General features: G+C 63.6%; 112 protein-coding genes and 1 pseudogene (2 of these 113 cut by a window edge). 37 read left to right on the top strand and 76 right to left on the bottom strand.

Annotation, left to right across the window (positions count from 1 at the left end; genetic code table 11):
• The 11 genes from guaA to ACLKOZ_RS12295 all read right to left on the bottom strand — a co-directional run.
• Positions 1–314 carry the 5' portion of a glutamine-hydrolyzing GMP synthase gene (gene guaA / locus ACLKOZ_RS12345; protein ID WP_337350897.1) on the bottom strand. Its footprint begins 1,276 nt before the window's first position, so only the first 314 of its 1,590 coding nucleotides appear in the window; its start codon is at positions 312–314; the stop codon falls past the left edge of the window.
• 99 nt (positions 315–413) lie between these two features.
• Positions 414–941, bottom strand: coding sequence for a DUF3817 domain-containing protein (locus ACLKOZ_RS12340; protein WP_337350896.1), 528 nt, complete (start codon positions 939–941; stop codon positions 414–416).
• Positions 938–1,801 (bottom strand): SURF1 family protein, encoded by an 864-nt coding sequence (locus ACLKOZ_RS12335; protein ID WP_436475373.1) that lies wholly within the window; start codon positions 1,799–1,801, stop codon positions 938–940. The genes ACLKOZ_RS12340 and ACLKOZ_RS12335 overlap by 4 nt, the downstream gene beginning before the upstream one ends.
• Before the next feature lie 104 nt (positions 1,802–1,905).
• Positions 1,906–2,394, bottom strand: coding sequence for a PTS sugar transporter subunit IIA (locus ACLKOZ_RS12330; RefSeq protein WP_337345638.1), 489 nt, complete (start codon positions 2,392–2,394; stop codon positions 1,906–1,908).
• A 45-nt stretch (positions 2,395–2,439) separates the two neighbouring features.
• A complete protein-coding gene (locus ACLKOZ_RS12325; protein WP_337345637.1) occupies positions 2,440–4,179 on the bottom strand; it encodes a glycerol-3-phosphate dehydrogenase/oxidase in 1,740 nt (579 codons plus the stop codon).
• A gap of 105 nt (positions 4,180–4,284) precedes the next feature.
• Complete coding sequence (locus tag ACLKOZ_RS12320) at positions 4,285–5,421, bottom strand: GuaB3 family IMP dehydrogenase-related protein (RefSeq protein WP_337345636.1); 1,137 nt, start codon at positions 5,419–5,421, stop codon at positions 4,285–4,287.
• A gap of 111 nt (positions 5,422–5,532) precedes the next feature.
• Entirely contained in the window at positions 5,533–7,392 is a 1,860-nt protein-coding gene (locus ACLKOZ_RS12315; RefSeq protein ID WP_436475370.1) for an ABC transporter ATP-binding protein, read from the bottom strand.
• A gap of 39 nt (positions 7,393–7,431) precedes the next feature.
• Positions 7,432–7,944: a hypothetical protein gene (locus ACLKOZ_RS12310; protein ID WP_436475368.1), complete on the bottom strand. Its 513-nt coding sequence runs from the start codon at positions 7,942–7,944 to the stop codon at positions 7,432–7,434.
• Complete coding sequence (locus ACLKOZ_RS12305; protein WP_436475366.1) at positions 7,941–9,302, bottom strand: hypothetical protein; 1,362 nt, start codon at positions 9,300–9,302, stop codon at positions 7,941–7,943. Before ACLKOZ_RS12305 ends, ACLKOZ_RS12310 begins: the two co-directional genes overlap by 4 nt.
• A 141-nt stretch (positions 9,303–9,443) precedes the next feature.
• Positions 9,444–10,955, bottom strand: coding sequence for an IMP dehydrogenase (guaB, locus tag ACLKOZ_RS12300; RefSeq protein ID WP_337345632.1), 1,512 nt, complete (start codon positions 10,953–10,955; stop codon positions 9,444–9,446).
• A gap of 259 nt (positions 10,956–11,214) precedes the next feature.
• Complete coding sequence (locus ACLKOZ_RS12295; RefSeq protein ID WP_436475363.1) at positions 11,215–13,320, bottom strand: acyltransferase family protein; 2,106 nt, start codon at positions 13,318–13,320, stop codon at positions 11,215–11,217.
• A gap of 101 nt (positions 13,321–13,421) precedes the next feature.
• Between ACLKOZ_RS12295 and ACLKOZ_RS12290 the strand changes: the two genes are divergently transcribed.
• Positions 13,422–14,390 (top strand): DUF389 domain-containing protein, encoded by a 969-nt coding sequence (locus ACLKOZ_RS12290; RefSeq protein WP_436475361.1) that lies wholly within the window; start codon positions 13,422–13,424, stop codon positions 14,388–14,390.
• Here ACLKOZ_RS12290 and ACLKOZ_RS12285 read toward each other — a convergent pair.
• From ACLKOZ_RS12285 to ACLKOZ_RS12270, 4 genes are all read right to left on the bottom strand, one after another.
• A complete protein-coding gene (locus ACLKOZ_RS12285; RefSeq protein ID WP_436475359.1) occupies positions 14,359–15,465 on the bottom strand; it encodes a flavin-containing monooxygenase in 1,107 nt (368 codons plus the stop codon). The two genes, ACLKOZ_RS12290 and ACLKOZ_RS12285, sit on opposite strands and share 32 nt — an antisense overlap.
• Complete coding sequence (locus ACLKOZ_RS12280; RefSeq protein WP_436475357.1) at positions 15,465–15,809, bottom strand: hypothetical protein; 345 nt, start codon at positions 15,807–15,809, stop codon at positions 15,465–15,467. The genes ACLKOZ_RS12285 and ACLKOZ_RS12280 overlap by 1 nt, the downstream gene beginning before the upstream one ends.
• Before the next feature lie 90 nt (positions 15,810–15,899).
• Positions 15,900–17,537: a helix-turn-helix domain-containing protein gene (locus tag ACLKOZ_RS12275; RefSeq protein ID WP_436475355.1), complete on the bottom strand. Its 1,638-nt coding sequence runs from the start codon at positions 17,535–17,537 to the stop codon at positions 15,900–15,902.
• Positions 17,538–17,642: 105 nt separating this feature from the next.
• The gene (locus ACLKOZ_RS12270) at positions 17,643–19,166 is read right to left on the bottom strand and encodes an ATP-dependent DNA ligase (RefSeq protein WP_436475353.1); all 1,524 of its coding nucleotides are present in this window, start codon (positions 19,164–19,166) and stop codon (positions 17,643–17,645) included.
• 89 nt (positions 19,167–19,255) lie between these two features.
• Here ACLKOZ_RS12270 and ACLKOZ_RS12265 point away from each other — a divergent pair, with 89 nt between their 5' ends.
• Positions 19,256–19,855 carry a dihydrofolate reductase family protein gene (locus ACLKOZ_RS12265; protein WP_436475351.1) on the top strand — a complete coding sequence of 200 codons (600 nt, stop codon included), beginning with the start codon at positions 19,256–19,258 and terminating at the stop codon, positions 19,853–19,855.
• A 172-nt stretch (positions 19,856–20,027) separates the two neighbouring features.
• Here the strand turns inward: ACLKOZ_RS12265 and groL are convergent, their stop codons facing one another.
• The 3 genes from groL to ACLKOZ_RS12250 all read right to left on the bottom strand — a co-directional run bounded on the left by groL (position 20,028) and on the right by ACLKOZ_RS12250 (position 22,607).
• Positions 20,028–21,638 carry a chaperonin GroEL gene (groL, locus tag ACLKOZ_RS12260; RefSeq protein WP_436475349.1) on the bottom strand — a complete coding sequence of 537 codons (1,611 nt, stop codon included), beginning with the start codon at positions 21,636–21,638 and terminating at the stop codon, positions 20,028–20,030.
• 77 nt (positions 21,639–21,715) lie between these two features.
• Complete coding sequence (groES, locus tag ACLKOZ_RS12255) at positions 21,716–22,012, bottom strand: co-chaperone GroES (RefSeq protein WP_050054380.1); 297 nt, start codon at positions 22,010–22,012, stop codon at positions 21,716–21,718.
• A gap of 208 nt (positions 22,013–22,220) precedes the next feature.
• Entirely contained in the window at positions 22,221–22,607 is a 387-nt protein-coding gene (locus ACLKOZ_RS12250) for a hypothetical protein (protein ID WP_436475347.1), read from the bottom strand.
• Positions 22,608–22,661: 54 nt separating this feature from the next.
• On the opposite strand from ACLKOZ_RS12250, the gene ACLKOZ_RS12245 reads away from it, so the two are divergent.
• Entirely contained in the window at positions 22,662–23,897 is a 1,236-nt protein-coding gene (locus ACLKOZ_RS12245) for a THUMP-like domain-containing protein (protein WP_436475345.1), read from the top strand.
• 3 nt (positions 23,898–23,900) lie between these two features.
• On the opposite strand, the gene ACLKOZ_RS12240 is transcribed toward ACLKOZ_RS12245, so the two are convergent.
• Together ACLKOZ_RS12240 and ACLKOZ_RS12235 are read right to left on the bottom strand one after the other, a co-directional pair.
• Complete coding sequence (locus tag ACLKOZ_RS12240; protein WP_436475343.1) at positions 23,901–24,731, bottom strand: shikimate 5-dehydrogenase; 831 nt, start codon at positions 24,729–24,731, stop codon at positions 23,901–23,903.
• Positions 24,732–24,819: 88 nt separating this feature from the next.
• Positions 24,820–26,256: a glycoside hydrolase family 3 N-terminal domain-containing protein gene (locus ACLKOZ_RS12235; protein WP_436475491.1), complete on the bottom strand. Its 1,437-nt coding sequence runs from the start codon at positions 26,254–26,256 to the stop codon at positions 24,820–24,822.
• A gap of 393 nt (positions 26,257–26,649) precedes the next feature.
• On the opposite strand from ACLKOZ_RS12235, the gene ACLKOZ_RS12230 reads away from it, so the two are divergent.
• On the top strand, positions 26,650–27,801 hold the full coding sequence (locus ACLKOZ_RS12230; RefSeq protein ID WP_337350881.1) for a glutamate--cysteine ligase: 1,152 nt from the start codon (positions 26,650–26,652) through the stop codon (positions 27,799–27,801).
• A 94-nt stretch (positions 27,802–27,895) separates the two neighbouring features.
• Here the strand turns inward: ACLKOZ_RS12230 and tsaD are convergent, their stop codons facing one another.
• The 6 genes from tsaD to ACLKOZ_RS12200 form a co-directional block, all read right to left on the bottom strand.
• Positions 27,896–28,984, bottom strand: coding sequence for a tRNA (adenosine(37)-N6)-threonylcarbamoyltransferase complex transferase subunit TsaD (gene tsaD, locus ACLKOZ_RS12225; RefSeq protein ID WP_337350880.1), 1,089 nt, complete (start codon positions 28,982–28,984; stop codon positions 27,896–27,898).
• Entirely contained in the window at positions 28,981–29,442 is a 462-nt protein-coding gene (gene rimI, locus ACLKOZ_RS12220; protein WP_337346935.1) for a ribosomal protein S18-alanine N-acetyltransferase, read from the bottom strand. Before rimI ends, tsaD begins: the two co-directional genes overlap by 4 nt.
• 44 nt (positions 29,443–29,486) lie before the next feature.
• Entirely contained in the window at positions 29,487–30,158 is a 672-nt protein-coding gene (gene tsaB, locus ACLKOZ_RS12215) for a tRNA (adenosine(37)-N6)-threonylcarbamoyltransferase complex dimerization subunit type 1 TsaB (RefSeq protein WP_436475340.1), read from the bottom strand.
• Complete coding sequence (gene tsaE, locus ACLKOZ_RS12210) at positions 30,158–30,799, bottom strand: tRNA (adenosine(37)-N6)-threonylcarbamoyltransferase complex ATPase subunit type 1 TsaE (RefSeq protein ID WP_436475338.1); 642 nt, start codon at positions 30,797–30,799, stop codon at positions 30,158–30,160. Before tsaE ends, tsaB begins: the two co-directional genes overlap by 1 nt.
• Positions 30,796–32,013, bottom strand: a complete 1,218-nt coding sequence (gene alr, locus ACLKOZ_RS12205; protein ID WP_436475336.1) for an alanine racemase — start codon at positions 32,011–32,013, stop codon at positions 30,796–30,798. Before alr ends, tsaE begins: the two co-directional genes overlap by 4 nt.
• A 114-nt stretch (positions 32,014–32,127) precedes the next feature.
• On the bottom strand, positions 32,128–33,219 hold the full coding sequence (locus tag ACLKOZ_RS12200; RefSeq protein ID WP_436475334.1) for a carbohydrate kinase family protein: 1,092 nt from the start codon (positions 33,217–33,219) through the stop codon (positions 32,128–32,130).
• Positions 33,220–33,289: 70 nt separating this feature from the next.
• On the opposite strand from ACLKOZ_RS12200, the gene ACLKOZ_RS12195 reads away from it, so the two are divergent.
• The 4 genes from ACLKOZ_RS12195 to ACLKOZ_RS12180 all read left to right on the top strand — a co-directional run bounded on the left by ACLKOZ_RS12195 (position 33,290) and on the right by ACLKOZ_RS12180 (position 38,873).
• Complete coding sequence (locus ACLKOZ_RS12195) at positions 33,290–34,687, top strand: 6-phospho-beta-glucosidase (protein ID WP_436475332.1); 1,398 nt, start codon at positions 33,290–33,292, stop codon at positions 34,685–34,687.
• A 138-nt stretch (positions 34,688–34,825) separates the two neighbouring features.
• On the top strand, positions 34,826–36,091 hold the full coding sequence (gene mshA, locus ACLKOZ_RS12190) for a D-inositol-3-phosphate glycosyltransferase (protein ID WP_436475331.1): 1,266 nt from the start codon (positions 34,826–34,828) through the stop codon (positions 36,089–36,091).
• Between the two features lie 46 nt (positions 36,092–36,137).
• The gene (locus ACLKOZ_RS12185; RefSeq protein ID WP_436475329.1) at positions 36,138–37,820 is read left to right on the top strand and encodes a formate--tetrahydrofolate ligase; all 1,683 of its coding nucleotides are present in this window, start codon (positions 36,138–36,140) and stop codon (positions 37,818–37,820) included.
• Between the two features lie 135 nt (positions 37,821–37,955).
• Positions 37,956–38,873 carry a DUF559 domain-containing protein gene (locus tag ACLKOZ_RS12180; RefSeq protein ID WP_376043096.1) on the top strand — a complete coding sequence of 306 codons (918 nt, stop codon included), beginning with the start codon at positions 37,956–37,958 and terminating at the stop codon, positions 38,871–38,873.
• Positions 38,874–38,960: 87 nt separating this feature from the next.
• Here ACLKOZ_RS12180 and ACLKOZ_RS12175 read toward each other — a convergent pair whose 3' ends face one another.
• From ACLKOZ_RS12175 to glmS, 8 genes are all read right to left on the bottom strand, one after another.
• Positions 38,961–40,046, bottom strand: coding sequence for an inositol-3-phosphate synthase (locus ACLKOZ_RS12175; RefSeq protein WP_337346916.1), 1,086 nt, complete (start codon positions 40,044–40,046; stop codon positions 38,961–38,963).
• A gap of 173 nt (positions 40,047–40,219) precedes the next feature.
• Positions 40,220–41,257 carry an L-glyceraldehyde 3-phosphate reductase gene (gene mgrA / locus ACLKOZ_RS12170; protein WP_337346915.1) on the bottom strand — a complete coding sequence of 346 codons (1,038 nt, stop codon included), beginning with the start codon at positions 41,255–41,257 and terminating at the stop codon, positions 40,220–40,222.
• Positions 41,258–41,354: 97 nt separating this feature from the next.
• Positions 41,355–43,124 (bottom strand): malto-oligosyltrehalose trehalohydrolase, encoded by a 1,770-nt coding sequence (treZ, locus tag ACLKOZ_RS12165; RefSeq protein ID WP_436475326.1) that lies wholly within the window; start codon positions 43,122–43,124, stop codon positions 41,355–41,357.
• Positions 43,121–45,433: a malto-oligosyltrehalose synthase gene (gene treY / locus ACLKOZ_RS12160; protein WP_436475324.1), complete on the bottom strand. Its 2,313-nt coding sequence runs from the start codon at positions 45,431–45,433 to the stop codon at positions 43,121–43,123. The genes treZ and treY overlap by 4 nt, the downstream gene beginning before the upstream one ends.
• Complete coding sequence (glgX, locus tag ACLKOZ_RS12155) at positions 45,430–47,685, bottom strand: glycogen debranching protein GlgX (protein WP_436475322.1); 2,256 nt, start codon at positions 47,683–47,685, stop codon at positions 45,430–45,432. The genes treY and glgX overlap by 4 nt, the downstream gene beginning before the upstream one ends.
• 115 nt (positions 47,686–47,800) lie before the next feature.
• Positions 47,801–49,336, bottom strand: coding sequence for an NAD(P)H-hydrate epimerase (locus tag ACLKOZ_RS12150; RefSeq protein WP_436475320.1), 1,536 nt, complete (start codon positions 49,334–49,336; stop codon positions 47,801–47,803).
• 37 nt (positions 49,337–49,373) lie between these two features.
• Positions 49,374–49,721 carry a holo-ACP synthase gene (locus tag ACLKOZ_RS12145; protein WP_011692749.1) on the bottom strand — a complete coding sequence of 116 codons (348 nt, stop codon included), beginning with the start codon at positions 49,719–49,721 and terminating at the stop codon, positions 49,374–49,376.
• Positions 49,722–49,986: 265 nt separating this feature from the next.
• Positions 49,987–51,879: a glutamine--fructose-6-phosphate transaminase (isomerizing) gene (glmS, locus tag ACLKOZ_RS12140; protein ID WP_436475318.1), complete on the bottom strand. Its 1,893-nt coding sequence runs from the start codon at positions 51,877–51,879 to the stop codon at positions 49,987–49,989.
• Between the two features lie 146 nt (positions 51,880–52,025).
• Here glmS and coaA point away from each other — a divergent pair, with 146 nt between their 5' ends.
• The 3 genes from coaA (at position 52,026) to mscL (ending at position 54,350) form a co-directional block, all read left to right on the top strand.
• Entirely contained in the window at positions 52,026–52,991 is a 966-nt protein-coding gene (gene coaA / locus ACLKOZ_RS12135) for a type I pantothenate kinase (protein ID WP_337346909.1), read from the top strand.
• 5 nt (positions 52,992–52,996) lie between these two features.
• Entirely contained in the window at positions 52,997–53,875 is an 879-nt protein-coding gene (locus ACLKOZ_RS12130) for a D-alanyl-D-alanine carboxypeptidase family protein (RefSeq protein WP_436475316.1), read from the top strand.
• 85 nt (positions 53,876–53,960) lie between these two features.
• Complete coding sequence (mscL, locus tag ACLKOZ_RS12125; RefSeq protein WP_436475314.1) at positions 53,961–54,350, top strand: large conductance mechanosensitive channel protein MscL; 390 nt, start codon at positions 53,961–53,963, stop codon at positions 54,348–54,350.
• A 60-nt stretch (positions 54,351–54,410) separates the two neighbouring features.
• Here the strand turns inward: mscL and glmM are convergent, their stop codons facing one another.
• Positions 54,411–55,772: a phosphoglucosamine mutase gene (gene glmM / locus ACLKOZ_RS12120; RefSeq protein WP_376043112.1), complete on the bottom strand. Its 1,362-nt coding sequence runs from the start codon at positions 55,770–55,772 to the stop codon at positions 54,411–54,413.
• A gap of 169 nt (positions 55,773–55,941) precedes the next feature.
• Between glmM and ACLKOZ_RS12115 the strand changes: the two genes are divergently transcribed.
• Positions 55,942–57,168 (top strand): glycosyltransferase, encoded by a 1,227-nt coding sequence (locus ACLKOZ_RS12115; RefSeq protein ID WP_436475312.1) that lies wholly within the window; start codon positions 55,942–55,944, stop codon positions 57,166–57,168.
• Complete coding sequence (locus ACLKOZ_RS12110) at positions 57,165–59,111, top strand: ArnT family glycosyltransferase (protein WP_436475310.1); 1,947 nt, start codon at positions 57,165–57,167, stop codon at positions 59,109–59,111. Before ACLKOZ_RS12115 ends, ACLKOZ_RS12110 begins: the two co-directional genes overlap by 4 nt.
• Positions 59,112–59,178: 67 nt before the next feature.
• On the opposite strand, the gene rpsI is transcribed toward ACLKOZ_RS12110, so the two are convergent.
• A complete protein-coding gene (gene rpsI, locus ACLKOZ_RS12105; RefSeq protein ID WP_050684362.1) occupies positions 59,179–59,685 on the bottom strand; it encodes a 30S ribosomal protein S9 in 507 nt (168 codons plus the stop codon).
• A 38-nt stretch (positions 59,686–59,723) separates the two neighbouring features.
• Entirely contained in the window at positions 59,724–60,167 is a 444-nt protein-coding gene (gene rplM, locus ACLKOZ_RS12100; RefSeq protein WP_015937805.1) for a 50S ribosomal protein L13, read from the bottom strand.
• 297 nt (positions 60,168–60,464) lie between these two features.
• Here rplM and ACLKOZ_RS12095 point away from each other — a divergent pair, with 297 nt between their 5' ends.
• From ACLKOZ_RS12095 to ACLKOZ_RS12005, 19 genes are all read left to right on the top strand, one after another.
• Positions 60,465–61,130 (top strand): prepilin peptidase, encoded by a 666-nt coding sequence (locus ACLKOZ_RS12095; protein WP_376043121.1) that lies wholly within the window; start codon positions 60,465–60,467, stop codon positions 61,128–61,130.
• A 276-nt stretch (positions 61,131–61,406) separates the two neighbouring features.
• Positions 61,407–61,637, top strand: coding sequence for a Flp family type IVb pilin (locus ACLKOZ_RS12090; RefSeq protein WP_436475307.1), 231 nt, complete (start codon positions 61,407–61,409; stop codon positions 61,635–61,637).
• 114 nt (positions 61,638–61,751) lie between these two features.
• Entirely contained in the window at positions 61,752–62,141 is a 390-nt protein-coding gene (locus ACLKOZ_RS12085) for a TadE/TadG family type IV pilus assembly protein (RefSeq protein WP_436475306.1), read from the top strand.
• Entirely contained in the window at positions 62,129–63,157 is a 1,029-nt protein-coding gene (locus ACLKOZ_RS12080; protein WP_436475304.1) for a pilus assembly protein TadG-related protein, read from the top strand. Before ACLKOZ_RS12085 ends, ACLKOZ_RS12080 begins: the two co-directional genes overlap by 13 nt.
• A 33-nt stretch (positions 63,158–63,190) precedes the next feature.
• A complete protein-coding gene (cpaB, locus tag ACLKOZ_RS12075) occupies positions 63,191–63,979 on the top strand; it encodes a Flp pilus assembly protein CpaB (protein WP_436475302.1) in 789 nt (262 codons plus the stop codon).
• The gene (locus ACLKOZ_RS12070; RefSeq protein ID WP_376043133.1) at positions 63,976–65,181 is read left to right on the top strand and encodes an AAA family ATPase; all 1,206 of its coding nucleotides are present in this window, start codon (positions 63,976–63,978) and stop codon (positions 65,179–65,181) included. Before cpaB (ACLKOZ_RS12075) ends, ACLKOZ_RS12070 begins: the two co-directional genes overlap by 4 nt.
• Positions 65,178–66,680 carry a CpaF family protein gene (locus ACLKOZ_RS12065; RefSeq protein WP_436475299.1) on the top strand — a complete coding sequence of 501 codons (1,503 nt, stop codon included), beginning with the start codon at positions 65,178–65,180 and terminating at the stop codon, positions 66,678–66,680. Before ACLKOZ_RS12070 ends, ACLKOZ_RS12065 begins: the two co-directional genes overlap by 4 nt.
• Before the next feature lie 2 nt (positions 66,681–66,682).
• Positions 66,683–67,633: a type II secretion system F family protein gene (locus ACLKOZ_RS12060; protein WP_436475298.1), complete on the top strand. Its 951-nt coding sequence runs from the start codon at positions 66,683–66,685 to the stop codon at positions 67,631–67,633.
• Positions 67,634–67,650: 17 nt separating this feature from the next.
• Positions 67,651–68,538, top strand: coding sequence for a type II secretion system F family protein (locus ACLKOZ_RS12055; protein WP_436475296.1), 888 nt, complete (start codon positions 67,651–67,653; stop codon positions 68,536–68,538).
• Positions 68,535–68,747: a Flp family type IVb pilin gene (locus tag ACLKOZ_RS12050; protein ID WP_436475294.1), complete on the top strand. Its 213-nt coding sequence runs from the start codon at positions 68,535–68,537 to the stop codon at positions 68,745–68,747. The genes ACLKOZ_RS12055 and ACLKOZ_RS12050 overlap by 4 nt, the downstream gene beginning before the upstream one ends.
• A 306-nt stretch (positions 68,748–69,053) precedes the next feature.
• Positions 69,054–69,302, top strand: a complete 249-nt coding sequence (locus ACLKOZ_RS12045; protein ID WP_337350864.1) for a Flp family type IVb pilin — start codon at positions 69,054–69,056, stop codon at positions 69,300–69,302.
• Positions 69,303–69,408: 106 nt separating this feature from the next.
• Positions 69,409–69,801 carry a TadE family protein gene (locus ACLKOZ_RS12040; protein WP_337350863.1) on the top strand — a complete coding sequence of 131 codons (393 nt, stop codon included), beginning with the start codon at positions 69,409–69,411 and terminating at the stop codon, positions 69,799–69,801.
• Positions 69,789–70,820, top strand: coding sequence for a pilus assembly protein TadG-related protein (locus tag ACLKOZ_RS12035; protein WP_436475291.1), 1,032 nt, complete (start codon positions 69,789–69,791; stop codon positions 70,818–70,820). The genes ACLKOZ_RS12040 and ACLKOZ_RS12035 overlap by 13 nt, the downstream gene beginning before the upstream one ends.
• A 42-nt stretch (positions 70,821–70,862) precedes the next feature.
• Positions 70,863–71,633 (top strand): Flp pilus assembly protein CpaB, encoded by a 771-nt coding sequence (gene cpaB / locus ACLKOZ_RS12030; RefSeq protein WP_337350861.1) that lies wholly within the window; start codon positions 70,863–70,865, stop codon positions 71,631–71,633.
• Positions 71,630–72,826, top strand: coding sequence for an AAA family ATPase (locus ACLKOZ_RS12025; RefSeq protein WP_436475289.1), 1,197 nt, complete (start codon positions 71,630–71,632; stop codon positions 72,824–72,826). The genes cpaB (ACLKOZ_RS12030) and ACLKOZ_RS12025 overlap by 4 nt, the downstream gene beginning before the upstream one ends.
• Positions 72,827–74,380, top strand: coding sequence for an ATPase, T2SS/T4P/T4SS family (locus tag ACLKOZ_RS12020; RefSeq protein ID WP_436475287.1), 1,554 nt, complete (start codon positions 72,827–72,829; stop codon positions 74,378–74,380).
• 6 nt (positions 74,381–74,386) lie between these two features.
• Positions 74,387–75,319, top strand: coding sequence for a type II secretion system F family protein (locus ACLKOZ_RS12015; protein WP_436475285.1), 933 nt, complete (start codon positions 74,387–74,389; stop codon positions 75,317–75,319).
• Between the two features lie 7 nt (positions 75,320–75,326).
• Entirely contained in the window at positions 75,327–76,211 is an 885-nt protein-coding gene (locus ACLKOZ_RS12010) for a type II secretion system F family protein (protein ID WP_337350857.1), read from the top strand.
• An 86-nt stretch (positions 76,212–76,297) separates the two neighbouring features.
• Positions 76,298–76,762: an Hpt domain-containing protein gene (locus tag ACLKOZ_RS12005; RefSeq protein ID WP_436475283.1), complete on the top strand. Its 465-nt coding sequence runs from the start codon at positions 76,298–76,300 to the stop codon at positions 76,760–76,762.
• Between the two features lie 33 nt (positions 76,763–76,795).
• On the opposite strand, the gene ACLKOZ_RS12000 is transcribed toward ACLKOZ_RS12005, so the two are convergent.
• A complete protein-coding gene (locus ACLKOZ_RS12000) occupies positions 76,796–77,575 on the bottom strand; it encodes a response regulator transcription factor (protein WP_337346883.1) in 780 nt (259 codons plus the stop codon).
• A gap of 259 nt (positions 77,576–77,834) precedes the next feature.
• Between ACLKOZ_RS12000 and ACLKOZ_RS11995 the strand changes: the two genes are divergently transcribed.
• On the top strand, positions 77,835–79,502 hold the full coding sequence (locus ACLKOZ_RS11995; protein ID WP_337346882.1) for a sensor histidine kinase: 1,668 nt from the start codon (positions 77,835–77,837) through the stop codon (positions 79,500–79,502).
• A 6-nt stretch (positions 79,503–79,508) separates the two neighbouring features.
• Here ACLKOZ_RS11995 and ACLKOZ_RS11990 read toward each other — a convergent pair whose 3' ends face one another.
• From ACLKOZ_RS11990 to ACLKOZ_RS11955, 8 genes are all read right to left on the bottom strand, one after another.
• Positions 79,509–80,408, bottom strand: a complete 900-nt coding sequence (locus ACLKOZ_RS11990; protein ID WP_337346881.1) for a tRNA pseudouridine synthase A — start codon at positions 80,406–80,408, stop codon at positions 79,509–79,511.
• 31 nt (positions 80,409–80,439) lie between these two features.
• Entirely contained in the window at positions 80,440–81,024 is a 585-nt protein-coding gene (gene rplQ, locus ACLKOZ_RS11985) for a 50S ribosomal protein L17 (protein ID WP_436475280.1), read from the bottom strand.
• 66 nt (positions 81,025–81,090) lie between these two features.
• Entirely contained in the window at positions 81,091–82,101 is a 1,011-nt protein-coding gene (locus ACLKOZ_RS11980; RefSeq protein WP_131131310.1) for a DNA-directed RNA polymerase subunit alpha, read from the bottom strand.
• A gap of 132 nt (positions 82,102–82,233) precedes the next feature.
• Positions 82,234–82,635 (bottom strand): 30S ribosomal protein S11, encoded by a 402-nt coding sequence (gene rpsK, locus ACLKOZ_RS11975; protein ID WP_018769149.1) that lies wholly within the window; start codon positions 82,633–82,635, stop codon positions 82,234–82,236.
• Positions 82,636–82,686: 51 nt separating this feature from the next.
• Positions 82,687–83,061 carry a 30S ribosomal protein S13 gene (gene rpsM / locus ACLKOZ_RS11970; RefSeq protein ID WP_028275004.1) on the bottom strand — a complete coding sequence of 125 codons (375 nt, stop codon included), beginning with the start codon at positions 83,059–83,061 and terminating at the stop codon, positions 82,687–82,689.
• A 176-nt stretch (positions 83,062–83,237) separates the two neighbouring features.
• Positions 83,238–83,351, bottom strand: coding sequence for a 50S ribosomal protein L36 (gene rpmJ, locus ACLKOZ_RS11965; RefSeq protein ID WP_009358722.1), 114 nt, complete (start codon positions 83,349–83,351; stop codon positions 83,238–83,240).
• 69 nt (positions 83,352–83,420) lie between these two features.
• Positions 83,421–83,642: a translation initiation factor IF-1 gene (gene infA, locus ACLKOZ_RS11960; protein WP_009358723.1), complete on the bottom strand. Its 222-nt coding sequence runs from the start codon at positions 83,640–83,642 to the stop codon at positions 83,421–83,423.
• 168 nt (positions 83,643–83,810) lie between these two features.
• A complete protein-coding gene (locus ACLKOZ_RS11955; RefSeq protein WP_436475276.1) occupies positions 83,811–84,761 on the bottom strand; it encodes a P1 family peptidase in 951 nt (316 codons plus the stop codon).
• 284 nt (positions 84,762–85,045) lie between these two features.
• Here ACLKOZ_RS11955 and ACLKOZ_RS11950 point away from each other — a divergent pair.
• The 3 genes and pseudogenes from ACLKOZ_RS11950 (at position 85,046) to ACLKOZ_RS11940 (ending at position 88,357) form a co-directional block, all read left to right on the top strand.
• Positions 85,046–86,010: pseudogene (locus tag ACLKOZ_RS11950) on the top strand (carbohydrate ABC transporter permease).
• Positions 86,007–86,912, top strand: a complete 906-nt coding sequence (locus ACLKOZ_RS11945) for a carbohydrate ABC transporter permease (RefSeq protein WP_436475274.1) — start codon at positions 86,007–86,009, stop codon at positions 86,910–86,912. Before ACLKOZ_RS11950 ends, ACLKOZ_RS11945 begins: the two are co-directional and overlap by 4 nt.
• A 98-nt stretch (positions 86,913–87,010) precedes the next feature.
• Positions 87,011–88,357: an ABC transporter substrate-binding protein gene (locus ACLKOZ_RS11940; RefSeq protein WP_436475272.1), complete on the top strand. Its 1,347-nt coding sequence runs from the start codon at positions 87,011–87,013 to the stop codon at positions 88,355–88,357.
• Between the two features lies 1 nt (position 88,358).
• Here ACLKOZ_RS11940 and map read toward each other — a convergent pair whose 3' ends face one another.
• The 23 genes from map to rpsJ all read right to left on the bottom strand — a co-directional run bounded on the left by map (position 88,359) and on the right by rpsJ (position 101,384).
• Complete coding sequence (gene map, locus ACLKOZ_RS11935; protein ID WP_337346876.1) at positions 88,359–89,186, bottom strand: type I methionyl aminopeptidase; 828 nt, start codon at positions 89,184–89,186, stop codon at positions 88,359–88,361.
• A 69-nt stretch (positions 89,187–89,255) separates the two neighbouring features.
• Positions 89,256–89,825 carry an adenylate kinase gene (locus ACLKOZ_RS11930; RefSeq protein ID WP_436475489.1) on the bottom strand — a complete coding sequence of 190 codons (570 nt, stop codon included), beginning with the start codon at positions 89,823–89,825 and terminating at the stop codon, positions 89,256–89,258.
• A gap of 5 nt (positions 89,826–89,830) precedes the next feature.
• A complete protein-coding gene (secY, locus tag ACLKOZ_RS11925) occupies positions 89,831–91,141 on the bottom strand; it encodes a preprotein translocase subunit SecY (protein ID WP_337346875.1) in 1,311 nt (436 codons plus the stop codon).
• 220 nt (positions 91,142–91,361) lie between these two features.
• A complete protein-coding gene (gene rplO, locus ACLKOZ_RS11920; protein ID WP_190987315.1) occupies positions 91,362–91,856 on the bottom strand; it encodes a 50S ribosomal protein L15 in 495 nt (164 codons plus the stop codon).
• On the bottom strand, positions 91,857–92,063 hold the full coding sequence (gene rpmD / locus ACLKOZ_RS11915; RefSeq protein WP_066293259.1) for a 50S ribosomal protein L30: 207 nt from the start codon (positions 92,061–92,063) through the stop codon (positions 91,857–91,859). It lies immediately after the preceding gene.
• A 3-nt stretch (positions 92,064–92,066) separates the two neighbouring features.
• The gene (gene rpsE / locus ACLKOZ_RS11910) at positions 92,067–92,795 is read right to left on the bottom strand and encodes a 30S ribosomal protein S5 (RefSeq protein WP_066293261.1); all 729 of its coding nucleotides are present in this window, start codon (positions 92,793–92,795) and stop codon (positions 92,067–92,069) included.
• Positions 92,792–93,175, bottom strand: coding sequence for a 50S ribosomal protein L18 (rplR, locus tag ACLKOZ_RS11905; RefSeq protein WP_079596676.1), 384 nt, complete (start codon positions 93,173–93,175; stop codon positions 92,792–92,794). The genes rpsE and rplR overlap by 4 nt, the downstream gene beginning before the upstream one ends.
• Before the next feature lie 2 nt (positions 93,176–93,177).
• The gene (rplF, locus tag ACLKOZ_RS11900) at positions 93,178–93,714 is read right to left on the bottom strand and encodes a 50S ribosomal protein L6 (RefSeq protein ID WP_337346874.1); all 537 of its coding nucleotides are present in this window, start codon (positions 93,712–93,714) and stop codon (positions 93,178–93,180) included.
• An 18-nt stretch (positions 93,715–93,732) separates the two neighbouring features.
• A complete protein-coding gene (rpsH, locus tag ACLKOZ_RS11895; RefSeq protein WP_018773673.1) occupies positions 93,733–94,131 on the bottom strand; it encodes a 30S ribosomal protein S8 in 399 nt (132 codons plus the stop codon).
• A gap of 79 nt (positions 94,132–94,210) precedes the next feature.
• Entirely contained in the window at positions 94,211–94,792 is a 582-nt protein-coding gene (gene rplE, locus ACLKOZ_RS11890) for a 50S ribosomal protein L5 (protein WP_066293276.1), read from the bottom strand.
• Positions 94,792–95,151 carry a 50S ribosomal protein L24 gene (rplX, locus tag ACLKOZ_RS11885; protein WP_337346873.1) on the bottom strand — a complete coding sequence of 120 codons (360 nt, stop codon included), beginning with the start codon at positions 95,149–95,151 and terminating at the stop codon, positions 94,792–94,794. The genes rplE and rplX overlap by 1 nt, the downstream gene beginning before the upstream one ends.
• A 3-nt stretch (positions 95,152–95,154) precedes the next feature.
• Positions 95,155–95,523 carry a 50S ribosomal protein L14 gene (gene rplN / locus ACLKOZ_RS11880; RefSeq protein WP_024366126.1) on the bottom strand — a complete coding sequence of 123 codons (369 nt, stop codon included), beginning with the start codon at positions 95,521–95,523 and terminating at the stop codon, positions 95,155–95,157.
• A 505-nt stretch (positions 95,524–96,028) separates the two neighbouring features.
• Positions 96,029–96,334, bottom strand: coding sequence for a 30S ribosomal protein S17 (gene rpsQ / locus ACLKOZ_RS11875; RefSeq protein ID WP_066293283.1), 306 nt, complete (start codon positions 96,332–96,334; stop codon positions 96,029–96,031).
• A complete protein-coding gene (gene rpmC / locus ACLKOZ_RS11870) occupies positions 96,331–96,660 on the bottom strand; it encodes a 50S ribosomal protein L29 (RefSeq protein ID WP_131131303.1) in 330 nt (109 codons plus the stop codon). Before rpmC ends, rpsQ begins: the two co-directional genes overlap by 4 nt.
• 2 nt (positions 96,661–96,662) lie before the next feature.
• Positions 96,663–97,079: a 50S ribosomal protein L16 gene (gene rplP / locus ACLKOZ_RS11865; RefSeq protein WP_013601829.1), complete on the bottom strand. Its 417-nt coding sequence runs from the start codon at positions 97,077–97,079 to the stop codon at positions 96,663–96,665.
• The gene (gene rpsC, locus ACLKOZ_RS11860; RefSeq protein ID WP_131131302.1) at positions 97,080–97,913 is read right to left on the bottom strand and encodes a 30S ribosomal protein S3; all 834 of its coding nucleotides are present in this window, start codon (positions 97,911–97,913) and stop codon (positions 97,080–97,082) included. It lies immediately after the preceding gene.
• The gene (gene rplV / locus ACLKOZ_RS11855) at positions 97,914–98,279 is read right to left on the bottom strand and encodes a 50S ribosomal protein L22 (RefSeq protein WP_003803798.1); all 366 of its coding nucleotides are present in this window, start codon (positions 98,277–98,279) and stop codon (positions 97,914–97,916) included.
• Between the two features lie 38 nt (positions 98,280–98,317).
• Complete coding sequence (rpsS, locus tag ACLKOZ_RS11850; RefSeq protein ID WP_011692805.1) at positions 98,318–98,599, bottom strand: 30S ribosomal protein S19; 282 nt, start codon at positions 98,597–98,599, stop codon at positions 98,318–98,320.
• A gap of 12 nt (positions 98,600–98,611) precedes the next feature.
• Complete coding sequence (gene rplB / locus ACLKOZ_RS11845; protein WP_066293289.1) at positions 98,612–99,451, bottom strand: 50S ribosomal protein L2; 840 nt, start codon at positions 99,449–99,451, stop codon at positions 98,612–98,614.
• A 29-nt stretch (positions 99,452–99,480) separates the two neighbouring features.
• Positions 99,481–99,786 carry a 50S ribosomal protein L23 gene (gene rplW, locus ACLKOZ_RS11840; protein ID WP_066293292.1) on the bottom strand — a complete coding sequence of 102 codons (306 nt, stop codon included), beginning with the start codon at positions 99,784–99,786 and terminating at the stop codon, positions 99,481–99,483.
• The gene (rplD, locus tag ACLKOZ_RS11835) at positions 99,783–100,403 is read right to left on the bottom strand and encodes a 50S ribosomal protein L4 (protein WP_436475262.1); all 621 of its coding nucleotides are present in this window, start codon (positions 100,401–100,403) and stop codon (positions 99,783–99,785) included. Before rplD ends, rplW begins: the two co-directional genes overlap by 4 nt.
• A 4-nt stretch (positions 100,404–100,407) precedes the next feature.
• Positions 100,408–101,058, bottom strand: coding sequence for a 50S ribosomal protein L3 (rplC, locus tag ACLKOZ_RS11830; RefSeq protein ID WP_056626643.1), 651 nt, complete (start codon positions 101,056–101,058; stop codon positions 100,408–100,410).
• A 17-nt stretch (positions 101,059–101,075) separates the two neighbouring features.
• The gene (gene rpsJ / locus ACLKOZ_RS11825) at positions 101,076–101,384 is read right to left on the bottom strand and encodes a 30S ribosomal protein S10 (protein WP_003803825.1); all 309 of its coding nucleotides are present in this window, start codon (positions 101,382–101,384) and stop codon (positions 101,076–101,078) included.
• A 397-nt stretch (positions 101,385–101,781) separates the two neighbouring features.
• Here rpsJ and ACLKOZ_RS11820 point away from each other — a divergent pair, with 397 nt between their 5' ends.
• On the top strand, positions 101,782–103,218 hold the full coding sequence (locus tag ACLKOZ_RS11820) for a GH1 family beta-glucosidase (protein ID WP_436475259.1): 1,437 nt from the start codon (positions 101,782–101,784) through the stop codon (positions 103,216–103,218).
• 48 nt (positions 103,219–103,266) lie between these two features.
• Here the strand turns inward: ACLKOZ_RS11820 and ACLKOZ_RS11815 are convergent, their stop codons facing one another.
• The 7 genes from ACLKOZ_RS11815 to ACLKOZ_RS11785 form a co-directional block, all read right to left on the bottom strand.
• Positions 103,267–103,392 (bottom strand): hypothetical protein, encoded by a 126-nt coding sequence (locus ACLKOZ_RS11815; RefSeq protein ID WP_376043202.1) that lies wholly within the window; start codon positions 103,390–103,392, stop codon positions 103,267–103,269.
• A gap of 30 nt (positions 103,393–103,422) precedes the next feature.
• A complete protein-coding gene (locus tag ACLKOZ_RS11810; protein WP_436475257.1) occupies positions 103,423–107,664 on the bottom strand; it encodes a hypothetical protein in 4,242 nt (1,413 codons plus the stop codon).
• Between the two features lie 168 nt (positions 107,665–107,832).
• A complete protein-coding gene (gene tuf / locus ACLKOZ_RS11805; RefSeq protein WP_078027241.1) occupies positions 107,833–109,023 on the bottom strand; it encodes an elongation factor Tu in 1,191 nt (396 codons plus the stop codon).
• A gap of 265 nt (positions 109,024–109,288) precedes the next feature.
• Entirely contained in the window at positions 109,289–111,403 is a 2,115-nt protein-coding gene (fusA, locus tag ACLKOZ_RS11800; RefSeq protein ID WP_337346868.1) for an elongation factor G, read from the bottom strand.
• A gap of 69 nt (positions 111,404–111,472) precedes the next feature.
• Complete coding sequence (gene rpsG / locus ACLKOZ_RS11795) at positions 111,473–111,943, bottom strand: 30S ribosomal protein S7 (protein WP_026531948.1); 471 nt, start codon at positions 111,941–111,943, stop codon at positions 111,473–111,475.
• A 1-nt stretch (position 111,944) separates the two neighbouring features.
• Positions 111,945–112,319 (bottom strand): 30S ribosomal protein S12, encoded by a 375-nt coding sequence (gene rpsL, locus ACLKOZ_RS11790; protein WP_018773658.1) that lies wholly within the window; start codon positions 112,317–112,319, stop codon positions 111,945–111,947.
• A gap of 469 nt (positions 112,320–112,788) precedes the next feature.
• Positions 112,789–113,318 carry the 3' portion of a DNA-directed RNA polymerase subunit beta' gene (locus tag ACLKOZ_RS11785; protein ID WP_436475253.1) on the bottom strand. The gene runs 3,370 nt beyond the window's last position, so 530 of the gene's 3,900 nt are visible here — the last part of the coding sequence; the start codon falls outside the window, past its right edge; it ends in the stop codon at positions 112,789–112,791.

The raw sequence follows: 113,318 nt of genomic DNA, 5'->3' as shown, positions 1-113,318 counted from the left end.
TCGACTTTTCCGCCCAGGGCATTGGCCATGGCCTGGAAGCCATAGCAGATGCCGAAGACGGGAATCCCGGCTTCAAAGAGGTCAGCGCCGACGGACGGTGCGCCGTCCGCGTAGACACTGGACGGGCCACCCGAGAGGATGATGGCGGCCGGGTTTTTGGCCAGGAGCTGCTCGGTGCTGTAGGTATGCGGAACCACTTCCGAATACACATTCGCTTCCCGGACGCGGCGGGCAATCAGCTGCGCGTACTGGGCACCGTAGTCAACAACCAGCACCGGCTTCTGGGAAGTCTGGGATGCAGTGGGAGTAGTCACCGTACTAGCCTACTTTGCGCGGTTGCCCGGCCGCACATCCAGGGCCGCCGGTGTGACGGACTAAACGTCCGACGGCGGGACGGCCGCCGTGCCGCCGCCCTAGTAGCGCTGGGGTGCCTGCGGGTTGGCAGCCAGCTCCGCCTCGACCTCCGCGTGGAATCGCTTCTCCACAATGAACGACAGGAACGGGACAACGCCGCCCAGGGCCAGCACGATCAGTTTGGCGAACGGCCAGCGCATCAGCGACCAGAGGCGGAAGTTGGACATCAGGTACACGACGTACATCCAGCCGTGGACGATCAGCACGGTGACAGAGATGTTGACGCCGCCCACCACGCCCTTGGGCTCGGCGTCGGCGAACCCCAGGCCGAACGGCGCTCCGGTGACAGCGTTGGTGCCGCCGGCGAACAAGTACTGGCCGAACGCATAACGGGCGATGAGTTCGGCGCAAAGCAGCAGCAGCATGGCGCCGGTGAGGTACGCCAGTACCTTGTAGAACTTCAGGGCCGAGCGGATCTGCTGCTCGGTGCCGCCGAAGCGGCGCTTCTTGCCCTTGCCGGCGGTTCCGCCGCCCTGGCTGCTGTCACCGGTGGGCTGTGCCTGCATGGCGGGTTTGGGTTCGATCATGGCTGTACCTTTTGTTGGGTCTGTGCAGGAGGTGTCTTGGCTGGAACGTGATGGTGGTCGCCGTCGGCGCCCTCGCCGCCGTCGAACTGGTCTTCAAGGTCCCGGCGGTAATCGTCCTTGACGAGGCGCCACCAGATAAACAGGGCAAAGCCGGCGAAGACCACCCACTCCAGGGAGTAGAAGAGGTTGAGCCAGTTGATCTGCTGGGCAGGTGGCTGGGGTCCGATGCGCAGCGGCTTGAGGTCACCGTCCATGGAGGCAGCGCTGACGTCCTTGCCGGCGGACACTTCGGCCGTGGCCGCGATGAAACCGGGATAGCTGCTGACGTCCCAGTAGTTGATGAGTTCGGCCACGGAGACCGCCGTGGCGCGTCCGGGTCCGGGCGCCGTTTCGGGCACGGGCGCCTCAGACGGCAGGAGCCGTCCCGTCAGTTCAAGAAGGCCCGACGGCGGTTCGGCGGCATCGGCGGGGTCGGCCACCCAGCCGCGGGCCACCGGGATCCAGGTTTCGCGTGAGGCTCCGGCGCCGCTGAGGACGGGCGCTCCCTTGACGGCAAACGCGGTCACGACCCAGTAGCCTGTCTTACCGTTATGCAGCCTGCCTGGTATCAGGACCTGCTTCGTGGGGTCGTACGTCCCCTCGGCGGTGACCATCTGGTCAGCCACGGAGCCGTGGAAGAAGTCTCCGGGCTGCAGCGTGCTGGTCAGCGCCTGTGCGGTCTCGGTGGCCGGGTTGGCCGGAATCTCGGCTTGCGTGGACCTGCCGAACTGCCATTGGCTGAGCAGGACGAAGACCCCGGATACTGCAATCGCAAACACCAGGCCTGCGATCCATCGGGGTTTGAGGGCTGTTTTCCACACCCCTTAACCGTACTTCGTTCCGCCGTAGAACAACTAAACGGAGAGTGGGGCAGCCGGGTCCCTGCGTGGCGACGGAGTCGACACGAAAGGGCCTGCCCCAATCCTTAGTGGTCGAAGAAGACCAGGCTTGAGTTGATGAGTTCTGCTATCACTTCGGGGTCGTAGGCACGGCGAAGTGACTCCCGGAACGATTCCTTGGACAGGGAACGGGCCAGGGTGGCGAGGACCTCCAGGTGGTCCGAAAAGGAACTCGCCGGGGTGGCGATCAGCAGGACGACCGTGGCCGGCCCGTCGGTGGCGCCAAAGTCCAGCGCATGGCCGTACTTGGTGATACCGACGGCGATGGAGGTTCGGGAAACGAATTCGCTGCGGGCGTGCGGCAGGCCAATGCCGCCCGGCAGGCCAGTGGCGAGCTGGTGCTCGCGGGCATGGACGTGCTCGAGGAAGCCCGGCAGGTCGGTGACCCTGCCGGCGGCGTAAAGACGCTCCGCGAGCTGTGAGGCCGCGTCCACCTTGTCCGATGCCTCAAGCTCCAGGATCACCATTTCGGGAGTGGTGAGTTCGGCATCGTACCGGTCAAGTGGTTCCGCCAAGGCGTGTCCCTTCAGTGTGGCGAGAATGCTGGTGCGTGGAGCCCCTCAGCGCAAGGGAACGATGTCGTCGACGCCCATTCGTGCGGCATCGGCGGACTCATCATCAGGTTGCTGCTGGCTCAGCCGCTCGGCTTCTACGCGTGCAATGTAGTGCTTGATTTCGCTTTCACGCTGCACATCGCTCCAGCCAAGGACTTCACCCATAAGTTTAGCGACTACCGGAACCGCGGAGACACCACGATCCCACGCCTCGATCGAAATCCGGGTCCGGCGAGTCAGGACATCGTGGACGTGCCGGGCGCCTTCGTGGGTCGCGGCATATACGGCCTCGGCCTGGAGGTAGTCGTCGGCGCCGGGCAGGGGCTCGGCCAGCTCAGGCCTCTCGGCGATGAGGGCCAGCACTTCCGGTATCAGCGATCCATAGCGGTTCAGCAGGTGTTCCACCCGCGCCACATGGACCCCTGATTCCTCCGCCGTCCGGTTCCTCCGGTTCCAGGCAGCTTTGAAGCCGCTGGCGCCGAGCAGCGGAATGGTCTCCGTGCAGCTGGGCGGCACGCGCTCGTCCATGGTGCGGGTGGCCTCGTCAACGGCGTCCTTGGCCATGATCCGGTAGGTGGTCCACTTTCCGCCCGCCACCACTACGAGGCCGGGCACGGGGTGCGCCACGACATGTTCGCGCGACAGCTTGGCGGTGGAGTCGTTTTCACCGGCAAGAAGTGGGCGCAAACCGGCGTAAACCCCTTCCACGTCCTCACGCGTGAGCGGCCGTTTCAGGACTGTGTTGACGTGTTCAAGGATGTAGTCGATGTCTTTGCTGGACGCCGCCGGATGGGCCTTGTCGAGGTTCCAGTCAGTGTCGGTGGTTCCGATGATCCAGTGCCGCCCCCACGGAATGACGAACAGCACTGACTTCTCCGTACGCAGGATAAGGCCCACAGTGGATTGGAACCTGTCCCTCGGCACTACGAGGTGGATGCCCTTGGAGGCGCGGACCTTCAGTTGGCCTCGCTCTGTCACCATGGCCTGGGTCTCGTCCGTCCACACACCGGTGGCGTTGATGACCTGCTTGGCCCGGACTTTGAATTCCGTGCCGTCCTCATGGTTGACCACCTTGGCCCCCACCACGCGTTCGCCCTCGCGCAGGAAGTCCACTACCGCCATCTGGTTGACCGCGTGGGCGCCGTAGTAGGCGGCTGTCCGGATCAGGTTGGCGGCATATTTGGCGTCATCAACCTGGCCGTCGTAATAGCGGATGGAACCGACGAAGGCGTCATCCTTCAGGCTGGGCGCGGCGCGGAGGGTCCCGCGGCGGGTCAGGTGCTTGTGGAACGGCACCCCGCGGCTATGCCCGCCGGTGATGGACATGGCATCGTAAAGGGCAATCCCTGCGCCCACGTACGGCCGCTCCAGGAACGGCTTGGTCAGTGGGTAGAGGAACGGCACGGGGCGGGCGAGGTGCGGCGCGAGCACGGACAGGATCAGGCCGCGCTCGTGCAGGGCTTCCTTGACCAGGCCGAAATCGAGCATTTCGAGATAGCGCAGGCCGCCGTGGATAAGTTTGGAGGACCGGGAAGATGTTCCCGCCGCCCAGTCACTGGCCTCCACGATCCCCACGCTGAGGCCACGCGTCACGGCGTCCAGGGCCGCTCCCGTACCCACGATGCCGCCGCCGACAATCAGGATGTCCAGTTCCTTGCCGGGCTCGGTCGTGGCCCGCAGCCGTGCGATTGACTCTTCGCGGGCTGCCGGACCCAGGGTGCCGCTGGTGTTGGGAACACTCGTCATGGAAGCCTCCGTTGCCGCTGGTGCAGGTAGTAAACCACACTACTTGCTAGCTGCATGGTTGGGCAGGCGGAGCCCAGCGGGCCTCCCACCCGCCCCCGGCGCAGGTCAGTTTCCGGCGTAAGGCGAGACGACGACGTCGACCCGCTGGAATTCCTTGAGGTCCGAATAGCCTGTGGTGGCCATCGAACGGCGGAGCGCGCCGACCAGGTTGGACGTGCCGTTGGTGTGGTGGCCGGGCCCGAAAAGGACCTCCTGCAGGGATCCTACGGTGCCAACGTTGACGCGGTCGCCACGCGGCAATTCGAGGTGGTGGGCCTCCTGGCCCCAGTGCCAGCCCTTGCCTGGCGCCTCTTCGGCGCGGGCGAGTGCGCTGCCCAGCATCACGGCGTCCGCACCCATGGCTATCGCCTTGACGATGTCGCCCGAGGAGCCCATCCCGCCGTCGGCGATCACGTGCACGTAGCGCCCGCCCGACTCATCCATGTAGTCACGGCGGGCAGCCGCGACGTCGGAGATGGCGGACGCCATGGGCGAGTGGATGCCCAGGGCACGGCGCGTGGTGGTGGTGGCGCCGCCGCCGAAGCCCACCAGGACCCCGGCAGCGCCGGTGCGCATCAGGTGCAGCGCCGGGGTGTAGCCGGCAGCGCCGCCGACAATAACGGGCACGTCCAGTTCGTAGATGAACTGTTTAAGGTTCAGCGGCTCGTGGTCCTTGGAGACGTGTTCGGCAGACACGGTGGTGCCGCGGATGACAAAGATGTCGACGCCGGCGGCCACCACGGTTTTGTAGTGTTCCTGGGTGCGTTGCGGGGTCAGTGAACCGGCCACGGTGACGCCGGCGGCACGGATCTCCGCGAGGCGCGTCGTGATCAGCTCGGGCTGGATGGGGGCGCGGTAGAGCTCCTGCATGCGTCCTGTGACGGCGGGGCTGTTGATCTCATCCTCAAGGGCACCGATTTCGTCCAGGACCGCCTGCGGGTCCTCGTACCGGGTCCACAGGCCTTCGAGGTCCAGGACACCCAGCCCGCCGAGGCGGCCCAGCTCGATGGCTGTCTGAGGGGACATGGCCGAGTCCATGGGTGCAGCAATGACCGGCATATCGAACTTATAGGCGTCGATCTGCCACGACACGGAGACGTCCTTGGGGTCGCGTGTACGACGGTTAGGGACAATCGCAATGTCATCCAGGGAGTAGGCACGACGCCCACGCTTGCCACGGCCGATCTCGATCTCGTAAGTCACTGCTCTAGGTTATCCCAGCCGGCCCCCCTGCCACGGCCGGTGGAGCGTGGCCCGGTGGGCGAAGGAAGGAACTTTGACGGCCGCGAGGCTGGTTCGTTACGGCAACGTGGCCTATGGCTCGCTCTGAGCGTCGGAAGTGAGCTGGGATTCGAACATCCTGAAGTAGCGGCCCCGCAATGCCACCAACTCTTTGTGGGTCCCCTGTTCCACGATCCGGCCGTCTTCGAGCATGTAGACAATATCGGCCTTTTCGATCGTGGCCAGGCGATGGCTGATGGCGATGATCGTGCTGCTGCGGTCTGCGAACAGCCTGGTGAAGATGCGGTGTTCGGCCAGCGCATCGATGGCCGAGGTTGGCTCGTCCATCACCATGAAAGACGCGTCGCGGTAGAAGTTCCTGGCCATGGCGAGCCGCTGCCATTGGCCGCCGGAGAGTCCACTGCCCTTGCGTCCGCGCGGATCTTCCATCCAGTTGCTGACGTGGTTATCCAGGCCGTTGGGCAGTTTGTTGATGAATTCCAGAGCTTCGGCGTCTTCCGCCGACCGTCGGATCCGGCCATCGTCCTTCGCGGAATCGACGTCGCCGAAGTAGATGTTTTCCGCCGCGGTGGCGAATTCGTACTTCAGGAACTCCTGGCTCAGCACTGCCAGGTGGCGGTGCCAGGAGGTGACATCGACGGCGGCGAGGTCCACGCCGTCGAGCATTACCTGCCCTGAATCCGGAGCATAAAGCCCCGCCAGGATCCTGATCAGGGTGGATTTTCCGGCCCCGTTCTCTCCCACGATGGCGATGTGCTGGCCTTGCCGGATGGTCATGCTGATACCGCGGATCACCTCGATGTCGCTGCCGGTGTAGGTGAAGTGGATGTCCCTGAGTTCCACCGTCCGAGGGGCCTGCAACAGCGGCGGCGCGTGCCGTGAGTGGACAGGCAGCGCCATGAACAGTTCGTAGTCCTTGAGGTTCGCGAGGTCCTCGTCGATGGAGCTCAGCGACGACACCAGGTTGTTGGCTGTGGACAGTGCCCGGCTGACGATCTGCTGGACGTACAGGAACTGACCCACGGGCTGGGCACGGGCAATGATCTGACCCACCACCCAGATCAGCGACACCACCTCCGCGCCGTACTGCAGGGCGTCGGCGGCCAGCTGCTTCGGGATGTACCGCTTCTGGAAATCCAGCCGACGGCGCTCGTCCGCGTCCCGCAACCGGGACCGGAAGTCCATCAGGTAGCCCACGATCCCGTACAACCGCATCTCGGCGATGTGCTGCGGGCGCAGGAGATTGGTCTCGATCATGCGGCGCTGGCGGCGCGAGTCCACCTGGGTGTTCCAGTGGGCGATCTGCTCCCGCGAAAGTTTGAACTGCAGGTAGACGCTTGGGACGATCGCGACCAGCACAATGACGGCGATCCACCAGCTCACCAACAGCAGGGCGCCGACGGCGAGGATCACCGACACGAGCTGGGTGAAGATCGCGGCGATACGGTCCAGGACCCGGGCGTAGGAGTCAGAGAACCGCTTGGCGCGGTCATAGAGGTCAACGGTCTCTTTGTCGTCGTAGCGCCAGAATTCGAGGGCCAGGAACCGCTCGTACATGAGGTCGCCCACGATGGCGCCCACCTTGAAGCTCATGAGCTGCTGGATGTACCGGTCCACGCTGCTGAAGGCACCCCAGAACAGTCCCAGCGCCGCGGTGATGATGACGTAGATAATTGCCTGCTGGCCCGCGGCTGCGTCGCCGGAATACGCCGCTGCCAAGGCAGTGGTAGTCAACGCAGCGAAGTAGGTGGTGACCAGCGGAAGCAGCGCCGAGATCAGCGAACCGACAATCTTCATCACGACGGCGGCAGGCGAGGCCCGGAAACTGACCCGCAGGACCTGCGCCACGGCCCGGGCGTACGGCCGGACGGACAGCTTCCGCTGAGGATCCCGTTTGGGACTCAGCTCAGCGGGATGGTGTGGTTCGGGCATGAATACAGCCTAGTTCGGCGCCCTGAAACAGTGGTGCGGCTAATACTTTTCGCCGTACTCGTATTCGGGAAGATCAAAACAGGCGCTGAAGCCATCAATTTGGACACTCTCGGGTCCGTCCCAGATGCCAACAATCAGGTGCGTGCCGTCATCGTGCAGGATGTCCACAGTACGGGCGCCATCGCTGTCGGAGTCGTCCTTCACCGTCCAACCCTGCATGCCCTTGGTCCTGTCACGCACCTGGTCTAGGAACTTGTCCCTGTCCAGGCCGGGCTGAAGTTCCACCTGACCGGTGCCTGTCCATTTCTTCTTGGCTCCCTGGCAGCTCAACAGGCTTGAGGAGTCGTTCTCGAAGACGGATACCACCAGTTCCTCCGGAACCATGTCAATTATTTGATGCTGGAGGGCCAGCAGTTTCGTTTTTGCCTCTTCCAAAGTCATATTGGACATCCCTTTGTTCGCTTCCTCTACTCCGCACGATGCCAGGCTGAGAGCCAAGCTGATGGCAGCGGCCGCCCACGCTCCCCGGACTGCCTTGGATAGGTCGATCACTGGCGAATCTCCTTGCGCATATCCCTCAAAGCCTGGTCATTTTCCTCGTAGGTGGTCGCGATGAGGCTGTGGTTGTCGATGCTGTAGAACTCTGTCCATCCGTTGCCCCCTGGTGGCTCATACACGTGCTTTTCAAAGGCCGGCTCCTTCATTGGGTAGTTCTCCCCCACAACCCCATTCGCTTCAGCGGTCAGCAGGATATCGGGGTAGGTGAAACTGGAGTACTCGGTGCCGGGATCGGGCACCCAGCCAGGCGGCATAGCGGCACCGGAGAGGGCGAGCAGCTTGTCGTAGTGCGCTCCTTCAATCTCCGCCCCGGTGAGGTTCCGGACTCCCCAACTATGGCCTACACCCACGGATTGGGCACCGGGTGGCAGCTCGAGATCCACGGCGTCTTGGAAGGCCCGCAGGACCGGCGCAGAGCGGGCTACGAACTCATCGCTCTTGGCCTCCACCAGGAAGGCCTCTACCGGGTCGCCGTCGGGAAATTCCGACCCCTTGTAGACGAACGCCGCAGTTCCCCCGGTTTGGTCGTCCTCGACCAGGCGGGCTGGCAGCCGTTGGGGTCCACCGTCATGGAACGATGCCTCATTGGTAGTGGTGCCGGGGACGTAGGTGATAACGGTCGTCGTGTTCTCGTCATAGGTGCCTATCAGCTCCACGATCGACTGCGCGGCGGGATCGTACGCGGCCAGCCTGATTTTTCCGTCCACCACTCTTTGCAGGTAGGACTGGCGCTTTTCCCATGCTTCGTGTTCATCCGCGAACCTTTGCGGATAGCCGGCATCCATGAGCAAAGGGTAGAAGATTGGCTCGGGATCGTTCTCGTTGAGCCAATCAATCCTGTTTTGTGCATTGATGCGGTTCGCCTCTACACGGGCATCGAACGGGATGCCGTTCGTGTTGCCTGCATCCACGGGGTAGTCACGGATGAACTCCTGCTGCTGCCCCGCGGTCAGGCCTGACCACCAGTCCTTGATCTGCGCCGCAGACTTTCCCGTGAGGTCAGCCGGCCGGGCCGGACCGGAAGTGTACTCGCTGGTGCCGTGAGAGGAGCCGGCGGGGCCTGTCGAGGGCCCGGATCCGCCCGGCAGGCTGGCTGCCTCCTGCTCGTCGGCGTTCAGTGTTAGTTCATCAGCCGACTGGTGGAGGAAAAGGACGGCCTCCCGAAGGACCAAGGTGTGGCTGGTTTTCCAGTCATGGCGAAACTGCTCCGCATCGGGGCCGGGCCAGAGCGTGCCATTAATGCGGGTGTTGAAAGTGCCCAGTTGTAGCTGCAGCCTGTTGCCCGCGCCATGCATGGCTGCCGCCAGTTGCCGAAGTTGGGCGACGTCAGCACCAGTGAAGCCATTGGACAACCTGTTCCCCCAAGATCGATCGAGCTTTACTCCATCGAATATACAAGGGTGGGACACGAGAGGAGGTGGGGAGAACTCCCCACCTCCTCTGCAGTCGGACTAAACCTGGCCGAGCTTGCGAGGCTAGGGAGGCGCCGGGGACTAGCGCGAACCGTAGTTCGGTGCCTCAACCGTCATCTGGATGTCGTGCGGGTGTGATTCCTTGAGCCCGGCCGGAGTGATGCGCACAAACTTGCCGCGAGCCTTCAGCTCCGCGATCGTGGGTGAGCCGACGTAGAACATGGTCTGGCGCAGGCCGCCCACAAGCTGGTACGCCACGGATGCCAGCGGCCCGCGGTAGGCTACGCGGCCCTCGATGCCCTCAGGGATCAGCTTGTCGTCGCCGGAGACGTCAGCCTGGAAGTAGCGGTCCTTCGAGTAGGAGGTGTTCTTGCCGCGCGATTGCATGGCACCCAGGGAGCCCATACCGCGGTAGCTCTTAAACTGTTTGCCGTTGACGAAGATGAGCTCGCCCGGGGACTCGTCGCAACCGGCAAGCAGGGAGCCGAGCATCACGGTGTCAGCGCCGGCAACCAGCGCCTTGCCGATGTCGCCCGAGTACTGCAGGCCGCCGTCGGCGATCAGCGGAACCCCTGCCGGGATGGCTGCTTTCGAGGATTCGTAGATGGCTGTGATCTGCGGGACGCCCACCCCGGCCACCACACGGGTGGTGCAAATGGAGCCGGGCCCCACGCCCACCTTGATGCCGTCGGCACCGGCGTCGATCAGTGCCTGTGCGCCTTCACGAGTGGCGGCCTGGCCGCCGATGATGTCCACGTGCGCCGCTACGGGATCGGACTTCAGGCGGCGGATCATGTCCAGCACGCCCTGCGAGTGGCCGTTGGCCGTGTCCACGAAGAGGGCATCGACGCCGGCGTCAACGAGTGCCATGGCCCGTTCCCAGCCGTCGCCGAAGAAGCCGATGGCCGCACCGACCCGGAGGCGGCCTTCCTCGTCCTTGGTGGCGAGCGGGTACTGCTCGGCCTTGGTGAAGTCCTTGGTGGTGATCAGTCCCTTGAGGCGGCCCTGCTCGTCGACGAGGGGGAGCTTTTCGATCTTGTTGGTGGCCAGCTTGTGGGAGGCTTCTTCGCGGCTGATGCCCACGTGGCCGGTGACCAGCGGCATTTTGGTCATGACGTCGCTGACCAGCCGCAGCGGGAAGTCTGCCTCTGGCACAAAGCGGGTGTCGCGGTTGGTGACGATGCCCAGGAGCCGCATGCCCTCATCCACTACAGGCAGGCCGGAAACGCGGTACTGGGAGCAGATCTCGTCAAGCTCCGCCAGTGTGGCCTCAGGGCCGATGGTCAGCGGGTTGGTGATCATTCCCGACTCGCTGCGCTTGACCCTGTCCACCTGGTCGGCCTGGTCCTGGATGGACAGGTTGCGGTGCACTACCCCAAGACCACCCTGGCGTGCCATCGCGATGGCCATCCGGGATTCGGTCACCGTGTCCATTGCTGCGGACAGCAGCGGGGTTTGCACCGTGATCCGCTTGGAGATCCGGGAAGAAGTGTCGGCGTCGGAGGGGATGACGTCGGTGTGGCCGGGGAGCAGCAGGACGTCGTCGTACGTCAGGCCGACAAAGCCGAAAGGATCGTGTGCGGGCTGGGTCATGAGTGCGCCTCTTACCTTGGTTGCGGGGGTCACGGGTAGGGGTTGCAGCTGATGACCAGCCCGTCATTACGGGACTGGTCCGTGCATGGGTTGCGGAGCGGGGGTACTTCGGACACGGGGTTCAGTGCAGAAAGTGTTGAGTAAATATTAGAACCTCTGCGCCGATCCCCCTATTCCGGGAGGGCAATGTGAGCAACGGCACCGTCCCCACCGGCTCCGTGGCCCCGCATGTCCGCACCGGCTCCGTGGAAAGGAGCCCTTAAGTCCAGCCGGTAGCGGCCAGGAGCCGTTCCTCAAACATGGGGATCATGCTCTGCACGTAGGTCTTGGTGAGGTGGTTATCGTCCTTGTACACGTAAACGTTTCCCACCACGGCCGGGCAGGTGCCGCCGGCGCAGATGAAGTCGCTCAGGTCCATCAGGTGCAGCCCGTCCACCTGGCCGCGATACCTGTCCAGCGGCGACGACTCGGCCAAGGACTCATTCAGTGGCGCATTGCATTCCGGCGCGTCCGGTCCGTGTTTCTGGACGCACTCCGGCATGTTGATATGGAATCGGGGGTTGTCCCGGACTCCCACCACGTCCATCCCGGCCTGCGTGAAGGGCCGGATGCCGTCAAGATAGCCGGGAACTTCGGTTTCGAACGGCGCCTCCGCGTGCGTCAGCGAGGCAACCGTAAACACCGCGTCCGGCCGGTGTTCCATGACGTAGGCTGCGCTGGCCCTGTTGAAGGCGTTGCACTCCTCGTCCCGTTCGGGCGATTCGGCGCCGAAGCGGCAGTTCCCCTTGAGCAGCGTCACCACTTCCCAGCCTCGCTCCTTGGCGATCGGGCCCAGTGCAGCCATGTACTGCTGGGCATGGGAGTCGCCCAGCACGACGATCTTTTTCGTGACGGTTTCCGGCTGGGTGTTTTGCAGGCATCCGGATAACAGCGGGTCCGAGGGAACGTTGGCATCGGTACAGAGCCCGTCGATATCCGCCCATTCGTCCTTCATGGCCGCCGGGGCAGGAATGATTCGGGCTTCCGGCGTGGGTTTGCCGGCGTTCTCGGGCGCCAGGGAGGCGGCCCCCGGGGTCAACTCGCGGGGCTGCGCCGCCGCGGCAGCCTCCTCCGCCGTGAGCGTGGTTTGCCACACGGCAACCGGACCGGCGAGCATCCCGCAGCAGGCGGCAACCACGACGGCGGTACGCCAGGACCGCTTCTGCGGCCAGTGCCATTCACGGAGCGGCTTTTCCACAAAGCGGGTAGTGAGCACCGCGAGGACGATGGACGCGGCCACAACGGCCAGGCCCTGGCCCAGCCCTGGCTTCTCGATCCCGGTAGCGGCCAGCGCAAGGACAAGCACCGGCCAGTGCCACAGGTACAGGGCGTAAGAATTGTCGCCCAGGGCAACGAGCGGCTTCCAGCTCAGCAGCCTGTCCACGCCGAACCGGCTTCCGCTCTGGCCTGCAACGATGATCGCCGCCGCCGCCAGGGTTGGCCACAGTGCAATGAAGCCCGGGAAGGAACGGTCCACGGTCAGCACCAGGCCACAGGACACCATGGCTGCCAGGCCGGTCCAGCCGAGCACTACGCGAAGCGCTTTACCGGGCTTCGCGTAGGGCAGTACCAGTGCCAGCAGCGAGCCCAGGGCAAATTCCCACAGCCTCGTCCGGGTGTCGAAGTAGGCGTAGGCCTGGTTGGTGGCTGTCTGCTCGACAGAATAGGCCAACGACGCCAGGAAAATCGCGGAGAAGGCCGCTACCAGGACCAGCCGGTAACTCGCGTTGGTCCGGCGCCGGAGCCACCGCCACACGAGCGCCGAGCCGGCGAACACGAGCGGCCAGAGGATGAAGACCTGGCCTTGGATGGACAGCGACCAGAAGTGCTGCAGCGGGCTGGCTCCGGAGTGGTCCTGCGCGTAGTAGTCGACGGCGGTATCGGCCAGCAGCCAGTTCTGCCGGTAGAGCAGCGAGGCCCAGGCCTGGTCAAGGACGCCGGGCCAGCGGCTTTGCGGCAGAATCAGCCACGTGCCTGCCAGGATGCCAAGCAAAACCACGACGGCGGCAGGCAGCAGCCGCTTGAAGAGGTGCAGCCAGTGCCGGATGAGGTTCAGGGGTTTGCCGGCCTCGACCTTCCGGACGAAGGATAGCGTCAGCAGGAACGCTGAGATGAGCAGGAAGATGTCCACGCCCCCGGAGACCCGTCCCAGCCACACGTGGTAAGTCACCACCATCAGGACTGCGAGCGCCCTGAGGCCCTGGACTTCCGGCCGGAAGGTCGCTTTGCGTCCCTTGGGGGTCGCTTCATTCGCACGACCGGGAGCGGGCGTGGTTCTCGCAATCGACACAAAAGACCTCTCGCAGCGGGCAACCAAAGCTTCCATGTTACCGATCCGTAATTTCGATGACCAATCAGGGCCGGCCAGTCTACGTAGTCGCCTTGGCCGGGAAACTATGCTGTCACCAAGCCAGGAAGGGATCTGACGTGATAGTCCAGATGCGCATTTGTGTTCCCGGAGAGCTCTCCGGCGTCGTGCAGGAATGCTGTGCCGGGCAGACCGGAACCGCCGAAGTCGCGCGTCTTGTGGGGGCGTCCATCCTTCCTCCCGGGGATGTCCTCGAGGTCCAGGTCGCCCGTGAAGCTGTGGAGGAGTTACTGGAGAAACTGCACGTCCTCAAAGTGCACGAAGCGGGGTCCATATCCGTCTCCATGCCGGAACTGGTTCTGTCCCGCCGCGCGGACGCGGCCGAGAAAGCGGCGCCCGGTGACGGGGCTGACGCCATGATCTGGGACGAGGTGACGCGGCAGACCGGTGAGGACTCCCGGCTGACGTGGAGCTACCTCGCCTTCCTCGTGCTGGCAACGCAGCTTGCCGCCATCGGCATTGTGACCGATTCAACGATCGCCATTGTGGGTGCCATGGCGGTGGGGCCGGAATTCGGCCCGCTGGCCGCTCTCGCAGTCGCGGTGGCCCGGGGCCGCTGGCGGCTGGGGCGACGCGCCGCCGTCGCGCTTGGCGTCGGTTTCCCGGTGGCCATGCTTCTGGCGGCCCTGAGCGCCTGGCTGTCCGTCCCGCTTGGGCTCTTTCCGGCTGATGTCCTCAAATCCGGTTCCGCGGTGGAGTTCATTTACCATCCGGGGCCGTACTCGCTGATCGTGGCCGTGCTGGCGGGCGCGGCCGGGATGTTGTCGGTCATCAGCCGGCGTTCGGCCGCCCTCATTGGTGTGTTCATTTCGGTGACCACGGTGCCGGCGGCGGGATTCGTCGCGGTGGCACTGGTCCTCGGCGAATACCAGAAAGCTGCAGGTTCGGCGCTGCAGCTTTTGGTCAACTTGGTTGGGATCGTGGCCGCCGCCGTGGCAGTGCTGGTTTTCTATCGCCTGGTCTCCAGTCGGCTGCCTGCGGGCACGGCGCGCCAGCTCAAATGGAAGATGCGGCGGACTCGCGGGTGACGGATACCGGTATCCTCCTGGCCAGGTAGCGGGCGTCGCGGCTGACTCCGGGAAGCGTGGCCGATACCGCCGCGAACAAGAATTCCTGTCCCAGGAAGTACAGGCCAGGTGAATCAAGCGCCACACCGCGTTCCTGCCGGGGCAGCCCGCCGTCGTCCAGGAGGGCGGGATCGATCCAGCTGAAATCATCTTTGAACCCGGTGCACCAGATGACGTTCGATACTTCCAGCCGCGTACCGTCCGCCAGGACGGGCATTCCGTTGTCCACCCCGGCCGCCCGTGGCACGAGGCTGACGCCTGCGTTGGCGAGGTCCTTGGACTTGGTGCGGATCAGTGGAGCGGCGTGTGCTTTGAAGGACGGGGCCGCCTTCCGTCCGATCGGTGTGTTGAGGGTGAGGAGGTGCAGACCCAGGAACCGCACGACGGGCAAGAAGTACCTTGCCGCCGTCGGGCCGTGCTTTACCGGGATCTCCCCGCCGGGCTTGCCCGCCACGATCGTGTGATGTGTCCTGGACACTTCGAGGCCGATCTCCGCCCCCGAGTTCCCCAGACCTACTACCAATACCGGGCCGTCCTGCAGTTGCCGGGGGTTCCGGTAGTCGCTTGAGTGGATCTGGACGATGGACGGCGACAGCTCCGCGGCGAAGCCAGGCACCTTGGCGGCCTGGCTGCATCCCGTTGCCACGACGGCATTGTGCGCTTCCCAGCGGCGGCCGTTGGCGACGGCAATATAGCGGTCTCCTTCCCGCCACAGGCGTTCGATGCGGACTCCGTTGATAACTGGCAGGTCATACTGCGCGGCGTAGCCCTCAAGGTATTCGGCCACTTCATCTTTGGTGGGAAAGGTCAGCGGGTCAGCCGGGAACGGCGCACCCGGGAGCCCGTCGTACTTGGCCGGAGTAAAGACCCTGAGCGAATCCCACCGCCGGCGCCAGGCGTCTCCGCCCCTCGGGTTAGCGTCGAGGATCAGGAACTTCCGTTGTTGTTCTTTCAAGTAATAGCCCATGGCAAGACCTGCCTGCCCGCCTCCGATGATCATCGTGTCCAGCATTCCGGTCACATCTTCGTTGTTCATCACTGCGCTCCTTTTTCACTGAAGTTGATTCCTGCGGCTGAACCTTCCCGTGTACCAGCGGCCGGGCTCCCTGCCGCACCATGTTCTGTCTCCCTGTAGCGCCACCACCACGCCAGCATCAGCGCGGACGCGAGGACATAGGCCAAGTGGAGTGCCCAGATCGGGCCGGCGGGCAGGTTGAAGACGTAGATGGAATGAACGGCATTAGCCACATTGCTCAGTACCAGGTTCCCCAGACTGTAGGAGGCGAGGTCCCGTGTGCGGGCCGCTTTGACCAGCATCGGCAGCATTCCCAAAGCAAACAGCACCGTCGAAAGTGTGCCGGCAAGGACTGGAAGGTTCATGCTTTGAGGCTACGATCGGGGCCAGCCCGCCCGCGTCGGCCAAACCATGTAAATCTACCGACGGGCCTATGGGTATTTTTGTGCAGCCCCTTAGCCCGCCAGCCCATGCTCGAACGCATACCTTGTGGCCGCCGCCCGGGAGGAAAGGCCAAGCTTCAGGAAGATGTTGCTGATATGCCGGGCCACCGTCTTTTCGCTCAGATAGAGTTCAGCGGCTATCGCCCGGTTGCCCTCGCCGGAAGCAACGAGCCGAAGGACTTCCGTCTCCCTCGGGGACAGCGGACCCTTTGGTCCGGCGTCGGCGCCATCCCGCATGAGCGAGGCGGCCCAGGCGGCGGCAGGTGCAGCGCCCAACTCCAGGAGTTCAGCATGAGCTGCCTCGAAGTCCATCAGCGCCGAGGGCTCGTCACCAAGCTCGCGGCACGCACGCCCAATGAGAACGCGGCAGCGCGCGGCCTCGTAGGGGACGCCGAGATCCAGCCACAGCTTCCAGGCATTCCGCAGTGCTGGCGACGCACCCGCGGGATCGCCGTTAGCGAGCCGGACCGCGCCGTCGGCCTGGTCGGCAACCGCCCGGACCATGGGCATCGGGCATTCGCGGGCAAAGACTTCCAGCTCGTCGGCGCCCCGCCTCGCCGCTTCCAGGTCGGGTGCGGCCAACTCGATCTCCACCAGGGCGGGCAACAGGTTCCGGCGGGTTGCGACGTCGGCCACGCCGACCGCCCGGCGGATCATCGACTGCGCCTGCTTCGCGTCTCCGCGGGCCAACCACAGGAGCGCCATGCCGGGCTGCGGCTCATAGCCGCTCTTGGCGGCCTCCCGGTAGGAAGCGTCGGCGTCATCCAGCTTGCCGGTGAGCCGCTGCACTTCGCCCTGCTGGTAGAAGCCGCCATAAAGCGCCTGGGGGTCACCCCGGGTGGAACGTCCCTGGGCTGCTGCCGCCGCCTCCATCGCCTCGGCCCAGGCCCCGTGCAGCCGGAAGATTTCTGCGCGGTGTGACTGGCACTGCCCGCTAAAGGCCACCATGTCAGGGCGGGCGTTGCACCAGCGGTCCAGTGCCGTTGTCCATTGCAATGCCCGCTCCAGGTCAAAGGCCAGGTGGCAGTTGCCAATAACGGCGCAGTAAATGATTCCAGAAGGAATTGGAGACAGTTCTCCGGCCGTCACTGCCACCATGACTTCGTCGAACATCCGGAGGCCTTCGTCGGGGTGCCCGAGCATGAGGGTCGCCTGGCCGGTCCCGAGGAGTGCCAAGGCTGACAGGTCTTTGTCCTGGAATTTCTGGCCGAAGTCCGCCACCTGGGAGAAAACCTGAAGAGCGCCCGCCGGATCACCGCCGTACAGCTTGCCGAGGCCCATCGGGAGGAGCAGGAGGCCCTGGACGGCATCGGGCTCTGCCAGTTCGTCCACCAACCTCTGGCCGCGGGCAAACCAGCCCCCGGCCCGGGCTGCCTCCCCTAGGTTCATCAGCTGCATCCCCATCCAGCCGGCACACCGGGCGGCGCCGATAACGTCGCCAACGACCAGGTACTCTTCATGTGCCCGGGTGAGGGTGTCCAGACCGGCTGTTGTGTTGCCGGTCAGGATTTCCGCGACGGCAAGCCGGTCAAGGTCCGGTGCAGGCAGTCCGCCCTGCTGGTCGGCATCACGGAAGCTCTCGAAGGCATCAGTCCAGCGGTTCTCGCGGAACGCCGCCCGGCCCTGGTCAATGCCCGCCTCAGCTGTCATCTGGCTGCCTTTCGGATACCGTCCACCCAGCGGTTCAGCCCCTCCACGTGTTGGACGCGACGGTAGTTAAGCGCCACGGTACGCCCGCTGGCCAGCGGGCACAACCTACGAGCGCAGCAGCGCCCGCAGCGTCTGGATCGTGTCGGCGTCCGCCGCCGTCTTGTCGTCCCGGTAGCGCTTGACGCGTGCGAACCGAAGGGCGATTCCGCCGGGATAACGCGAAGACTGCTGGACGCCGTCGATCGCGATCTCAACAACTGTGACGGGTTCCATCCAGACAGTGCCCGCCGTGCGCCGCACCTCGATCTCCTGGAACCTTTCGGTCTGCCAGCGCAGCAGCGCGTCGGTAAGGCCCTTGAAGGTCTTGCCCACCATGACGTAGCCACCGGGTTCGCCGAACTCACCGGTCGGATCGAGGGCGCCGAGGTGCAAGTTCGACAGCAGCCCGGAGCGCCGTCCCGAACCCCACTCGCAGGCGAGCACCACAAGATCGTAGGTGAGCACCGGTTTTACCTTGATCCAGTTGGAACCGCGCCGGCCGGCAGCGTAGGCCGACCCGACCGCTTTTACCACCACGCCCTCGTGGCCCGCGGCCAGCGCATCGCGGGACACCCGCTCAGCAACGTCCGCATCCGCCGTGATCACCCCCGGGATCCGGTGCGCCGGGGCGATGCGCTCAAGGACGCCGATCCGCGTGGCGAGCGGCTCATCGAGGAGGTCGCGCCCGTCGATATGCAGCACGTCGAAGAACCACGGGTGCAACACCGCGGCGCGCGCCGCATCCGCCCCGAACCTCGCCATGGTCTCCTGGAACGGCCGCGGGCCGCCGTCCTCATCGAGGGTGAGGGTCTCTCCGTCGAGGATCACCTCACGGGCCGGCAGTGCGCGCACTACCTCCACTACTTCAGGCAGCCGGTGGGTCACTTCAGCCAGGGTGCGTGTGTAGATGCGCACGTCGTCGCCGAGCCGATGCACCTGGATGCGGGCGCCGTCGAGCTTGTATTCCACGGACGCCTCCCCTGTTGCCTCCAGGGCTTCGCTGGCGCTGGCCGCAGTGGAGGCCAGCATGGGCTGCACCGGACGGCCGACGACGAGGCCGACGGCGTCAAGCTGGGCTGCCGTGCCCGTCATGGCCAGGAGGGCGGTCTGGCCGAGATCGCCGGAGAGCATTGCCGCGCGGCGTACGGCCTCCACGGGCCGGTCCGCGGCGCGGGCAACGGCGTCCGTCAGCACGCCCTCAAGTGCCCCAGTACGCAACTCACCGAGCAGCACCCCCGCGATGAAGGACTGCTCACGCTCGGTGGCTGCCGCCGTAAGTGTCCGGAGGATCGCGGCGCGTTCCGCCGCGGATCCGGCGCCTGCGATGAGGAGCAACCGGTCCAGTGCCGTATCGACGTCGGCAACGGTCAGGCTCGGCTCGGCGGCCGGCTCCCCCATGGCCGCCGACATGCCGCGCCAGCCGATCCCCACGCGGCCCTGCCGTGGCTTGGCGATCAGCAACCCAACGGCCGGCGCGATGTCCACGGGCCCAAGGCGGCGCAGCAGGCCAGCCAGTGCGTCGATCTTTGCGAGCCGGGAGCGGGTAGACGCGACGGCATCCGAGGTCCTCACGAGCTCGTCGAGCAGCATGGCACCAGTCTGCCACGCCGTCCGATAACGGGCACACGAGTAACTGTCGATGCTGGACAGGGCCGGGACCGCAGTTCCAGACTGGACGCATGGGAATCATCGTCGCGAACCTGTTCATCACCCTCGACGGCGTCTACCAGGGCCCCGGCGGCCGGGAGGAGGACACCGAGGGCGACTTCGCCTTCGGCGGCTGGCAGGCACCAGTGTCCGACGACGAGGCAGGCGCGGCCATCGGCGCCGAGATCGAACGCATCGACGCCCTGCTCCTGGGCCGGAAGACCTACGATATCTTCGCCGCCTACTGGCCCCACCAGTCCGACGACATTGGTGGCACCCTCAACAGGGTGCCCAAGTTCGTCGTTTCCAACAGCCTGACTGATCCGGCCTGGTCTGGCACCACGGTGCTGCCGGATGCCACCACTGCGGGCCGCCTCCGCGAGGAGTACGACCAAGTCCATATGTTCGGCAGCGGTGTCCTCATCCGTTCACTCCTCGCCGCGGACGTCCTGGACCGCCTCCACCTGTGGCTGTATCCGGTCACTTTGGGGCAGGGCAAGCGCCTCTTTGACGCCGGAACCATTCCCGCGACCTTCCGCCTCGCCGAGCCGGCGCGCAGCTTCCCGAAGGGGGCGGTGTCGCTGGTGTACGAGCGCGCGGGCGACGTCGAGACCCAGGAGATGGGCGCCTAGTGCCGTAACCGGCCCAAACCATGCACAATGGCACAAAAAACCGGCCCAGCAGATGCTGGACCGGTTTTTTGTGCAATGACGTACTGCGGTGGCCCTGGGCCCACGTCGTCCGTGGGCCCACACCGGCGAGGGACCCAAGTCGAGCGAAGCGAGACTTGGGAGCCGGTGGGGACTAGTGGCTGTGGCCTACGTGCTCGTCTTCTTCAGCGGGCTTCTCCACCACGAGGGTTTCGGTGGTGAGGACCAGCGCGGCGATGGACGCCGCGTTGCGCAGTGCTGCACGGGTGACCTTGACGGGGTCGATGACACCGGCGCCGATCAGGTCCTCGTACACGCCGGACTTGGCGTTGAAACCGTTGTTGGTCTCAAGCTCTGCAACCTTGGCCGTGACAACGTAGCCGTCGAACCCGGCGTTCTGGGCGATCCAGCGCAGCGGCTGGACCAGGGCGCGGCGGACGATGCCCACAGCAGCAGCGGCGTCGCCCTCGAGGGCCTTGACTGCAGGGTCCTCGTCGAGTGCCTTGAGCGCGTGGATCAGCGCGGAACCGCCGCCGGCGACGATGCCTTCTTCGAGGGCAGCGCGCGTGGAGGACACTGCATCTTCGATGCGGTGCTTCTTTTCCTTCAGCTCAACCTCGGTGGCTGCGCCAACCTTGATCACGCCGATGCCGCCGGCCAGCTTGGCCAGGCGCTCCTGGAGCTTTTCCTTGTCCCAGTCGGAGTCGGTGCGGGTCAGTTCGGCGCGCAGCTGGGAAACCCGGGCTGCGACGTCTTCTGCGGAACCGGCACCGTCAACGATGGTGGTGTTGTCCTTGGTCACCGTGATGCGGCGGGCGGTACCCAGCACCTCGAGGCCAACGGTATCCAGGCTGAGGCCCAGTTCCGGGGAGACAACCTGCGCACCGGTGAGGGTGGCGATGTCCTGCAGCATGGCCTTGCGGCGGTCACCGAAGCCCGGAGCCTTGACGGCAACCACGTTCAGGGTGCCGCGGATACGGTTGACGATCAGCGTGGAGAGTGCTTCGCCTTCAACGTCTTCGGCAATGATGAACAGCGGCTTGGAGCTCTGCAGTGCCTTCTCCAGCAGCGGCAGGAAGTCCTGGACCGAGGAGATCTTGCCCTGGTTGATCAGGATGAGGGCGTCTTCGAGGACGGCTTCCTGACGTTCTGCGTCGGTGACGAAGTACGGGGACAGGTAGCCCTTGTCGAACTGCATGCCCTCGGTGAGGACCAGTTCGGTCTGCGTGGTGGAGGACTCTTCGATGGTGATGACACCATCCTTGCCAACCTTGCCGAAGGCTTCGGCGAGGAGCTCGCCGATTTCGTCGCTCTGGGCCGAGATGGCTGCAACGTTGGCAACCTGGGTGCCTTCAACCGGGCGGGCGTTCTCGAGCAAGCGGGCTGCAACGGCTTCGACGGAAACCTCGATACCGCGCTTGATCTGGCCAGGAGCAGCGCCGGCAGCAACGTTGCGCAGGCCTTCCTTGACCAAGGCCTGGGCCAGCACCGTTGCGGTGGTGGTGCCGTCGCCGGCAACATCGTTGGTCTTGGTGGCTACTTCCTTGGCCAGCTGGGCGCCAAGGTTCTCGTACGGGTCATCCAGCTCAACTTCGCGGGCAATGGTGACGCCGTCGTTGGTGATGGTGGGTGCTCCCCACTTTTTGTCGAGGACAACGTTGCGGCCACGGGGGCCGAGCGTCACCTTGACAGTGTTGGCGAGCTTGTCGATGCCGGCTTCAAGAGACCGGCGCGCAGCGTCGTTAAACGCAAGCTGCTTTGCCATGGTTGTGTCCTTTCAAGACAGAACCCCGCGCAGCTGACCAGCGGAATGCATGGTCAGCGGCACGGGGATCCAAAGAGTTACTTTACGACGATCGCCAGGACGTCGCGGGCGGACAGCACGAGGTACTCGGTGCCGCTGTGCTTGACTTCGGTTCCGCCGTACTTCGAGTAGATAACGACGTCGCCTTCAGCAACGTCCAGGGGAACGCGGTTGCCGTTGTCGTCAAAGCGGCCGGGGCCTACTGCAACAACTTCGCCTTCCTGCGGCTTCTCCTGTGCGGAGTCCGGGATGACCAGGCCGGAAGCCGTGGTCTGCTCGGCTTCGAGCGGGCGGACAACAATACGATCCTCAAGAGGCTTAATAGAGACCGACACTCGGACCTCTCCTTTTCGTCAGCAAATTCATGGACTGGAGAGCTGGGGCGCCGTGGCTGGCAAACCGTCGTCGCGGTGCCGGCAGCAGCCTGGCTGGCAGCTCTTCATGTGTTAGCACCCTCCTAGGGAGAGTGCTAATGACGACTCTATGTAAGGGGTTAGCACTCGGTCAAGGCGAGTGCCAGAATTTTGCCTCGGGTGAACAAGATCAGCGGCCAGCGAGGTCGTCGAAATCAACCTCCTCATCGCCTTCGTTGCCCTCATCACGGCCGTTGCCCCGCCGAAGATACAGGACGACGGCGCCGGCTACTGCGGCCAGCAGGGATACCACCAGGAGGATAACGCCGCCGAGCCGGGCCGCGGAGTACAGGTCCCTGATCTCGCGTGCCTCGTCCGTGGCGTCCTGGATATCCTTGCCGCCAACGGAGTACACGGTGGCGTTGAAGGTGTCCAGGAAGAAGATGATCACCAGCAGGGCAGTGCAGACAACCGCCACGGCAACCCCGGCAATCAGTGCGGGACGGGCGAACTTCACCAAGCCTGGGGTATTCGAATGTGGCTGTTCGGACGGCTGTAGGCCTGCGCTGTCTTCCATGCCTTCAACCCTATCGGCATCTCACCGTGGCGCTCCTCCACTACTCTTGAACGCATGGCTCAAGCACCGCAGGACCAGATCGCACCACTGCTCACGAGCGAAGGCTGGGACCTGCTGGCGTCCCTTGGCCCCTACCGTGAAGACACCTCATTCGAGCTGAATTCAACCCTTCGCAAGGCTGGCCACTCCCCCGCGCTGGTATCTGCGGTCCTCACGCAGTCCCGGCTGCGCACGAAGGCGGAACTGAAGTTCGGCGAGTTCGCCCGGAGCATGCTCTTCACTCAGGCCGGGCTGGAGCAGGCCACCCGGCTGAACGTCGCTGCCCGGCACGCCGAGCGTTTCGCCCAGGCCGGCATCAGCCACGTGGCAGACCTCGGCTGCGGGCTCGCAGCGGACTCCTTGGCGCTGGCCTCGATGGACATCACCGTCACCGCCGTCGAAATGGACGAGACCACGGCCGCCTGCGCCACGGTGAACCTCATCCCGTTCCCCAACGCCACCGTGGTGCACTCCGATGCGACGTCCGTGCCGCTGGACGGGATCGACGGCGTCTGGCTGGATCCGGCCCGCCGCGTCACCTCCACGTCCGGAACCACGCGGATCTGGGATCCGGAAGCCTTCTCGCCGCCGCTGTCCTTTGTGGAGTCGCTTGCCGCGTCAGGCCGTGCGGTCGGGGTCAAAATGGGCCCCGGGATGCCGCACGAATCCGTGCCGGCGGACTGCGAGGCCCAGTGGGTCTCGGTGGGCGGCGACGTCACCGAGGTGACGCTGTGGTTCAACGCGGTGCGCAGGCCAGGCATCCGCCGGGCCGCCCTGCTCCTGGGTCCCCAGGGTGCCGCCGAAATCACCAGCGCCGAAGATTTCGGCGCTGGTCCCACGGCACCGGTGGGCCCGGTGGAGGGCTACCTGTACGAGCCCGACGGCGCGGTGATCCGCGCAGGGCTGGTGGCCGACGTCGCCCTTGAACTGGGCGGGCACCTGGTGGACGAGCACATCGCCTACATTTGCGCCCCTGACCTGGTGGACACGCCGTTCGCGCGGGCCTACAAGGTTATGGAGGTCATGCCGTACAACGTCAAGGCACTCAAGGCCTGGGTCAAGGACAACGGCATCGGCGTGCTCGACATCAAAAAGCGCGGCACGTCAGTCACCCCGGAGGAACTGCGGAAGCAGCTACTTGCCGCAGGTAAGGGCGGCAAGAACAGCAAGAAGGCCGGAAACAAAACAGCCACCCTGGTCCTGACCCGCATCGGGGAGGACCGGGTGGCCATCGTGGTGGAACCGGCCTGAGAGCTACTGGGCGCGAGTGAATTCCTCCGCGGCCCTGACCTGCTCGTCGGCGGGCCGGACGCCGGTGTAAAGCACAAACTGCTCCAGTGCCTGGATGGTGGCCACTTCGGCCCCGGTGATCACTGGTTTTCCTGCGGCGCGCGCCGCCTTGATCAGCGGCGTCTCGGCGGGGAGTGCCACGACGTCGAACACCACTTTGGCTGCCGCGATCGTGCCTTCGGGGAAGGACAGGGAGTCCGCATTCGGACCGCCTTGCATACCTCCCGCCATACCAATAGGCGTGACATTGATGATCAGGTCCGCCGTGCCGCCGTCGAGCGCTGACCGCCAACGGAACCCGTAGAGGTCGGCGAGGGGCCGCCCGGCGTCCTCGTTGCGCGCAATCACGGTGACGTCGGTGAAGCCGCCGTCGCGGAGGGCCGCCACCGTGGCCTTCGCCATGCCGCCGGCGCCCTGGACCAGGACCGAGTAGTCCACGGGAACCGCATGCGACCTAAGCAGCTGTTCAATGGCCGTGTAGTCCGTGTTGTAGGCCTTGAGGTGCCCGTCCGTGTTCACGATGGTGTTCACCGAATCGATGGCCTTGGCCGAGGGGTCCATTTCGTCCACGAGCGCGATCACGTCCTCCTTGTACGGCATGGAAACCGCACAGCCGCGGATCCCCAGTCCCCGGACGCCCGCAATGGCCTGGGCGAGGTCCGTCGGAGCGAAGGCCTTGTAGATCCAGTTCAGGCCCAGCTGGTCGTAGAGGTAGTTGTGGAAGCGGGTCCCGTTATTGCTGGGCCGCGCCGACAGCGAGATGCAGAGGGTCATGTCTTTATTAAGAATGGGCACCGGTCCATTAAACGTGATTCAACCCAACTAAGTAGCAGCAGATGTCGTTATGAGGGTCCAAAACGACATCTGCTGCTACCCAGTTGGGTTAGGGGCAGCCGGTGCCGGCCGGGAAGCTTCCGACGGCGGCGGGCAGCTTCCCGCGGGCCGTCGCCTTGCCTGCCAGCACGGCCGCCAGTGCGTCGAAGGCCCCAGCGCTGCGTCCGTACAAGGCAACCTTGACCGGAGCCGCGGAGTCCTGCAGCGGCCAGGGCGCGTCGAGCGACACAGCGATGTCACCACCGGCAGGAGCACCGCCATAGCCGATGAGGCTGACTACAGGCCCCCCGCCAATAGCCAGCCCGGCCCTCGCAGCAGCGGCTTCGAACCGGGCCCTGTCCTGGGGCGAGCCACCGGACACCTGGACAGCGCCGGGCACCAGCGGCCCGCTGCAGGGTCCGGCCACCACTGTCACAGCGGCAGCGGAAACCCTGGCTGAGAGGTCCTGGCCGCTTCCGGGGGGCGTCCCAAGGAAGGATGCAGGGGTCCTGCCACGCCAGACCATCATGGTCACGACCCGTTGCGCGGCTTCGTCCAAGCGTGCCGCCGACAGACGCCCGCCGGCCACGGCGCCCACGATGGACGCGTGGGCCTGTCCAACGTCCGTGGGCATCAGCAGCAGGTCGGCCCCGGCGGCGAGCGCAGCCACGGCAGCGGAGCCGTCCGGATACTGCTTCTGGACAGCACCCATATTGAGGGCGTCCGTTACCGCTACGCCCTTGAAGCCCATGCTCCGGAGCGCGGCGTAGGTGGGCGCGGACAACGACGCCGGCACGCCGGGTTCCAGCGCAGGTACGGCGATATGCCCCGTCATGACCATGGGCACACCGGCGGCGACGGCGGCCCGGAAGGGCTTCCAGTCGCGGGCTTCGAGGTCGGCAACAGTGGCCGGCTGCATCGGCAGGTCCTGGTGCGAGTCCACGGTCACCGAGCCGTGACCGGGGAAATGCTTCACTGCTGGGAGGACACCTGCCTCCTGCATCCCCTGGGAGAAAGCCACGCCCAGCGCCCCGGCGGTATCCGGGTTCCCTGACATGGACCGCGCACCGATGGTGGGATCCGCGGGGCCGATCGTGACGTCCGTGTCCGGTGCGAAGTCCACGTTGAAGCCCAGCGGCGCGAGTTCGGACGCCACCGCACGGCCGGCGTCCTTCGTGAGCGCCGCGTCCCCGCCCGCACCATAGCTCATGGGCGCCGGCCATTCAGTCAGGGGCGCACCGAGCCGGGACACCACGCCGCCCTCCTGGTCCACGCCAATGAGGCCGGGCCACGTCCGGCCGTCCGCGCGGGCTGCGGCAGCCAGGCGTGCGGTGGTGGCTGCCATGGCCGCCGGATCTACCTGCTTCTGCGCATCCACGGGAACGTTGTCCCCCATGATGATCGAGCCCGCCAGGTGCAGGCGCTCGATGGTGGCGGCGTGGGCTGCAGCGTCCGCGCCGGTGAAGAAGGGCATCAGGACCTGGCCGGCTTTCTGTTCCACCGTCATGGCGGCCACTGCCGCCGCGGCCGCATCCATGTCGCGCTGCAGCGGACCCCAGCCGAGAGGCCTGGCCCCGGGATCAGGTGAGGCAGAGGGCGACGGCGGTGCCGGCGTCGTCGTTGGTTTGGCTGCAGACGGCGGCGGGCTGGGAGTGGAGGACTGGGAGGAAGGCGTGGGCGCCGGAGTGGGGACGCCCGTGCAGGCGGCCAGAGTGGCCACTGCTGCCAAAATGAGGGTGGTTTTGTGAAAACTGTCACGGGTCCGCGGGAACAAGGCCATCAATACGATGCTACCCCTGCACTAGACTTGAACCACCCGTTCGCCCGTCCGGCCGCCGCCTGCCAGGGCAGTCCGCCGGGGCGGCGTGCGCCAGGGACAACCGAACAGTTAGGGGAACGCATGAAGATTGATTTCGCTTCATCGAGGCAATCAACTCTTGGTGTGGAATGGGAGCTGGCGCTCGTGGACGGCCAGACCGGGGAGCTCGCCTCCGTGGCCAACGAAGTACTCCGCGGCGTCGCCGCCAAACACCCGGAACTGAACGAGGACGACGAACACCCCCACATCAAGCAGGAACTGCTGCTGAACACAGTGGAGCTTGTCACTGGCATCTGCGAGACGGCCGGCGAAGCCAAGGAAGACCTCAGCAGGTCCCTGGCCGCGGTCCGCGAAATCACCGACCCCATGGGCGTGGAAGTCTTCTGTGCCGGGAGCCACCCCTTCAGCCCGCCCCAGCTGCAGCCCGTGACGGACAAAGCCCGGTACGCCAAGCTGATCGACCGTACCCAATGGTGGGGCCGGCAGATGGTCATTTATGGGGTGCACGTCCATGTGGGCCTGGACCGGCGCGAGAAGGCCCTTCCGGTGCTCGACGGCCTGGTCAACTATTTCCCGCACTTCCAGGCACTGTCGGCGTCGAGCCCGTTCTGGGGCGGCGAGGACACCGGCTATGCCTCACAACGGGCGCTGATGTTCCAGCAGCTGCCCACCGCTGGACTGCCGTTCCAGTTCGCCACCTGGGATGAATACGAGTCCTACGTCCAGGACATGTTCACCACGGGCGTGATCGACACCCTGTCCGAAATCCGCTGGGACATCCGTCCGGTTCCCAATCTGGGCACCATCGAAATGCGCATCTGCGACGGCCTGGCCACGCTGGAGGAAGTGGGCGCGATTGCCGCCCTCACACAGTGCCTGGTGGACGAGTTCTCCACCACCCTGGACAACGGCGGAACCATCCCCACCATGCCGCCGTGGCACGTCCAGGAAAACAAATGGCGTGCCGCCCGCTACGGCATGGAGGCCATCATCATCCTCGACGCCAAGGGCAGGGAGCAGCTGGTCACGGACCATCTGCTGGAGACCCTGAACCGGCTTGAGCCCGTGGCAGCCAAGCTCGGCTGCCCGGACGAGCTCGCCGACGTCGAGAAAATCATCAGCCGCGGCGCCGGCTACCAGCGCCAGCGCCGTGTGGCCGCCGAGAACGGCGGGAACCTGCAGGCCGTGGTGCTGGACCTGGTCAAACAGATGCGTAACGGCCCCACGGCCTGACCGCTGCGCCAGCTCTCTTAGCGTTGCTCTATCACTTGTGGTCCCTAAACCCTCGGTTTAGGGACCACAGGTGATAGAGCAACCGGGCGGAAGTTCAGGCGGGAAGCGAAACCGCGGTGACCGGCATCGAGGAGTCCGGCGCGAAGCGGATCCCGCTGGGCGCCACTCCGGCCATGACCAGCTGTGCACCCAGGGCTGCCACCATGGCACCGTTGTCCGTGCAGAGGTCCAACGGCGGGACGTGCAGCTTGATCCCGGCGGACGCGCAGCGCTGGCCGGTCAGCTCGCGCAGCCTGGAATTGGCGGCGACGCCGCCGCCGAGCAGGACGTCCTTAATTCCGTTCTCCCGGCAGGCCAGCACGGCCTTTGAGGTGATCACGTCCACCACGGCTTCCTGGAAGGCAGCCGCGATGTCTGCCACCGGAACGTCTTCGCCGCGGGCTTCGAACTGCTCCACGCACCGGGCCACCGCGGTTTTGAGGCCGCTGAAGGACCAGTCATAGCGGTGCGGACCCGGTTCGTCGGCAGAGCCCATGTACTTGGGCTGGGTGAGGCCGCGCGGGAAGCGGATGGCCTTGGCGTTGCCGGTCCTGGCCAGCTTGTCGATGGCGGGACCGCCCGGATAGCCGAGGCCCAGGATGCGGGCCACTTTGTCGTAGGCTTCGCCGGCGGCGTCGTCGATCGTGGAGCCCAGCAGCTGAACGTCGTCGGTGATGCTGTTGATTTTGAGGATCTCGGTGTGGCCGCCGGACACCAGGAGGGCGCCGAGGTTCTCCGGCAGCCGTGGGGCGCTGCCTGACTGGCCGTCGAGCAGGCCAACGCCCACGTGGGCCACCAGATGGTTGATCGCGTATAGCGGCTTACCGGTGGCCACGGCCAGGGCCTTGGCCGCGCAGACGCCCACCATGAGGGCGCCTGCCAGTCCGGGTCCCGACGTGACCGCGATGGCATCCACGTCCTCCAGTTCCACGCCGGCGTCGCCAAGGGCCTGCCGCAGCGTGGGCACGAAGGCATCCAGGTGTGCCCGGGAGGCAATCTCGGGGATCACTCCGCCGAAGCGGACGTGTTCGTCCATTGAGGAGGAAACCGTATTCGTCAGCAGCGTCGTCCCGCGGACAATTCCCACTCCGGTCTCGTCGCAGGAGGATTCGATGCCCAGCACCAGGGGCTGCGAGCGGTTCATGGCTGGTCTGCTTCCGTTGTGGTGGGTTCGTCCGGTGTCAGCTGGAGCCGCATGATCAGGGCGTCCACGCCGTCGCGGTAGTACCCGCGGCGCACATGGATCTGCTCAAACCCGAAGCGCAGGTACAGCTGCTGGGCCCGGGGGTTGTCCGCGCGGACCTCAAGCAGGACGTCCTGGGCGCCGCGCCCTGCTGCTTCCTCGATCAGCCGGGTCAGCAGGGCCGAGCCGATCCCCCGCCCCTCGAATTCTGGAACGACGGCGATGGTCTGGACGTCCGCGATGGGCTCGATGCACATCAGGCCGGCGTAGCCCACGATCCCGGAAGCCGCTTCGGCCACCAAATACCGGCGCGTGTCCGTCTGCGACAGCTCGTCGAAGAACATGTGGAGGGGCCACGCATCTGCGGGGAACAGCCGCTGTTCCAGGGCGTTGACCGTGGGCACGTCCTCCAGCGTCATGTCGCGCAGGACTACCCCGTCAACTCCGGGCACGGCCGGGGTGCTCACAGCGCCCGCTTCCGCGGCCCGGGCACCTGCGCATCGGATTCGCGGAGGTACAGGGGCGTTGAGTCAGGCAGCTCACCGCCAGCGGCGAGCCGCGCCAGCGCGAACTGGCCAAGGTACAGGGCATCGGGCTGTTCGGCGCTGAAGGCAGCGTTGGCCTTCAGTACGTCGGAGTACAGCCCTGCCCCGGCTCCATAGGCGGGCAGGTCGGGGAGGTCCGCGGCGAAGCCCACGTGCGGGCCGTCCTCCAACTGAGGCAGCTGGCCGTCCTGCAGGCTGTAGCGCGCCCAGTAGACCTCTTTCCGGCGTGCGTCCGTTACTACCAGGAATTCGCGCACCGCGTCAGTGGATTCGGCGACTTCCAAGGCGACAGCGTCCAGGCTCATCATGCCGTGCAGGGGCTTGTTCCAGACAAACGCCAATGTCCGCGCGGTGGCGATGCCGGACCGCAGGCCGGTGAACGGGCCAGGACCCACGCCGGCGACGATGGCGTCGATGTCGCTGCCTGAGACCCCTGCCGAGGCGAGGAGTTCATCGATGCCCGGCGCGAGCACCTCGGCGTGGCTCCTGGTGTCCTCGGTGGCGAAGCTGGCCACGACGCCCTCCAGGGCGTCATCGGACACCAGTGCGGCGCTGGCAACGGCCGATGTGTCGATGGCAAGGATAAGCATCAGGATGTCCCTTCGATGATTTCGCCGAGGGCAGGCCTTGACGCCCAGCGCGGACCGAAGCCGCGCATTACGATGGTGCGGGGCTCGTCATCGTCGTCGGTGTCAAAGTCCAGAACGTCGAGTTCACCCTCATGGGCTCCAGCCACAGCATGCGGTTGCGTTGGCGGCACACCGATAGCGCGGTGCAGGTCAATTTCGAGGCGGCTCTCGCTCAGGTGTTCCACCCGGCCACGGCCCCATTCCACCACCGTCACGGCCGAATCCATGGTGTTTTCCAGGTCGATGTCGTCAATCTCCGACGCCGAGCCCAACCGGTATGCGTCCACGTGCACCAGGTCCGGGCCGCCGGGACGGGGACCGTCGGGCAGGTTGGGGTGGATCCGCACGAGTACAAATGTGGGCGAGATGACGCCGGACCGCACGCCCAGCCCCTCCCCCAGGCCTTGGGTGAAGGTGGTCTTCCCGGCCCCCAGTTCGCCCGTCAGCACCAGCAGGTCCCCGGCGTCCAGCACCGACGCCAAAGCCGCGCCGAGCTCATGCGTCTGGTCCGCCGTCGACACGCTGACGGTCCACTCCCAGTTGGCGCCGGGATCCGGGCTGGCGGCGGGATCCGGGCTGGCGCCGGCAGCAGGAAGGCTCATAGCGTGGGCTGCTTCGCGGAGACAGGCACGGCGGACTCGTTGATGAACTGGCGCGGAACCCGCGGGCTGATCCGGGTCACGATCTCATAGTTGTTGGTTCCGGCGGCGCGCGCCCAGTCATCTGCGGTTGGCCCGCCGTCGGAGCCGCTGCCGAAAATTTCTGCCTCGGCACCCAACAGCCCGGCACCGGCCGGTCCCGCGTCGCCGAGGTCGAGCACCATCTGGTCCATGGCGATCCGTCCCACCACCGGATACGTATGCCCGGCCACCCGGACTGGACCGCCCGTGGCTACGCGAGGTATGCCGTCCGCGTAGCCGACGGGGATCAGGGCCAAGGTGCTGGGGCTGGTGGTGTGGTAGCGCAGTCCGTAGGAAACCCCCTGTCCCTCCGGCACGTGCTTGCACTGCGACACCAGGGTCCGCAGTGTCATGGCCGGGCGGAGGCCCAGCTCGGCGGACGTCTGGCCTTCGAACGGGGAGAGGCCGTAGATGCCCAGGCCCACGCGCACGAGGTCGAAGTGGGTGTCCGGCCGGGACAGCGCGGCCGGAGTGTTCGCAAGGTGGCGCACTTCCGGGTCCACGCCCGCATCCTCGGCCACGGCCAGCACCTCACGGAAGGCAGCGAGCTGGTGGTCCGTCTCGGGCCGTTCAGGCTCATCGGCGACGGAGAGGTGCGAGAAAATGCCCACTACCCGAAGGACTCCTTGATCCTGGTACTCGAGGGCCTCGCCCACCAGGTGGTCCCAGCCGTCCAGCGTGACGCCGTTCCGGCCCAAGCCCGTGTCCACCTTGAGGTGGATCCGGGCTGGGCGTTCCTGTTCGCGGGCGGCGGCAACAATCCTGTCCAGCTCCCAGCCGGAGCATCCGATGTCGATCCCGGCCGCCACCGCCGCGCCGAAGTTGCTTTCGGTGGTGTGCAGCCAGGCCAGCATCGGCGCATCGATGCCCGCGGTCCGGAGTGCGAGGGCTTCTGAGATGTGGGCGACGCCCAGCCACGAGGCCCCTGCTTCAAGGGCGGCCCGGGCCACGGGAACCGCTCCGTGCCCGTACGCGTCGGCCTTCACCACCGCCATGACCTTCGCGGGCGACGCCGCGTCGGCCAGCCTGCGGACATTGTGGCGGATGGCGTCCAGGTCGATGATGGCGGAGCGTTCGTAGAGCGGATCCGCTCCTGGGGCTGCGCTGAAGTCACCGGTTGCTACGGGGTAAGTCACCTTAGTGATTCTAGTGCGGGCGGCCCAGCCGCATTTCACGGCCGGCTAATCGCTTGTCCTGGGGAACCGGGAGCTCAGTGCCCAGGGACCCAGCGTCTCGGTGCCTCAGGCGCCTCAGGCGTCGGAAAGGTGGGCGATCGTGGCGGTGGCCCGGCGCTGGGCGGCCAGTGGAACGTCCCGGACAATCTCTTCGAGGAAGCCGTAGCGGCGGAGCCACTGGCTACTCTGGCGTTCCCGCCGCGCGTTGGCCCGCTGCCACCAGTCGGCAATGTCGCCCCAGCCCGGAGCAGCCAGGGAGCCGCCCACCTCCTGCACGGCCAGTGACGCGCACAGGTTGGCGAAGCGCAGCCTGTTGCCCAGCGGCCAGCCCGCGAGGCTGCCCACGATGAACGCGGCGTCAAAGCAGTCACCGGCGCCAGTGGGGTCGAAGGCCGAGACCGGCAAAGACGGAACCCATTCCTCCTCGCCCGTCTCCGAGTCCACCGCCATGGCCCCCTGCGCGCCCAGCGTCACCACTGCCACCGGCACGCGGTCTGCGAGGGCATAGAGCGCCGCCCAGGGATCATCCTTGCCGGTGAACGCCATGGCTTCGCGCTGGTTGGGCAGGAACGCGTGGAAGTACTGCAGGTTCTCCAGCCGGACCGGCGACCACTTGCCACTGGGGTCCCAGCCGACGTCGCCGAAAAGCTTCACTCCGGACTGGTGGGCGGCAACGGCCCAGGGCTCGATTTCGAGGTCAAGTTCGGCGATCCCTGCGAGCGCCGGCGGCGGCGGCCCAATCAGCTCGGACGACGTCACGGGAGCCGGGTGCCCGTGAGTCACGAGCGAACGGTCCTTTTGGACGCTCAGCGACACCGTGACCGGGGAGTGCCACCCCGGGATGCGCCGGGACAGGCTGAGGTCCACGTGTTCCTGCCCGGCCAGGATTTTCCAGTTGTAGTCGCCATAGCCGTCGTCGCCGAACGCTGCCGCCAGGCCCGTTTTCAGGCCCAGCCTCGCCGCTGCGATGGCCTGGTTCGCCACGCCGCCGGGACAACTGCCCATGCCCTCGCTCCAGATCTCCGTTCCCGGTTCCGGCGCGTGGGGCAGTCCGGTAAAAATGATGTCCTGGAATACCGTGCCTGCGAGGATCAGGTCGAACTCACCGTCCGACGGCGAGCGGACGGCGGAGAGCGGGTCGAAGCGGCGGGCGGGGATGGCGTCCATGTCCGGCACGATACGCCCTGCCGCCCGCCAGCGATAGGGGCGGCCCGCCGTCGGGCCTAGACTGCTGGTTATGCGGCTCATGATCGCCGGCGGCGGCGGATTCCGGGTTCCCCTCGTGTACCGGGCGCTGCGCTCCGGCGCCTTCGCGGGGATGGCCGGCGAACTGGTGCTGTACGACGTCGACCCCTCCCGCCTCAGTGCCATCAAAGCAGTGCTCGAATCCATGCCCGCCCTGCCCCCAGGCGTTGAGGACCAGCCGCTTACGGTCCGCACCACCACGTCGCTGCCAGACGCGCTTCGCGGCACGGACATGGTGTTCGCCGCAATCCGGCCCGGCGGGACGGCCGGACGCATCGCAGATGAGCGTGTAGCGAAGGACCTGGGCCTGCTGGGCCAGGAAACCACCGGGGCCGGGGGGATCTCCTACGCCCTGCGCACCATTCCCCGGATGCTGGAACTCGCCCGCCAGATGCGCGAACACTGCCCGGACGCGTGGCTGATCAACTTCACCAATCCAGCCGGGATGGTCACCGAAGCCCTGTTGCCCGTGCTCGGGCCGAAGACGATCGGCATCTGCGACTCGGCCGGCGGGCTGGTGCACCGTGCCGCGCGCGCCGTCGGAATTCCGCTGCAGGACGGAAGGCTCGACGGCGTGGGCTACTACGGGCTCAACCACCTCGGCTGGCTGTACCGGCTGGAGTCGGGCGGGCGGGACCTGCTCCCCGGCCTGTTGTCAGACCCGGCGGCCCTTAGCACCTTCGAAGAGGGCCGGCTGTTCCCGCAGCCGTTCCTTGAGGGACTCGGTGCGCTTCCCAACGAGTACCTCTACTACTACTACCGGCGCGACAGCGCCGTGGCTGCCATGGGGGCCATGCCGCAGACCCGCGGCGAGTCCATCCACACGCAGCAGGCTGAGCTCTATCCACAGCTCGCCGCGGCCGGCGCCCGCGCCTACCGGCTCTGGGACGCCGCCCGCCGGTCGCGGGAGGAGGGTTACCTGGCCGAGGCCCGGATGCAGGGTGAGCAGCGTGCGGAAGAAGATCTCGCCGGCGGCGGCTATGAACGCGTGGCCCTGGCTGTCATGCGCGCTTTGGCGGGCGGCACCGGCGACGCTCAACTGATCCTCAACACCCGCAACACTGTTCCACCCACGGGGGCAGCCCCTGCCCAACCGCAACCGGCCATTCCGGGACTGCCGGCGGACGCCGTCGTCGAGGTCCCCTGCACCGTGACGGCCGACGGCGCGGTGCCGCTCCCGCAGTCGGCGCCCCGCCGGGAGCAACTGGGCCTGTTGCGCCGGGTCAAGGCGGTGGAACAGCTCACCGTTGGGGCAGCCACGCACGGCGACCGGGCAGCCGCCCTCGACGCCTTCGCCCGGCACCCACTGGTGGACTCAACCCACTTGGCGGGTGAGTTGCTCGCCGGCTATGAGCGGGCGTTCCCGTCGCTGCAGGAACTCTGGCGCTGAGCACCAGTGGCTGCATTCACATACGCCACGTGGCCGCCGGGCTCCTGGCGGGAGGCCGGGCGTTAACGTCAGGAGTAGTGTTTTATCGGATGCATAACTGAGGGCGCGCATGCTGCGCCGGTGCTGGAAGGAGACGCCGTGGCGCTGATTCGCAGGGTCGCCCTGCTCTCCCTCCACACCTCGCCGATGGAGCAGCCTGGCTCCGGCGATGCGGGCGGGATGAACGTATACATCCGCGAACTTGCCTCCGCCCTGGCCGAGACCGGCGTGGAGGTGGAAATCTTCACCCGTTCCACCTCGGCCAACCAGCCCGCCGTCGAACATCCCGGTCCCGGCGTCTGCGTCCACAACGTCCTGGCCGGCCCTCCTCATAAGGTGCCCAAAGAGGAGCTTCCAGGCCTCCTGCACAGCATGGTGGCCGAGATCGAGCAGATCCGCCAGCGCCAGCCGCACGGCCGCTACGACGTCCTCCACTCCCACTACTGGGTCTCCGGCATCGCCGGCCTGGAGCTGTCCCAGCTTTGGGGAGTGCCCTTGGTCCACACGATGCACACCATGGCCAAGGTCAAGAACCTGCTCCTCGAATCCGGGGAACAGCCGGAGCCGCGGCGGCGCGAGGTGGGCGAACACCGGATTGTTGACGGCGCCGCCCGCCTGATTGCCAACACCAGCGCGGAGGCCGAAGAACTGGTTTCCCACTACGGTGCCGACTACGACAACATCGATATCGCTCCGCCGGGGGTTGACCTGGCCACGTTCACTCCGGCCTTCCGTGCACGGTCGCGCTCTGAGCGGGGCATCCCGGCTGACACCTTCCACCTGCTGTTCGCCGGGCGCATCCAGCGGCTCAAAGGTCCGCAGATCCTGGTCAAGGCGGCCGCGAAGCTTCGCTCACGGCGCCCCGACATCAAGCTGCGGCTCACCATCCTCGGTGCGCTCAGCGGCAACAAGGACTTCAATCTGCGCCACTTGGTCTCGGATGCAGGAATGGACGACGTCGTCACGCACCTTCCCCCGGTGGGTGCACCGGAGTTGGCGGCCTGGTTCCGGGCCGCCGACGTCGTGGTGATGCCCTCGTTCAGCGAATCATTTGGGCTCGTGGCGCTTGAAGCCCAGGCCTGCGGGACGCCGGTGGTGGCCACCCGGGTGGGTGGGCTGTCCCGGGCGATCTTTAATGGCCGGACAGGACTGCTCGTCGATGGCCACCACGCCGAAGACTGGGCCGATGCGCTGGAGGCCCTGTACGACGATCCGGTGACTCGGGAGGACATGGGGCGGGCGGCCGCCATCCGGGCCCAGAACTCGGGATGGCAGCGTACCGCCGCCATTACGCTGGAAAGCTACCATGCCGCCGTCGATAACCACCTGGTAGGCCGCCTGATCCCGGCAGCCCCAGCACCCTGAGGCAGACGCCACCGCGCCCGCCCGAACCGCCTAACGAAGGACAAAGATGTCTGAACGGATTCCCCTCACCGACCTTGAAATCGCGCGCCAGGCGAAGATCGGGCCCATCGGCGACGTAGCGGCGGCAGCAGGAATCAACGCGGACGCGCTGGAACTGTACGGACGGTACAAGGCCAAGATCGACCCCGCCCGGCTGGACGCTCCCGCCCCGGCCGGCAAAGTGGTGCTTGTCTCCGCGATGTCTCCCACGCCTGCGGGCGAAGGGAAATCGACTACCACGGTGGGCCTTGCCGATTCACTGGCCCGGGCCGGGCACAAGGTTATGATCGCCCTCCGGGAACCCTCGCTCGGACCTATCCTGGGCATGAAAGGCGGCGCGACCGGCGGAGGCTATTCCCAGGTCCTGCCGATGGACGAGATCAACCTGCACTTCACCGGCGACTTCCACGCCGTCACTTCAGCCAACAACGCCCTCATGGCACTCGTGGACAACCACATTTACCAGGGGAACGAGCTGGGCATCGATCCCCGGCGCATGACGTTCAAGCGGGTCCTGGACATGAACGACCGGTCGCTGCGGGAAGTGGTCATCGGGCTCGGCGGGCCCACCCAGGGTGTCCCCAGGCAAGACGGCTTCGACATCACCGTGGCATCGGAGATCATGGCGGTTTTTTGCCTCGCTACGGACCTGGCTGACCTGCGCCGGCGCCTGGGCCGAATCACCTTCGGTTACACCTACGGCCGCGAACCCGTTACCGTGGCGGACCTCGGCGTGCAGGGCGCGCTCACCCTGCTCCTCAAGGAAGCGATCAAACCCAACCTGGTTCAGACCATCGCCGGTACGCCGGCTCTGGTCCACGGTGGCCCGTTCGCGAACATCGCACACGGCTGCAACTCGCTGATCGCAACCCAGACGGCCAGGCGGCTGGCGGACATCGTGGTCACCGAGGCGGGCTTCGGCGCCGACTTGGGTGCGGAGAAGTTTATGGACATCAAGGCCCGGAACGCGGGGGTAGCGCCGTCCGCCGTCGTTGTTGTTGCCACCGTCCGGGCACTGAAGATGCACGGCGGCGTAGCCAAGGACCGGCTGACGGAACCCGGCATCGAAGCGCTGCAGGCCGGCGTCGCCAACCTCCGCAGGCACGTGCGCAATGTGGAGAAATTCGGAGTGACGCCGGTGGTGGCTATCAACAAGTTCTCTTCCGACACGGCCGAGGAGCTCGATTGGCTCCTGGAGTGGTGCGCGGCGGAAGGAGTCCAGGCCGCGGTGGCGGACGTCTGGGGACGCGGCGGCGGTGGGGACGGGGGCGACGAACTGGCGGCCAAAGTGGCGGCCGCAGTTGCTGCGCCGAACAGCTTCCACCACTTGTATCCCCTGGACCTGCCGGTGGAGGAGAAAATCAGGACCATCGTCCAGGAAATCTACGGAGCGGACGGCGTGGACTTCTCCGTTCCTGCCCTGAAACGGCTGGCAGATATCGAGAAGAACGGCTGGTCCGGGCTGCCTGTCTGTATGGCCAAGACGCAGTACTCGTTCACCGACGAGGCCTCCCGGCTGGGAGCGCCGAAGGGCTTCACCATCCACGTGCGCGACCTGATTCCCAAGACCGGCGCCGGGTTTATCGTGGCTCTCACCGGTGCGGTGATGACGATGCCCGGCCTGCCCGCCGCGCCGGCCGCTATGCGCATGGACGTGGACGACGCCGGCAATCCGGTAGGCCTCTCCTGACCATCAGCTTCCATACCGGTTTGCTCTATCACTCTGAGCCCTTATTTGACCCCTTTGCGTGCCAGAACTGATAGAGCAAGGCGGGCTGTGGATATCTTCTGCGGGCGTTCGTGTATTCGGGCAACAATTGTGCTCATGCGCCCGTCCTCACCGCTGCCAGCTTCCCTTTCCTCGGTACCGTTTACCGTGCATGAGGCACGGGCCGCAAGCCTGAGCCGGGGAAGGCTTCGTTCCTCCGACCTTGCCTCCGCCGGGCGGCTGCTCTATCTGCCGGCTGGGTGGGACTTTGAAATCAGAGGGCTCGCGAGGGCCTTGTCCGCAGCTACGCCGGGGGCCTGGATCTCGCATGTGACAGCGGCCTGCATCCTGGGACTGTGGCTGCCCACCTGGTTCCGCGACTACCGGGAACTCCATTTGAGCAAACCAAGACAGCTGCCGCCAGTACGGCGAAAGGGCGTGGTTGGCCACACCGTCCTGGCGTTTGATGAAGAGGTCATGGAGCTGGACGGCATTCGAATCTCCACACCGGCCCGGACCTGGCTTGACCTTGCTGGCATCCTGCCGTTGGAGGACCTGGTGGCCGTGGGCGACCAGCTGGTTCGGCAGCCGTTGCTTGGCCTTGAAGACCGTCGCGATCCGTGGTCGACGCTTACGCAACTGCAGGAAATGTTGAAGCGGCACCCAAAACTGAAGGGAATCGTTAAGGCGAGGGAAGCTGCAGAACTCATCCGTTCCGGCTCGGACTCTGCGCCCGAAACCTTCCTTCGGCTGGCCTTGACGGCGGCCGGCCTGCCTGAGCCGGAACTGCAACTGCGTGTTGAGCGTGAGAACCGCTGGTCGCCGGCCGCAGACATGGGGTACCGCGCGCAGCGTATTGCCATCCAGTACGACGGCGGCCATCACCTTACGCGCGAACAGCAGTCCATCGACAATCGCCGGGACGAATCATTCAATGCCGCAGGCTGGCGGTACTTCAAGTTCAACGCCGACGATTTGGCCAACGACTTCCGGGCGGCGGTACGCAAGGTTCGAGCGGCTCTGCACACGCGTTAAACGCCCGTTGCCCTATCAGTTGTGGTTGTTAAACCCCTGGTTTGGGGACCACAAGTGATAGGGCAACGCGAAAGCGTCCGGGGTGGGTTAGCGGTCCAGGTCGCCGCGGATGAAGGCCTCGACCTTTTCACGGGCGAGGTCGTCGTTGAACTGCTCGGGCGGGGACTTCATGAAGTAGCTCGACGCCGACAGCAGAGGGCCGCCGATGCCGCGGTCCAGCCCGATCTTGGCGGCGCGGATGGCGTCGATGATCACGCCGGCTGAGTTAGGTGAGTCCCAGACCTCCAGCTTGTACTCAAGGGACACCGGGGCGTCGCCGAAGTTGCGGCCCTCGAGGCGGACGAAGGCCCACTTGCGGTCATCGAGCCACTGGACGTAGTCGGACGGGCCGATGTGGACGTCCTTGGCAGCCAGCTCGGCTTCGACGTTCGAGGTAACAGCCTGGGTCTTGGAGATCTTCTTGGACTCGAGGCGGTCGCGCTCCAGCATGTTCTTGAAGTCCATGTTGCCGCCCACGTTGAGCTGGTAGGTGCGGTCCAGCGTCACGCCGCGATCTTCGAAGAGCTTGGCCATGACGCGGTGCGTGATGGTGGCACCGATCTGGCTCTTGATGTCATCGCCCACGATCGGCACACCAGCGGCAGTGAACTTGTCAGCCCAGGCCTTGGTGCCGGCGATGAACACGGGAAGCGCGTTGACGAAAGCAACCCCGGCATCGATCGCTGCCTGGGCGTAGAACTCAGCAGCTTCCTGCGACCCAACGGGCAGGTAGCAGACCATGACGTCGGCCTGGGCATCCTTGAGTGCCTGGACAACGTCAACGGGCTCTGCCGGGGACTGTTCAATGGTCTCAAGGTAGTACTTGCCGAGGCCGTCCAGGGTGTGGCCGCGCTGCACGGTCACGCCGGTGGGCGGGACGTCGGCGATCTTGATGGTGTTGTTTTCGCTGGCGAGGATTGCATCCGCGAGGTCAACGCCGACCTTCTTGCCATCCACATCGAAAGCGGCCACGAACTGGACGTCGTTGACGTGGTACTTGCCGAACTCCACGTGCATCAGGCCGGGGATCGTGGCCTCGGGATCGGCGTCACGGTAGTAGTGCACACCCTGGACGAGCGATGCGGCGCAGTTACCCACACCGACGATTGCAACACGAATCGGATTTGAAGACACGGAACTCCTTTGAGGACAAAACTTCAGCCGCCGGACGGTCATTGCCGGACCACGTACGACGGCGGACAGCAGGCAGCGCCATTCGGCGCCTTTTCATAGTACCCAACCGGGCGGGGGCCGGGTTTGTTCCCCGGCCCCCGCCTGTGGTTTCCATCGTGTGCAGAGAGTAAGTGTTACGTCGTCTGCCAGAGGTTGATGTCAGATTCCACAGCGAACTCGTCGATGGCGGCGAGTTCGTCAGTGGTGAACTTCAGGTTGTTGATCGCGGACAGGGTGTCCTCCAGCTGCCTGACGCTGGAGGCGCCAACCAGGGCAGAGGTGACCGGGGTGCCCTTCGGCTGGTCGCGCAGGATCCAGGCGATGGCCATCTGCGCCAGGGACTGGCCACGGCCTTCAGCAATGCCGTGCAGCCCGCGGATCCGGTCCAGCTTCTCGTCAGTGATGGCGTCCTCAGACAGGAAGCGTGCCTTGGCTGCACGGGAATCCGCGGGAATCCCGTTGAGGTACCGGTCCGTGAGCATGCCCTGGGCCAGCGGGGAGAACGCGATGGAACCGGCGCCCACCTCTTCGAGCGCCTCGTACAGGTTCGGCGTGCCGTTCTCCGTCCACCGGTTCAGCATGGAATAGCTGGGCTGGTGGATGAGCAGCGGGGTGCCGAGCTCTTTGAGGATGCGTGCGGCCTCGATGGTCTGCTCGGGCGTGTAGGACGAGATGCCGGCGTAAAGCGCCTTACCCGAGCGGACGGCGTAATCCAGGGCACCCATGGTCTCTTCCATCGGCGTCTCGGGGTCCGGACGGTGGCTGTAGAAGATGTCCACGTAGTCCAGCCCCATCCGCTGCAGCGACTGGTCAAGGCTTGAGATGAGATATTTGCGGGAGCCCCACTCGCCGTACGGGCCCGGCCACATGTAGTAGCCGGCCTTCGTGGAGATGACCAGTTCGTCGCGGTAGGGCTTGAAGTCGTCCGCGAGGTGGCGGCCGAAGTTGGTTTCGGCGGAGCCGTCCGGCGGACCGTAGTTATTGGCGAGGTCGAAGTGGTTCACGCCGAGGTCGAACGCGCGGCGGAGGATGGCCCGCTGTTCATCGAACCGCTTGTCGTCGCCGAAGTTGTGCCAAAGGCCCAGCGAGATTGCGGGGAGCTTCAGTCCGCTGCGGCCGACGCGGCGGTAGGGCATGGATTCATAGCGGTTTTCCGCGGCTGAATAAGTCATACGCTCCATCCTGCCAGCTGTGACGCACGCTACAGTCAGGAACGGCCTTGTTACGCCGCGGGCTGACACAAATCAGCCCGCGGCGCAGCCGGAACTATTAAGCCTTCACGACGGCGGCACTCCACGGCCCGAGGGCCAACGCACCGTTTTCAGCGGCAGGCACCTCCTCGGTGGACAGCAGCACCGTTCCGTCCACGCGGTCAAGCGAAGCCTTTTGCTCCGAGAGGTTCAGCAGCACCTCAACGGAGCCGCGGCGGAAACGCAGCCAGCCGGCGTCGTCGTCGAACTCCACCGTGGTTTCGGCAAACCCGAGGCCGGCCAATTCCTGATGCTCGCGGCGCAGTGCCGCGAGCGAACGGTACAGCTCCAGGAGCCTGGCGTGGTCGCCCTGCGCGGCCTCGGCCCAGTTGAGTTTGGAACGGCGGAAGGTTTCCGGGTCCTGCGGGTCAGGTACGACGGCGGGATCCCACCCCATCCGTTCGAACTCCCGGATTCTGCCTTCCGCGGTCGCCTTGCCCAGCTCAGGCTCGGGGTGCGAGGTGAAGAACTGCCAAGGCGTGGAGGCACCGAATTCCTCTCCCATGAACAGCATGGGCGTGAACGGCGACGTCATGGTCAGGACCGCAGCGACGGCCAACTGCCCGTAGGACAGGGATTGGGAGAGCCTGTCCCCCGTGGCGCGGTTGCCGATCTGGTCGTGGTTCTGGTTGGAGACCACCAGGGCCGCAGGCTGCACGAGCGAGGCATTGATGGGCCTTCCGTGGTGCCGGCCGCGGAAGCTTGAGTAGCTGCCGTCGTGCAGGAAACCGTCCTTGAGCACCTTTGCGAGAACCGCGAGTGACTGGAAGTCCTCGTAGTAGCCGGTGGTCTCCCCGCTGACGTTGACGTGGACGGCGTGGTGGAAGTCGTCGCTCCACTGTCCGGCAAGGCCATAGCCGTTGGCGTCGCGCGGGTAGATCAGCCGCGGGTTGTTGAGGTCCGATTCGGCGATCAGGGTCTTGGGCAGGCCCGTCTCCGCCGCGACCGCATCGCCAAGCGCGCCGAGGTCTTCCAGGATGTGCACGGCACGCTCGTCGCGGAGGGCGTGAACGGCGTCGAGTCGCAGGCCGTCGACGTGGTAGTCCCTGAGCCACAGCGCGGCGTTGTCCAGGATGTACTCGCGGACCACGTCCGAGCCGTGGCCGTCCAGGTTGACTGAATCGCCCCAGGTGTTGGCGTCGCCTTGCTTCAGGTACGGCCCGAACCGCGACAGGTAGTTGCCGCTGGGTCCCAGGTGGTTGTAGACGACGTCCTGGATGACTCCGAGGCCGGCTGCATGGGCCGCGTCCACAAAGCGCTGGTAGGCCGCGGGCCCACCGTAGCCCTCGTGGACGGCGTACCACTGGACGCCGTCGTAGCCCCAGTTATGGGTCCCGTTGAAGCCGTTGACAGGCAGCAACTCCACGAAGTCGATGCCCAGGTCCGCAAGGTATCCGAGCTTTTCCGCCGCGGAATCCAGGGTCCCTTCCGGGGTGAAGGTCCCCACGTGCAGTTCGTAGATGACCGAGCCGCGGAGATCCTTGCCCTGCCAGCCGGCATCCTGCCAGTCATGGTCGCCGGGGCTGAACGTCCGGGACAGGGCGTGGACCCCGTCCGGCAGGCGTCGCGACCGGGGATCCGGCAACGGATGGGTGTCCCCGTCCAGCAGGTAGCCGTAGTCCACTTCGCCTTCCGTGGGGGCGTCCGGCGCGGACCACCAACCGTCGGCGCCGGGCGCGGTGTCCAGCTTCGCCATGGGGTAGTGCTGCCCGTTTGCCAGCAGGGTCACTGCTGAAACGTTTGGCGCCCAGACGTCAAAGCTGCCGGATCCGGTGTGGGTCAGGCTCATGAGTCGTCTCCGTCCGTAGTGACCAGCAAGGCCACCGGGTAGGTACCCAGGACGTCCGCGACTGAAACGGTGCCGGGCCCATGGCTCTTGCCGGTGAGTTCGTCCCGCATGGCGCTGGAAAGGTCGACGGCGGTGTCCCGCCATCCGCCGTCGGCTTCCAGCCCGGCGGGAAGCCGGGTGGCCAGGGTCAATGCTCCACCCCGGTCAAAGGCAAGAAGGTGGCCCGCAGCCGCCCCGGAGGCTTCGACAGGGACGTAGCTGTCGAAGAGCCCGGGGTTGTCGCGGCGCAGGCGGAGGGCACGGGAGGTGACCAGCAGTTTGCTGGCCTCTGTTCCCGCGGCGGGCAGGAGTCCGTCGTCCAGCCGGGCCAGTTCCTCTTCCCGTTGAGCGAAATCCACCGGGCGGCGGTTGTCGGGGTCGGTCAGTGACCGCTCCCAGAACTCGCTGCCCTGGTACACATCCGGAACTCCGGGCATTGTCAGCTGGATCAGCTTGGCCGCCAACGAGTTGGAAGCAGCGAATGCATCGGTCCTAGCTACGAAGTCCTCGATCACCGCAGTGACACGGGCGTCGTCGAAGGCTGCGTCCACGGCGGCCTTGACTGTCGCTTCGAATTCCTCATTGGGCTCGGTCCACGTGGTGGAGTTTCCTGCCTCCCTGGCGGCCTTTTGCGCATAGCCCTGCAGCCGTTCGCGGGAGGCCGGCCACGCGCCGACGACAGCCTGCCACAACAGGTTGGCGAAGGGGCCGTCGGGCACCGGCGCCAACTCCTGGAGCGTGGTGAGCGTGGCCGTCCAGTCGCCGGGAACCTCAGCGATGACCGAAATCCTTGCGCGGGCATCCTCGCTGCGTTTGGTGTCGTGCGTCGATAGCGTGGTCATGGACTCCGGGAGTTCCTCGTGCCTCCGCCGCATCCGGTGGTGGAACTCCTCGGTGGTCAGCGAAAATTCGGTGGGTTCAGCCCCCACTTCGGTGAGCGTGCCCAGCCGGGTGTAGCGGTAGAACGCAGTGTCCTCCACACCCTTGGCCATCACCATGCCCGAAGTCTGTTGGAAGCGGACCGCGATTGCGGTGGTGGGATCCAGAAGGAGCGGCAGGAGCGTCCCGATGGCCACTTCGAGGTCCGGCCGGTGCGCTGCTGCCTGCTCGCAGGCCTCCTTGAGCACTTCCGCCCCCACCGGCAGGTAGGACCGGTAGACCGGGAAGGAGGCGATGATTTCGGCGATGGCATCCGCTGCCTGGTCCTCCGCCAGCCCGTGGGAGTCTGGAACGAGCCGGGCAAGCCGCAGGACTTCGGACCGCAGGATGCCGTCAGCAATCATCCGCTTCGTGCCGCGGATCATGGCGGCATAATCCGCCGGTTCACCGGTCCCACGCAGCTGCGCATCCAACGCATCCAGGGCAGCCTCGCCGGCCGGGTCCACCAGGATCCGGTCAACCTCAGCCAGGGCGTCGTAACCGGTGGTCCCTTCGCAGGCGAACTCCCCCGGGAGGACCTCGCCGGGTTCCAGGATCTTTTCCACCAGCACGTACGCCCCACCAGTGAGGTCCTTGAGCCAGCGCAGGTAGCCGGCTGGATCTGCCAGTCCGTCCGGGTGATCCACGCGCAGGCCGTCCACCAGGCCCTCCCGGAACCAGCGGGCCACTTCGGCGTGGGCTTCCTCGAAAACCTTGGGGTCTTCGACGCGGATGCCGGCCAGGGTGCTGACCGCGAAGAACCTGCGATAGTTCAGTTCGCTGTCCGCCCGCCGCCAGGAGACCAGCTCATAGTGCTGGCGGTCGTGGACAGCCCTCGGCGAATCACCCTCGGTATAGGAGCCCGCCGCCAAGGGGAAACGGTGGTCATAGTAGCGGAGTTCGCCATCCGTGACCTTGAGCTGGTCCACATCGTCATCGGAGCCCAGCACGGGTATCCGGATCCGGCCGCGGCCAAAGTCCCAGTCGACGTCGAACGCGTCCGCGTAACGCGAGTCCCGCCCCTCTGCCAGCAGCGACCACCACCAGGGGTTCTGCGGTGGTGACGCCACGCCCACGTGGTTGGGGACGATGTCCACCAGGACGCCCATGCCGTGTTCGCGGGCAGCCCTGGACAGGGCAAGCAGCCCGTCCGGACCGCCGCGCTCAGGGTCAACCGCGGAGGGGTCGGTGACGTCATAGCCGTGGTCCGACCCCTGCTCAGCCGTCAGGATGGGTGAGAGGTAGACCCAGTCAACACCGAGGGACTTCAGGTATGGAACCTTGGCCGCTGCGTCAAAGAGGGTGAAGCTGCGGCGGATCTGCAGCCGGTATGTCGACGCCGGAATCCTCATTTTGCAGGGCCTTTCGGCTTGCTGACCTTCTTCGTTTTCTTTGGCTCCGGTACGGTCGGCGTGCTCAGCGCTTCGGTCTCGCTGGTGCTTGTCTGGGTCAGCGCAGCCAGGGACGCAGCCACGGAGTGGTCCGGTTCCGCCTCCTCCACCATGTGGGCCCTCAGGACTACCAAGGACTTGGCGTCAACAGGAATGGACTGGCCGGCCTTCACAGGTGCCGTGTCCGCGTTGTGGCCGGCGGTGTCGATGATGATGTCCCATGCAGGTGCGTATTCGTCATTGGGAAGAACGAACTTCACCATGTCGTCATGTGCGTTGAAGTACAGCAGGAAGTTCACATCGGTAATCCGGCGTCCTCGGACGTCCTTGCCCTGGATCCCGTCACCGTTGAGGAACATGCCTACTGAACGGCCGAAACCGCTGTCCCAGTCCTCAGGTTTCATGGTGTCGCCGTCGACGTCCAGCCATACGATGTCAGGCAGCCGTTCGCCCTCCCCCCTCAGAACGGGGCGTCCATCGAAGAACCGGCTCCGACGGAACGTGGGGTGCTTGGCGCGCAATGCGTTAACGGCGGAGGTGAACTCCACGAGGGGCTGGTCGATGTTCTCCCAGTTGATCCACGTCAGTTCGGAGTCCTGGCAATACCCGTTGTTGTTGCCCTGCTGGGTGCGTCCAAGCTCGTCGCCGTGCAACAGCATGGGGACACCCTGGGACAGCAACAGGGATGCTATGAAGTTCCGCTGCTGGCGGGCGCGCAAGCCCAGGACAGCCGGATCGTCGGTGGGACCCTCGGCCCCGCAGTTCCAGGAACGGTTGTGGGATTCGCCGTCGTTATTGCCTTCGCCGTTCGCCTCGTTGTGCTTCTCGTTGTAAGACACCAGATCGGAGAGGGTAAAGCCATCGTGGGCCGTCACAAAGTTGATCGAAGCCACGGGGCGGCGGCCCGAGTGCTCGTAGAGGTCTGCGGAGCCGGTGATGCGGGAGGCGAATTCGCCCAGGGTGGCCGGCTCGCCGCGCCAGAAATCGCGGACGGTGTCGCGGTATTTTCCGTTCCATTCCGTCCACTGTGGCGGGAAGTTGCCCACCTGGTAACCGCCGGGCCCAACATCCCATGGCTCAGCGATGAGCTTGACCTGGGACACTACCGGGTCCTGCTGGATGAGTTCGAAGAAGGTGGAGAGTTTGTCGACGTCGTAGAACTCCCGGGCAAGGGTGGAGGCGAGGTCGAAGCGGAAGCCATCCACGTGCATTTCCGTGACCCAGTACCGCAGGGAGTCCATCAGCAGTTGCAGGGAGTGCGGCTGGCGGACGTTCAGCGAGTTGCCGGTACCGGTGTAGTCCATGTAGTGCTTTTCGTCGCCCTCCATCAGCCGGTAGTAGGAGGCGTTGTCGATGCCCTTGAAGGACAGCGTGGGGCCAAGGTGGTTGCCTTCGGCGGTGTGGTTGTAAACCACGTCCAGGATCACTTCGATGCCGGCCCGGTGCAGGGAGCGCACCATTGCCTTGAAGTCCTGGACCTGCTGGCCGGTGTCGCCGGTGGAACTGTAGGTGTTCTGCGGGGCGAAGAAGCCGATGGTGTTGTAGCCCCAGTAGTTGTTCAGGCCCTGGTCCTGGAGTGTGCCGTCATTGACGAACTGGTGCACCGGCATCAGTTCGATGGCGGTGACGCCGAGCTTCTGCAGGTGCGAGATGACGGAAGGGTGCGCCACCCCGGCGTAGGTGCCGCGCTGCTCCTCGGGGATCTCGGGGTGCAGCTGGGTCAGGCCCTTGACGTGGGCCTCGTAGATCACCGATTTGTGGTACGGAACCCGGAGGTTGTGGTCGCCGTCCCAGTCGAAGAACGGGTTGATGACCACGCCCATCATCATGTGCGGCGCGGAGTCCTCGTTGTTGATGGAATCCGGCTCGCCGAGGTTGTAGGAGAAGAGCGACGGGTCCCAGTCCACCTGCCCGTGCACTGCCTTGGCGTACGGGTCCAGGAGGAGCTTGTTGGGGTTGAACCGGTTTCCGGAAGCGGGGTCGTACGGACCGTAAACGCGGTAGCCGTACTTCTGACCTGGCTGCACCTGGGGGATGTAGCCGTGCCACACGTAGCCGTCCACTTCGTCCAGACCGAAGCGTGTCTCCACGCCGTCGTCGTCGAAGAGGCACAGCTCCACCTTTTCAGCACGTTCGCTGAACAGCGCGAAGTTCGTGCCGGTTCCATCAAAAGTGGCTCCCAGCGGATAAGCCGATCCGGGCCAGATTTCCATGCATGCTCCTCATCGTTGTTCGACCGCGCAGTCCGGACTTCCCGGTCCACGCCGCCGTGCAAAACCTATGCCTACCGTAACGGGTGGCTGTGACTGTTACGTTTCCGGCCACCTATTAACTAAGCATGCTGACTTTACCCCAAGCTGCAGGTAAGGCATCCGCGATCCGGCCGGCGGTCAGTGGCCCGCCCCCGGACGCAGCGGCTCCGGCGCGGCCGTGCAGGCTCGCAGCCAGGGCGGCAATGGCAGCCCAGCGTTCGTCCGGATCGATGCCCGCATCACGGAAATGGCCGACGTCGGGCCCCAACTGTGCGAGCAGCGCACCAATGATTCCGGCCAGGACATCGCCGCTGCCGGCCGAGGCAAGCCAGGGCGTGCCGTCCGCCTGGCTGTAGAAGTCCTGGAAGGGGGACGCCACCAGGGTGGTGGCGCCTTTGAGGAGGACGGTGGCCTCGGTAAGCCCCGCGGCATGCCGGACGGCCCCAAGAGTGTTCGCCTCCACCGCGGCGCGCCTCGAGTATGGATGGTCAGCATCCAGCCGCTGCAGCAGGGAGGCCAGTTCGCCGGCATGGGGCGTGAGGACCACCTGAGGGGCAAGGATCAGCGGCAGGCCGGGGAGGGCACCGGCATCGGCGATAGTGGGCAGCCCCGAGTCCACGGCGTCACGCGCGCGCTGGAGCTGTTCGTGGTCATCCGGGCCCATACCGGAGCCCACCAGCCAGGCCTGGACATGGGTGCTGGCCACCGATCCGGTGCCGCACACCACCTCGGGACAGGACTGCCGGACCAGGTGGGCCACCTCGGGCGGGCCGAGGTACCGCACCATGCCCACGCCCGCGGCCAGGGCACCCCGGCAGGCCAGTACGGCCGCTCCGGGATAGGTGGCGGATCCGGCCACCACGCCCAGGACGCCGCGCGAATATTTGTGGGATCGCCGGGCGGGCTGCGGGAGGAGCCGCGCCAGGTCGGCGGTTTCGAGCCGATGCAGGGCCGGCCATGGGAGATGCTCTTCGATTCCGATCGGGATCACCTCAAGGCGGCCGGCGTGGTCCGCCCCGGGATCGGCCAGCAGCCCGGCTTTCGCGGCCCCGAAGGTGACGGTCAGGCCGGCGGACAGCACCGGGCCGTGGACCTCGCCGGTGTCGGCGTCAACCCCACTGGGCACGTCGCAGGCCACCACAAGGGGGGCGTGTTGGCCGGACAGCGCGGCCACCAGTGCCGCCGGCGTTCCGCGAAGCCCTCCTTGGGCGCCCGTCCCCAGGACAGCATCGATCACGACGTCGGCGCGCCCCGTTTCGGCGGTCAGCCGGCTAAGCGTCGCGTCGGTGAGCCAGTGGACGCGGCCACCGGCACGCTCAAAAGCAGCCAGCGCCTCCGGGTGCGCCGAATCAGCGGTGAGTACCGCCGTCGTGCGCATTCCCCGGGCGGCGAGGAAAGAAGCGGCGAAGAGACCGTCGCCGCCATTATTTCCCTTGCCCGCCAGGACGGCCACACTGGCACCGTAGAGCCGCTGGCCCCGGGCCTGCAGCTCGCGGACCACCGCGTTGGCGAGGCCGTGCGAGGCGCGCTGCATGAGGGCAGCCCCCAGGCCTGAGGCCAGCAGTGGCTGTTCGGCTTCCCTGATCTGGGTTCCGGTGTAGGCGCTGATCATGGCGTCAGGTCCGCAGGCCGGTTGAGCCTTGAGGCTCTCAGCCTTCGGCCAGGACAGTGGCCGTGGCGATCCCGCCGTCGTGGCTCATCGAGAGGTGCCAGCGCTTGACACCCTTGGACTCAGCCACCGCAAGCACAGTGCCCTTGACCTGGATGGTGGGCCCGTTCTGGTCCAGGCCGATCCAGCAGTCCTGCCAGTTCATGCCGGCCGGGGCGCCGAGGACCTTGGCCACCGCCTCCTTGGCTGCGAACCTCGCTGCCAGGGACCGGGTGTTCAGCTCCCGCTCCGCGGGGACAAACAATCGGTCCCGCAGCCCGGGGGTGCGTTCAAGCTGACGGCCGAACCGCTCGATGTCTACAACGTCTACGCCTATGCCAACAATCATGCGGCTTATTCTACGGTGACGCTCTTGGCCTCCCGGTGCGCCGTGCCCGGCATGCCGGGTCCCGTGCGGCATCGGGACCGGCGCAAATGCGTCACTTTTGGACCTCCGGCGCAGAGGGTACCCCGTGATTCCGGGCGACCACTGTTTGAGTACCGGTAATAGTTACGCAAACCCGTTAGGAACAGGCACGAACGCAGAACGCCCCGGGCAACTGGCCCGGGGCGTTCTGTGGGAATCAACCGACTTGCTGACGTTCAGCCTGCGGTTACTCTACGGTGACGCTCTTGGCCAGGTTGCGTGGCTGGTCCACGTCGTACCCCTTGGCCGAGGCGAGTTCCAGGGCGAAGATCTGCAGCGGAACCGTGGTGAGCAGGGGCATCAACAGGGTGGGCGTCTCCGGAACGTAGAAGACGTGCTCGGCGTAAGCCTTCACGGCCTCGTCGCCTTCTTCAGCCACAACCAGGGTGCGGGCGCCCCGGGCGCGGACTTCCTGGATGTTGCTGACAACCTTGGCGTGCAGGGAGTCACGGCCCCGCGGCGAGGGGACCACCACGAAGACCGGCTGGCCTTCGTCGATGAGGGCGATGGGGCCGTGCTTCAGCTCGCCGGCGGCAAAGCCCTCGGCGTGGATGTACGCGATTTCCTTGAGCTTGAGCGCGCCTTCCAGGGCAACCGGGTAACCCACGTGGCGTCCCAGGAACAGGACGGATTTCTCGTCCTTCATGCTGCGGGCCAGTTCGCGGAGCGGTCCTGAGTTGTCCAGGATGGTCTGGATCTTCGCGGGGATCTTGGACAGGTCTGCCAGGACGTCCTTGATCTGCCCGGAGAAGATGTTGCCACGCAGCTGCGCGAGGTACAGGCCGAGAAGGTAAGCGGCGGTGATCTGGGCCAGGAAAGCCTTCGTGGAGGCCACTGCAATTTCCGGACCCGCGTGGGTGTACAGCACAGCATCTGATTCGCGCGGGATAGTGGACCCGTTGGTGTTGCAGATGGAGATGGTCTTGGCGCCCTGCTCCCGGGCGTAGCGGACGGCCATCAGGGTGTCCATGGTTTCCCCGGACTGGCTGATCGAAACCACCAGGGTGTTGGCGTCCAGGATCGGATCGCGGTAGCGGAACTCGTGGGCAAGCTCCACTTCCGTGGGGATCCGGCACCAGTTCTCGATGGCGTACTTGGCCACCGTGCCGGCGTAGGCAGCGGTGCCGCAGGCCAGGACGATGATCTTGTTGACCTGTTTCAGCAGCTCGACGTCGATGCGAATTTCGTCGAGGGTCAACTTGCCGTTGATGTCCGAGCGGCCCAGCAGGGTCTGCGCCACGGCGTCGGGCTGGTCGTTGATCTCCTTCTCCATGAAGGAGCTGTAACCGCCCTTTTCAGCCGAGGCGGGATCCCAGTCAACGTGGTATTCCTTGCCGGCGGCGAAGTTGCCGAAGAAATCGGTGATCTCCACGGTATCGGCGGTGATGGTGACGATCTGGTCCTGGCCCAGCTCCACCGCGCGGCGGGTGTAATCGATGAAGCCGGAGACGTCGGAACCAAGGAAATTCTCGCCGTCGCCCAGGCCAACCACCAGCGGCGAGTTGCGGCGGGCGGCAACCACAACGTCCGGCTGGTCGGCGTGGACGGCAAGGAGCGTGAAGGCACCTTCGAGGCGCTGGCAGGCGAGCTGCATGGCCTTGGTCAGGCCGCCGTTGCTGGTATCGCCGTGAAGTTTGGTGCGGAAGATGTCACCAAGGAGTGCGGCGGCCACTTCGGTGTCCGTCTCGGAAGCGAAGGTGACGCCCTTAGCCAGCAGCTCCAGCTTGAGCTCGGCGAAGTTTTCGATGATGCCGTTGTGGATCAGGGCCAGCTTGCCGCCGTCCGACAGGTGCGGGTGGGCATTCTGGTCCGTCGGGCCGCCGTGAGTGGCCCAGCGCGTGTGGCCGATGCCGGTCAGCGTTTCCGGCAGCGGATGGGCCTGAAGCTCATCAAGGAGGTTGCTCAGCTTTCCGGACTTCTTGCGGGAGGAGATGACGCCGTCTGCTACAACAGCCACTCCCGCGGAGTCGTAACCCCGGTACTCAAGGCGGCGCAATCCTTCGAGGACTACATCCAGCGCACTGTGACCGGCAATTCCCTGGCCAGTCGAACGGCCTACATATCCTACGATTCCACACATAAGCTCCAGCTTATCGGCAGCCGCAAGGAGATCCGTAACTGATAGGGCCCGGCAAGCCAGCGACGGGCGCCGACTGCATGGCCGTGGAAGCGGACGGCCGTGTCTTGCATTTCGCTCTCAGCCGTGTGAAGGGCAGAATCTCTAAAGTGACAGTGCAACGCAATGAAGCGAACGGCGAAGGCGTCTCCCCGTTCGTTGAGCTGGACCGGCAAACCTGGTCCCGGCTCGCAGCCCAGATGGAACAGCCTCTGAATGAGGAGGATATTGTCCGTCTGCGTGGCCTCGGCGATCCCCTGGATATGAAGGAGGTCCGCGAGGTCTATCTGCCGTTGTCCCGCCTCCTCCACCTGTATGTCGAAGCGGCCGGCCAGCTGCACGCCGCCACCACCACTTTCCTGGGCGAACAGACCCAGCGCACTCCCTTTGTCATCGGCGTCGCCGGCTCAGTCGCGGTAGGCAAGTCGACCATCGCCCGTGTACTCCGCGAGATGCTCCGGCGCTGGCCGGGGACGCCCAATGTGGAACTGATTACCACTGACGGGTTCCTCTACCCCCTGGCCGAGCTCAAGCGCCGCCAGCTGCTGGAGCGTAAAGGTTTCCCGGAGTCGTATGACCGGCGGGCGCTGTTGCGGTTCGTCAGCGAGATCAAGGGCGGCGCGGAGGAAGTCCGGGCTCCCTGGTATTCCCACGTCACGTACGACATCGTTCCGGACAAGGAAGTGGTGGTCCGCCGCCCGGACGTGCTCATCGTGGAGGGCCTGAACGTCCTCGCCCCGGCCCGCCCGCGCCACGACGGCCGCCAAGGGCTTGCCTTGAGCGACTTCTTCGACTTTTCGATCTATGTGGACGCCCCGACGTCCTACATCGAGGAGTGGTATGTGGAGCGGTTCCGGAAGCTCCAGAGCACGGCGTTCGCGCAGCCGGAATCCTACTTCCACCGGTATGCGACGCTCTCCGAAGCCGAGGCCGAGCGTACAGCCCGGGATATCTGGAAGCGCATCAACGAGCCCAACCTGGAGGAAAATGTCCTCCCCACGCGCGGCCGCGCGCAGCTGGTGCTGTCCAAGGACGCTGACCATTCCATCCGCCGTATGCTCCTGCGCAAGGTCTAGCACGCATGTGCCACGACTGTTCGGCTCTCGACGGCACGCCTGCGGCTGGCACGAGCCGGCGCAGCTTTGCCCGCTTCCTCGCAGCTGGTGCAGGGCTGACCGTACTGGCAGCCTGCACACCCGACGCACCCGCCCAGGTGCCGCCGTCGTCGGCCACCACCCTCCCTCCTGCAGCTTCCCCTTCGCCCGTCGCGGTTGCCACTTCTGAAAGTCCGACGGCGGCAGTTGAGCCAGTGCCGGAGGCGCCGGTTGCGCCCTCTCCGGCTGCCACGCTCCCGCGGCAGTTCTCGCTGACCGATCCCGCCAGTCCCTGGCTGGTGGTCAACAAACACCGGCCTTTGGTTCCGGCCGAGTACATTCCCGCGGACCTGGTGCAGCCCAACGTCCGGGTCATTGTGTCCGGGGAAGCCGCACTCCTGAACAGCACGACGGCGGCAGCCGCGGAAGCAATGTTCGCTGCGGCTGCGCAGGACGGGGTCAGCATCACCCTGGCGAGCGGCTACCGTTCCTACAGCACGCAGGTGGCCACGTACAACGGGTACGTGGCGGCACGCGGGCAGGCCGACGCGGACACCGCCAGCGCGAGGCCTGGCTATTCAGAGCACCAAACGGGCTGGTCCTTCGACATCGGCGACGGCGGCGGGGCGTGCGGATTCCAGCCCTGCTTCGCGGACCAGCCGGCCGCGGTCTGGGTCAAGGCCAACGGCCACAGGTTTGGCTTCATCGTCAGATATCCGTGGATGTTCCACCCGATCACCGGGTACTACTACGAGCCGTGGCACCTGCGGTACATCGGCGTCGAGGCCGCCACGGACATGGCCAACCGTGGCATCAGCACACTGGAGGAGTACTTCGGTGTGGAGGCTGCGCCGGGGTATCCCTGAACCAGGTCGTTTGGTTCCCGACACGCAGGCACAAATTAACACTCCTGTCACCGGGGGCTAACCCACCTGCGCTAGCTTGGATCCTATGCTCAACGGATTCAAGAATTTCATTATGAAGGGCAATGTCGTTGACCTTGCCGTCGCAGTAGTGATGGGCGCCGCCTTCGGCGCCGTCGTCACCTCGATTGTCGAAGGCCTGCTCACGCCACTGATCGGACGTCTGTTCAGTGCCAAGGGCATTGAGGAAATGCAGTGGGAGGGATTCATGTATGGATCCGTCATCTCCTCCATCATTTCCTTCCTCCTGATCGCCTCCGCCATCTACTTTGTGGTGGTCCTTCCGATGAACCACATGATTGAACGCCGCAACCGCCGGCTGGGAATCGATAAGGACGTTAAGGAAGAAGCGGCCGAAGACCCGCAGATCGCCCTGTTGACAGAGATCCGGGATTCGCTGCAGAGCCGGTCCAACTAGGTTTCTCCTACAACAAAGCGGCCCATTCCGGACGGAAGGGCCGCTTTGTTGTCTCTGGGATCAGTCTGTGACGAGTTCCAGTGCGAGCTCCGTGCGGACCACCTGGGCTAGGCGCTCGGCGATGGACTGTGCCGTCGCCTCGTCACCTGCCTCCACCATGACCCGGACCACGGGCTCAGTGCCTGAGGGGCGCAGCAGGACGCGTCCGGTATCGCCGAGTTCAGCCTCTGCGACGGCCACTGACGCCGCAAGGGTTTCAGAGCTGTGGACACGGGTCCGGTCCACGCCGCGGACGTTGATAAGGACCTGCGGGAGTTTGGTCATGACCGTGGCAAGCTGCTTGAGTGGACGGCCGGTCATGGCGATCTGGGCGGCTAGCTGCAAACCGGTAAGCACGCCGTCACCGGTGGTGGCGTGGTCGGCGAAGATCACGTGCCCGGACTGTTCGCCACCGAGGTTGTAACCGCCTTCGCGCATGCTTTCGAGGACGTACCGGTCCCCCACTGCTGTCTCGCGGATACTGATGCCTGCTTCGCGGAGGGCAATCTTCAGGCCGAGGTTGCTCATGACCGTGGCCACCAAGACATCGTCCTTGAGCTTCCCAGCCGCCTTCAGTGCCACGGCGAGGATGGCCATGATCTGGTCGCCGTCTACTTCGTTGCCTTCATGGTCCACGGCAAGGCAGCGGTCGGCGTCGCCGTCGTGCGCGATACCCAGGTGCGCACCATGCTTCACCACGGCTTCCTTGAGCGGGCCCAGGTGCGTGGAGCCGACGCCGTCGTTGATGTTGTGGCCGTCGGGATCCGCGCCGATGACCACAACGTCCGCGCCGGCGTCCTTAAAAACCTGGGGCGAGCAGCCGCTGGCGGCGCCGTGCGCGCAGTCCAAGACCACCTTGATACCGTCCAAGCGGTGCGGCAGCGTGCGCAGCAGGTGCACGATGTAACGGTCCTCCGCATCGGAGAACCGCTGAATCCGGCCCACCTCGGCGCCTACGGGGCGAACCGGCTCGCTGTTCATCTGCGCCTCGATGGCATCCTCGACGTCGTCCGGGAGCTTCTGGCCGCCTCGGGCAAAGAACTTGATGCCATTGTCGGGCGCCGGGTTATGGGACGCGGAAATCATCACGCCGAAGTCGGCGTCCAGGTCAGCCACAAGGTAGGCCGCAGCAGGCGTCGGGAGCACGCCGGCATCGTAGACATCGATGCCGGAGCTGGAGAGCCCTGCCTCGACGGCTGCGGCGATGAACTCGCCGCTCGCACGCGGGTCCCTGGCTACGACGGCACGGGGCCGGCTGCCGTTTGTATTGCGGTCATGGCCCAGTACGACGGCGGCCGCCTGGGCCAGCTGCATCGCCAGCTCCGCAGTGAGCAGACCGTTAGCCAGGCCCCGGACACCATCTGTTCCAAATAATCTAGACACCGGTCAAGTCTAGAGGATGGGGGCTCCGGGCCTGCCTACCTGCTGTCCAGCCCCCACTACCTGTCCGCCGGCCGGGCACGCCACGAGGACTACTTGGTTCTTCTGGGCTGTACCTGTCTTTGCCAAAAAGCCTCGCCCAGGGCCTTTCCGGCACCCTACGATTCCTTGCATGACACCTAGCTATGGGGGCTTGGCGCTCGAAATTGTAGTACCGGTTTTCAACGAAGAAGCCGTACTCGAAAACAGCATCTCAAGGCTCGCCGAATATCTGACGCTTGAAATGCCTTCGACATGGAAAATTACCATTGCCGACAATGCCAGCACGGATCGGACTCCGGCGGTTGCAGCCCGACTCAGCGACAAATTCCCGAATGTGGGATACCGACGTCTTGAGGCTAAGGGGCGGGGGTTCGCCTTACGGGATGCTTGGAGCGCCTCGGAAGCGAAAGTCCTCGCCTACATGGACGTGGACCTTTCGACAGACCTCGCAGCGCTGCCTCCTCTGGTGGCTCCCCTGCTGTCGGGGCATTCCGATATTTCAATCGGAACGCGTCTCGGCCAAAGCTCGCGGGTAAGCCGCGGGCCGAAACGGGAATTCATTTCGCGGTCTTACAATCTTCTGCTTAGGCGCACAATGCAGGTACGGTTTTCCGATGCCCAGTGCGGATTCAAGGCGATTCGCGCCGATGTCGCCCATCGCTTGCTCCCGCACGTGGAAGACAACGGCTGGTTCTTTGACACGGAATTGTTGATCATCGCCGAACGCTCAGGACTTCGCATTCACGAAATCCCCGTGGACTGGGTTGATGACCCGGACAGCCGCGTGGATGTTAAACAGACAGCCATGGACGACATCCGCGGGCTGGTCCGTGTCGCAGGGTCATTGGTGAAAGGATCTATACCTGTTCAAGCAATCTACGCGGAACTTGGGCGGCGACCGCTCGTGCCTCCTGTCAGGCCAAGCTATTTCGGCCAAGTGATCCGATTTGGCCTTGTTGGAGTGGTTTCGACTCTGGCCTTCGCGTTCCTCTTTTTGATTCTTCAGGGCCCTTTCGGTGCCCAAGAGGCCAACTTCCTGGCCCTGCTCCTGACAGCGGTGGGAAACACTTCGGCCAACCGGAAATTTACTTTCGGAATCAGCGGACCGGTGAAACTGTTTACCCAGCAATTCCAAGGGCTCGTTGTGTTCCTTCTGGCGTGGAGCATTACATCTTCGTCGCTACTCCTGCTTCATTCGGTAAGCGCCCACACCGACGCGAGCACTGAACTCCTGACGCTTACGGCGGCCAATGTCTTCGCAACTCTGATTCGATTTGCACTTCTCCGAGTCTGGGTGTTCCGCGTTCGCCGCCAGCACGGGCATGGCACCATTTTGTCGGCACAGGTATCCATTTGAGTGCCGAATCCATAGTGGTCGGCTCAATCCAAAGGAACATTGCGGCCAGACTGAAGCAGCAACGCCTTGGCTCATTCGCTGCGGTCCTGAGGGATCCCCGGAATGCCCCAAGGATCGAACGAACTTTCCTGTTTGCCATCCTGGGGATCACGGCCATTCTCTATGCCTGGAATTTGGATAAGAATGGCTGGGCTAATCCTTACTATTCTGCTGCGGCGCAGGCCGGAGCCGCCGACTGGAAGGCTTGGTTCTTCGGTTCAGCAGATGCCGGAAACCTCGTCACTATCGACAAAACGCCCCTGAGCGTTTGGGTGATGGGTCTGTCTGTCAGAATCTTCGGACTTAGTTCATGGAGTATCCTGCTGCCGCAGGTGTGTATGGGCATCGCTACTACGTGGCTCATCTACAAGATCATCCGCACGAATCATAGCGCTGCTCCAGCGCTCTTCGGGGCAGCTGTTTATGCGTCTACTCCCGTAGTTGTGCTTATGTCCCGGTTCAACAACCCAGAGCCGCTCATGGGGCTGCTGGTGGTTGCCAGCGTCTATTGCACGGTCAAGGCCATAGGAAATGGCCGTTGGCGATGGTTCTTATTTGCCGGAGCGCTGTTGGGGTTCGCCGTTATGGCCAAGCAGGTTCAAGCCCTATTTGTCGTTCCGAGCTTGATCATAGGTGTTGTTGCCGTCACAGGTTCAGGCTCGCTGAAGCGACGGGCGGCCCGCCTCGCCGGAGCGCTGGGGATGCTCCTGGTCACCGGCGGCTGGTGGATGGTTGCGGTCGAACTGACGCCCGCATCGCAACGTCCGTACGTTGGCGGATCAGCAGGGAACAGCGCCCTGCAACTTACTACGGGCTATAACGGACTCGCGCGGTTCGCGCAGTTTACGAACCAGGACGGAGTGGCCGTGCCCTCCGAATCCGCGTCTCTTTTCGGCACCTTCAAGGCCGGTCTCGCACGACTATTCAGTGCGGATTTCGCGCCAGAGGCCGCGTGGCTGCTATTTCCTTCTCTCGCGTGTGCCGTGGTCATACTGGTTCTGAAAGGCGCATCTGGGCCGCAGAGATACTCACCAACAGCCCTCATTGCTTCGACCTGGCTCCTGACAGTAGTCGCAGTCTTGACTATGGCCGGAACGATGGTTCATTCCTACTACACGTTCTCATTTGCAGCCCCAATGGCGGTGGTGCTTCCGCTCGGGCTTCTGCAGCTGTGGAACGCACGCGGCCGACCCGTTTCCCGGCTCTTGGGATCAGTTGTCATAGGGGCAACCGGCTATCTGGCAAGTCGGATCCTGGAGTACAGTCACAGCTGGCCCCCTGGATGGCAGCTGGCGGTACCCGCTACTGCTGTAGTCGCCGGCGTGCTGTGGTGGCTGCCAATAAACCGCAAGATCGCAATTCTTCTGCCCGTTGCAGCCTCGCTGCTCATTGGCCCAGCCATGACCAACCTGTACACGATCAACACACCGCAGGGCGGGACCAACCCGCTATCAGGGCCGTCCTCGGCGGTTGAGGGATCCTTGTCAAAACGCTTCGAAGCTGCACTGCGCGGCGAGGACCTTCGGAGTCTGCACTTGGCCTTCGGTGCCCCACCAAGTCCCGAGCTCGTACAACGACTGGGCGGCATCGACGGCCCTACAGTGACCTGGGCCGCTATGACCGTGACCGCGCAAAACGCGGCGCTATACCAGCTTGAATCCCGAAGACCGGTCGCGGCCCTGGGAGGATGGCTTGGGCTCGACCCCGCACCGACCTTGGACCAGTTCAAGAAACTTGCCGCCGAAGGCCGCATTGGGCTCTTCATCGACCAACCTGAGCTTCTACGAGAGCAGGCTATGGGAAGCGAGACCGAAAAGATCGTGGAGTGGATTCGCGCCCACTTCGTTGCCGTCGAAGTCGGAGAGCAAGTCGTTTATGACATGCGGTCCATCCCTTTGCCTTGACGATCCACTCGCTTTAAAAAGAGGAAGCCCGCCCCGCCGATGGCGGGACGGGCTTCCAAAAGCGGATTTAGCGCTTGGAGTACTGCTGAGCCTTACGGGCCTTCTTGAGACCGGCCTTCTTACGCTCGATGACGCGGGCGTCACGTGAGAGGTAACCGGCCTTCTTCAGCGTGGCGCGGTTGTTCTCGACGTCGATCTCGTTCAGTGAACGGGCGATGCCGAGACGCAGTGCGCCGGCCTGGCCGGAAATGCCACCGCCGTGGATGCGTGCAATGACGTCGTAGGCGCCTTCGAGATCCAGGATCTTGAAGGGCTCGTTGACGTCCTGCTGGTGCAGCTTGTTCGGGAAGTAGTTGTCCAGCGCGCGGCCATTGATGGTCCACTTGCCGGAACCCGGTACAACGCGGACACGGGCAACGGCTTCCTTGCGGCGGCCAACAGCTGCGCCGGCGACGGTCAGGGCCGGACGTTCCTTCTTCGGCGCAGCGGCGTCTGCAGCTGAGCTTTCAGAGGTGTAGCTGGTCAGGGTTTCCTCAGCCTCAACGGCTTCGGTGGTCTCTTCGTTCTGAGCCACGGTTCTCCTTGTATAGATAAGTTGTTTGGTGGCCAGGACTACTGGGCGACCTGGGTGATTTCGAAAGTCTTGGGCTGCTGGGCGGCGTGCGGGTGCTCTGCACCGCGGTAAACCTTCAGCTTGCCCAGCTGCTGGGCAGCGAGGGAGTTCTTGGGGAGCATGCCCTTGATGGCCTTCTCAACGGCGCGGACCGGGTTTGATTCCAGGAGTTCCGCGTAGTTGACGGAGGTCAGGCCGCCCGGGTAGCCGGAGTGGCGGTATGCGCGCTTCTGCTCCAGCTTGGCGCCGGTCAGGGCTACCTTCTCAGCGTTGATGATGATGACGAAGTCGCCCATGTCCATGTGGGATGCAAAGGTGGCCTTGTGCTTGCCGCGCAGCAGGATTGCGGTCTGGCTGGCAAGACGACCAAGGACAACGTCTGTGGCGTCAATGACGTGCCACTGGCGGTTGATATCGCCGGGCTTCGGGGTGTACGTACGCACGGTTTTTGCCTCGTTCTTGTTCTGGCGTTCTTGTTTAGGTGTCACTCAAGCGTGTGCACCTACTATCTATGCGCTACCGGAACAGAGGTGAGGGCTCCATGTAACCAGTCATCCTGAAGTCCCGAATGTGCTCGTTGAGTAGTTATCCTGCAACCGGATTCTCAAGCGGGCACGCATCATCGAGATAGGACACGCACAACGACTACCAATATTAGCTTGAAGCATGCTCCAGGGTCAAAATGGGATAGCCGGACGCTCATTCGCAGCCAGCCGGCCTGACACATGCAGGGGGACACTGTGATTTCTTTGGGCGAAACCGGTTCGACAGGTCCGCTGTTGGTGGCCGGCGCTGGGCTCCTGGGACTCATTCTCTCCCCCGTGGCGGACCGGCTCATTTTCCAGCTTCTTCCCCGACTCGGATCTCTTCCAGCCATCCGCACCAGGATCACAACGGCGATTGTCACGGGCCTCCTCTGCGCGGCCTTCGCTTTCCGGTTCGGGCTCGAACCCGGACTACCGGCTTTCATATTGCTAGCGGTTCTGGGTGCGCAGCTGGCCAGAATTGATATTTCGCTGCATTTGCTTCCGAACCCCTTGGTTTTAGCACTCTTATTAGGCGGGTTCCTTGGCCTTATTGCGGCCGCAGTGGGCAGAGAAGAGTGGAGTGACTTGGTTCGCGCTGCGGCCGGCGCGGCAGTCCTGTTCGTCACCTACATGTTTTTGGCCCTAATTTCGCCAAACGGCATGGGAATGGGCGACGTCAAGTTCGCAGCGCCGGTGGGCCTCTACTTGGGATACCTAGGCTGGGGTCAACTGCTGTACGGCGGCCTAGCCGGCTTCATCCTGAACGGGATGGTCACATTTCTGCTGGTACACAGGAACCGCTCGAAACGTCCGTCTGAAGTGCCACACGGCCCTTCGATGCTTGCCGCCACGGCAGGCGTAGCGCTGTTCATGTTCTAGTTGCGAATCCTGGACACCCTACGCCGTAGTGGCAGCTGCGCCGGCGCATCTAAGTAGTCAGCCGGCACGGGCCTCTTTCTGTGCGAGTACTCGCGGTCACTTTCCGAGTACGCAATGAAAACGCCTCCAATAAAGTCGAGTACCGCTACGCATTGTTGCGGTAAAACGTCAGTGCCAATCTTTTCTTAGCGAAGTCCAGCCGCTAAGGAATTATGGGGGCAGCTGGAAATTCGTTGAAAGTATCCAAATCCATTTCATCGAATTAAGGAAATTAAAATGACTTCTCTCATGGTCTCTATGACTGCTTTCATCGCCGGCATCAAGGATCGTCTCTCCTCCGAAAAGGGTGCGACAGCCACAGAATACTCGCTGCTTATCGCGTTTGTGGCCTTTGCCATCATCGTCGGTGCAGCCCTGTTCGGCACTGCCCTGAGCAACTGGTTCTCCGACCTGGGCCTCGTTGTCGACGGCTGGACCACCGGCCCCGCCAGCCCGGTCGTACCGTAGCAGCCTGATCCATCCAGAGACAGTGCCGCGTCCGCGCAACGCGGGCGCGGCACTGCTTTCTCACCTGTAGCCCAAGAACTCTCACCACTTGCTGCAACAACTCAGGGGGACCCATTGAAACGCAGCGCATCCCGCTCCGAAGAACGCAGCCGAGGCGCCGTTGCCGTCGAGTTCGCACTCGTTGCACCAATTCTCCTGGCTCTCATTGCCGGCATCGTCGAATTCTCGCATGCCTTCAATCTTCAGATTTCCGTTACCCAGGCGGCCAGGGAAGCGGCTCGGACAATGGCCATCACCAACGATCAGGATGAAGCCGAGCTGGCAGCGGCAAATGGGGCTCCAGGTCTTGAGACCGACACATTTGCCTACACGTTCACCCCTACGGCCTGTGTAGCCGATGGGACAGTCAACGTAGAAATTTCATATACCGCGGACACCCTGACCGGACTATTTGGCAGCGGCGTCACCCTAGTTGGAGTAGGAGCAATGCGATGCGGCGGCTAGAGAAGCGCAAAGCAGATCGCGAGCGAGGCGCCGCCGGCGTCATGGTGGCAGTTCTCATGCTGGTTCTTATAGGCGCGGGTGCTATAGCAGTAGACGTCGGCCAGATATACGCAGAGCGAGCACAGCTCCAAAACGGTGCCGACGCTGGCGCCATAGCCATCGTTCAGGCATGCCACGAGACAGGATGCACGCAAGATGAGGCAGAAGGCATTGCTGCAGCACTTGCCGACAGCAATTCCAACGATGGATCATCGACGGTCTTCGAGGTTGACATGTCCGTTGCCAATCAGGTGACGGTCAGGACAACGACTCGCGACGGAACGAGCGGCGCGGGATTCCTGCGGCAAATGTTCTCCTCGGCACTTGATGCCCCGCCTGCAACCGTGGGCGCCCACGCTACCGCGGGTCTTGAGTTCCCTTCCGGAGGATCAGCATTTCCATTGGCGATTTCTGATTGTCAGTACGACTTGTCTGGTGCCGAGGCCAGCGGCGAAGTCCAGCTGATCAAGTACAAGCCGGGAATGAGTTCCTGCACGTCCACTTCGGGCCACACCATACCCGGTGGGTTCGGCTGGCTCGAGCAGACCGACACAGCCTGCCACGCCGCCACGGACATCGACGACAACGCAGACTCTGACACTGGCGCAGACTACCCGAGTACGGCCGCCTGCGACGCCATCATTCAATCCTGGAAAGACACGATCAACGGCGGGGGAACGGTCATGGGAACTTTCCCGGTCTACGACAACGCGGGGGGCACCGGGGCTGGCGGCTGGTTCCACATCCGCGGTTACGCGACCTTCAACATTCAAGGGTGGAAGTTCGGTGGCGGTAACACTGAGCCGAGGACCTTCCACAACAAAGCACCGCATGTGACAGACCCCGCGGACTCCTGCACGGATCCGTGCCGCGGCATCATCGGACAGTTCGTCAAATTTGTATCCATCGATTCCGGCGGTGGCCTTCCCGGAGTCGGGGTCGACTTGGGAACCTCCAAAATCCGGCTCATCAACTAGTAAAGGCAATATCCATTTTCTAAGGGGAATAAATTGAAAACACGCCTACTGGGAGGCATTGCCGCGCTGCTTGTGGCAATCATAGGAACGGTCATGCTGGTTATGTACGTCCAAAACGCGGACAAACGGGCCCTGGCAGACACCGAAACGGAAGCAGTCTACATCGTTGAGAAGCCCGTAGCGGCGGGCACCTCCACGGACAAGCTGGCTGCCTCCGTAGTACAAAAGGAAGTTCCGAAATTGGCATTGGCTTCGGACACCGTAACCAACTTGGACGATCTCGGCGACAAAGTCACGGCTGTCCCCCTGGTGCCGGGGGAACAGTTACTCTCATCACGCATGGTCGACGCCAACTCTCTGCTGGGCCCCTCCAGGGTTCAGGTTCCCGCTGGCATGCAGGAAATCACCCTCAAACTCCCTATCGAACGGGTAGTGGGCGGCATCCTCAAGGCTGGCGACACAGTTGGTGTATTCATTTCCTTGGATGACGCAACGACGAACGTTGCCACTGGAGATGTCGTCAGCAAGTCCAGCGGCACACAGCTCACATTCCACAAGGTCTTGGTCACGGCGGCACAGTTCAGCAACGGCGCTGCCGCGAAGTCGGAATCGACTACGGCCACGACATCAGACGGCGCAACGCCGGCCAAGAAGGAAGCTACCGGCGACGGCACCTATCTGATAACCATCGCCCGCAACTCTGCTGACGCCGAACGGGTAATTTTTGCCACAGAGTTCGGCAGCATCTACCTCTCCAAAGAGCCTGGCAACGCCGACGAAGGCACCGTTGGTGTCGTAGACAAGACAAGGCTGTTCCGATGAGCCGCTTCGTACTCATTACACCAAATGGTGACTTCGACCAAAGAGTCCGCCTCGCCACGTCGGGCATGCACGGCTCACTTCAAACCTTCCAGGCAGACTATCTTCCGGAAGGTCCGCAGGACTTCTTGCGTCAGCTTGTCGGGGAGCCACCCGAGGTACTAATACTCGGACCCGGGCTGCCCGTAGACGACTCCCTGAAGCTTGCTTCGGTCATGGACCTGCAGTTCCCTGAAATCAGCGTGGTATTGGTTGTACCCGAAACGTCCGAAGTGGTCATTAAAGCCATGCGGTCCGGGGTCCGCGACCTACTCGATCCCGCTGCCGATCCGGATGCCATCCGCGTCATGCTGGAACGCGCAAGCCTTGCTGCGGCAGGCCGCCGTCGTGGCCTCGCACCTGGCACCTCTGAACACGCAGACCACGGAGAGGGTGGCCGCATTATCGCCGTGATGTCCCCAAAGGGCGGCGTTGGCAAGACTACGGTAGCCACTAATCTTGCGGTCGGCCTAGCTAAGGCAGCACCGATGAGTGTTGTCATCGTCGACCTCGATCTCCAATTTGGCGATGTTGCCAGCGGGCTGATGCTTGAGCCCGAACACACCATTACGGATGCGGTTGTCGGAGCGGCCAGCCAGGACTCCATGGTCCTGAAGACCTATCTCACGGTTCATCCGGCTGGCGTCTACGCGTTGTGTGCCCCGCGCAATCCAGTGGAGATGGACAAGATCACCGCGGAACACGTCTCGCGCCTGCTCACTCAACTCCGGGAGGAGTTCCACTACATCATCGTGGACACGGCACCGGGCCTGGGCGAACACGTACTGGCAACGCTTGAGCACGCCACCGACGCGGTGTGGATATGCGGAATGGACATTCCCAGCATCCGGGGACTCCGCACGGGGTTTCAGATCCTCAACGAACTGAACCTGATGCCGGCGCAGCGCCACGTTGTACTGAACATGGCTGATCGTCGCGGCGGACTTACCCTCCAAGATGTAGAGGCGACTATTGGAGCCCCCGTGGATGTGGTCCTGCCCCGATCCAAGTCGCTGCCTTACTCCACGAACAAGGGAATTCCGGTTCTTCAGGACGGAAGCCGTGATCCGGCAGCAAAGGGACTCCGCAAGCTGGTGGACCGGTTCAAACCCGATTGGGAAGCTCGAACGCACAAGCAACTGCACAGAAGGGCGGTAGTACAGTGAGCCTCACTGACCGGTTCCAGCAGCTCCGCGGCGAGGCCAAGCCCCTCGCCAAGGAGTCCGCGCAGTCGAACCCCTATGCAGACGCCTTTCAGGCAGCATCAGTGCCGACCACCCTGGGCAAGATCCAGGAGGCCAAGACAGCCGAAGCTGCCGCGAGTGCGGTTGTCGCCCTGGATATGCCTCAAACTGCAGCGGTGGCCAGCGAAGCCCTCAGCGCCCTCAAGGAACGAGCCAGCCAAGCACTCTATGAGCGGCTTGGTTCTCGGATTACTGACTCCTCCTTGGAAGAGGCCGAGCTTCACCAGTTTGTGCGCGATGAATTGAAAATTGTCGTGGACGAGGAACAGGTACCGCTCTCAGGTGCGGAACGGCAGAGGCTGATCCGGGAGATCATCGACGATGTTCTCGGTCATGGACCTATCCAGCGGTTCCTTGATGATCCGTCCATCACGGAAGTAATGGTCAACCGGTTCGACCAGGTGTACGTGGAGCGCCAAGGCCGCCTTTTTATGACTGACACGAAGTTCAGTTCGGACGATGCCCTGCGCAGGGTCATCGAGCGGATCGTCTCCAAGGTCGGCCGACGGATCGACGAATCGTCCCCCCTTGTCGATGCCCGCCTTGCTGACGGGTCGCGCGTCAACGCCATCATCCCCCCGCTTGCCGTCAATGGGCCCGCACTCACCATCAGGAAGTTCGGCAGGGACCCCCTGACTGTGAATAATCTGATCGCGCTGGGCAGCCTGTCCCCCGAGATGGCTGAGCTTCTCAAGGCTTGCGTCCTTGCGAGGATGAATATCATCGTTTCCGGCGGAACTGGCACCGGTAAAACGACGCTGCTCAATGTGCTGTCCTCATTCATTCCGGCAGACGACCGAATCGTCACCATCGAGGACGCAGTTGAACTCCAGCTCCAGCAGGACCACGTGGTTCGTCTGGAGAGCCGGCCTCAAAACATTGAAGGAAAGGGCGCCGTATCCATCCGGGACCTCGTGCGGAACTCGCTCCGTATGCGGCCCGATCGGATCGTGGTAGGTGAAGTCCGCGGTGGCGAATGTCTGGACATGCTTCAGGCCATGAACACCGGTCACGACGGGTCCATCTCGACAGTGCACGCCAACACCCCCCGCGACGCCATCGCAAGGCTGGAAACGTTGGTACTCATGGCGGGCATGGACATTCCGCTCCGTGCCGTTCGTGAGCAGGTTGCATCCGCCATCAACCTCATAGTCCACATCTCGCGGCTCCGTGATGGCACCCGTAGGGTCACACACATCACCGAGGTTCAGGGAATGGAAGGAGACGTGGTCACCCTCCAGGATGCCTTCGTTTTCGACTATTCCGCCGGGGTGGACGCCAACGGCCGGTTCTTGGGCAAACCGGTGCCAACAGGAGTGCGACCGCGTTTCACAGATCGATTTGTCGAACTGGGCATACCAATTTCTCCATCAGTGTTCGGCGCCCCGATAACTGGCGGCTCTCAGATGAGGGGGCGGTAGCTATGCCGCAGGAGTTCTCCCCAGCAATATTCGTGGCAGGGCTGTTCCTCGTCTATGTGGCCGTCCTGCTGTTGGGGTGGGTTACTTTCAAGACCAGCGCCGGCATACCCATTTCCCGCCGCCGGCCGGATGTGGTCGCCCATTCCTCCGGGCTGTCCCGCCTGACGGAGCACGCAGTCGGTGCCCTTAATAAGAGCGTTAAGGATAGGGGAAACCGGTTCCTTAGCCGCGACCGTCTAGACGAGTGTGGCCTCAAGAAAGCCCCGGGCGATTACCTGCTCATGGCAGGTGTGGCTACGCTCCTAGCAGGGGTCATTGGATTCGTCCTTGGTGGGCTAGCGCCGGCTTTTCTGTTCACGCTAGTAACACCTGTGGCACTCCATCTCACTTTGAACGTGCTGGCTGCTCGACGGCGGCACCAATTCGATGATCAGGTTCCCGATACGCTCCAGATGCTGGCTGGCGGCCTCCGAGCTGGCCACAGCCTGCTCCGAGCAGTGGACGCCGCGGCGCAGGAAAGCCAGCCACCCATGTCCGAAGAGCTCAGCCGGATTTTGAACGAAACGCGGATCGGGCGTGATCTTGGAGAGTCGCTTGCTGAAGTGGCTCAACGTACCCAGAGCGAAGACTTTGCGGCCATCGCCCAGGCTATAGAAATCCACCGGGAAGTTGGCGGCGACTTGGCCGAAGTGCTTGACCATCTGGGTGACACAGTCAGGGACCGGAATCAGGTCCGCGGCCAGATTCGGGCCCTGAGCGCGGAAGGCCGAATGTCCGCCCTCGTCCTGATGTCGCTTCCGGTGCTGATGTTTTTTGGACTGACTATGTTCAACGACCTGTACTCCAGAACCTTTTACACCACGTTTCCGGGCTACGCAATGATCGCTGCCGGCCTTGTCCTCCTGACCGTCGGGGGCCTCTGGCTCAAGAGCCTTGTCAAGCCCAAGTTCTAGAAAGCAGGTGATTCTCAATGCAAGTGATCGCATTTGCCGGAATTCTGGCCATTGTGGCACCTATTACACTCATGACCTTCCTCGTATTCACCGGCGACCGGGCTGGACTTCGCAATATCCAAGCCAATCTTGGCAGGCAGACAAAGGCAAAGCGCCAGGGAATCAACGTTAATGAAGCACTGACCGATCTGGGTCAGCGCCTGACGCCGAAGGGTTACGCCGGATGGCTGGACAAGCAGCTCGCTGGGGCGGGTCGTCCCAAGGCTTGGCCCCTAGCGAGAATCATTATGATCAAGCCGATGCTTGCTCTGGGTGGCGCTGTTCTCGGCTACATGTTCTTCCTGACATCCCCTACGGCTCCCAATTTCCTGATTATGCTCGGCGTTACGACGTTGTCGTACTTCGTGCCGGACATCCTCATCAAAAACAGGGCGCAGAAGCGACGGGAAGCGATCCGCGTTGAACTGCCCAACGCGTTGGACCAGATGCTGATCGCTGTCCAAGCTGGACTGGGTTTCGAAATGTCGATGGGACGCGCCGGAAATAACGGCAGCGGCCCCTTGGCTGAAGAGCTGATCCGGACACTTCAGGATATTCAGGTGGGGCGATCCCGGAAGGACGCCTACTTGGCGATGGCCGAAAGGGTCGACGTGCCGGACGTCCGGAGTTTTATCCGTGCAGTGGTGCAGGCCGACGCGTACGGTGTGGCGATAGCGGGCGTGCTCAAGGCGCAAGCGTCCGACATGCGTATCAAACGGAAGCAGCGGGCGGAGGAGCATGCAATGAAAATGCCCGTCAAGATGCTCTTTCCCCTGATCTTCTTCATCCTGCCGACGCTGTTCATTGTGGTCCTTGGGCCCTCAGTAATAAGCATTATGGAACTGTTTGCAGGGGGCACGCTGTGACTCGAAGCTCAGCCAACCGCGGAAAAACTGCACGCGCATGGATGCGGCGGCTCGCCGAGGAAAGAGGAGCCACCGCGACCGAGTACGGCATTCTGTTGTCGTTTATCGTGCTGCTAACGATGGGGGCAATCACGCTCCTGGGCCTTGAGTTAATGGGCTGGTTCGACGAATTGACAACCCACCTCAAACTCTTGCTGGGCATTCCTTGATACGCAACGCGCAGGCCGCGTCATCACGAATTACGTAGCTCAAGGCCCAACCCGCGCCCTCACCCGGCGCCCCAAGAACCGGACCCCCTCGGCACCCAGAACCGAGGGGGTCCGCTTGTGTGCCTGGAGGGCCCCAATTCCAAGCTTCAACGCAGTGCCAGCGAAGGAAACGCGCAGGAAGAGAGCATGTTGGGAAGGCTTAGCACAGGATGCTGCAAATTCCCGTCAACGGGCCATCAAGCGTTGCTATGTTCTTGTCAGAGCTGGTGCTGGACCAGCTTTCCCCCACTCGCTCAGGAGTCTCAAATGCTTTCTCTTTACACCAACCTCGCCGTCCGTCTTCACCGCGACGAAAAGGGCGCCACGGCCGTCGAATACGGCATTATGGTTGGCCTCATCGCGGTCGTCATCATTGTTGCCGTCACCCTCCTTGGTGGCTCGTTGAACGCTATGTTCGAACAAGTGCAGTGCCAAGTCGGCGGCGGCACATGGACGGCGACTGCGGCAACTGCCACCACGTCCGCTGGCGGATCCTGCGCCTACCCGACTCCCTAGTCCGGGACGCCCCACCAGCAGCACGAGGCACAAGAGTGGCGGCGGCAATCAGGCCCCCGCCACTCGGCTTTGCAGAGCACAAACTGACGTATCGAAAGGCTTCTCCATGTCCAGGGCATCCGAGCGCGGCGCCGTTGCGGTAGAGTTCGCGATCGTCGCACCCCTCCTGGTCATGCTGCTCTTAGGGATCATGGAATTCAGCCGTGTGTACAACGCGCAGGCGTCGCTCTCGGCTGCCGCCCGTGAAGGAGTCCGGGTCATGGCAATCTCCAATAACGCGCCAGCAGCCCGCAATGCAGCGAAGGGCACAGCACCTTCCCTACGGCCCGGCTTGGCGGACGCAAACATCACATTCAAGAACCTCGATACGCCCACTTCGACAACATGTGCACCCGGTCACCGCATTTCCGTCACCATCACGTACAGCCTGTCCACCATGACAGGCATAGCCGGCCCGTTCGCCATGACAGGCAAAGGAGCAATGCTATGCGGTGGCTGAAAGGAACCAACGGTTATAACGACGGCGAACGCGGCGCCGTGAGCGTCATCGTCGCCATGATGCTGGTGGCACTTTTAGGCTTCGGCGCCATCGCCGTCGATGTGGGCATGCTCTACGCCGAACGGACCCAGCTCCGAAACGGAGCCGACGCCGCTGCCTTGGCGATCGCCCAAAAGTGCGCCAAGAGCGCCAGTGATCCGGGCTGCTCTGCAACTTCTTCCCTTGCCGCATCCCTTACCAGCGGCAACGCCAACGATGGCCTCAGCCACATCAAGTCCACCGTTCTGGACAAGACCGCCCGGACAGTGACAGTCACTGCGTCCGCGAAGGAGGCCGGCCACTCCCCCAATGAAGTTTCCCTCTTTTTCGCCCGGGCCTTTGGAATGAATACGGCCGAGGTCAACGCCCCGGCAACCGTCCGCTGGGGCAGCCCGGAAAAGGGGCCCGCACCATTTCCTATCACCGTCTCCATTTGCCAGGTTCGAAACAAAACTGACGTGATGCAGCTTCTCCAGCTGCATGGGAAGAACGCCAACCCCGACTGTGATTACGGGCCGTCCGGGGCCGCAGTCGAGGGCGGATTCGGTGAACTTACGCAGAACCCCGGCCAGTGCGGCGCGATCATCGACATCGCCGCCAGCACTGCCGGTGGAGACACCGGTAACAATGCGCCGCCGAACTGTGAGGCGACATTGAACGGCTGGGCGGCGGATATGAATGCGGGCAAGGACGTCATCCTCTTGCTGCCCATCTTCGATTCAGTGACCGGCACCGGCACAAATGCAGTCTTCCGGCTTACAACCTTCGCCGCATTCAAGGTTGCAGGGTGGAAGGTTGGCAACACAGGCCTTCCCAATACCTTCCGCAACAGGTCACCGGACGTCCCTTCAGCCCTGGAATGCAGAGAACCATGCCGGGGCATCATCGGAACTTTCGTCAAATACGTCTCCTTGGCCGACGGCTACACCTTGGGGCCTATAAACGCGGACGGCGCAACAGTCGTCGAACTCAGCTATTAGTTCAGAGAACACCATGATTTTTGAAATGCACAGGAGCAGTCAGTGAAGTCACGTTTGTTGGCCGGAGTGGTGGCAGTGCTGCTGGCGATCGTCGGAGCGGTCATCGTGGTGTCCTATGCCCAGGGCGCCGATCAGCGGGCGGTCAGCGGACTGGACCCGATCGGCGTCCTGGTCGTGACCAAAGCCGTCCCCGCAGGCTCCTCCGCTGAGACCTTGAAAGCATCGGTTGCCCTTCGGGAACTTCCCGGCACCGCCGTCGCTAAGACTGCCCTGAACACGCTGGACGGAGCGGTCGGGAAGGTCACGTCCGCAGACCTCGTCCCCGGCGAGCAACTGCTCGCAGAGCGGCTCATCTCGCCGGAGGAACTGAAGACCCTGGGTTCGGTCCCTGTCCCCGCAGGCCTGCAGGAAGTTACCTTCCAGCTGGAACCGCAGCGCGTCGTGGGCGGACGCCTGGCGGCGGGCGACACAGTGGGCATCTTCATCACCATGCCCAGTGGCGGGATCGAAGCCAAGGCCGATCAGGAAACCGTACAACTGTCCATCCACAAAGCACTGGTGACCGCCGTCCAGCGAGCACCTGAAGGGGCCGTAGCAAACCCGGCCCCAACGGCAAGTGCGGAACCCTCACCGGATCCCCGCGACGTCAACCTCCCCACAGGTCTGCTTATGGTCACCGTTGCCGTGAACGACATCAATGCAGACAAGATAGTCTTCGCCTCCGAATTCGCTGCCCTCTGGCTCAGCAAGGAACCGCTCGATGCGCAGGACAGCGGACCGCGCGTCATGACCAGGTCGGACCTCTACAAATGAGCCGCTTTGTCCTTATCACTCCCGACGTCAGCTTTGACTCCCGCCTCCGTGAAGCTGTTGCCGGAGGCCTGCATGGGGGCGTGCAGACCTTCTTTACCACCCTGTTGCCGGCGGACCCGCACGAACTCTTCGCCAGCTTGGACCAGGAACATCCTGAAGTACTGGTCCTGGGACCAGAAGTCCCTCTGGACGACGCACTCCGGTTCGCGACGGTCCTGAACGTCAGTTTCCCGGAACTGAGCGTCATTGTGGCCGCCGAGCCTGACCCTGACTTCCTTCTGCACGCCATGCGGGCAGGCATCCGGGACATTGCCTCCCCCCACTCGGGTCCAGCGCAGCTTCGGGTGCTCCTGGAGCGCGCCAGCCAGTCCTTTGCACACCGGTACCGTGCAACGGCGCCGCAGCAAGCACCGGAATCCAACAAGGGCCTGGTCATCGGCGTTTTCTCACCTAAGGGCGGCGTGGGCAAGACGACCATCGCCACCAACATCGCCATCGGGCTGGGCAAAGTAGCGCCCATGAGTGTGGTCATCGTGGACCTGGACCTGCAGTTCGGGGACGTCGCCTCTGGGCTTTACCTTGACCCCGAGCACACTGTCACGGACGCGGTGTCGCCGGCCGCGAGCCAGGACTCCCTGGTCCTCAAAGCGTTCCTCACCGTGCACCCGGGCAGCATCTACGCGCTTTGCGCTCCCCCAACGCCCGTGGACGCGGACGAGATCACCCCGGACCAGGTCAGCCGGTTGCTGGAACAGCTGTCTGAACAGTTCCAATACGTCGTAGTGGACACAGCACCAGGCCTGCCGGAAGTTGGGCTTGCCGCCATGGAAAAGTGCACTGACGTGGTGTGGGTCAGCGGCATGGATATTCCCAGTGTCCGTGGCCTGCGATCAGGTCTGGATGTCCTCCGTCAGCTGGACGTCCTTCCGGACACCCGGCACGTGGTCCTGAACATGGCCGACGCCAAAACCGGCCTCACCATCCAAGACCTCGAATCCACCATCGGCGCGCCCGTGGACGTAAGTATCCCTCGGTCCCGCGCTGTGGCGCTGTCCACCAACCGCGGAATCCCTGTCCTCCAGGAGCCCATGAAGGACCCGGCAACCAAGGGGCTAAACCAGCTCGTGGAACGTTTCAACCCTGAGTGGCGGGCAAAATCCCAGCGCAAACTCCACCGAAGGGTAGTGGTCTAGATGAAACTCTCAGAGCGCATCAGCGCGGCCCAGGCAAAGACGCAGCCAGGTTCCCAGCCTGCTTCCGCCAAGGCTTCAGCCGCCACTCTCGATGTGCCGCGTGCGGAAGTTCCTGCCCAGCGCGTGCAGTGGTTTGAACAGACTCCGGAACAACGGACGACGACGACGGCACCGCCTGCCGCCGTCGTCACCGCGCACGCCCACCCGGAAGAGACGCGGCCGAAACCCTTGCAGCCCGTGGACGTCTTCGCCGCCCTCAAGGAAAGGGCAGCGACGGCGCTGTTCGAGCGTCTTGGCGCCCGATTCAACGACTCGTCCATCACGGAGCAGGAGCTGAAGTCCTCAGCCCGGGATGAACTGACACGAATAATCGATGCCGAGCAGGTGCCGCTCTCCCCCGAGGAACGCACCCGTCTGGTTCAGGACGTTGCCGACGACGTCCTGGGCTACGGTCCGCTTCAGCGGCTGCTGGATGATCCCGCGGTCACCGAAATCATGGTCAACCGCATGGACCAGATCTACGTGGAGCGCAAAGGGCACCTTACCCTCGCAGACTCACGCTTCAGCTCCGAGGAGCACCTCCGCAAGGTCATCGAACGTATCGTCTCGAAAGTGGGCCGCCGCATTGACGAGTCCTCACCCCTGGTGGATGCCCGGTTGGAGGATGGATCACGCGTCAACGCCGTTATACCGCCGCTGGCCGTTGGTGGGTCCTCGCTGACCATCCGCAAATTCAGCAAAGTTCCGCTGACGGTCAGGAACCTCATCGACTTCGGCACCCTGACGCCAGAGATGGCGGAACTGCTCAATGCCTGTGTCAAAGCCAAGCTGAACATCATCGTCTCCGGCGGAACAGGCACCGGCAAGACCACCCTGCTCAACGTCCTTTCTTCCTTTCTGCCCGCCAACGAGCGAATCGTTACCATCGAGGACGCCGTCGAACTCCAGATTCAGCAAGACCACGTGGTCCGGCTGGAGAGCCGCCCTCCCAACACCGAGGGCAAAGGCGAAGTGACCATCCGCGAACTGCTCCGTAACTCACTGCGTATGCGGCCGGACCGCATTGTGGTGGGCGAGGTCCGCGGCGGCGAATCGCTGGACATGCTCCAGGCCATGAACACCGGCCACGACGGTTCCCTCTCCACAGTCCACTCCAATTCTCCGCGCGACGCCGTAGCCCGGCTGGAAACACTGGTGCTGATGGCAGGCATGGACCTGCCGCTGCGGGCCATCCGTGAGCAGATCGCGTCCGCCGTCAACCTGATTGTTCAGATCTCGCGTTTACGTGACGGTAGCCGGCGGATCACCCACGTTACCGAGGTCCAAGGCATGGAAGGGGACATCGTCACCCTCCAGGACGCCTTCGTCTTCGACTATTCCGCCGGCGTTGACCAACACGGCCGCTTTCTAGGCAAGCCCGTTGCGACCGGCATCCGGCCGCGCTTCATCGACCGGTTCGAGGACCTCGGTATCCATGTCTCGCCCGCTGTTTTCGCGACCCCGGCCAGTCCGGGTCCGGCTGCTGCGAGCCCTTCCGGCACCGGAAAGGCCTAGGTCTCCATGCTGATCATTGTTGGAGCCGCATTGCTGTTCCTCGCCCCGATCCTGCTGGGCGTGGCACTGGTGCTGCCGCGCACGCCCGAAGTCGCTTTGGACCGGCGCCGCCCCTATGAGGCGGATCCGCCGTCGCGACTTACCCGGCTCACTGACGCCACAGTGGGTGGCCTTGGCCGATTCCTGGAAGCCAGGAACATCCGTCTCTACAACCGTGACGCGCTGGAGAATGCTGGGCTGAGGTTGAGCCAGACTGAATATACGGTGTTGGTCATCGCCGGCTCCATCGTCGGCGCACTGGTTGGATTGGTCATAGGGGTACCGGCAATCTCCGTCCTGCTTGTTGTCCTGGCGCCGTTCGTGGGCTACCTCGTTTTGGGAGTCCTTGCCGGCAAACGGCGCGCCAAGTTCGACGAACAACTCGGCGATACTCTGCAACTGCTCGCTGGCGGATTGCGGGCCGGCCACAGCATCCTGCGTGCCATCGACGCCGCCGCGGCGGAGTCGCTGAGCCCCACTTCCGAGGAGATGCGTCGCGTCATTACCGAAACCAGCCTGGGCCGCGACCTGCTCGCCTCACTGACTGACACGTCCTACCGCATGCGGAACGAGGACTTTGTCTGGATCGCCCAGGCCATCCAGATCAACCGCGAAGTTGGCGGCAACCTTGCCGAAGTCCTGGACCAGGTGAACGAAACCATCCGGGAGCGTTCTGAAATCAAGGGCCACATCAAGTCCTTGGCCGCGGAAGGCAAGTTTTCCGCCTACATCCTCATTGCCATGCCCTTCGGTATCGTGCTGATGCTGATGACAGTGAACCCTGGCTATATGAACTCGATGTTCACGCACCCGCTCGGATGGGGCATGATCGCAGCATCCTTCGTCCTCATGACGATCGGCAGCCTGTGGATGCGCAAAATCATCGATCTGAAGTTCTGAGGCGTCAATGAGTCCGCTTGTGATGTTTTCCCTGTTGCTGGTCTCCGTGCCGACCGGCTACCTGGCATGGTCCATTCTCTCGGTGGATCGCAAGGCCCGCACCGCCACAGTGGCCATCCTGGCCCGCGGCAGAAGGACTGCCGAGGTACCGGAAGCAAAGTCTGGAAATTTCCTCGCTACTATCGGCTACCGGGTAACGCCGCCCGCCTATGTGCGGAAGCTCGACAAGCTTCTGTCGCTTGCGGGCCGGCCCACAGCGTGGCCGTTGGCCCGCATTCTTGCAGCAAAGCCCGTCCTTGGCCTCTTCGGGGGAGTGCTGTTCATCTTGATCAGCACCAGCAGCCCGCAACCCATCATGAAGCTCACGGGCCTGTTCATCCTGGTCCTCGGCTACTTCATCCCGGATCTGATGCTTTACAGCAAGGGAATGGAGCGCCAAAAGGCCATTCAGCTTGAGCTGGCCAACACCCTGGACCAGATGTTGATTTCGGTGGAAGCAGGCCTGGGCTTTGAAGGGGCTATGGCACGCGCCGGCGAGAACGGTAAGGGGCCACTGGCCGAGGAGCTCGTCCGCACGCTGCAGGACATGCAGGTGGGAAGAAGCCGCCGCGAGTCGTACCTGGCCCTGGCCGAACGCACCAACATCCCGGAACTTCGAAGCTTCGTGCAGGCCATTGTCCAGGCAGATAAGTACGGCATCGCCATCAGCCGGGTACTCCGGGTGCAGGCGAAGGTGATGCGGGTGAAACGACGCCAGCGCGCGGAGGAAAAGGCCATGAAACTACCCGTGATGATCCTCTTCCCGCTGTTGTTCTTTATTTTTCCTGTGCTCTTCATTGCAATTCTTGGCCCCGCTGTCATCAACGCCGTTGTTGCGTTCAGCGGGCAATAACTTGACCCATCGGTAGGTCTCTCAAGGTTTACACAGGATCTGCCGAATTCAGACCCCCAATGACAATCAGGAAGTAGCCTTGAACCATGCACACTCCAGACACAGGCTCCGGCGATAAGGGAACCACCGCGGTTCCCCTGCCCGCCGTGGCTGGAGGAATCCCGGATCCTGGAAGCCTGCAGGAATTAGGTGAGCTTCTTCCCCTGGTCGATGCCGGCGTACTTGGAGACTTGGAAGAAGAGCTGAACGGCTCAGAACTGGCCCTCCGCTTTGCCCGTGATTACGCCGCCATGTGGGACCAGCGGTACAGCCGGCTGGCCCTGGCAGTCGAGAACCAGGACCGGGCCGCCGCCCTGGACGCCATCATCAGCCTGCGCATCACGTCCGCCATGGTGGGGGGCCTTCGGCTGGCCCGGCTGGCCGAGGTGCTGGAATCCGTCATTCGGCAGGGCGACTTTGGCCAAGGCCAGGCCCTCATGGAAAGTGTGGCGGAAAACGGGGACCAGACCGTCTCCGAACTCCAGGCGAACTACATCCTGAAGAACGGTTAGGCCCCGGCCGTACCGGTTCCACGGGCAACCCAGCTAACGCTGGTCCGGCCGTTTCGGCGCCAGCCGGTAGCCGACTCCCCGAACCGTCTGAAGCCACCGCGGAGCTGCCGGATCTTCCTTCAGCTTGCGCCGCAGGTTGCCGATGTGGACTTCCACTGCCCGTTCATCGGCTTCGCTGATGTAGGCGTCCTCCTCGTAGAGATCGCCCCGTACGGCCTTGACCAGGTCCGAGCGTGTGCAGACGGCCCCTCCACCGCGCAGCAGCACGTGGAGGAGGTCGAACTCGCTGCGCGTCAGCCCAAGCTGTTCACCGTGGATTGCCACCGAACGCGTCCGATGGTCAAGGACCAGCCCGTTGTGGTGCAGCACTCCGGTGTTTGCCAGCGGCGCAGGCGGCAAAGTACCCGAAGCCCATTCCTGGGGAACCTCCTGCTGGATCTCATGCCGCGGCCGGCGCATCATCGCAGCAACCCGGGCTCGCAGTTCGCGGGGACGGAAGGGCTTAGCGATGTAGTCATCCGCCCCTGCGTTCAGCGCGGACAGCAGATCCGGTTCTTCCGTCCTGCCAGTCAGCATCACCACGTAGGCATCGCTAAAATTCCTGATCCGCCTCAGCACCTCAAAGCCGTCAATATCCGGCAGGCCGATGTCCAGGGTCACCACATTCGCGTGCTTGGCCCGGACCACTTCAACGCCGTCCCGCCCGTCCGAGGCGGTATGGACCTCAAACCCGGCCTGGCTAAGCACACCCTCCAAGAGGTTACGCACGTCGGCATCATCTTCGATGACTACCGCTACTCCAAGATCGTCCATTGATATATCCCCATGCCAGGTGAAAGCGGCCCCCCATCAGCCCAGCGCCAATGCCGTATTCACTCCAACTGCCTCTACGCTACAAGGATGTAGGCCTGATGACACGTCTTTTCGGTATTGACCTGCGCAAAGTCAATTATCATGACATCAAACGTACATTTGGGGGCCGAGAGAGGGCTGAGCACTGTGGGCGTCACCAATTCGTTGCCAAATACGCTGAACGCGGCATTTGATCCGTCATCAAACACGGAAAAAGCCAATGCCTGACGGGCTGCTGCAGCGTGGTACGGCGCGGTATTTCCGGAATTTAGGGCAACGCGGCCAAGTAGCCTTATGCCAACTGCCGCTGACGCTGATTGTGGCCGCGATGGCGGTGGCCACACCGCTGGCCTGGCCGTCCCTGATGCACAGCCCGTTGTATCTCTCGGGCCTGGTTCTTCACGGCATCCTTTTCGTGGCATGCTTCGTGACGCCGTGGGAGCGGCTGGGCCCGCAAGCCTATCTTGCGGTGCCTATCCTGGACCTGCTGGCGATCGGCCTCCTACGAAATGGCGCCTCACCGCTTCTGCCGGGATTGGCTATCCTCGCCATTTTCCCGGTCATCTGGCTTTCGGCCTCCGGGTTAATGGCGCGCACCAGCATCGTGTTGAGTGTGATCGGGCCGATGCTCATCATGCTCCCCACGCTCTCCGGCAGGTTCCCCAACCTCACGGCATCTGACATCACATCCACCCTGCTTTTCCCGCTGATGATGCTCGCAGTGTCCCTGGCCATTCGCTTCGCGAGCGTGCATATGAGAATTCAACAGCGGCAGTTGAAGGAAAAAGACGCGGAACTCCGTGAATTGCTTGCAGCCAGCACGGACAGGGAACGGCTGCTGCAAACAATCCTGGACGCAACCGACGTCGGAATTGTGGCAGTGGACTCGGACGGTGGGATCCTCCTGACCAACAACAGGCAAAGGGATTTCGAGCAGATCTCCGGCCCACGGGAAAGCCCAACCACGGCCGAAGAGCAACAGCTGATTTTTGCCCGGGACAGGGTTACCCCCTTGCCCGCCGCCAAGCGCCCCGTCCGGCGCGCCATCGACGGCGAATCCTTCGCGGACTATCTCGTCTGGATCGGCACGGGGCCACGCCAGCGCGCCGTATCGACGGCGGCACGTCCGTTAATGGACGACGGCGGACGCTTCAGTGGCGCTGTCATCGTCTACACGGACGTCACAGGGCTGGTGGAGGCACTGGCGGCCAACGAGGAACTCGTCTCGAACGTCTCGCATGAATTCAGGAATCCGCTCAATTCCATCCTGGGCAATATCGATCTCGTGCTTGAGGACGTCCAGGGCACGTCCCCGGCCTCCGTCCGGCGATTGGAGGTTGTGCAACGCAACTCCGAGAGGCTCCTGGCTTTGGTATCCGACCTCATGGCGTCGGCTTCCTCCGCCCTCAAAGTGCACCCTAAACGCACGGACCTCGCAAGCCTCGTCGAGACCACCATCGGCTCCGCGCAGCCCCAGGCCGAACAGTCCAGCATCTCCCTGGTGGCCGATATCCCCTCGCCTTTGTGGGCCTACGCGGACCCGCTGCGCATCGGGCAGGCCCTGGACAACCTGGTGTCCAATGCCATCAAGTACTCCCCCGGCGGCGGCGTGGTAAACATTAGTGCCCAAGGCACGGACGAGTGGGTCCGGCTGAAAGTGCAAGACTCCGGGATGGGCATGACCCCGGAAGACTCGGCCAAGGTCTTCCGCCGGTTCTTCCGGACGGAGTCAGCACGCGAAGCCGCCATCTCGGGGGCAGGCCTCGGACTGTCCATTACCAAGGCCATCGTCGACGGCCACGGCGGCGATATTTCCTGCACCAGCAGCCCCGGAAAGGGCAGCACGTTTACGCTCACCCTGCCGGCCGAGGGGCCGCGGACGTACTAGGGCACGTTAGTTGGGGTGCTCCCGGACGGCCCTCGTGAGTTCGGCCCGCGCCAGCATCTCGCCGTCGGTCGGGTAGGCAACTTCCTCCAGGACCAGCGGGTGGGGCGCCGCCAGGACCGACTTGGCGTCCCGCTTCCTGGCGAGGAGGCGGTCATAGAGCCACCCGGGCTCCTCAATGCCCTCCCCGACGAACAGGGCCGAGCCCACCAGGGAGCGCACCATATTGTGGCAGAAAGCGTCCGCCTGCACCGTGGCCACGATCACCCCGTCCTCCCCGCGCGCAAACTCAAAGCGCTGCAGTTCGCGGATGGTGGTGGCCCCTTCCCGAGGCTTGCAGTAGGAGAGGAAGTTCTGCAGCCCCAGTAGTTTGGAGGCCCCCTCATTCAGCAAGGAAACGTCCAGCGGATTCTTGTGCCACAGCGTGAAGTAGCGTTCCAACGGGTCCCAAAGGGCGGGGCCGTCCGCGATCCGGTAGCTGTAACGGCGCCACAGGGCCGAGAACCGCGCGTCAAAGCCTTCAGGGGCCAGGGACACCCTGTGGACCTCGATAGCCCCGCTGAGGTCGCCCAGGCCACGGCTCAGTGCGCCGCGGATCCGGCGCAGCATGGCGACGGCGGGATCGAGTTCGTGCCCGCGGGGCAGAGCCAGCCACTCAGCTTCGGTCAGGTCGAGATGGACCACCTGTCCCCGGGCGTGCACGCCGGCATCCGTGCGGCCAGCCACGGTCACGCGGACGGGCCGGCGCACGAGCAGCGCAACGGCTTCCTCCAGGACGCCCTGGACCGTCCGGAGGCCCGGCTGAAGGGCCCACCCATTAAAGGGACCGCCGTCGTATGAAATATCAAACCGGATACGCAAAAACCCGCCGCCCCCTGAAACGGGGGCCGCGGGTTTTTGGTCGTTCATAGACTCAAGTCTATGCGAAGGAATCAGCGAATTACTTCGCGTCCTTTTCCTCAGCCTTGTCCTCGGCGGGAGCATCCTCAGCGGCCGGGGCCTCTTCGGTTGCAGCCTCAGCCTCGGGAGCCTCGGCAGCTTCAGTCTCAACGACCTCGGCCTCGGGAGCCTCTTCAGCGGCCGGGGCAGCAGCAGCTGCTTCCTTCTTGTCGGCGTCGCGCTTTGCGGCAGAGGTAGCCTCGGCTACAACGGCCTGCTTAGCGGAAACAGGCTCAAGGACCAGTTCGATGACGGCCATGGGAGCGTTGTCGCCCTTGCGGTTGCCAATCTTGGTGATGCGGGTGTAGCCGCCGTCGCGGTTTTCCACTGCCTGTGCAATGTCGGTGAACAGCTCGTGGACGACGCCCTTGTTGCTGATCAGGCCGAGTACACGGCGGCGGGAAGCCAGGTCGCCGCGCTTGGCGAAAGTCACCAGGCGCTCGGCGTACGGCTTCAGGCGCTTGGCCTTGGTCACCGTGGTGGTGATCCGCTTGTGCTCGAACAGTGCTGCTGCCAGGTTCGCGAGCATAAGACGCTCGTGAGCCGGGCCGCCTCCGAGGCGCGGACCCTTAGTGGGGGTAGGCATAATTGTTTCTCCTCATATGGAAGCCGGTGGTGGGCACACCATGGTGCCCGCCGGCCAAGATCTGTTTTAGAGTTCGTCGTCGCCGAAGGCGGCGTCGTCCTCTTCAATTGCTGCGGCGCGTGCTGCGAGGTCAAAACCGGGAGGCGAGTCCTTGAGGGACAGGCCCAGTTCAACCAGCTTTGCCTTGACCTCGTCAATGGACTTCGCACCGAAGTTACGGATGTCCATCAGGTCGGCCTCGGAGCGGGCAACGAGTTCACCCACGGTGTGGATGCCCTCACGCTTGAGGCAGTTGTAGGAACGGACGGTGAGGTCCAGATCCTCGATCGGCAGGGCCATGTCGGCTGCCAGGGCAGCGTCCGTCGGCGACGGGCCAATCTCGATACCTTCAGCTGCGGTGTTCAGCTCGCGGGCCAGACCGAAGAGTTCCACCAGGGTGGTACCTGCGGAAGCAACCGCATCGCGCGGGGCGATGGCCTGCTTGGTCTCGACGTCGACAATGAGCTTGTCGAAGTCAGTGCGCTGCTCAACACGGGTTGCTTCCACGCGGAAAGTAACCTTCAGCACCGGCGAGTAGATCGAGTCGACCGGGATACGGCCGATCTCGGAATCGCCGGACTTGTTCTGAGCTGCCGAAACGTAGCCGCGGCCGCGCTCGATGGTCAGTTCGAGTTCGAACTTGCCCTTCGAGTTCAGCGTGGCAATGTGCAGATCCGGGTTGTGGAATTCGACGCCGGCCGGCGGAGCGATGTCCGCGGCCGTGACGACTCCGGGGCCCTGCTTGCGCAGGTAAGCAACAACCGGCTCATCGTGCTCGGAGGAAACCGACAGGCTCTTGATGTTCAGGATGATCTCAGTGACATCCTCCTTGACACCGGGAACCGTGGTGAACTCGTGCAGCACGCCATCGATCCGGATGCTGGTTACAGCAGCACCGGGGATGGAGGAGAGCAGGGTACGGCGGAGGGAGTTTCCGAGGGTGTAGCCGAAGCCCGGTTCCAGCGGTTCAATGATGAAACGCGAACGGTTTTCGGAGACTACCTCTTCGGAGAGGGTGGGGCGCTGTGCAATGAGCACTTAGGTTTCCTTTCGGCGAGCATCCGCTATATGACGCAACACAGGTGGTGGAAATTCGGTCTGAAGACTTAACGCGGCTGGGCCTGCCCGGACCATCTACGGTCCGGGCAAGCTCCTGCTGCTGTAAAAGCCTTAGACGCGGCGGCGCTTCGGCGGACGGCAGCCGTTGTGCGCTGCGGGGGTGACGTCCTGGATGGAGCCAACCTCCAGGCCAGCGGCCTGCAGCGAGCGGATTGCGGTTTCGCGTCCGGAGCCCGGTCCCTTGACGAAAACGTCAACCTTGCGCATGCCGTGCTCCTGTGCGCGCTTGGCAGCGGCTTCGGCAGCCATCTGGGCAGCGAACGGGGTGGACTTACGCGAGCCCTTGAAGCCAACCTCACCTGAGGAAGCCCAAGAGATAACAGCGCCATTCGGATCCGTGATGGAAACGATGGTGTTGTTAAAAGTGCTCTTGATGTGCGCCTGGCCAAGCGCGATATTCTTCTTGTCCTTCTTACGCGGCTTGCGAACCGCGCCACGAGTCTTCGGGGGCATTATTTCTCCTACAGAAAGTTATTGGGGGAAGACGAGTCAATCCCGAGGGATTTAACGAGCCTTCTTCTTGCCTGCAACGGTGCGCTTCGGACCCTTGCGGGTACGTGCGTTCGTCTTCGTACGCTGTCCGCGCACTGGCAGGCCCTTGCGATGGCGAATACCTTCGTAGCTGCCGATTTCTACCTTGCGGCGGATATCAGCTGCTACTTCGCGGCGAAGGTCACCCTCAACCTTGTAGTTGCCTTCAATGTAGTCACGCAGCTCAACCAGCTGAGCATCGGTGAGGTCCTTAACACGGACGTCAGCGCTGATGCCAGTGGCAGCCAGGGTTTCGTGTGCACGGGTCTTGCCCACGCCGTAGATGTAAGTAAGCGCAATTTCCAACCGCTTTTCGCGGGGAATGTCTACGCCAGCGAGACGAGCCATAGTGGCAGTACTCCTTGAATAAACCGGAGGTCGTAGGCAGTACACCCGCACGTTCTGTGCGGCCCCAGCCTCCGACCGGGGGTTAGCTGTCCGGGCTCATGCGTCCCAATTCAGCTTGTGCTGCCTTTATTTACTTGCGTGGGTTAGCAACCCAGGGTTTCCTTCAGGGAAGGAAATTAGCCCTGGCGCTGCTTGTGGCGCGGGTTCTCGCAGATCACCATGACCCGGCCATTACGGCGGATCACTTTGCACTTTTCGCAGATCTGCTTGACGCTCGGCTTGACCTTCATGGCATTCCTTTGCGTGTGGCAGTTGGTCAACTGGAGCGGCCTTCGGCTCTTGCCGGGGCTGCCCAGAATTTACTTGTAGCGGTAGACGATACGACCCCGAGTGAGGTCATAAGGGCTCAGTTCCACCACTACCCGGTCCTCAGGGAGAATCCTGATGTAGTGCTGGCGCATCTTGCCTGAGATGTGTGCCAGAACGATGTGCTTGTTGGTGAGCTCAACGCGAAACATCGCATTGGGCAGCGCCTCAGTCACAACGCCCTCGATCTCAATGACCCCGTCCTTCTTGGCCATACCCTCCGCTAACTGTTGTTGCCGCAGCCCTGCCGGATTGCACCGGACAAGACCACGAACGTTTTTGTTGGATCGGTTATCACCTCAGGCCCCAAACAGGGCACAGCAGGGCAGACAACCAACAAGCAACACTACGCCACTTTGCGGCGAATGTTAAATCCAGCCATGTTAGCGCACTGCGCGCCGGTACGCACTATATTCAGCTGCCGGAGTTGAGACCGCCTCCGCCCTGTCCACTCCATCCAAAATGGCTAATCGTACGACGTCGGCTGCCGCACTCTGCAGCGTGATGAGGCTAATCTGCCGGGCAGTTTCGGTGCTGCGGTCCAGCGCAACGGTGCCTGTTGCGAGGCAGAAGACGGTGTCGCCATCAGCCAGCGTGTGGGAAGGGTCCAGCGCCCGGGCGATTCCGGCCTGGGCAGCAGAAGCAGTCCGCTTGCACTCGGCCACATCAAGCACGGCGTTGGTGGCGACCACAACCAGGGTGGTGTTGGGTCCGGGGGCTTCCGGCACCCCGGGCTGGGTCTCACGCCCGCCAGCGGCATTCGCCGCATACGGAAGACCCAGCGCGTTGACTACGGCAAGTGCCCCGATAACTGCACCGCTCTCCAGAGTTACCGATGCGGTGCCCACTCCCCCTTTGTAGGTCCTGGCGATGACCGCGCCGGTGCCGGCGCCCACATTGCCGCGTCCGACGTCGTGCCCTTCCTCCTGGCCAGCGGCGGCTTCCGTGGCGGCGTAACCCATCCCGGCGTCGGGGCGGGCACTGAAGTCACCGCCGCGGCCCAGGTCGAAAATAGCTGCGGCGGGAACGATGGGGACCACCCCGCCGGGAACCGCAAATCCTCGGCCGTGTTCCTCGCACCAGCGCTGGGCGCCGTGGGCAGAGGCCAGCCCGTAGGCGCTGCCGCCTGTCAGGACCACCGCGTCCACGGCGGACACCAGCGTGGTGGGGTCCAGTGCGTCGGTCTCATGGGTCGCGGGGCCTCCCCCGCCGACGTCCACGGAACCGACCGTACCCGGCGGCGGCAGGATCACCGTCACACCACTCAACCAGCCGCCGTCGGACTTCTGCTGGTGGCCCACCCGGATTCCCGGCACATCAGTAATGGCTCCCATGGGCTCCATTGTTCCCCCTCACCCAACTAAGTAGCAGCAGATGTCGTTTTGAGGGCTCAAAACGACATCTGCTGCTACCTGGTTGGGCAGGGGACGGGGGCAACGCCGGATTCCAAAGCAAACGCTGGGCGATCCGATAGACAACAGTCAGTAAACGGCCCGGGAAGGGTTGAACAACATATCCGCGTATGCCGGAAACCGGCTGTTGACACCCCGAGCGGTGTGGTGGAGTGAAGGCGGATCCTGCCCTGCCTCTTCCCAGGCCTGTTCACCGTTAGAGACCAATGACTTCACAACTCGCCGACAGGCACCCGCCGCTGGCCCCGTCCGGCCAAGCTGCCGGCACGCCCGCCAGGCCCCGCCACAACCGCTGGTCGCAGCGGAAACGGCGGGACTTCTTCGTTTTCCTCGCGCTGGCCTTGCCTAACCTGCTGCTCATCGCGGTATTCACCTACGTTCCACTGTTCAACAACCTCTACTACTCCACGCTGAACTGGACGCTCGGCTCCGCGTCCGCCACCGTCGTCGGGCTGGAAAACTACATCACGTTCTTCACCAGCGCGGACGCCGGCCGGGTACTGGGCACCACTGCCGTGTTTATGGCCGCAACAGTAGGCGGCTCCATGGTGCTGGGCTTGCTGGTGGCGCTGGCACTGAACTCGAAAGTCCGCGGCACTACCTTTGCCCGGTCGGCAGTCTTCGCGCCGTATGTGCTGTCCGGGGTGGGTGTTGGCCTGGTCTGGCTGTTCATCTTTGATCCCGGCTACGGTGTGCTGGCCTGGATCCTTCGGGGCTTCGGACAGCAGAGCCCGCAGTGGATCAACGATCCGGAACTCTCACTGGTGATGGTCATCATCGTGTACGTCTGGAAGAACCTGGGCTACTGCGCGGTGGTGTTCTCGCCGGGCTCCAGTCCCTGCCGCAGGATGTGATGGAGGCCGCCGCGCTGGACGGCGCCGGCCATTTCCGACGCTTTCTCAGCATGTCCCTGCCGCTGCTCTCCCCTACTACGTTCTTCCTGCTGATCACCACCATGCTCAGCTCCCTGCAGGCCTTTGACCTCATCCGAATCATGACGCCCCTGGGCAGCGGCACCAGCACGCTCATCTACGAGGCATACCTCCAAGCCTTCGGTGCCTATAACCGCGCCGGCTATTCCGCCGCCATCTCCGTGGTCCTGTTTGCAATCCTGCTGGTGATCACCGTGCTGCAGCTGCGGTTCATCGAAAAGAAGGTGCACTACTCATGAGCGCCCCCGCCGTCCTCCTCCCGGAACCTTCAACGTCCGACGCCGTCCCGCCCCGCGAGCGCGCATTCTCCCGTTCCAACCTGGCCAGGACAGTCGCTGCCGGGTATGCGCCGCTGGCCGTCGCTGTCCTGGTGGTCTTCCTGCCGCTGCTTTGGATGGTGCTGAGCTCGTTCAAGCAACCCGGCGAAATAGTGACTTTGGACCTGCAGGCGCTCCCGGCAACCCTGGACCCGGAGAACTACCAGGTGGCCATGACCACGGTCCCGTTCGGTCAGTTCTTCCTCAACAGCACCATTGTCACCGTGGTCGGCGGCGGCATCAAAGTGATCCTGGCCCTGCTCACCGCCTACGCGCTGGTGTTTGTGCGGTTTCCGTTCAAGAACGTGATCTTCGTCCTCATCCTCGTGGCCCTGATGGTTCCCGCGCAGGTGTCAATCCTGCCGAACTACATCCTGATCGCTGGAATGGGCGGGAAGAACACCCTGTGGGGCATCATCCTGCCCGGCCTGGGAACGGCGTTCGGCACCTTTTTGTTGCGCCAGCATTTCCTGACCCTGCCCGGTTCCATCCTGGAATCAGCAGAGATCGACGGCGCCGGCCACTGGCGGCGGCTCTGGCAGATCGTGGTGCCGGTGTCCGTCCCTTCCATCGCCACGGTTGCCCTGGTCACCGTGGTGAGCGAATGGAACGAGTACATCTGGCCGCTGATCATCACGGACAAGCCCGAAAGCATGACCCTCCCTGTGGGCTTGACCCTGCTACAGAACTCAGAGGGCAACGGTGCCGGCTGGGGAATCATGATGGCCGGCGCCGTCCTTGTGATCGTCCCCATCCTGGTCATCTTCGCCATGCTCCAGCGCTACATCGTCGCGGGCCTGACCCAGGGCAGCGTGACGGGCTAATCCCGGGCGGGTAGCGCCGTCGGGCACCGCCGTCGGGCATCCAAAACATCCATCCACCGCATCCAGCACCACCGAGGCACACAACGAAAGGCAGCACCATGTCCCTAACCCTTGATCGACGGTTCTTCCTCACCCTGGCCGGGGCCGGGGCAGGAGCCGCAGCACTGTCCGCCTGCGGCGGCCCGTCAACAACCCCCGGTGCCGCGGTGGCACCCGTTGCCGACATCGACTTCAGCGGGGTGAAGCCGGCCGCATCCATCGACTTCTGGTCCAACCACCCGGGCAAGTCACAGGATGTGGAAAAAAGCATCATCGAGAAGTTCCACGCCAAGTACCCGGACATCAAGGTGAACCTGGTAACAGCCGGCGCCAACTACGAGGAAATCGCCCAGAAGTTCCAGACCGCCCAGGCCGCCAAGTCAGGCCTGCCGTCCCTGGTGGTGCTCTCCGACGTTTGGTGGTTCCGCTACTACCTGAACGAAAGCATCATCCCGCTCGATTCGCTGGTCAAGCAACTGGACGTCAAGCTGGACGACTTCCGCACCTCGCTGGTGGACGATTACAAGTACGACGGCAAACAGTGGGCTCTGCCCTACGGCCGGTCCACGCCCTTGTTCTACTACAACAAGGACCACTTCGCTGCGGCAGGCCTGCCGGATCGTGCCCCGGCCACCTGGCAGGAATTCGCCGGCTGGGCACCCAAGCTCAAGGCAGCTTCCGGCGCCCAGTATGCCTTTATGCACCCCGCCCTCGCCGGGTACGCCGGCTGGACCCTGCAGAACAACCTCTGGGGCGAAGGCGGCGGCTGGTCCAAGGGCTGGGACATCACCTGCGACTCAGCCGAGTCCGTCGGGGCACTGCAGGCTGCCCAGGATTCCGTCTACAAGGACGCCTGGGCGGGGGTCTCCTCCAAGGAATCCGCCGACGACTTTGCAGCGGGCCTCGCCTCAGCCACTCTGTCCTCGACGGGTTCGCTGATCGGCATCCTGAAGTCCGCCAAGTTCAACGTGGGCGTTGGGTTCCTGCCGGGCGGCTCGAAGGCCACCTCAGGGGTGTGCCCCACTGGCGGAGCCGGCCTGGGCATCCCCAGCGGTGTCACCAAGGAAGAGCAGCTTGCGGCCGCCATGTTCCTTCAGTTCATGACCGAGCCGGAGAACACTGCGGCGTTTTCAGCCGCGACCGGTTACATGCCCACGCGGACCTCCGCTGACATGACAGCCGTGCTGGCCAAAACCCCGCAGATCAAGATCGCCATGGACCAACTGGCCGTGACCCGCGTCCAGGACAACGCCCGCGTATTCCTGCCCGGCGCAGACCAGGAGATGGCCAAGGCTGCCGCCAAGATCCTCACCCAACAGGGCGACGTGAAGGCGACCATGACGGAGCTGAAGGCCACGCTCGAGGGAATCTACACCAAGGACGTTAAACCCAGGCTCAAGGCCTGACTTACGGGATGGGGACGGGAACGACGCCGAGCGGCACCAGGTGCTCTGCCCCGCCGTCGGGCGCGGAAAGGACCCAGATCCCCTTGTCGTGGACGGCCACGGAATGCTCCCACTGGCAGGAGCGCTTCCCGTCCGTGGTCACCACGGTCCAGTCGTCGTCGAGCACGGCGGTGTCGATGCTGCCACGGACCAGCATGGGTTCGATGGCAAGGCACAGGCCGGGCCGGATCTTCGGGCCGCGGTGGCTGGTGCGGTAGTTCAGGACGTCCGGGGCCATGTGCATCTCCGAGCCGATCCCGTGGCCCACGTAGTCTTCCAGGATGCCCAGGGGCTTGCCGGGGACGGAGGAGACGTAGTCGTCGATGGCAGCACCGATATCTCCCACGTGGCTGCCGGACGCCAGTGCGGCGATGCCGCGCCACATGGCCGCCTGTGTGACATCGGAAAGACGCTGGTCCTCGGGGTCTGCCGTGCCCACGATAACTGTGCGGGCCGAGTCCGAGTGCCAGCCGTCGACGATGGCTCCGCCGTCGATCGAGATGATGTCGCCGTCGTTGAGGACCCGTCCGCCGGGGATGCCGTGCACCACTTCCTCGTTGACGGACGTGCAGATGGTGGCCGGGAAACCGTGGTAGCCGAAGAAGTTGGACTTGGCGCCGGCCTGGTTCAGGACGGCCGCGAATACGTCGTCCAGGTGTTTGGTGGTGACCCCGGGCACCGCGGCCTCAACTGCTGCGTCCAGCGCACGGCTGAGGACCAGGCCCGCCTCGTGCATAGTGCGCATCTGGGCGTTGGTCTTATATTCGATACGGGGCTGGCCGAAAGCCATGGTATGTCCTTTCAATGGCTGAGGCTCCTCCCGGAATCCGGGAGGAGCCTCGAATAACTGTTGCCGGGATCAGGCGGCCTGTGCTGCCTTGATGGCCTGCATGACGCGGTTGGTTACCTCGTCGATGCCGCCGATGCCGTCCACCTGGGTCAGGATGCCGCGTTCGGCATACTTGGCCACAACGGCCTCGGTCTGCTCGTGGTACAGGTCCAGGCGGTGGCGGATGACGGCTTCGTTGTCGTCGCTCCGGCCCGTTTCCTTCGCCCGGCCAAGCAGCCGGTGCACCAGTTCCTCGTCGTCGGCAGTGAGCTGCAGGACGACGTCGAGCTTCTCCTCGCCCTTGGCGAGGATCTCGTCGAGGTAGTCCACCTGGGCGGTGGTACGGGGGTAACCGTCCAGCAGGAAGCCGGTTTCGACGTCGGCCTCGCTGAGGCGGTCACGCACCATCTTGTTGGTGACGCTGTCCGGTACAAAGTCGCCGGCATCCATGTACTTTTTGGCCTCGACGCCCAGCGGCGTCTCACCCTTGACGTTGGCGCGGAAGATATCGCCGGTGGAGATCGCAACGACGCCGAGGCGTTCGGAGATCCGCTCTGCCTGCGTTCCTTTGCCGGAACCGGGAGGTCCGATAATTAGCATTCTCGTCATCGCAAAAGCCCTTCGTAGTGACGTTGTTGTAGCTGCGCGTCAATCTGCTTGACCGTCTCCAGGCCCACACCCACCATGATCAGGATCGACGTACCGCCGAACGGGAAGTTCTGGTTCGCGTTGATCAGGACCAGGGCGACGAGCGGGATCAGTGCCACAAAGCCCAGGTACAGGGCGCCGGGCAGGGTGATCCTGGACAGGACGTACTGCAGGTAGTCCGCCGTCGGCTTGCCAGCCCGGATGCCCGGGATGAAGCCGCCGTACTTCTTCATGTTGTCCGAGACCTCTTCAGGGTTGAAGGTGATCGCGACATAGAAGTAGGTGAAAAACACAATCATGGCGAAGTAGAGCGCCATGTAAATCGGGTGGTCACCGCGGGTGAGGTTGTTGTTGATCCACTCCACCCACGGGGCCATTGTCTCGCCCTGCTTGGGCTGGTTGAACTGCGCAATCAGGCCCGGCAGGTAGAGCATGGACGACGCGAAGATCACGGGGACCACGCCGGCCATGTTGACCTTGATGGGGATGTACGTACTGGTGCCGCCCACAGTGCGGCGTCCAATCATCCGCTTGGCGTACTGCACCGGGACGCGACGCTGGGACTGCTCCACAAAGACCACCAGGGCAACGGTGACCAGGCCAATGGCCAGGACCATAAAGAACGTGCCCGGACCCTGAGAGGTCCAGATAGCGCCCAGGGAGGTGGGGAAGCTTGCGGCGATGGAGGTGAAGATGAGCAGCGACATGCCGTTGCCCACACCCTTTTCGGTGACGAGCTCGCCCATCCACATGATCAGGCCGGTGCCGGCCGTCAGCGTGATGATGATCAGGATGGTGGTGATCACACTGGTGTCCGGGATGATGTCCAGCGCACAGCCTGGCAGGAGCTGGCCTGAACGCGCCAGCGACACCAGTGTCGTGGCGTTGAGCAGGCCCAGGGCGATGGTGAGGTACCGCGTGTATTGGGTCAGCTTGGACTGCCCGGAGGCGCCCTCCTCGTACAGCTGCTGGAACCGGGGAATGACCACCCGGAGCAGCTGCACGATGATGCTCGCCGTGATGTACGGCATGATGCCCAGCGCGAAGATGGACACCTGAAGCAATGCACCGCCGCTGAACAGGTTAACGAGCTGGTAGAGCCCGCCTGCGGTCTGACCGTTCTGCAAGCATTGCTGGACATTCTGGTAGTTCACACCAGGCGAGGGAATGAAGGCGCCCAAGCGGAAGATGGTGATGATTCCCAGCGTGAACAACAACTTGCGTCGCAGATCAGGCGTGCGAAAGGCCCGGCCAAATGCGCTAAGCAAGCGTCCTCCTGTGGTGTAAATAAGAGTGGGGTGATGGGAGTCAATTAATCCCAACAACCGAGTCTAACGGTTGTATGCGCCATGCGAACAATCCGTAAGGCCGCCCATGCGGCAAACGGACGGAAATAGTCGGCCGGCGGGATGTGAAAAAACTCCCGGTACGCGGAGCCTGGGGCCCCGCATACCGGGAGTTCACAACGGGCGTTCGCCCACCGCCTCGTTAGAGGGCGGTGGTGCTTCCGCCTGCTGCAGCAATCTTTTCTGCTGCGCTGGCCGAGAATGCGTGGGCGGTGACGTCAACCTTGACGGTGATGTCGCCGGTGCCAAGCACCTTGACGGGCTGGTTCTTGCGAACGGCACCCTTTTCGACCAGGTTCTCCACGGTGACTGCGCCACCTTCCGGGAACAGCTCGTTGAGCTTGTCCAGGTTTACAACCTGGAACTCAACCCGGAACGGGTTCTTGAAGCCGCGCAGCTTCGGCAGGCGCATGTGCAGCGGCAGCTGGCCGCCGGCAAAGCCAGCCTTGATCTGGTAGCGGGCCTTCGTACCCTTGGTACCGCGGCCAGCGGTCTTACCCTTGGAACCTTCACCACGACCAACGCGGGTCTTGGCGGTCTTGGCACCCGGGGCGGGACGCAGGTGGTGGACCTTCAGAGCGTTCTGCTTCTCAGCAGTCGCGCTCTGTGCCTTCTCAGCAGTGTTTTTCTCTGCCATTTACTTCGCCTCCTCTACCTTTACCAGGTGCGGAACCGTGTTGAGCATTCCAACGGTCACGGCGTCGGCGGTGCGGACAACGGTGTGTCCGATCCGCTTCAGGCCGAGGGACCGAAGGGTGTCGCGCTGGTTCTGCTTGCCGCCAATGACGGACTTGATCTGAGTGATCTCCAACTGAACGTCGGAGGGAATCAGGTTCTTAGCCATAACTTAGACACCCGCCTTCTGGTTCAGGAGAGCCTTCACCATTGCCGGCGGAGCAACTTCGTCCAGCGGCAGGCCGCGGCGTGCTGCCACTGCTGCCGGCTCTTCGAGGCGCTTCAGGGCATCAACGGTCGCGTGAACGATGTTGATGGCGTTCGAGGAACCGAGCGACTTGGAGAGGATGTCGTGGATGCCCACGCACTCCAGTACTGCACGGACCGGGCCACCGGCGATAACACCGGTACCGGCGGAAGCCGGACGCAGCATTACGACGCCGGCAGCAGCCTCACCCTGAACGCGGTGCGGGATGGTGTTGCCAATGCGGGGAACGCGGAAGAAGGACTTCTTGGCCTCTTCAACGCCCTTCGCGATTGCGGCAGGAACTTCCTTAGCCTTGCCGTAGCCAACGCCGACCATACCGTTGCCGTCACCAACAACGACCAGGGCGGTGAAGCTGAAGCGACGACCACCCTTGACGACCTTGGAAACGCGGTTGATGGTAACAACGCGCTCTACGAACTGGCTCTTCTCAGCTTCACGGCCGCCGTCGCGGCCGCCACGGCCACCACGGTCGCCGCGGCCCTGGCCACGGTCTCCACGCTCGCCACGACGAGCGCCACCACGGCGGTCATCGGCAGCAGCGGGAGCAGTGGTCTCAGTGGCCGGAGCAGCTACGGCTTCAGTCGCCTTCTGATCTGCAGACACAGTGTCCTTTTCCTTGTTTGCTTCCGTCACAGTGACAGCCCACCTTCACGTGCACCGTCAGCGACGGCGGCGATCCGGCCGTGGTACTTGTTACCACCGCGGTCGAAGACAACAGCTTCGATACCGGCAGCCTTGGCACGCTCGGCGACGAGCTCGCCAACGCGCTTGGCCTTGGCAGTCTTGTCACCGTCAAATGCACGAAGGTCGGCTTCCAGAGTGGACGCGCTCGCTACGGTCAGGCCCTTGGTGTCATCGACAACCTGGACGAATACGTGGCGTGCGGAACGGTTGACGACCAGACGAGGACGTACAGCCGTACCGGAGATGCGCTTGCGGATACGAAGCTGGCGACGGCTGCGCGAAGCAGACTTGCTCTTGTTCGTACGCTTCTTATTAATTGAGATGGCCATGGTTACTTACCAGCCTTTCCGACCTTGCGGCGGATGACTTCGCCGGCGTAACGGATGCCCTTGCCCTTATAGGGGTCCGGCTTCCGCAGCTTGCGAATGTTGGCAGCAACCTCGCCGACCTGCTGCTTGTTGATACCTGAAACAGAGAGCTTGGTCGGGGTCTCAACTGCAAAGGTGATGCCCTCCGGTGCGGAGACATTTACCGGGTGGCTGAAGCCGAGAGCGAACTCAAGGTCAGATCCCTTGGCCTGAACGCGGTAACCAGTACCAACGATTTCAAGCTTCTTCTCGTAGCCCTTGGTTACGCCCTCGATCATGTTGGAGATCAGGGTGCGGGTCAGGCCGTGGAGTGAACGGGAGGCGCGCTCGTCGTTCGGGCGGGCGACAGTCAGGGTGTCTGCTTCCAGGGAAACCTCGATCGGGCTGGCCACAGTGTGGTTCAGCTCGCCTTTGGAACCCTTGACGCTGACGACAGAGCCGTCAACCTTGACCTCAACGCCGGCAGGAACGGTGATGGGGAGACGTCCAATACGTGACATTATTCTCTTCCTTTCCCGTTACCAGACGTAAGCGAGGACTTCGCCGCCCACGCCCTTCTTGCCGGCCTGCTTGTCAGTCAGGAGGCCGGAAGAGGTGGACAGGATTGCGACACCCAGGCCACCGAGCACGTGCGGCAGGTTGGTGGACTTTGCGTAAACACGCAGTCCCGGCTTGGAAATACGACGAACGCCAGCGATTGAACGCTCGCGGTTCGGACCGAACTTGAGCTCGAGGGTCAGCTTCTTGCCAACCTCAGCGTCTTCTTCTTTCCAGGAGGCGATGTAACCTTCGGCCTTCAGGATGTCGGCAACGCGTGCCTTGAGCTTGCTGTACGGCATGGTCACGGAATCGTGGTATGCCGAGTTTGCGTTGCGCAGACGCGTAAGCATGTCTGCGACAGGATCTGTCATTGTCATTTTGGGCTCTTGCCCTTCCTCATAACGGTTTCCTCGCTGCTGCCTAAAGCCTCAGCGAAGGACCTGTTACGTAGTTAGATTAGTCTTCGGCCTTGAACGGGAAACCAAGCGCCTTCAGCAGCGCGCGGCCTTCGTCATCGGTCTTGGCAGTGGTAACAACCGTGATGTCCATACCGCGAACGCGGTCGATGGAATCCTGGTCGATTTCGTGGAACATAACCTGCTCGGTCAGACCGAAGGTGTAGTTGCCGTTGCCATCGAACTGCTTGCCGCTGAGGCCGCGGAAGTCGCGGATACGGGGCAGAGCCAGCGTGACCAGACGATCCAGGAATTCCCACATGCGGTCTCCACGCAGGGTAGCGTGGGCGCCGATGGGCATGCCTTCGCGCAGCTTGAACTGTGCGATCGACTTGCGGGCCTTGGTTACCTGCGGCTTCTGGCCGGTGATCAGGGTCAGATCGCGGACAGCGCCGTCGATCAGCTTGGAGTCCTTAGCGGCATCTCCAACACCCATGTTCACAACGACCTTCACCAGGCGGGGAACCTGGTTGACGTTCTCGTACTTGAATTCCTCAATGAGCGTGCTCTTGATGGAATCGGCGTACTTGGTCTTCAGACGAGGAACGATCTTCGTTGCCGGAGTCTCGAGAGTCTCAGTCATTAGATGTCCTTCCCGGAGCTCTTGGCCACGCGTACACGCACTTCGCGCTTCACGCCATTGCGCTCAACGGTCTCGGTGCGGAAACCAACGCGGGTGGGCTTCTTGGTGGACGGGTCAACCAGGGCCACGTTGGAGATGTGGATCGAAGCTTCGACAACCTCGATACCACCGGTCTTGGTGCCGCGCTGCGACTGACCGACCTTGGTGTGCTTGGTTACGCGGTTAATGCCTTCGACCAACACGCGGTTGCTCTCCGGGAATACGCGCAGAACCTTGCCCTGCTTGCCTTTGTCGCCGCCGCGCTCAGCCTTGGCGCCAGTGATGACCTGAACGAGGTCACCCTTCTTGATCTTAGCCATGGACTAGAGCACCTCCGGAGCCAGAGAAACGATCTTCATGAACTTCTTGTCACGGAGTTCACGACCAACCGGTCCGAAGATGCGGGTACCGCGGGGGTCACCGTCAGCCTTCAGGATCACAGCTGCGTTCTCGTCAAACTTGATGTAGGAACCATCCGCACGGCGGCGTTCCTTCTTGGTACGGACGATGACTGCCTTGACAACATCGCCCTTCTTTACGTTGCCGCCCGGAATTGCGTCCTTGACGGTAGCGACGATGACGTCGCCAATGCCTGCGTAGCGACGGCCAGATCCACCGAGAACGCGAATGGTAAGGATTTCCTTAGCACCCGTGTTGTCGGCGACCTTGAGTCGCGACTCCTGCTGAATCACTATTTACTCCTTGCGTCGCGCTGGTTCTCAGACCGAAAATCTTCCTACGGAATGAGCCTTGCGGAACGGTTGATCGGGGTGTCTCTTGACCTGCCTGGATTTTGCCAGACCAGGCCTAAACGCCCGTGCCAAAAACATTTGCTTCCCAAGCGAATTGGACGCAGTCCAAGTGCAAGGGGGCACTATGCCGTGGCACGATTGTTTACGAGGTTTGATGACGGCGCACAAAAGGCGCCATACAAACTCAATATCCTAGCACAGATCGGGACAGTCCCCATATCACAGGCCGGGCCGCTGCATCAAAGAACGACGGCGTCACGCACGGCATTCTTTCGGCGCACCGCCGGTGCCGCTCCCCCGCGAACCCGGGCCGCCGCCGTCGTACGTTCCGTGAAAAAGTGCTGCGTGTGACGCCCCAGGCCGCCCGTCCCGGAAATGAGGAAACCCCCGTTCCCAAAGGGAACGGGGGTTTCCGGGGCATAGCCCAGCAGCACAGCTGCAGGTATTACTTAGCCTTCTCGAGGATCTCCACGAGCCGCCAGTTCTTCGTGGCGGACAGCGGGCGGGTCTCAGCGATGACTACGAGGTCGCCGATGCCGGCGATGTTCTCTTCGTCGTGAGCCTTGACCTTCGAGGTGCGGCGGATGACCTTGCCGTAGAGGGCGTGCTTCACGCGGTCTTCAACCTGGACAACGATGGTCTTTTCCATCTTGTCCGAAACCACGTAGCCGCGACGCGTCTTACGGTAACCGCGCTGCTCAGCCGTAGCTGCCGTAGCAGTTTCCGTCACGTTCTCGTCCTTTTCACTCACTTGGCATCCTCCTCGGTCTCAACCGTTTCAGCCTTTTCGGCCTTCTTGGTTGTTGCCTTCTTGGACTTCTTTTCTTCCTTGGCTTCCACAACCGGTGCGGCAACCTCGGCACGAATGCCCAGCTCGCGTTCACGGAGAACGGTGTAGATGCGTGCGATGTCCTTCTTTACCGCGCGCAGACGACCGTGGTTCTCCAGCTGGCCGGTGGCGGACTGGAAACGCAGGTTGAACAGCTCTTCCTTAGCCTTGCGGAGTTCTTCAACGAGACGCTCGTTGTCGAAACCGTCCAGCTGTGCGGGAGCGAGTTCCTTGGATCCTACTGCCATTTCTATTCACCACCTTCGCGACGCAGAATGCGTGCCTTCAACGGGAGCTTGTGGATTGCCAGGCGCAGGGCCTCGCGTGCCACCGATTCTTCGACACCGGAGATCTCAAAGAGAACCCGGCCCGGCTTGACGTTGGCGACCCACCATTCCGGTGAACCCTTACCGGAACCCATGCGGGTTTCAGCAGGCTTCTTCGTCAGGGGACGGTCCGGGTAGATGTTGATCCAGACCTTACCGCCACGCTTGATGTGGCGGGTCATCGCGATACGTGCAGACTCGATCTGACGGTTGGTTACGTATGCCGGGCTCAGGGCCTGGATGCCGTACTCACCGAAGGAGACCTTGGTGCCGCCCGTAGCAGCGCCGGAACGACCCGGGTGGTGCTGCTTGCGGTGCTTGACTCGACGTGGGATAAGCATTTAAGCCTGTCCTCCTTCTACTGCAGCAGGTGCAGCCTCAACTGCCGGAGCCTCTGCAGCGGGAGCTGCTTCGGCGGCCGGACGGTCGGTACGACGGCGGCGGTCACCACGGTCAGCACCGCCCGGGCGGCCCGGACGGTCGCTGGCGCCGCGGCCACGGGACGGAGCAGCAGCTGCCTGCTGGGCCAGTTCCTTGGCGGTGACGTCACCCTTGTAGATCCAGACCTTCACGCCGATGCGGCCGAAGGTGGTCTTGGCCTCGTAGAAGCCGTAGTCGATGTTCGCACGGAGGGTGTGCAGGGGCACACGGCCTTCGCGGTAGAACTCCGAGCGGGACATTTCAGCGCCGCCCAGTCGACCCGAGCAGGCGATACGGATGCCCTTGGCACCTGCACGCTGCGCGGACTGCATGGCCTTCTTCATCGCACGGCGGAACGCCACGCGGGAAGTCAGCTGCTCAGCAACGCCCTGGGCAACAAGCTGCGCTTCCATCTCGGGGTTCTTGACCTCGAGGATGTTCAGCTGGACCTGCTTGCCGGTGAGCTTTTCGAGCTCGCCGCGGATGCGGTCTGCTTCAGCGCCGCGGCGGCCGATGACGATGCCCGGGCGTGCCGTGTGGATGTCCACGCGGACACGGTCACGGGTGCGCTCGATTTCGACCTTGGCGATACCGGCGCGCTCCATGCCAACAGACATGAGCTGGCGGATACGGATGTCTTCGCGAACGAAGTCCTTGTACCGCTGTCCGGCCTTGGTGCTGTCAGCGAACCAGTGCGATACGTGATCGGTGGTGATGCCGAGTCGGAACCCGTGCGGGTTTACTTTCTGTCCCACTTAGCGAGCCTCCTCTTTCTCCGGGGTAGCGACTACCACGGTGATGTGGCTGGTGCGCTTCTTGATCTGAAATGCACGACCCTGGGCACGCGGCTGGAACCGCTTCATGGTCGGGCCTTCATCAACAAACGCTTCGCTGATGATGAGGTCACCTTCGTCAAACGCCACGCCGTCGCGGTCCGCGAGGACCCGGGCGTTGGAGATTGCCGACTGAACTACCTTGAATACCGGCTCAGAAGCTGCCTGGGGGGCAAACTTCAGAATTGCCAGAGCCTCGTTCGCTTGCTTACCACGAACAAGGTTGACGACGCGCCGGGCCTTCATAGGCGTTACGCGGATGTGACGCGCAATTGCCTTGGCTTCCATTGCTTTCCTTCTCTCGTCTATGACGTAAGTGCAGGCGCCTAGCGGCGCTTGCCCTTACGGTCGTCCTTGACATGGCCGCGGAATGTCCGCGTGGGAGCGAATTCGCCGAGCTTGTGCCCGACCATCGACTCGGTGACAAACACCGGAATGTGCTTGCGTCCGTCATGTACGGCGATCGTGTGCCCGAGCATGTCGGGGATGATCATCGAACGGCGGGACCAGGTCTTAATGACGTTCTTGGTGCCCTTTTCGTTTTCCCTATCCACCTTCACAAAGAGGTGCTGGTCAACGAAGGGACCTTTTTTCAGGCTGCGTGGCATGTGTCCAGGCTCCTATCGCTTGTTCTTGCCAGTACGACGGCGACGAACAATAAGCTTGTCGCTCTCTTTGTTGGGGCGGCGGGTGCGGCCTTCACGCTTACCGTTGGGGTTGACGGGGTTACGTCCACCGGACGTCTTACCCTCACCACCACCGTGCGGGTGGTCAACCGGGTTCATGGCGACACCACGGACGGTCGGGCGGACGCCCTTCCAGCGCATGCGGCCAGCCTTACCCCAGTTGATGTTCGACTGCTCTGCGTTGCCGACCTCGCCGACGGTTGCGCGGCAGCGCACGTCAACGTTGCGGATTTCGCCAGAAGGCAGTCGCAGCTGGGCGAAGCGGCCTTCCTTGGCTACAAGCTGGATCGATGCGCCGGCGGAGCGGCCCATCTTGGCGCCGCCACCCGGACGCAGTTCAACTGCGTGGATAACGGTACCCACCGGAATGTTGCGCAGGGGCAGGTTGTTGCCAGGCTTGATGTCAGCGTTGGCACCTGCTTCTACGAAGTCACCCTGGGAGAGCTTGTTCGGGGCGATGATGTAACGCTTGGTGCCATCAACGTAGTGCAGGAGGGCGATGCGAGCCGTACGGTTCGGATCGTACTCAATTTCAGCAACGCGGGCGTCAACGCCGTCTTTGTCGTGGCGACGGAAGTCGATCAGACGGTACTGGCGCTTGTGGCCACCACCTTTGTGACGGGTCGTGATCTTACCGGTGTTGTTACGGCCGCCCTTTTTGGGCAGCGGACGTACCAACGACTTTTCCGGCGTCGACCGCGTGATTTCGGTGAAGTCCGCTACGCTCGAGCCACGACGGCCCGGGGTAGTCGGCTTATATTTACGGATTCCCATAATTTATTTCCTCGTTAAAGTGGTCTCCGCTACGCGAGCGGACCGCCGAAGATGTCGATAGTGCCTTCTTTGAGGGTGACAATCGCACGCTTGGTGTTCTTGCGGGTACCCCATCCGAATTTGGTGCGCTTGCGCTTACCGGCACGGTTGATGGTGTTGATCGAGTCGACCTTGACGGAGAAAATCTTCTCCACGGCCAGCTTGATCTCGGTCTTGTTCGAGCGGGGGTCCACCAGGAAGGTGTACTTTCCCTCATCGATCAGGCCGTAGCTCTTTTCCGATACGACGGGTGCAAGCACGACGTCGCGCGGGTCCTTGATGGTGGCTGCACTCACTTGGCATCCTCCTCGTTCTTTGCAGCCTTGTCAGCAACGAATGCTTCGTAGGCAGCCTTGGTGAAGACTACGTCGTCAGAAACGAGAACGTCGTAGGTGTTCAGCTGGTCTGAGTACAGAACGTGAACATCCTCGAGGTTGCGCACGGACAGTGCAGCAACATCGTTGGCGCGCTCAATGACAACGAGCAGGTTCTTGCGCTCAGAGACGCCGCGCAGCGTTGCCAGTGCTTCCTTGGAGGACGGCTTGGAGCCGGCAACCAGGTCAGCGACAACGTGGATGCGTCCGTTGCGGGCGCGGTCAGAGAGTGCGCCGCGCAGTGCAGCAGCAATCATCTTCTTGGGGGTGCGCTGGCTGTAGTCACGCGGTGTGGGACCGTGGACAACGCCACCGCCGGTCATGTGAGGAGCACGGATTGAACCCTGACGGGCGCGGCCGGTGCCCTTCTGCTTGAACGGCTTGCGGCCTGCACCGGAAACTTCAGCGCGGGTCTTGGTCTTGTGGGTACCCTGGCGAGCAGCAGCGAGCTGTGCAACGACGACCTGGTGCAGCAGCGGCACGTTGGTCTGAACGTCGAAGATCTCTGCAGGCAGGTCAACCTTGACAGTGTTAGCCATTGGACTAGGCTCCCTTCACGGCGGTGCGTACGAGTACGACCTGGCCGCGGGCGCCGGGGACGGCACCCTTGATCAGGAGCAGCGACTTCTCGACGTCAACAGCGTGAACCGTGAGGTTCAGCGTGGTGTGACGAACGGCGCCCATGCGGCCGGCCATTTTCATGCCCTTGAAGACGCGGCTCGGGGTGGATGCGCCACCGATTGAACCGGGCTTACGGTGGTTCTTGTGGGCACCGTGGGAAGCTCCAACGCCGTGGAAGCCGTGACGCTTCATAACACCGGCGAAGCCCTTACCCTTTGTGGTGCCAATGACGTCGATCTTCTGGCCGGCTTCGAAGAGCTCAACAGAAAGCTCCTGGCCCAGCTCGTAAGAGTCAGCATCTGCAGTGCGCAGTTCGACGACGTGGCGGCGAGGCGTGACGCCTGCCTTTTCAAAGTGACCAGCCAGCGGCTTGGTGACCTTGCGGGGATCGATCTGGCCGTAGCCGATCTGAACGGCGACGTAGCCATCGGTCTCTGCGTTGCGCAGCTGCGTGATGACGTTCGAATCTGCCTGGACCACAGTGACGGGGATGAGCTTGTTGTTCTCGTCCCAGACCTGGGTCATGCCGAGCTTCGTGCCCAGCAGGCCCTTTACGTTACGGGTTGCGGTCATAGTCTCTCAGCACCTCCCTACAGCTTGATTTCGATGTTCACGTCGGCGGGCAGGTCGAGACGCATAAGCGAGTCAACAGCCTTCGGCGTGGGATCGATGATGTCGATAAGACGCTTGTGCGTGCGCATTTCAAAGTGCTCGCGGCTGTCCTTGTACTTGTGCGGAGAGCGGATTACGCAGTAAACGTTCTTCTCCGTCGGAAGCGGCACGGGGCCTACTACCGTTGCGCCTGCGCGCGTGACCGTCTCAACGATCTTCCGTGCTGAAACGTCAATGACCTCGTGGTCGTATGACTTCAGCCGGATGCGGATTTTTTGTCCCGCCATGTCGCCTGACTCTCTTTCAGTCTGTGCTTCCCCTGGTTGGGGCTGCCCTGTTCACTTACTCGTTGTGTGGCTGCCGAAGCATTTGAAGTCTTAACTACCACCCGCCGCACAAACTGAATCCGGATGAATCCGGGTTCCTCACCTTGCCGGCGCAACCGACCCCCGCGGTCGGGCGTGTCGCGATTTTCACGCATACAAATCCGCAGTTCCATGGGGAGTGGGTTATGTTTGGTCTTCAACTTGGACCCTGACACCCGGCATTATCCGGATCGGGACACGAAGAAGCGCTTGAACAACTCATCTAGTATGCCGGATATTATCGGCAGAAGCGAATCTGCCTTGTTCTTGCCGCCCCTGGATCATTGCCTTCGATAACCTGCGAATGGATGATGGGGGCATGACGGTCGAAAATGTTGCTTCCGTCCGCGATCTCGCGGACCGGCTGCCGCCTTCCTTTACGCTGGGCGTTGCCGCAGCCGCATTCCAGATTGAGGGGGCCCTGGCTGAGGACGGACGTGGCCCGTCCGGCTGGGACGCCTTTGTGCAGAAGCCCGGAAGCATCATGGACGGCCACTCCCCCGCGGTGGCCTGCGACCACTACAACCGATTCCCCGAGGACATCGCCCTCATGCGGGAACTGGGCATTGATTCCTACCGTTTTTCCCTCTCCTGGCCCCGGATCCAACCTGACGGGCGCGGCGCCATCAACAGCCAGGGCCTGGACTTCTATGACCGGCTGATTGACCGGCTCCTGGAGGCCGGTATCTCGCCCATGGCCACGCTGTACCACTGGGACACTCCCCTGCCCCTGGAGCACGGCGGCGGCTGGATGAACCGCGCCACAGCAGAGCGGTTCGCAGAGTACTGCCTAGTGGCCGGACAGCGTTTCGGCGACCGCGTCTCCCAATGGGTGACCCTCAATGAGCCCGTGTCAGTAACACTCAACGGGTATGCGCTCGGTGTCCACGCTCCCGGGCGGGCACTCATGTTTGACGCCCTGCCCTCGATCCATCACCAGCTCCTTGCCCACGGCCTGGGTGTCCAGGCCCTGCGTGCCGCGGGCGTCAAGGGCGGCGTGGGAGTAACCAACCTGCACTCACCGGTGCGACCCGCCAGCCGGAAGGTCGGCGACAGGCTCGTGGCGAGGCTGTACGACCTCCTGATGAACAGAATCTATGCAGACCCTGTGCTGCTGGGCAGGTACCCCAAGCTCCCCGTGGTGTCACGGCCCTGGCTCCATTCCATCGGAAAGCTTTCGGACGCTGACCTGAAGACCATCCACCAGCCGCTGGACTTCTATGGCCTGAATTACTACTTCCCGGTGAAGGTGGCCCTCGGACGCGGCATTACCCCCATTCCCGCCGACACGCACAAGGCCGTTGCTCAATTGCCCTTCCACGAAGTGGGGTACCCGGAATACCAGACCACCGGCTTCGGGTGGCCGGTGGCCCCCGCGCATCTGGGCATTCTCCTCGCGGAACTTCGGGACCGCTACGGGGATGCCTTGCCGCCGGTCTACATCACCGAAAGCGGCGCCAGCTTCCCGGAACCGGATCGCGTGGACGGCCCCCTCCAGGATGCGCGCCGGGTGAACTACATCGCCGATCACTTGCGGCAGGCGGTTGACGCGACGGCTCCAGGCGGAATCGCCGAGGGGCTCGACCTCCGTGGGTACTATGTCTGGACACTCATGGATAACTTTGAATGGGCCGCGGGCTACTCCCAGCGCTTCGGGCTGATCCACGTGGATTTTGAAACGCAGGAGCGGACGCCGAAGTCGTCCTTCTACTGGTACCAGGCCTTGAGCCGGGAGCGGAAGAGGCTGCCCGGCTGAGCACGGGGCAACCTCAAGGCTTGCAAGCGCCGTCTGCGCGCAATCGCCCTACTGGTTCTTTTTTGCCCGGTTGATGCGCTTGGCGCGGTCGATCTCATTCCGGAAATACTTCTTCGCCCAAAAAACACCGGCAACAACTGCAACCACAACAGCCAGGAAAATTAGCCATTCCATGATGTGCTCCTCTCGATGCAAGCAACAGTATCAGTGCTTGCTGAACGGCTCCCCGCCATCCGGCTGGTCAGGTGGAGGCTGTCCTGGAGACGGCTGCAGCGCCGGTTTCTCCCCGGCCGTTCCGCGGTTCAGCCGCCAGACTGCGAACACAATAAGCCCGACGGCGATCAGTGCCAGGAGCGCGAACGTGTACTGACGCATTGCCCAGAGAATGCATGCGGCCACTCCGGCGGCTCCCCACCAGACAAACAACCGTTCACCCAACCCCAGGCCGGCGAGCAGAAGCCCTGCGAAGAGGACCAGCACCCACAATTGCTGGCTGCCGCTACCGCCAAAAACAACACCCAGGGCGCTCAGCGTGAGCAGTCCGGCCGCGGCTCCCAGAAGGAGCCTGCCGGCATTCCGCTGTCCTGTAGTGAAGCGCAGGATCCCCAGGCCGGCCCCGGCGAGCACGTACCACTGGGCTACCCAGAACGGGTCAGGCAGGCCAAGTGAAAGGCTGTAGTTCAGCCCGTACTGCCCATCCAGGTCGAAGATGGCGGCCCGCTGCACCGCCGCCACGACCGCCACAAACCCAGTCTCGGCAACGATCCGGCGTGCCGTTCCCGGAGCTTCGAGGCAGGCTACTCCCACCGCCGCAGCCAAGGCAAAGGCTGCTGCCCATGCCGTCGCGTCGGGACGCACCCCGGTCAAGGCGACAATGCAAAGCCCCAGGAAGGCCCCTCCGGCCAAGGACCAGCGGCGCACGGGGTCGGCGGCCAGCTCTCCACTGCGGTACAGCCGTGCGCCATACAGTCCAGCAGCTGACAGTCCCGCGCCGCAAAGCCACGTAAGATACTGGCCCCACTCCCCCGGAACATCCCGGAAGGCAGCATCTGCCAGCTGCGTGCCGCCGGCCAGGGCAGCAAGCGCGGCCGGTACGTACAGCCAGGGCAGCTCCTCAACGTGCGAGGCCGTGAAGCACACCCCGGCGAGCACCAGGAGGGCAGCGCCCATAACCCAGCCCGTCGCCGTCGTGGACACAAACAGGGCGGTCAGGGCAAATGACCCGGCGGTGGTGAGCCAGAGCCAGTGGTCGACCTCCGTCACAGCAACGTTGCGCCCGCGCAGCATTACGCCTGCAAGTGAAGCGAGGATCGCCCCGAGCAACAGCACTGCCGCAGTGCCGGTGTAGTCGAGTACCGGAGCCGCCAGGAAGCTCGCGCTGCCCGCTCGGCTGCCAGAGGCGAAACTGACCACGGGCCCCAATGATAGGACCCCGAACAGCAGCGCATAGACGGCGAAGTAGAGGGAGCCTCGCGCCGCGAAGAACCGGCGCGCCACGACTGCCGAACATAGCAACAGTGCCAACTCCAGGAGCACCACCCAGCGTCCGCCGTCGTCGTCGGAAGTCCTCGCCCAGCCCAGCCGGGCCTGCCAGGCATAAGCGAGGGGAAGAAGGGCCTGGCCAGCGAGCGTGATCCAGACGGCCGCCTGCTGGAAAGGAACTTCAGCCAGCCGTGAACGCATCAGCCAGCGGATTCCGTGCTGGGCAGCCAGCACAAGCGCGAAGGTGACGGAGACGGCGGTCGGAGACGCCGTGGCGTCGTAACTGAGGACTGCAGCGAGGGCGGCCGTCAACAGCCTGGCTCCTGCAAAATACCAGCCCTTCCATAAGGGCTGGCCGGATGCCACCACCATCACCGCGGCAAACACGGCAAAGATTCCCAGCACGAGTTCAACCACCAACAGGTCACCGCCGCTGAATGCCAGCAGGACCACTAGCGACGACGGCGCGAACCAGACGGCGGCGCCCGTGCTCCTGAAGACGTAGCCCGAGGCCACGGCGCAGGTTGCTGTCAGTGCAGCGACGAAGGGCGCTTGCCAACCGTCCGGGTCCAGCACCAACAGCAGCACAGACGCCATCAGCTGGAACAGCAGGACCACGCCCGGATCCGTGAGCACTCCCCGCGGAGCCTTCCCGCGCACAAAGGCGGAGACGGGGAATACCAGTTGGATGGTGAGGAAGAGGACCAACACTGTGGCAGGGCGGAGTACATCGCCGGCGATGACGGTTGGCCCCGCCTCACTCTGGAGAAGGTCAAAAGCCGTCAGTACCAACACCGTGGCTGCAACGCGGCCCAACCACCAGTAGGTCCAGCGGTGTTGCTGCACCCGCATCCGCAGGCCGGAAGCGAGCAGGTAACCCAGGACCAGAAGCAGTACGACGTTTCCGAAAGGCTGGCTCACAGCCAGGAAAGACACGGGGACACAAAGCGTGGAGGCCGCCAGAGGAAGGGCTTCCCAGATTGTCGCGTTCCACTCAAGCTCACTTGCAGGCCGGGGCACCATCAAGAGGCCAACCGCCATCGCGGTCAGGAGTTGAATGAGTACCGCTGCCCGGATCCAGTCGTGGGCCGGAGTCGTGTCAAGGAGCACCAGCATGACAACGGAGGCCAGGCCGCCCGCGCCGAAGCCCGCAAGGGTAGCCTCCGGCGCCAGGGAGCCGCCACCTGCCCGCTCCAGGAACGCCGAGATCACCTGCTGACACACCAGCGCTACCAGCAGCCCGAAGACCGAAGTGATGATGCGGTCCGGGCCGGTGCCGATAACCGCGGCAACAGTGACAGGAACTGACAGGGTCAAAGCCAACCTGGCGGCGAGTACGAGGTTCCTCCGGAGCTTGCTGGCCGCGAAGAACGCGCGGACTGCCCAGAAGACGAACGCCAGTGCCAGCATGACCGCCAACGGCCACGCGCCCAGGGCGTAGCCGAGCACTCCCGCGAGGAGCAGGGCGGCCACAGGAGCCCACTCGGCCGGGCCTCCCAGGCGTGTTGCCACAACAAAGCTGGTGGCCAGGGCACCGGCAACGGGTATCCACAGGGGCACGTCACCCACCTGGCCGAACGCGCCGTAGGGGTAATACTCGGCCGAAAGTACGAGGCCGCCGTACATCGCAGTGGCGAGCAGCTGGATAGTGAAGGTGGCCAGCGAGTCCACGAACCAGCGTCCATGCAGTGTGCCTGAGGACAGTTCGGCCCGGTTTTGCGGACGCTTAGCGCCTGGCATCCAGTGGCCTAACCAGGCGGAGGCAAGAGCCACGGCCACTGCCTGGACCGCGAGGATAGCTGCCGCAGCCAGTAAGGCATCACTTCCCCTGCCGGTCAGGTTCCAGATCTCGACTGCGGCGGCGAGCGTCAGGGATACCCGCGCTGCGTAGAAGTTGGCCAGCCTGAGCCGACTGCCCGGCACGGCGGCCATCAGCCCAAAGTAGCAACCGCACATAGCCATAATGAGCGCGTACTCGGTCTTTGCCAACAGCAGCGGAACGCAAGTGGCTGCGGCTGCGACGGCAGGCACCACCAACGGATGCAACACCATGAGTGGCCTCGCATAGACCGGCGGAAGCCAGGCGGGCTTCGCGAGGGCCACTAGGGTCAGCAGCACGGCCACGCAGATCTGTGCGGCGAAGTACCAGACCAGCGCTCCTCCCAGGACTGACACCCCGGACCAAGCCGTAGACGCCACAAACGTCAGCGACAGGTAGACCAGCACCCGGCTCTCGAGGCGGACGGCGGCAGCGACGTAGGCGGCGGTCCCAATCAGTGAAGTGATCAGCCAGGCGGTGGGGCCGTGGTGGAGGGCGAAGTTGTACAGGGCGAGTCCCGTCACCGGGACCAGCGCCAGGCCCGTTCCCGCAAAGGCCACCGCCGCCGGCCTGAGGCGTGGCACCCGGCTATGGAGAACAAATCCCGCGGCATAGAAGGCGGCGGTAACTATGCAGACTCCGGCGAAGCGAAGCGTGGGGGGAAGGCTGGTTCCGATGAACAGCGCCGCTGCTGCGACCAGGAGCAGGCTGGCGACGTAGAGCGTGATGTTGATGTTCTGCCGGTCCCGCTTCTCGCGCCGGGCCTGGCGTTCCGCGGCCGTCTCCGCCGGCTGCCTTGCCGGGTAGTTGGAGTACGGCGCTGCCGGACGGTCAACGGGGGGCCCAGGCGCCGCCCGCCCGGATACTGGCGCGGCTTCCTGGGGACGGATCGTGGAGGCAGGGCGCCCGGGCACACGGGATGGCAGGGCGAAGGTCGGTTCCGCCGCAGGGACGGTCCCCGCCTGCGAACCTACACTGTGGGCCGCCGGGGGCGCGGGATGAACCCTGGGCTGGAAAGACGGCGCTGTGCCCGGTGCGGCCGGACTCGGGGCCGCAGGCTGCGTTGCCCCGATCTTGGCCATGGCGTCCAACCAGCCCTGGAGGTGCCCTGCACGGTAGCCCGCTTCATAAGATTCGTCCTGCATGATGAACCCTCTCCAACGGGCAGGATGGTTCCGACCCAATTAATCCAGTGATTGGATTAATAGTAGCAAAGAACAGCCCCGCTGCACTAGCAGCGGGGCTGTTCCCACACTTTCCGTCAGGACCGCTAGGCGGCCCTTCCGGTCAGGTCAATCAGGGATCAACAAGAATTACTTGATGATCTTGGTAACGCGTCCTGAACCAACGGTGCGGCCGCCTTCGCGGATAGCGAAGCCGAGGCCCTCTTCCATGGCGATCGGCTGGATGAGCGCAACGGTCATCTCAGTGTTGTCGCCAGGCATAACCATTTCCGTGCCTTCCGGCAGGGTGATAACGCCGGTTACGTCCGTGGTGCGGAAGTAGAACTGCGGGCGGTAGTTGGAGTAGAACGGGTTGTGACGTCCGCCTTCGTCCTTGGAGAGGATGTAGACGTTAGCCTCGAAGTCGGTGTGCGGGGTGATGGAACCCGGCTTGACGACAACCTGGCCACGCTCTACGTCATCACGCTTCAGACCGCGGAGCAGGAGGCCACAGTTCTCGCCAGCCCATGCTTCGTCGAGCTGCTTGTGGAACATCTCGATACCGGTAACCGTGGTCTTCTGGACCGGGCGGATGCCGACGATCTCGACCTCGGAGTTGATGGCGAGGGTTCCACGCTCGGCGCGGCCCGTTACAACGGTGCCACGGCCGGTGATGGTGAAGACGTCTTCGATCGGCATCAGGAACGGCTTGTCACGGTCACGTACGGGGTCCGGAACGGACTCGTCAACAGCTTCCATGAGGTCCTCAACGGACTTGACCCAGACGGGGTCGCCTTCGAGGGCCTTCAGGCCGGAAACGCGAACAACAGGAGCGTCGTCGCCATCGAAGCCCTGAGCCGAAAGCAGCTCACGAACTTCCATTTCAACGAGGTCCAGCAGCTCTTCGTCGTCGACCATGTCCGACTTGTTCAGTGCAACCAGCAGGTAGGGAACGCCAACCTGGCGGGCGAGCAGGACGTGCTCGCGGGTCTGAGCCATCGGGCCGTCAGTGGCGGCAACCACGAGGATTGCACCGTCCATCTGTGCAGCACCGGTGATCATGTTCTTGATGTAGTCAGCGTGACCCGGAGCGTCTACGTGTGCGTAGTGGCGCTTTTCGGTCTGGTACTCAACGTGGGAGATGTTGATGGTAATGCCGCGCTGACGCTCTTCGGGAGCAGAGTCAATAGACGCGAAGTCGCGCTGCTCGTTGAGAGTCGGGTACTTGTCGTACAGCACCTTGGAAATGGCGGCCGTCAACGTCGTCTTACCGTGGTCAACGTGACCAATGGTGCCGATGTTAACGTGCGGCTTAGTCCGCTCGAACTTTGCCTTTGCCACAGGTTCCTCCTAGAACGTTTTCAAATGACTTACCCTTCAACCGCGCTTGTCGCGGCAGAAACTCAGGCAAGTCTACTTGGGGGGCTTTGGATTGGTGAAATTGCAGATTCAGGAACTAATACTAGTGCCTAGAGCCTGTTCGTGCAGATGGCCGGGGCCCGGCTTGACCGGACTGCATCCGACCGGGTTCCGGCCACCTGCACCAGGCGGGCTTCCGTTATCCGGAAACCACACCCGAGTTTGTCGCTACGAAAGTCGGAAAAGACTACTCGCCGCGGGTCTTCTGGATGATCTCGTCGGCGACTGCCTTCGGGACCTCGGCGTAGCTGTTGAACGTCATGGAGTACACAGCGCGGCCCTGGGTCTTCGAACGCAGGTCACCGATGTAGCCGAACATGCCGGACAGCGGGACGTGCGCACGGATAACCTTGACACCCTGTGCATCTTCCATGGACTGCATCTGGCCACGGCGGGAGTTGAGGTCACCGATAACTTCACCCATGTATTCCTCAGGGGTGCGGACCTCGACATCCATCAGCGGTTCGAGCAGAACAGGGTTCGCCTTGCGTGCGGCTTCCTTGAAAGCCATACGCCCGGCGATCTTGAACGCCATTTCCGAGGAGTCAACATCGTGGTACGCGCCGTCAATCAGCGTGGCCTTGATGCCGACAACCGGGTAACCGGCCAGGACGCCGTCGTTCAGCGCATCCTGGATACCGGCGTCAACAGAGGGAATGTACTCGCGCGGAACGCGGCCACCAGTGACCTTGTTCTCGAACTCGTACAGTTCGCCTTCGGCGGTGTCCAGCGGCTCGATCGCGATCTGGATCTTTGCGAACTGACCCGAACCACCGGTCTGCTTCTTGTGTGTGTAGTCGTGACGCTCCACAGCACGCTTGATGGTTTCGCGGTACGCAACCTGCGGCTTGCCAACGTTGGCTTCGACCTTGAATTCGCGGCGCATGCGGTCCACCAGGATGTCCAGGTGGAGCTCGCCCATGCCGGCGATGATGGTCTGGCCGGTGTCTTCGTTGAGGGACACCTGGAAGGTGGGGTCCTCAGCGGAGAGCTTCTGGATAGCCGTGGAGAGCTTCTCCTGGTCACCCTTGGTGTTCGGCTCGATGGCAACCGAGATCACGGGCTCCGGGAAGCTCATGGACTCGAGGACGATCTGGTTGGCGGAGTCGCACAGGGTGTCGCCCGTGGTGGTGTCCTTCAGACCGATCGCTGCGTAGATGTGGCCGGCGGTAGCGCCCTCGACAGGCATTTCCTTGTTGGCGTGCATCTGGAACAGCTTGCCGATGCGCTCCTTCTTGCCCTTGGTGGAGTTGACGACCTGGGCGCCTGCTTCCACGTGACCGGAGTACACGCGGATGAAGGTGAGCTGGCCGAAGAACGGGTGCGCGGCAATCTTGAACGCAAGAGCAGAGAACGGCTCCTCCGAAGACGGCTTGCGGGTCAGTTCCTTCTCTTCGTCGCGGGGATCGTGACCGATCATCGGCGGGACGTCGAGCGGGTTCGGCAGGTAGTCGACGACGGCATCCAGCATCGGCTGGACGCCGCGGTTCTTGAACGCGGAGCCACAGAAGATCGGGTACAGCTCGGAGTTGATCGTCATCTTGCGGATGCCGGCCTTGAGCTCGTCGACTGAGATCTCTTCGCCCTCAAGGTACTTCTCCATGAGTTCTTCGGAGGCCTCGGCAACGGTCTCAACGAGCGTTGCGCGGTACTCTTCAGCCTTTTCCTGGAGGTCAGCCGGGATCTCGCGGATCTCGTACTTGGCACCCATGGTGACGTCACCCTTGGCATCGCCGGGCCAGACCAGTGCACGCATGTACAGCAGGTCCACGACGCCGATGAAGTCGTTCTCGGCACCGATCGGCAGCTGCATAACCAGCGGCTTGGCACCGAGGCGGCTGATGATGGTGTCTACGGTGAAGTAGAAGTCAGCGCCCAGCTTGTCCATCTTGTTGACGAAGCAGATACGCGGAACGTTGTACTTGTCGGCCTGGCGCCAAACGGTCTCAGACTGCGGCTCAACGCCTTCCTTGCCATCGAAGACGGCGACAGCGCCGTCGAGGACGCGCAGGGAGCGCTCAACCTCAACGGTGAAGTCAACGTGGCCAGGGGTGTCGATGATGTTGATCTGGTTGTTTTCCCAGAAGCAGGTCACGGCGGCAGACGTGATGGTGATGCCGCGTTCCTTTTCCTGTTCCATCCAGTCGGTGGTCGAAGCGCCGTCGTGCGTTTCGCCGATCTTGTGGTTCACACCTGTGTAGAACAGAATGCGCTCGGTGGTGGTGGTCTTGCCGGCATCAATGTGGGCCATGATGCCGATGTTGCGGACCTTACTAAGGTCGGTAAGCACGTCCTGTGCCACGGTGTCTCCCTTTCGGATGGACTACACGTTCGCCGCCGGCTCGTAACGAGCCGGCGGCGTCCGGAAGTATTACCAGCGGTAGTGTGCGAAGGCCTTGTTGGACTCGGCCATCTTGTGGGTGTCTTCGCGACGCTTCACAGCGGCACCGAGACCGTTGGACGCATCCAGGATTTCGTTCTGGAGGCGCTCGGTCATCGTCTTTTCGCGGCGGGCCTTGGAGTAGCCCACCAGCCAGCGCAGTGCGAGGGCGGTGGAACGGCCCGGCTTGACCTCAACGGGAACCTGGTAGGTTGCGCCACCAACGCGGCGTGAGCGGACCTCAAGGGAAGGCTTGACGTTGTCCATGGCCTTCTTGAGGGCTGCAACGGGATCGCCGCCGGACTTGGCGCGTGCGCCTTCGAGGGCACCGTAGACGATGCGCTCTGCGGTGGACTTCTTACCGTCGACCAGCACCTTGTTGATCAGCTGGGTGACCAGCGGGGAGCCGTAAACGGGATCTAGTACGAGCGGCCGCTTGGGGGCCGGACCCTTGCGAGGCATATTACTTCTTCTCCATCTTTGCGCCGTAGCGGCTGCGGGCCTGCTTACGGTTCTTGACACCCTGGGTATCGAGGGCGCCACGGACGATCTTGTAGCGGACACCCGGGAGGTCCTTCACGCGACCGCCGCGAACGAGCACAATGGAGTGCTCCTGCAGGTTGTGGCCTACACCGGGGATGTAAGCGGTGACTTCAATGCCACCGTTGAGGCGTACACGTGCCACCTTACGCAGAGCCGAGTTCGGCTTCTTCGGGGTGGTGGTGTAAACGCGGGTGCAGACACCGCGGCGCATGGGGCTGCCGTTAAGCGCGGGAGCCTTGGTCTTTTTGACCTTAGGCGTGCGGCCCTTGCGGACCAGCTGGTTAATCGTAGGCACTCTCGTGTTCTCCGTTTTATCCGGAGTGGCCGCTTCCAGCCACTCTCTTGTTGCGTTGCCTCGCCGCCCGGGCTTTGAAGGGAATCTCCAGAGCAGCTGAGGCGAAGCCTTAATAGTCGGATCGCACCCCGGGGATTGTTATGACTGACGTCTTCAAAGGTCCCTAGGCATGCGAAAATGTGGCATACGTTGCACAAGAACCCTGCAAACCGGAAACGTCGCTCTGGTTCAGCCTTTCAGCTGGAACCGGCGCACTCATCCACTGCCACAATAACAATTGGTAACAAGTCTAACATGGACTCCCGCCAGGCCTTAATCGGCGCCCCTCCCCCAACTAGGTAGCAGCAGGTGTCGTTATGGGCGCCCAAAACGACACCTGCTGCTACCCAGTTGGGGAAACGGAAGGCCCCGCCCCGACCTGCTCGTTAAAGCAGGCTGGAGACGGGGCCGACGCCGTTGAGTAACGCGGTTACCGGAAATCGTTGCCGAGGTCGTAGTCATCCAAGGGGATGGCGTGGAACTCAGGTGCTCCGTCGCCTCCCAGGGTGTCGTACGAGAAGTCACTGAACGCGCTGGGGCCGGTGAACAGGTTGGCCTTTGCTTCTTCAGTGGGCTCCACGGTGACCTCGGTGTAGCGCGGGAGACCCGTGCCAGCCGGGATCAGCTTACCGATGATGACGTTCTCCTTGAGGCCGAGCAGCGGATCGCTCTTGCCTTCCATGGCCGCCTGCGTCAGGACGCGGGTGGTCTCCTGGAAGGAAGCTGCGGACAGCCAGGACTCGGTGGCCAAGGACGCCTTGGTGATGCCCATGAGCTCAGGACGTCCGGAAGCCGGAGTCTTGCCCTCGGACACAACACGGCGGTTGGCATCCTCGAAGCGGCTGCGCTCGGCGAGCTCGCCGGGCAGCAGGTCCGATTCGCCGGACTCGATGACCGTGACGCGGCGCAGCATCTGGCGGACGATAACCTCGACGTGCTTGTCGTGGATACCGATGCCCT

The sequence above is a fragment of the Arthrobacter sp. R4 genome (assembly GCF_051365025.1).
In the GTDB taxonomy this organism is placed as follows: domain Bacteria; phylum Actinomycetota; class Actinomycetes; order Actinomycetales; family Micrococcaceae; genus Arthrobacter.
Note: the sequence above shows the minus strand (reverse complement) of the source record. Positions and strands in the feature narration are given on the sequence as shown.

Bases quoted from the DNA above. Each gene is read 5' to 3' on its own strand.
- rplC (WP_056626643.1), bottom strand. From the start codon at position 101,058: ATGACCGCAACCCGTAACGTAAAGGGCCTGCTGGGCACGAAGCTCGGC.
- ACLKOZ_RS12060 (WP_436475298.1), top strand. From the start codon at position 66,683: ATGCCGCAGGAGTTCTCCCCAGCAATATTCGTGGCAGGGCTGTTCCTC.
- ACLKOZ_RS12245 (WP_436475345.1), top strand. From the start codon at position 22,662: ATGGCTCAAGCACCGCAGGACCAGATCGCACCACTGCTCACGAGCGAA.
- rpsS (WP_011692805.1), bottom strand. From the start codon at position 98,599: ATGCCACGCAGCCTGAAAAAAGGTCCCTTCGTTGACCAGCACCTCTTT.
- ACLKOZ_RS12230 (WP_337350881.1), top strand. From the start codon at position 26,650: ATGAAGATTGATTTCGCTTCATCGAGGCAATCAACTCTTGGTGTGGAA.
- rpsG (WP_026531948.1), bottom strand. From the start codon at position 111,943: ATGCCTCGCAAGGGTCCGGCCCCCAAGCGGCCGCTCGTACTAGATCCC.
- glgX (WP_436475322.1), bottom strand. From the start codon at position 47,685: ATGGAAATCTGGCCCGGATCGGCTTATCCGCTGGGAGCCACTTTTGAT.
- ACLKOZ_RS12045 (WP_337350864.1), top strand. From the start codon at position 69,054: ATGCTTTCTCTTTACACCAACCTCGCCGTCCGTCTTCACCGCGACGAA.
- rplV (WP_003803798.1), bottom strand. From the start codon at position 98,279: ATGGAAGCCAAGGCAATTGCGCGTCACATCCGCGTAACGCCTATGAAG.
- rimI (WP_337346935.1), bottom strand. From the start codon at position 29,442: ATGACGCTGGAGGACGTGCCCACGGTCAACGCCCTGGAACAGCGGCTG.
- rpsJ (WP_003803825.1), bottom strand. From the start codon at position 101,384: ATGGCGGGACAAAAAATCCGCATCCGGCTGAAGTCATACGACCACGAG.
- ACLKOZ_RS12080 (WP_436475304.1), top strand. From the start codon at position 62,129: ATGCGGCGGCTAGAGAAGCGCAAAGCAGATCGCGAGCGAGGCGCCGCC.
- ACLKOZ_RS11955 (WP_436475276.1), bottom strand. From the start codon at position 84,761: ATGGGAGCCATTACTGATGTGCCGGGAATCCGGGTGGGCCACCAGCAG.
- ACLKOZ_RS12035 (WP_436475291.1), top strand. From the start codon at position 69,789: ATGCGGTGGCTGAAAGGAACCAACGGTTATAACGACGGCGAACGCGGC.
- ACLKOZ_RS12285 (WP_436475359.1), bottom strand. From the start codon at position 15,465: ATGAACAACGAAGATGTGACCGGAATGCTGGACACGATGATCATCGGA.
- rplB (WP_066293289.1), bottom strand. From the start codon at position 99,451: ATGGGAATCCGTAAATATAAGCCGACTACCCCGGGCCGTCGTGGCTCG.
- ACLKOZ_RS12025 (WP_436475289.1), top strand. From the start codon at position 71,630: ATGAGCCGCTTTGTCCTTATCACTCCCGACGTCAGCTTTGACTCCCGC.
- rpsK (WP_018769149.1), bottom strand. From the start codon at position 82,635: ATGCCCCCGAAGACTCGTGGCGCGGTTCGCAAGCCGCGTAAGAAGGAC.
- mgrA (WP_337346915.1), bottom strand. From the start codon at position 41,257: ATGACTTATTCAGCCGCGGAAAACCGCTATGAATCCATGCCCTACCGC.
- rpmC (WP_131131303.1), bottom strand. From the start codon at position 96,660: ATGGCAGTAGGATCCAAGGAACTCGCTCCCGCACAGCTGGACGGTTTC.
- ACLKOZ_RS12040 (WP_337350863.1), top strand. From the start codon at position 69,409: ATGTCCAGGGCATCCGAGCGCGGCGCCGTTGCGGTAGAGTTCGCGATC.
- ACLKOZ_RS12090 (WP_436475307.1), top strand. From the start codon at position 61,407: ATGACTTCTCTCATGGTCTCTATGACTGCTTTCATCGCCGGCATCAAG.
- ACLKOZ_RS12150 (WP_436475320.1), bottom strand. From the start codon at position 49,336: ATGATCAGCGCCTACACCGGAACCCAGATCAGGGAAGCCGAACAGCCA.
- rplX (WP_337346873.1), bottom strand. From the start codon at position 95,151: ATGGCTAAGATCAAGAAGGGTGACCTCGTTCAGGTCATCACTGGCGCC.
- ACLKOZ_RS12280 (WP_436475357.1), bottom strand. From the start codon at position 15,809: ATGAACCTTCCAGTCCTTGCCGGCACACTTTCGACGGTGCTGTTTGCT.
- ACLKOZ_RS12315 (WP_436475370.1), bottom strand. From the start codon at position 7,392: ATGCCCGAACCACACCATCCCGCTGAGCTGAGTCCCAAACGGGATCCT.
- rplF (WP_337346874.1), bottom strand. From the start codon at position 93,714: ATGTCACGTATTGGACGTCTCCCCATCACCGTTCCTGCCGGCGTTGAG.
- ACLKOZ_RS12015 (WP_436475285.1), top strand. From the start codon at position 74,387: ATGCTGATCATTGTTGGAGCCGCATTGCTGTTCCTCGCCCCGATCCTG.
- tsaE (WP_436475338.1), bottom strand. From the start codon at position 30,799: ATGAGCCTTCCTGCTGCCGGCGCCAGCCCGGATCCCGCCGCCAGCCCG.
- ACLKOZ_RS12325 (WP_337345637.1), bottom strand. From the start codon at position 4,179: ATGACGAGTGTTCCCAACACCAGCGGCACCCTGGGTCCGGCAGCCCGC.
- rplO (WP_190987315.1), bottom strand. From the start codon at position 91,856: ATGGCAGAGAAAAACACTGCTGAGAAGGCACAGAGCGCGACTGCTGAG.
- ACLKOZ_RS12185 (WP_436475329.1), top strand. From the start codon at position 36,138: ATGTCTGAACGGATTCCCCTCACCGACCTTGAAATCGCGCGCCAGGCG.
- ACLKOZ_RS12005 (WP_436475283.1), top strand. From the start codon at position 76,298: ATGCACACTCCAGACACAGGCTCCGGCGATAAGGGAACCACCGCGGTT.
- ACLKOZ_RS11940 (WP_436475272.1), top strand. From the start codon at position 87,011: ATGTCCCTAACCCTTGATCGACGGTTCTTCCTCACCCTGGCCGGGGCC.
- ACLKOZ_RS12265 (WP_436475351.1), top strand. From the start codon at position 19,256: ATGGGAATCATCGTCGCGAACCTGTTCATCACCCTCGACGGCGTCTAC.
- glmS (WP_436475318.1), bottom strand. From the start codon at position 51,879: ATGTGTGGAATCGTAGGATATGTAGGCCGTTCGACTGGCCAGGGAATT.
- rpmJ (WP_009358722.1), bottom strand. From the start codon at position 83,351: ATGAAGGTCAAGCCGAGCGTCAAGCAGATCTGCGAAAAGTGCAAAGTG.
- rpsH (WP_018773673.1), bottom strand. From the start codon at position 94,131: ATGACAATGACAGATCCTGTCGCAGACATGCTTACGCGTCTGCGCAAC.
- ACLKOZ_RS12250 (WP_436475347.1), bottom strand. From the start codon at position 22,607: ATGGAAGACAGCGCAGGCCTACAGCCGTCCGAACAGCCACATTCGAAT.
- rpmD (WP_066293259.1), bottom strand. From the start codon at position 92,063: ATGGCTAAGAACCTGATTCCCTCCGACGTTCAGTTGGAGATCACTCAG.
- ACLKOZ_RS12180 (WP_376043096.1), top strand. From the start codon at position 37,956: ATGCGCCCGTCCTCACCGCTGCCAGCTTCCCTTTCCTCGGTACCGTTT.
- treZ (WP_436475326.1), bottom strand. From the start codon at position 43,124: ATGAGCCTGACCCACACCGGATCCGGCAGCTTTGACGTCTGGGCGCCA.
- ACLKOZ_RS11945 (WP_436475274.1), top strand. From the start codon at position 86,007: ATGAGCGCCCCCGCCGTCCTCCTCCCGGAACCTTCAACGTCCGACGCC.
- rplD (WP_436475262.1), bottom strand. From the start codon at position 100,403: ATGGCTAACACTGTCAAGGTTGACCTGCCTGCAGAGATCTTCGACGTT.
- ACLKOZ_RS11820 (WP_436475259.1), top strand. From the start codon at position 101,782: ATGACGGTCGAAAATGTTGCTTCCGTCCGCGATCTCGCGGACCGGCTG.
- guaB (WP_337345632.1), bottom strand. From the start codon at position 10,955: ATGACCCAGCCCGCACACGATCCTTTCGGCTTTGTCGGCCTGACGTAC.
- tsaD (WP_337350880.1), bottom strand. From the start codon at position 28,984: ATGAACCGCTCGCAGCCCCTGGTGCTGGGCATCGAATCCTCCTGCGAC.
- ACLKOZ_RS12055 (WP_436475296.1), top strand. From the start codon at position 67,651: ATGCAAGTGATCGCATTTGCCGGAATTCTGGCCATTGTGGCACCTATT.
- ACLKOZ_RS11930 (WP_436475489.1), bottom strand. From the start codon at position 89,825: ATGCTAATTATCGGACCTCCCGGTTCCGGCAAAGGAACGCAGGCAGAG.
- infA (WP_009358723.1), bottom strand. From the start codon at position 83,642: ATGGCCAAGAAGGACGGGGTCATTGAGATCGAGGGCGTTGTGACTGAG.
- ACLKOZ_RS12145 (WP_011692749.1), bottom strand. From the start codon at position 49,721: ATGATTGTTGGCATAGGCGTAGACGTTGTAGACATCGAGCGGTTCGGC.
- map (WP_337346876.1), bottom strand. From the start codon at position 89,186: ATGGCTTTCGGCCAGCCCCGTATCGAATATAAGACCAACGCCCAGATG.
- tsaB (WP_436475340.1), bottom strand. From the start codon at position 30,158: ATGCTTATCCTTGCCATCGACACATCGGCCGTTGCCAGCGCCGCACTG.
- ACLKOZ_RS12000 (WP_337346883.1), bottom strand. From the start codon at position 77,575: ATGGACGATCTTGGAGTAGCGGTAGTCATCGAAGATGATGCCGACGTG.
- ACLKOZ_RS12340 (WP_337350896.1), bottom strand. From the start codon at position 941: ATGATCGAACCCAAACCCGCCATGCAGGCACAGCCCACCGGTGACAGC.
- ACLKOZ_RS11810 (WP_436475257.1), bottom strand. From the start codon at position 107,664: ATGCAGGACGAATCTTATGAAGCGGGCTACCGTGCAGGGCACCTCCAG.
- ACLKOZ_RS12200 (WP_436475334.1), bottom strand. From the start codon at position 33,219: ATGGACGCCATCCCCGCCCGCCGCTTCGACCCGCTCTCCGCCGTCCGC.
- rpsM (WP_028275004.1), bottom strand. From the start codon at position 83,061: ATGGCTCGTCTCGCTGGCGTAGACATTCCCCGCGAAAAGCGGTTGGAA.
- groL (WP_436475349.1), bottom strand. From the start codon at position 21,638: ATGGCAAAGCAGCTTGCGTTTAACGACGCTGCGCGCCGGTCTCTTGAA.
- rplP (WP_013601829.1), bottom strand. From the start codon at position 97,079: ATGCTTATCCCACGTCGAGTCAAGCACCGCAAGCAGCACCACCCGGGT.
- ACLKOZ_RS12195 (WP_436475332.1), top strand. From the start codon at position 33,290: ATGCGGCTCATGATCGCCGGCGGCGGCGGATTCCGGGTTCCCCTCGTG.
- ACLKOZ_RS11995 (WP_337346882.1), top strand. From the start codon at position 77,835: ATGCCTGACGGGCTGCTGCAGCGTGGTACGGCGCGGTATTTCCGGAAT.
- ACLKOZ_RS12020 (WP_436475287.1), top strand. From the start codon at position 72,827: ATGAAACTCTCAGAGCGCATCAGCGCGGCCCAGGCAAAGACGCAGCCA.
- ACLKOZ_RS12130 (WP_436475316.1), top strand. From the start codon at position 52,997: ATGTGCCACGACTGTTCGGCTCTCGACGGCACGCCTGCGGCTGGCACG.
- treY (WP_436475324.1), bottom strand. From the start codon at position 45,433: ATGAGGATTCCGGCGTCGACATACCGGCTGCAGATCCGCCGCAGCTTC.
- ACLKOZ_RS12270 (WP_436475353.1), bottom strand. From the start codon at position 19,166: ATGCTGCTCGACGAGCTCGTGAGGACCTCGGATGCCGTCGCGTCTACC.
- rplQ (WP_436475280.1), bottom strand. From the start codon at position 81,024: ATGCCTACCCCCACTAAGGGTCCGCGCCTCGGAGGCGGCCCGGCTCAC.
- ACLKOZ_RS12010 (WP_337350857.1), top strand. From the start codon at position 75,327: ATGAGTCCGCTTGTGATGTTTTCCCTGTTGCTGGTCTCCGTGCCGACC.
- ACLKOZ_RS11990 (WP_337346881.1), bottom strand. From the start codon at position 80,408: ATGAACGACCAAAAACCCGCGGCCCCCGTTTCAGGGGGCGGCGGGTTT.
- ACLKOZ_RS12295 (WP_436475363.1), bottom strand. From the start codon at position 13,320: ATGGAAGCTTTGGTTGCCCGCTGCGAGAGGTCTTTTGTGTCGATTGCG.
- ACLKOZ_RS12275 (WP_436475355.1), bottom strand. From the start codon at position 17,537: ATGACAGCTGAGGCGGGCATTGACCAGGGCCGGGCGGCGTTCCGCGAG.
- rplE (WP_066293276.1), bottom strand. From the start codon at position 94,792: ATGACTGAGACTCTCGAGACTCCGGCAACGAAGATCGTTCCTCGTCTG.
- ACLKOZ_RS12235 (WP_436475491.1), bottom strand. From the start codon at position 26,256: ATGACGGTGGAACAGAAAGCCGGCCAGGTCCTGATGCCCTTCTTCACC.
- ACLKOZ_RS11815 (WP_376043202.1), bottom strand. From the start codon at position 103,392: ATGGAATGGCTAATTTTCCTGGCTGTTGTGGTTGCAGTTGTTGCCGGT.
- rplR (WP_079596676.1), bottom strand. From the start codon at position 93,175: ATGGCCATCTCAATTAATAAGAAGCGTACGAACAAGAGCAAGTCTGCT.
- ACLKOZ_RS12070 (WP_376043133.1), top strand. From the start codon at position 63,976: ATGAGCCGCTTCGTACTCATTACACCAAATGGTGACTTCGACCAAAGA.
- ACLKOZ_RS12115 (WP_436475312.1), top strand. From the start codon at position 55,942: ATGACACCTAGCTATGGGGGCTTGGCGCTCGAAATTGTAGTACCGGTT.
- mscL (WP_436475314.1), top strand. From the start codon at position 53,961: ATGCTCAACGGATTCAAGAATTTCATTATGAAGGGCAATGTCGTTGAC.